96 protein-coding genes and 1 tRNA gene (2 of these 97 cut by a window edge) are annotated in these 115,343 nt (G+C 54.1%); 71 read left to right on the top strand and 26 right to left on the bottom strand.

Going from position 1 to position 115,343, the window contains the following annotated elements:
• The 7 genes from BQ7382_RS01275 to BQ7382_RS01305 all read left to right on the top strand — a co-directional run.
• A protein-coding gene (locus BQ7382_RS01275) for an ATP-binding cassette domain-containing protein (RefSeq protein ID WP_077390272.1) crosses the window boundary here: on the top strand, positions 1-390 show its 3' portion. Its footprint begins 354 nt before the window's first position; 390 of the gene's 744 nt are visible here — the last part of the coding sequence; its start codon lies off the left edge, out of view; its stop codon occupies positions 388-390.
• Positions 391-413: 23 nt separating this feature from the next.
• Complete coding sequence (locus BQ7382_RS01280; protein WP_235847909.1) at positions 414-1,367, top strand: ABC transporter permease; 954 nt, start codon at positions 414-416, stop codon at positions 1,365-1,367.
• A gap of 5 nt (positions 1,368-1,372) precedes the next feature.
• Positions 1,373-2,314 (top strand): carbohydrate kinase family protein, encoded by a 942-nt coding sequence (locus BQ7382_RS01285; RefSeq protein ID WP_077390275.1) that lies wholly within the window; start codon positions 1,373-1,375, stop codon positions 2,312-2,314.
• Between the two features lie 77 nt (positions 2,315-2,391).
• On the top strand, positions 2,392-3,462 hold the full coding sequence (locus tag BQ7382_RS01290; protein ID WP_077390278.1) for a substrate-binding domain-containing protein: 1,071 nt from the start codon (positions 2,392-2,394) through the stop codon (positions 3,460-3,462).
• A 55-nt stretch (positions 3,463-3,517) separates the two neighbouring features.
• The gene (locus BQ7382_RS01295) at positions 3,518-4,558 is read left to right on the top strand and encodes an ADP-ribosylglycohydrolase family protein (protein WP_077390281.1); all 1,041 of its coding nucleotides are present in this window, start codon (positions 3,518-3,520) and stop codon (positions 4,556-4,558) included.
• Entirely contained in the window at positions 4,551-5,603 is a 1,053-nt protein-coding gene (locus BQ7382_RS01300) for an ADP-ribosylglycohydrolase family protein (protein ID WP_077390283.1), read from the top strand. Before BQ7382_RS01295 ends, BQ7382_RS01300 begins: the two co-directional genes overlap by 8 nt.
• Positions 5,604-5,682: 79 nt before the next feature.
• Positions 5,683-6,177 carry an S-ribosylhomocysteine lyase gene (locus BQ7382_RS01305; RefSeq protein WP_331465903.1) on the top strand — a complete coding sequence of 165 codons (495 nt, stop codon included), beginning with the start codon at positions 5,683-5,685 and terminating at the stop codon, positions 6,175-6,177.
• A gap of 287 nt (positions 6,178-6,464) precedes the next feature.
• On the opposite strand, the gene BQ7382_RS01310 is transcribed toward BQ7382_RS01305, so the two are convergent.
• From BQ7382_RS01310 to BQ7382_RS09495, 4 genes are all read right to left on the bottom strand, one after another.
• Positions 6,465-7,439, bottom strand: coding sequence for an IS3 family transposase (locus BQ7382_RS01310; protein ID WP_144082053.1), 975 nt, complete (start codon positions 7,437-7,439; stop codon positions 6,465-6,467).
• Between the two features lie 24 nt (positions 7,440-7,463).
• Entirely contained in the window at positions 7,464-8,534 is a 1,071-nt protein-coding gene (locus BQ7382_RS01320; protein ID WP_077390286.1) for an IS30 family transposase, read from the bottom strand.
• Between the two features lie 91 nt (positions 8,535-8,625).
• A complete protein-coding gene (locus BQ7382_RS09415; protein WP_144082054.1) occupies positions 8,626-8,958 on the bottom strand; it encodes a hypothetical protein in 333 nt (110 codons plus the stop codon).
• 681 nt (positions 8,959-9,639) lie between these two features.
• On the bottom strand, positions 9,640-9,780 hold the full coding sequence (locus BQ7382_RS09495; protein ID WP_159437188.1) for a hypothetical protein: 141 nt from the start codon (positions 9,778-9,780) through the stop codon (positions 9,640-9,642).
• A gap of 51 nt (positions 9,781-9,831) precedes the next feature.
• Here BQ7382_RS09495 and BQ7382_RS01330 point away from each other — a divergent pair, with 51 nt between their 5' ends.
• From BQ7382_RS01330 to BQ7382_RS01375, 11 genes are all read left to right on the top strand, one after another.
• Complete coding sequence (locus BQ7382_RS01330; RefSeq protein WP_077390292.1) at positions 9,832-11,508, top strand: glutamate--tRNA ligase; 1,677 nt, start codon at positions 9,832-9,834, stop codon at positions 11,506-11,508.
• A 76-nt stretch (positions 11,509-11,584) separates the two neighbouring features.
• Positions 11,585-12,511, top strand: coding sequence for a nucleotidyltransferase family protein (locus BQ7382_RS01335; protein ID WP_235847910.1), 927 nt, complete (start codon positions 11,585-11,587; stop codon positions 12,509-12,511).
• A 24-nt stretch (positions 12,512-12,535) separates the two neighbouring features.
• Positions 12,536-12,700, top strand: a complete 165-nt coding sequence (locus BQ7382_RS09500) for a hypothetical protein (protein ID WP_159437189.1) — start codon at positions 12,536-12,538, stop codon at positions 12,698-12,700.
• 101 nt (positions 12,701-12,801) lie between these two features.
• On the top strand, positions 12,802-13,443 hold the full coding sequence (gene tmk / locus BQ7382_RS01340; protein ID WP_205408154.1) for a dTMP kinase: 642 nt from the start codon (positions 12,802-12,804) through the stop codon (positions 13,441-13,443).
• Positions 13,444-13,461: 18 nt separating this feature from the next.
• Entirely contained in the window at positions 13,462-14,268 is an 807-nt protein-coding gene (locus BQ7382_RS01345; protein ID WP_077390299.1) for a hypothetical protein, read from the top strand.
• 17 nt (positions 14,269-14,285) lie between these two features.
• On the top strand, positions 14,286-15,683 hold the full coding sequence (gene ricT / locus BQ7382_RS01350) for a PSP1 domain-containing protein (protein WP_077390302.1): 1,398 nt from the start codon (positions 14,286-14,288) through the stop codon (positions 15,681-15,683).
• The gene (locus tag BQ7382_RS01355) at positions 15,673-16,440 is read left to right on the top strand and encodes a tRNA1(Val) (adenine(37)-N6)-methyltransferase (RefSeq protein WP_159437190.1); all 768 of its coding nucleotides are present in this window, start codon (positions 15,673-15,675) and stop codon (positions 16,438-16,440) included. Before ricT ends, BQ7382_RS01355 begins: the two co-directional genes overlap by 11 nt.
• Before the next feature lie 117 nt (positions 16,441-16,557).
• Positions 16,558-16,953: a hypothetical protein gene (locus BQ7382_RS01360; protein WP_077390309.1), complete on the top strand. Its 396-nt coding sequence runs from the start codon at positions 16,558-16,560 to the stop codon at positions 16,951-16,953.
• Between the two features lie 68 nt (positions 16,954-17,021).
• Positions 17,022-18,296: a UDP-N-acetylglucosamine 1-carboxyvinyltransferase gene (murA, locus tag BQ7382_RS01365; RefSeq protein ID WP_077390313.1), complete on the top strand. Its 1,275-nt coding sequence runs from the start codon at positions 17,022-17,024 to the stop codon at positions 18,294-18,296.
• Between the two features lie 102 nt (positions 18,297-18,398).
• Positions 18,399-20,378, top strand: a complete 1,980-nt coding sequence (locus tag BQ7382_RS01370; RefSeq protein WP_077390315.1) for a fructose-1,6-bisphosphatase — start codon at positions 18,399-18,401, stop codon at positions 20,376-20,378.
• Positions 20,379-20,422: 44 nt separating this feature from the next.
• Positions 20,423-21,217 (top strand): SDR family NAD(P)-dependent oxidoreductase, encoded by a 795-nt coding sequence (locus BQ7382_RS01375; protein ID WP_077390318.1) that lies wholly within the window; start codon positions 20,423-20,425, stop codon positions 21,215-21,217.
• A 177-nt stretch (positions 21,218-21,394) separates the two neighbouring features.
• Here the strand turns inward: BQ7382_RS01375 and BQ7382_RS01380 are convergent, their stop codons facing one another.
• Positions 21,395-22,366: an L-lactate dehydrogenase gene (locus BQ7382_RS01380; protein ID WP_077390321.1), complete on the bottom strand. Its 972-nt coding sequence runs from the start codon at positions 22,364-22,366 to the stop codon at positions 21,395-21,397.
• A 278-nt stretch (positions 22,367-22,644) separates the two neighbouring features.
• Between BQ7382_RS01380 and BQ7382_RS09505 the strand changes: the two genes are divergently transcribed.
• The gene (locus BQ7382_RS09505; RefSeq protein ID WP_159437191.1) at positions 22,645-22,782 is read left to right on the top strand and encodes a hypothetical protein; all 138 of its coding nucleotides are present in this window, start codon (positions 22,645-22,647) and stop codon (positions 22,780-22,782) included.
• A gap of 134 nt (positions 22,783-22,916) precedes the next feature.
• Positions 22,917-22,993, top strand: a tRNA-Arg gene (locus BQ7382_RS01385).
• 252 nt (positions 22,994-23,245) lie between these two features.
• Here the strand turns inward: BQ7382_RS01385 and BQ7382_RS01390 are convergent.
• The 5 genes from BQ7382_RS01390 to BQ7382_RS01410 form a co-directional block, all read right to left on the bottom strand.
• Entirely contained in the window at positions 23,246-24,649 is a 1,404-nt protein-coding gene (locus tag BQ7382_RS01390) for a TrpB-like pyridoxal phosphate-dependent enzyme (protein ID WP_330618625.1), read from the bottom strand.
• A gap of 547 nt (positions 24,650-25,196) precedes the next feature.
• A complete protein-coding gene (locus tag BQ7382_RS01395; protein WP_077390324.1) occupies positions 25,197-26,225 on the bottom strand; it encodes a 3-deoxy-7-phosphoheptulonate synthase in 1,029 nt (342 codons plus the stop codon).
• 37 nt (positions 26,226-26,262) lie between these two features.
• Positions 26,263-27,708: a 3-phosphoshikimate 1-carboxyvinyltransferase gene (locus BQ7382_RS01400; protein WP_077390327.1), complete on the bottom strand. Its 1,446-nt coding sequence runs from the start codon at positions 27,706-27,708 to the stop codon at positions 26,263-26,265.
• Positions 27,709-27,718: 10 nt separating this feature from the next.
• A complete protein-coding gene (locus BQ7382_RS01405; protein ID WP_159437192.1) occupies positions 27,719-28,867 on the bottom strand; it encodes a chorismate mutase in 1,149 nt (382 codons plus the stop codon).
• Positions 28,868-29,364: 497 nt separating this feature from the next.
• Positions 29,365-30,429: a proline racemase family protein gene (locus BQ7382_RS01410; protein ID WP_077390333.1), complete on the bottom strand. Its 1,065-nt coding sequence runs from the start codon at positions 30,427-30,429 to the stop codon at positions 29,365-29,367.
• A 536-nt stretch (positions 30,430-30,965) separates the two neighbouring features.
• Between BQ7382_RS01410 and prdC the strand changes: the two genes are divergently transcribed.
• The 8 genes from prdC (at position 30,966) to BQ7382_RS01450 (ending at position 38,445) form a co-directional block, all read left to right on the top strand.
• A complete protein-coding gene (gene prdC / locus BQ7382_RS01415) occupies positions 30,966-32,312 on the top strand; it encodes a proline reductase-associated electron transfer protein PrdC (RefSeq protein WP_077390336.1) in 1,347 nt (448 codons plus the stop codon).
• A gap of 156 nt (positions 32,313-32,468) precedes the next feature.
• On the top strand, positions 32,469-32,885 hold the full coding sequence (locus tag BQ7382_RS01420; RefSeq protein WP_077390339.1) for a sugar transporter: 417 nt from the start codon (positions 32,469-32,471) through the stop codon (positions 32,883-32,885).
• Between the two features lie 187 nt (positions 32,886-33,072).
• Entirely contained in the window at positions 33,073-34,932 is a 1,860-nt protein-coding gene (gene prdA, locus BQ7382_RS01425) for a D-proline reductase (dithiol) proprotein PrdA (RefSeq protein ID WP_077390342.1), read from the top strand.
• 47 nt (positions 34,933-34,979) lie between these two features.
• The gene (locus BQ7382_RS01430) at positions 34,980-35,264 is read left to right on the top strand and encodes a CBO2463/CBO2479 domain-containing protein (protein WP_077390345.1); all 285 of its coding nucleotides are present in this window, start codon (positions 34,980-34,982) and stop codon (positions 35,262-35,264) included.
• Between the two features lies 1 nt (position 35,265).
• A complete protein-coding gene (gene prdB / locus BQ7382_RS01435; RefSeq protein ID WP_077390348.1) occupies positions 35,266-35,991 on the top strand; it encodes a D-proline reductase (dithiol) protein PrdB in 726 nt (241 codons plus the stop codon).
• 423 nt (positions 35,992-36,414) lie between these two features.
• The gene (gene prdD / locus BQ7382_RS01440; RefSeq protein WP_077390351.1) at positions 36,415-37,176 is read left to right on the top strand and encodes a proline reductase cluster protein PrdD; all 762 of its coding nucleotides are present in this window, start codon (positions 36,415-36,417) and stop codon (positions 37,174-37,176) included.
• A 15-nt stretch (positions 37,177-37,191) separates the two neighbouring features.
• Positions 37,192-37,674, top strand: a complete 483-nt coding sequence (locus BQ7382_RS01445; protein ID WP_077390354.1) for a glycine/sarcosine/betaine reductase component B subunit — start codon at positions 37,192-37,194, stop codon at positions 37,672-37,674.
• A gap of 150 nt (positions 37,675-37,824) precedes the next feature.
• Positions 37,825-38,445, top strand: coding sequence for a flavodoxin domain-containing protein (locus BQ7382_RS01450; RefSeq protein ID WP_077390357.1), 621 nt, complete (start codon positions 37,825-37,827; stop codon positions 38,443-38,445).
• A gap of 151 nt (positions 38,446-38,596) precedes the next feature.
• On the opposite strand, the gene BQ7382_RS01455 is transcribed toward BQ7382_RS01450, so the two are convergent.
• Entirely contained in the window at positions 38,597-39,508 is a 912-nt protein-coding gene (locus tag BQ7382_RS01455; RefSeq protein ID WP_077390360.1) for a permease, read from the bottom strand.
• An 876-nt stretch (positions 39,509-40,384) separates the two neighbouring features.
• Here BQ7382_RS01455 and BQ7382_RS01460 point away from each other — a divergent pair.
• From BQ7382_RS01460 to BQ7382_RS01475, 4 genes are all read left to right on the top strand, one after another.
• The gene (locus BQ7382_RS01460; protein WP_144082055.1) at positions 40,385-42,424 is read left to right on the top strand and encodes an InlB B-repeat-containing protein; all 2,040 of its coding nucleotides are present in this window, start codon (positions 40,385-40,387) and stop codon (positions 42,422-42,424) included.
• 351 nt (positions 42,425-42,775) lie between these two features.
• On the top strand, positions 42,776-46,435 hold the full coding sequence (locus BQ7382_RS01465) for a DNA polymerase III subunit alpha (protein WP_077390365.1): 3,660 nt from the start codon (positions 42,776-42,778) through the stop codon (positions 46,433-46,435).
• 147 nt (positions 46,436-46,582) lie between these two features.
• Positions 46,583-47,545: an ATP-dependent 6-phosphofructokinase gene (locus tag BQ7382_RS01470; RefSeq protein ID WP_077390367.1), complete on the top strand. Its 963-nt coding sequence runs from the start codon at positions 46,583-46,585 to the stop codon at positions 47,543-47,545.
• A 45-nt stretch (positions 47,546-47,590) separates the two neighbouring features.
• Entirely contained in the window at positions 47,591-48,553 is a 963-nt protein-coding gene (locus tag BQ7382_RS01475) for a flavodoxin domain-containing protein (RefSeq protein WP_077390368.1), read from the top strand.
• 1,306 nt (positions 48,554-49,859) lie between these two features.
• On the opposite strand, the gene BQ7382_RS01485 is transcribed toward BQ7382_RS01475, so the two are convergent.
• Complete coding sequence (locus tag BQ7382_RS01485) at positions 49,860-51,281, bottom strand: radical SAM protein (RefSeq protein WP_077390372.1); 1,422 nt, start codon at positions 51,279-51,281, stop codon at positions 49,860-49,862.
• 291 nt (positions 51,282-51,572) lie between these two features.
• Entirely contained in the window at positions 51,573-52,946 is a 1,374-nt protein-coding gene (locus BQ7382_RS01490) for an NCS2 family permease (protein ID WP_077390374.1), read from the bottom strand.
• A 380-nt stretch (positions 52,947-53,326) separates the two neighbouring features.
• Here BQ7382_RS01490 and coaBC point away from each other — a divergent pair, with 380 nt between their 5' ends.
• From coaBC to tsf, 3 genes are all read left to right on the top strand, one after another.
• Positions 53,327-54,562, top strand: a complete 1,236-nt coding sequence (coaBC, locus tag BQ7382_RS01495) for a bifunctional phosphopantothenoylcysteine decarboxylase/phosphopantothenate--cysteine ligase CoaBC (protein ID WP_077390648.1) — start codon at positions 53,327-53,329, stop codon at positions 54,560-54,562.
• 214 nt (positions 54,563-54,776) lie between these two features.
• On the top strand, positions 54,777-55,526 hold the full coding sequence (gene rpsB, locus BQ7382_RS01500) for a 30S ribosomal protein S2 (RefSeq protein WP_077390376.1): 750 nt from the start codon (positions 54,777-54,779) through the stop codon (positions 55,524-55,526).
• 78 nt (positions 55,527-55,604) lie between these two features.
• Positions 55,605-56,516: a translation elongation factor Ts gene (gene tsf, locus BQ7382_RS01505; protein WP_077390378.1), complete on the top strand. Its 912-nt coding sequence runs from the start codon at positions 55,605-55,607 to the stop codon at positions 56,514-56,516.
• On the opposite strand, the gene BQ7382_RS09510 is transcribed toward tsf, so the two are convergent.
• Positions 56,513-56,701: a hypothetical protein gene (locus BQ7382_RS09510; protein WP_077390380.1), complete on the bottom strand. Its 189-nt coding sequence runs from the start codon at positions 56,699-56,701 to the stop codon at positions 56,513-56,515. The two genes, tsf and BQ7382_RS09510, sit on opposite strands and share 4 nt — an antisense overlap.
• A gap of 42 nt (positions 56,702-56,743) precedes the next feature.
• Here BQ7382_RS09510 and BQ7382_RS01515 point away from each other — a divergent pair, with 42 nt between their 5' ends.
• The 11 genes from BQ7382_RS01515 (at position 56,744) to BQ7382_RS01560 (ending at position 64,263) form a co-directional block, all read left to right on the top strand.
• Positions 56,744-57,181 (top strand): hypothetical protein, encoded by a 438-nt coding sequence (locus BQ7382_RS01515; protein ID WP_077390382.1) that lies wholly within the window; start codon positions 56,744-56,746, stop codon positions 57,179-57,181.
• Positions 57,182-57,263: 82 nt separating this feature from the next.
• Positions 57,264-58,172, top strand: a complete 909-nt coding sequence (locus tag BQ7382_RS01520; RefSeq protein WP_235847911.1) for a transglutaminase-like domain-containing protein — start codon at positions 57,264-57,266, stop codon at positions 58,170-58,172.
• 92 nt (positions 58,173-58,264) lie between these two features.
• Positions 58,265-59,254 (top strand): type II secretion system F family protein, encoded by a 990-nt coding sequence (locus BQ7382_RS01525; RefSeq protein ID WP_077390383.1) that lies wholly within the window; start codon positions 58,265-58,267, stop codon positions 59,252-59,254.
• Positions 59,255-59,285: 31 nt separating this feature from the next.
• Positions 59,286-59,648, top strand: a complete 363-nt coding sequence (locus tag BQ7382_RS01530) for a hypothetical protein (RefSeq protein ID WP_077390384.1) — start codon at positions 59,286-59,288, stop codon at positions 59,646-59,648.
• Positions 59,648-60,109 carry a DUF4860 domain-containing protein gene (locus BQ7382_RS01535; RefSeq protein ID WP_077390385.1) on the top strand — a complete coding sequence of 154 codons (462 nt, stop codon included), beginning with the start codon at positions 59,648-59,650 and terminating at the stop codon, positions 60,107-60,109. The genes BQ7382_RS01530 and BQ7382_RS01535 overlap by 1 nt, the downstream gene beginning before the upstream one ends.
• 30 nt (positions 60,110-60,139) lie before the next feature.
• On the top strand, positions 60,140-60,643 hold the full coding sequence (locus BQ7382_RS01540) for a hypothetical protein (protein ID WP_077390386.1): 504 nt from the start codon (positions 60,140-60,142) through the stop codon (positions 60,641-60,643).
• Positions 60,644-60,695: 52 nt separating this feature from the next.
• Positions 60,696-61,166 carry a hypothetical protein gene (locus BQ7382_RS01545; protein WP_077390387.1) on the top strand — a complete coding sequence of 157 codons (471 nt, stop codon included), beginning with the start codon at positions 60,696-60,698 and terminating at the stop codon, positions 61,164-61,166.
• 26 nt (positions 61,167-61,192) lie between these two features.
• On the top strand, positions 61,193-61,363 hold the full coding sequence (locus tag BQ7382_RS09780; RefSeq protein ID WP_331465904.1) for a hypothetical protein: 171 nt from the start codon (positions 61,193-61,195) through the stop codon (positions 61,361-61,363).
• A 21-nt stretch (positions 61,364-61,384) separates the two neighbouring features.
• Positions 61,385-62,260: a type IV pilus twitching motility protein PilT gene (locus BQ7382_RS01550; RefSeq protein ID WP_331465905.1), complete on the top strand. Its 876-nt coding sequence runs from the start codon at positions 61,385-61,387 to the stop codon at positions 62,258-62,260.
• Positions 62,261-62,264: 4 nt separating this feature from the next.
• Positions 62,265-63,950, top strand: coding sequence for an AfsR/SARP family transcriptional regulator (locus BQ7382_RS01555; RefSeq protein ID WP_077390388.1), 1,686 nt, complete (start codon positions 62,265-62,267; stop codon positions 63,948-63,950).
• A gap of 61 nt (positions 63,951-64,011) precedes the next feature.
• Positions 64,012-64,263 (top strand): hypothetical protein, encoded by a 252-nt coding sequence (locus BQ7382_RS01560; RefSeq protein WP_235847912.1) that lies wholly within the window; start codon positions 64,012-64,014, stop codon positions 64,261-64,263.
• A gap of 95 nt (positions 64,264-64,358) precedes the next feature.
• Here the strand turns inward: BQ7382_RS01560 and BQ7382_RS01565 are convergent, their stop codons facing one another.
• Complete coding sequence (locus tag BQ7382_RS01565) at positions 64,359-65,384, bottom strand: hypothetical protein (protein WP_077390390.1); 1,026 nt, start codon at positions 65,382-65,384, stop codon at positions 64,359-64,361.
• On the bottom strand, positions 65,377-66,108 hold the full coding sequence (locus BQ7382_RS01570) for a GGDEF domain-containing protein (RefSeq protein WP_077390391.1): 732 nt from the start codon (positions 66,106-66,108) through the stop codon (positions 65,377-65,379). The genes BQ7382_RS01565 and BQ7382_RS01570 overlap by 8 nt, the downstream gene beginning before the upstream one ends.
• 283 nt (positions 66,109-66,391) lie before the next feature.
• Here BQ7382_RS01570 and lepB point away from each other — a divergent pair, with 283 nt between their 5' ends.
• The 12 genes from lepB to proC all read left to right on the top strand — a co-directional run bounded on the left by lepB (position 66,392) and on the right by proC (position 88,362).
• On the top strand, positions 66,392-66,943 hold the full coding sequence (lepB, locus tag BQ7382_RS01575; protein ID WP_077390392.1) for a signal peptidase I: 552 nt from the start codon (positions 66,392-66,394) through the stop codon (positions 66,941-66,943).
• Positions 66,944-67,056: 113 nt separating this feature from the next.
• Entirely contained in the window at positions 67,057-67,224 is a 168-nt protein-coding gene (locus tag BQ7382_RS09515; protein ID WP_159437193.1) for a hypothetical protein, read from the top strand.
• A gap of 18 nt (positions 67,225-67,242) precedes the next feature.
• Complete coding sequence (locus BQ7382_RS01580) at positions 67,243-67,437, top strand: hypothetical protein (RefSeq protein WP_077390393.1); 195 nt, start codon at positions 67,243-67,245, stop codon at positions 67,435-67,437.
• A gap of 24 nt (positions 67,438-67,461) precedes the next feature.
• Positions 67,462-77,214: an InlB B-repeat-containing protein gene (locus BQ7382_RS01585; RefSeq protein WP_077390394.1), complete on the top strand. Its 9,753-nt coding sequence runs from the start codon at positions 67,462-67,464 to the stop codon at positions 77,212-77,214.
• A 316-nt stretch (positions 77,215-77,530) separates the two neighbouring features.
• The gene (locus BQ7382_RS01590; RefSeq protein ID WP_077390395.1) at positions 77,531-77,929 is read left to right on the top strand and encodes a Fic family protein; all 399 of its coding nucleotides are present in this window, start codon (positions 77,531-77,533) and stop codon (positions 77,927-77,929) included.
• Between the two features lie 507 nt (positions 77,930-78,436).
• Positions 78,437-79,444, top strand: a complete 1,008-nt coding sequence (gene prmA / locus BQ7382_RS01595) for a 50S ribosomal protein L11 methyltransferase (protein ID WP_077390396.1) — start codon at positions 78,437-78,439, stop codon at positions 79,442-79,444.
• A 36-nt stretch (positions 79,445-79,480) separates the two neighbouring features.
• Complete coding sequence (locus BQ7382_RS01600) at positions 79,481-80,884, top strand: metal-dependent hydrolase family protein (RefSeq protein WP_077390397.1); 1,404 nt, start codon at positions 79,481-79,483, stop codon at positions 80,882-80,884.
• 7 nt (positions 80,885-80,891) lie between these two features.
• The gene (metA, locus tag BQ7382_RS01605) at positions 80,892-83,180 is read left to right on the top strand and encodes a homoserine O-acetyltransferase MetA (RefSeq protein WP_077390398.1); all 2,289 of its coding nucleotides are present in this window, start codon (positions 80,892-80,894) and stop codon (positions 83,178-83,180) included.
• A 38-nt stretch (positions 83,181-83,218) separates the two neighbouring features.
• Positions 83,219-83,827: a TetR/AcrR family transcriptional regulator gene (locus tag BQ7382_RS01610; protein WP_205408155.1), complete on the top strand. Its 609-nt coding sequence runs from the start codon at positions 83,219-83,221 to the stop codon at positions 83,825-83,827.
• Between the two features lie 271 nt (positions 83,828-84,098).
• Positions 84,099-85,025: a trans-4-hydroxy-L-proline dehydratase activase gene (locus BQ7382_RS01615; protein ID WP_077390399.1), complete on the top strand. Its 927-nt coding sequence runs from the start codon at positions 84,099-84,101 to the stop codon at positions 85,023-85,025.
• Between the two features lies 1 nt (position 85,026).
• Complete coding sequence (hypD, locus tag BQ7382_RS01620) at positions 85,027-87,405, top strand: trans-4-hydroxy-L-proline dehydratase (RefSeq protein ID WP_077390400.1); 2,379 nt, start codon at positions 85,027-85,029, stop codon at positions 87,403-87,405.
• A gap of 147 nt (positions 87,406-87,552) precedes the next feature.
• Positions 87,553-88,362: a pyrroline-5-carboxylate reductase gene (proC, locus tag BQ7382_RS01625; protein ID WP_077390401.1), complete on the top strand. Its 810-nt coding sequence runs from the start codon at positions 87,553-87,555 to the stop codon at positions 88,360-88,362.
• 151 nt (positions 88,363-88,513) lie between these two features.
• On the opposite strand, the gene BQ7382_RS01630 is transcribed toward proC, so the two are convergent.
• Entirely contained in the window at positions 88,514-91,537 is a 3,024-nt protein-coding gene (locus BQ7382_RS01630) for an EAL domain-containing protein (RefSeq protein WP_077390402.1), read from the bottom strand.
• Between the two features lie 148 nt (positions 91,538-91,685).
• Here BQ7382_RS01630 and BQ7382_RS01635 point away from each other — a divergent pair, with 148 nt between their 5' ends.
• On the top strand, positions 91,686-92,756 hold the full coding sequence (locus BQ7382_RS01635; RefSeq protein ID WP_077389887.1) for an IS30 family transposase: 1,071 nt from the start codon (positions 91,686-91,688) through the stop codon (positions 92,754-92,756).
• Between the two features lie 194 nt (positions 92,757-92,950).
• Here the strand turns inward: BQ7382_RS01635 and BQ7382_RS01640 are convergent, their stop codons facing one another.
• Both BQ7382_RS01640 and BQ7382_RS01645 read right to left on the bottom strand, forming a co-directional pair.
• Positions 92,951-93,982, bottom strand: coding sequence for a DNA/RNA non-specific endonuclease (locus tag BQ7382_RS01640; protein ID WP_144082056.1), 1,032 nt, complete (start codon positions 93,980-93,982; stop codon positions 92,951-92,953).
• A 147-nt stretch (positions 93,983-94,129) separates the two neighbouring features.
• The gene (locus tag BQ7382_RS01645; RefSeq protein ID WP_077390404.1) at positions 94,130-95,308 is read right to left on the bottom strand and encodes an iron-containing alcohol dehydrogenase; all 1,179 of its coding nucleotides are present in this window, start codon (positions 95,306-95,308) and stop codon (positions 94,130-94,132) included.
• A gap of 365 nt (positions 95,309-95,673) precedes the next feature.
• Here BQ7382_RS01645 and nrdD point away from each other — a divergent pair, with 365 nt between their 5' ends.
• From nrdD to BQ7382_RS01675, 6 genes are all read left to right on the top strand, one after another.
• On the top strand, positions 95,674-97,878 hold the full coding sequence (gene nrdD, locus BQ7382_RS01650) for an anaerobic ribonucleoside-triphosphate reductase (protein WP_077390405.1): 2,205 nt from the start codon (positions 95,674-95,676) through the stop codon (positions 97,876-97,878).
• Positions 97,879-97,891: 13 nt separating this feature from the next.
• Complete coding sequence (nrdG, locus tag BQ7382_RS01655) at positions 97,892-98,440, top strand: anaerobic ribonucleoside-triphosphate reductase activating protein (RefSeq protein ID WP_077390406.1); 549 nt, start codon at positions 97,892-97,894, stop codon at positions 98,438-98,440.
• Between the two features lie 3 nt (positions 98,441-98,443).
• On the top strand, positions 98,444-98,647 hold the full coding sequence (locus BQ7382_RS01660; RefSeq protein WP_077390407.1) for a hypothetical protein: 204 nt from the start codon (positions 98,444-98,446) through the stop codon (positions 98,645-98,647).
• A gap of 376 nt (positions 98,648-99,023) precedes the next feature.
• Complete coding sequence (locus BQ7382_RS09520; protein ID WP_159437194.1) at positions 99,024-99,188, top strand: hypothetical protein; 165 nt, start codon at positions 99,024-99,026, stop codon at positions 99,186-99,188.
• Positions 99,189-99,533: 345 nt separating this feature from the next.
• Positions 99,534-101,732, top strand: a complete 2,199-nt coding sequence (locus BQ7382_RS01670) for a prolipoprotein diacylglyceryl transferase (protein ID WP_077390409.1) — start codon at positions 99,534-99,536, stop codon at positions 101,730-101,732.
• 106 nt (positions 101,733-101,838) lie between these two features.
• Complete coding sequence (locus BQ7382_RS01675; RefSeq protein WP_077390410.1) at positions 101,839-103,002, top strand: GGDEF domain-containing protein; 1,164 nt, start codon at positions 101,839-101,841, stop codon at positions 103,000-103,002.
• Positions 103,003-103,057: 55 nt separating this feature from the next.
• Here the strand turns inward: BQ7382_RS01675 and BQ7382_RS01680 are convergent, their stop codons facing one another.
• A complete protein-coding gene (locus tag BQ7382_RS01680; protein WP_077390411.1) occupies positions 103,058-103,642 on the bottom strand; it encodes an HAD family hydrolase in 585 nt (194 codons plus the stop codon).
• A 20-nt stretch (positions 103,643-103,662) separates the two neighbouring features.
• Positions 103,663-104,880 carry a peptidase T gene (gene pepT, locus BQ7382_RS01685; protein ID WP_077390412.1) on the bottom strand — a complete coding sequence of 406 codons (1,218 nt, stop codon included), beginning with the start codon at positions 104,878-104,880 and terminating at the stop codon, positions 103,663-103,665.
• A gap of 365 nt (positions 104,881-105,245) precedes the next feature.
• On the opposite strand from pepT, the gene BQ7382_RS01690 reads away from it, so the two are divergent.
• Both BQ7382_RS01690 and BQ7382_RS01695 read left to right on the top strand, forming a co-directional pair.
• On the top strand, positions 105,246-106,166 hold the full coding sequence (locus BQ7382_RS01690; protein ID WP_077390413.1) for a YitT family protein: 921 nt from the start codon (positions 105,246-105,248) through the stop codon (positions 106,164-106,166).
• A gap of 184 nt (positions 106,167-106,350) precedes the next feature.
• Positions 106,351-108,018: a formate--tetrahydrofolate ligase gene (locus tag BQ7382_RS01695; protein WP_077390414.1), complete on the top strand. Its 1,668-nt coding sequence runs from the start codon at positions 106,351-106,353 to the stop codon at positions 108,016-108,018.
• A 146-nt stretch (positions 108,019-108,164) separates the two neighbouring features.
• Here BQ7382_RS01695 and BQ7382_RS01700 read toward each other — a convergent pair whose 3' ends face one another.
• Together BQ7382_RS01700 and BQ7382_RS01705 are read right to left on the bottom strand one after the other, a co-directional pair.
• Entirely contained in the window at positions 108,165-108,452 is a 288-nt protein-coding gene (locus tag BQ7382_RS01700) for a DUF2325 domain-containing protein (protein ID WP_077390415.1), read from the bottom strand.
• Positions 108,453-108,688: 236 nt separating this feature from the next.
• Positions 108,689-109,849: an AI-2E family transporter gene (locus BQ7382_RS01705; RefSeq protein ID WP_077390416.1), complete on the bottom strand. Its 1,161-nt coding sequence runs from the start codon at positions 109,847-109,849 to the stop codon at positions 108,689-108,691.
• Positions 109,850-110,130: 281 nt separating this feature from the next.
• Between BQ7382_RS01705 and BQ7382_RS01710 the strand changes: the two genes are divergently transcribed.
• A complete protein-coding gene (locus BQ7382_RS01710) occupies positions 110,131-110,778 on the top strand; it encodes a GntR family transcriptional regulator (RefSeq protein WP_077390417.1) in 648 nt (215 codons plus the stop codon).
• A gap of 159 nt (positions 110,779-110,937) precedes the next feature.
• Complete coding sequence (locus tag BQ7382_RS01715; protein ID WP_077390418.1) at positions 110,938-111,180, top strand: hypothetical protein; 243 nt, start codon at positions 110,938-110,940, stop codon at positions 111,178-111,180.
• Positions 111,181-111,267: 87 nt separating this feature from the next.
• On the opposite strand, the gene BQ7382_RS01720 is transcribed toward BQ7382_RS01715, so the two are convergent.
• Genes BQ7382_RS01720 through BQ7382_RS01730 form a run of 3 tightly spaced genes read right to left on the bottom strand, consistent with a single transcriptional unit; the run spans position 111,268 to position 114,193 of the window.
• Complete coding sequence (locus BQ7382_RS01720) at positions 111,268-111,624, bottom strand: cupin domain-containing protein (RefSeq protein WP_077390419.1); 357 nt, start codon at positions 111,622-111,624, stop codon at positions 111,268-111,270.
• 16 nt (positions 111,625-111,640) lie between these two features.
• Entirely contained in the window at positions 111,641-112,867 is a 1,227-nt protein-coding gene (locus BQ7382_RS01725; RefSeq protein WP_077390420.1) for a class II aldolase/adducin family protein, read from the bottom strand.
• A gap of 42 nt (positions 112,868-112,909) precedes the next feature.
• Complete coding sequence (locus BQ7382_RS01730) at positions 112,910-114,193, bottom strand: glycosyltransferase family 4 protein (RefSeq protein WP_159437195.1); 1,284 nt, start codon at positions 114,191-114,193, stop codon at positions 112,910-112,912.
• 278 nt (positions 114,194-114,471) lie between these two features.
• On the opposite strand from BQ7382_RS01730, the gene BQ7382_RS01735 reads away from it, so the two are divergent.
• Complete coding sequence (locus BQ7382_RS01735) at positions 114,472-115,218, top strand: IclR family transcriptional regulator (RefSeq protein WP_159437196.1); 747 nt, start codon at positions 114,472-114,474, stop codon at positions 115,216-115,218.
• A gap of 1 nt (position 115,219) precedes the next feature.
• Positions 115,220-115,343, top strand: partial view of a nucleotide-binding protein gene (locus tag BQ7382_RS01740; RefSeq protein ID WP_077390423.1) — the 5' portion only. Its footprint extends 596 nt past the window's final position; 124 of the gene's 720 nt are visible here — the first part of the coding sequence; its start codon is at positions 115,220-115,222; the stop codon falls past the right edge of the window.

Here is a 115,343-nt window from a genome sequence, read left to right on the forward strand (position 1 = left end):
AGGCAGGCAAGAAAACTGCTGGATGACCTGGACGTAGATATTCCGGATACGGCCGAGATCGCAGGCAACCTCAGTGGAGGACAAAGGCAGGGCATCGCCGTGGCGAGACTGGTCAATCGCGGAGGAAACATTCTGATCTTCGATGAGCCGACAGCCGCCATGGGTGTCGTGGAGGCATCAAGGACCCTGAAACTTATCCGGAGCCTTGCAGATAAGGGGATGGTCGTGATCATAATCTGCCACAACCTGACACAGGTGTTTGATACGGCAGACAGGGTCGCCGTGATGAGACACGGAAAAGTCCTCGTGGAAAAGCCTGCCAGTGAGTCGTCCATGCACGAAGTGGTCGCGCTGCTCACTTCCGCAGATAAGATATTGGGAGATGAATGAGAAATGAAAAGGAGAAAGAACTAATGATGGCAAAACTGAAAAAATCCGGCCAGTCATATACCGTTGTGCTTCTCCTGGTTATGCTGGCGATGATCGTTGTCATGTCGTTTGTATCACCGTATTTTCTGACTCTGGAGAACTTCAAGAACGTACTCAATCAATCGTCTATTTATCTTTTCCTGGTCGTGGGGATGGCTTATGTGATCGCGGCTGGGGAGATCGACCTCTCGGTGGGAGCCATTATCGGATTCGAGGGGATGGTCATGTCCAACCTGTACTACGCCGGGGTGCCGGCAGGGGTGTGCCTGATCACGGGGATAATTTCTTCTGTTATTATCGGTGCGTTTAACGGCTGGCTTGTGGCAAAGTTCAGGATCAATTCCTTTATCGTCACGTTGTGCACTATGACGGTGATGCGCGGTATCGTCCTCCTGGTAATGAATTCCAGGACGAGATATGGATTCGGGCCGGTATTCGCGTTCCTTGGATCTGGCCAGATAGGAATAATAAACATGCCTATCCTCATGGCGATAATCGCCGTGATAATCGCGGATCTTATCATGAGGAAGACCCGCTACGGAGTTTACACGCTTTTCATGGGATCGAACGAAGTGGCTCTTTCCCGGGCGGGAGTGAACACAAGACGGCACAAAATATCGATATTCGCATTTTCCGGTCTGCTTGCAGGACTTGCGGGGATCGTGGTCATGGGAAGACTTAATTCCGCGGAACCTCTGGCGGGAACAGGATATGAGATGGACGCTATCGCTGCGGTCATCCTTGGAGGAACGGTACTTGAAGGCGGAAAAGGAAGCATTTCCGGACCGTTCATCGCCTGCATCATCCTGAACATAATCAAGGACGGACTTACTCTGCTGGGTGTGTCCACGCACTATCAGGAAATAATAACCGGCGTGATCATCATTATCTCAGTACTGGTATCAGGCAGAGACATGAGAAGAAAAAGTGAGGTGTAGAACTGATGAATGTATTGTCTTCGGGCAGCATTGCTATGGATGTGGTGCTCAACAGCAGTGCCCTTCCAGAAGATGATGGCTTTGCTCTTATAGAAAAAGAAAAGATGCAGCCGGGAGGAAGCTCTTCGAATGTAGCGGTATCCGCGGCGGGATTCGGCATGGGTGCATGCCAGGTCGGCAAGGTCGGAGACGATGAGATGGGCAGACGTTTCATACAGTCTCTTAGAGAGGATGGTGTAAGTCCCGAGTATATGATCACCAAAGAGAATGGGATCACTATGCATACATACATCGTAACGGCACCACAGGGCAAGCACACGATCTTTGCCAACCTTGGAGATTGTATGCAGGATTTCACTCACCATGAGCTCCCCGAGGAAATACTGGACGATATAGATATTTATTACACGGACATGTTTTCCCCGGAGGTATCCCTCTATCTTGCCCAGGAGTCGGTGAGAAGAGGAAAGAAGATGATGCTGAACATGCAGGCTGTCATCAGCTTCATGGAGCTGTGCGGAGTCTCTCTTCAGCAGTTTGAAAAAGCCTTGGAATGCTGTTCAGTCCTGGTCGGGGGAAGGGCGGCTTATTCTGACCTTTTCGGTGAAAGAGCGGGAGATGACGTTGAGGCTCAGCTCCGGTATGCCGTTCAGCATTACCAGATAGAAGATGGAGCGATCTGCACACTAGGATCAGAAGGTGCAGTCTGGTATGACGGAAGCGATTTTATCTATTCTGAGGGATACAAAGTAGATCCAGTCGATACCACAGGGGCAGGAGACTGCTTCAACGGCGGGATAATGTACGCATTCTATGAAAAAGGAATGAGCAGAAAGGAATCATTGAAGTTTGCGAACGGGGCTGCGGCAATAAAATGCCTCAAGCCGGGGCCGCGCAGTATCGCTTCCGAAGCTCAGGTCTTTGATTTTGAAAATTCCAGGGACTAGTGCCGGAATTTTTAGAATATTAAATCATTTTACTAAATTACTTAATTGCTTTTCTGAAGGACAATCGGGAGGTAGACATGAAAAGAAAAAGGTTTCTGATCATTTCGCTATGTGCCGTGATGGCGCTCATGATGGTGGTGTTCACCGGCTGCGGATCCAAGGACGACAGCAGCAGTGACAGCAGCAGCGGAAAGCAGACTGAGTTCCAGAAGGCGAAGGCGTCGCTGGACGAGAATCTCAAGGCTGATGAGATCGATAAGGATAAGTGCAAGGGCGACGACTACGGACTTATTCTGAGTTCGCTCGGAAACGAATTCTGGCAGACCGAGAAGGAAGGCGCTGAGGCCGCAGCTAAGGATTACGGCGTAAACCTTGATGTTCAGGCTACAGACAATGACACGGACTTCACCGGACAGCTCGACATCATGGAGACAATGGTTTCCAAGAAGTACAAGGCCATCGGAGTTTCTCCGCTGTCTGAGACGAACCTTGTCAACGGTATCGCCGATGCAAACAAGAAGGGAACAAAGGTCATCCTCAACGGCACCCTTCAGAATGAAGATGCCATGAAGGCCGCAAATGCACACGTCGATGGAATAATGGAAATGGATTTCCACAAGCAGGGCGTAATGGCAGCCAAGTTTGCCGCTAAAAAGTGCAATAACAAGGGCGAAGTTGCCATCATTGCAGGAACCGAGGGCGCTACTCAGTCCGATGGAAGAAGAGATGGAGCAAAGGAAGTCTTCGAGGAAAAGGGAATGGATGTTGTTGCCGTTCAGCAGTGCGACTTCGATCAGCAGAAGGCTTATGATGCTACAAAGCAGATCATGCAGGCTCACCCGAAGATCGTTGCCATCACATGCGGAAATGATGATATGGCAATGGGCGTTGTAAAGGCGCTGCAGGAACTCGGTAAAAATGACAAGGTCGTAGTAGTAGGAAACGACTTCACTTCTGAAGCAAAGGCAGCCATCAAGGATGGGACCCTCGACGCTTCTGTTGCAATGTCCCCTTATCTCGGAGGAAGAGCTGCAATGATCACCATGATCAGGGCATCTCAGGGAAAGAAGATCGGAACTGTAAGCTCTTACGTTCCGATGATCCTCGTAAGCAAGGACAATGTAAAGGACATGGAGGACTGGAAGTAGTCATCCGGTCCGGGGGCGCCTCAGGGCGCTCCCTGTTTTTTTTAAGGAGAATGACATGGATCTTTATAACAGGATACTTGGAAGCCTCATTGGAGCAGCGGCTGGAGACGCTATGGGAGCCGCCACGGAAGGCCGTTCCGCCGAGGAGATCCGCCGGCATTTTAACGGAAAGGTAACTGACCTTATCGCTCCGCCTATGGATACCTTTGGCGCAGGGAACAGGGCCGGAGGTTACACTGACGATTTCAGCTCAGCATACTTTGTGGCAGACGAGATAGTTAAGAACGGCGGGGTGGTAGACGAGGAAGCTCTGAAGAGAGCTCTTGTGAACTGGTCGGAACATGCTGTTTTCTTTGACCGGTTTGCCGGTCCTACAACGAGGCTTGCAATCAAGAAGTTCAAAGGCGAAAAAGTTGAGGAAAGCCCGGGCACCATCAATTCCGCCAGAAAGGCCACAAATGGATCGGCCATGAGGATAGCTCCTGTGGGCCTGATCGATGCCGGCGATGTTGATCAGGCCATTGAGGATGCGATCAAGGTCAGTGAACTCACACATAACAATACGCTGGCCCTTTCAGGTGCGGCAGCCGTGGCGGCCGCTGTGGCGATTGCTGTGACCAAAGATGCAGACCTTTACGATGTGATCGAGGCTGGTGTATATGGTGCAGAAAAGGGTGAGGCCATCGGGCTCTCCAGAAAAAGCTTTGTCGCAGGCCCGTCGGTGGCGAAGAGGATCAGGCTCGCTTCTGACATAGCCTTCGGAGGCGGCAGCAGAGAGGAAAGGCTCGCGGAGATATCGGACATCATCGGGACGGGACTCCACATTTCCGAAGCAGTCCCAGCAGCTTTTGGCATAGTCGCAATATGCAGGGGCAATGCCTACGATGCAGTAGTTGAGTCTGCTAACATCGGATACGACACCGATACCATCGGGACGATGGCCGGCGGTATCGCCGGAGCCCTTTGCGGGGCAGAGGTTTTCCCTCAGCATTTCCTCCCTGTTATGGAAGAGGCGAACGGACTTGGTATCACCGATCTGGCCGGCAGAATATTTGACTTGAAGGTCAGGGAAACTGGAGGTCGAGGCAATGAATGATAAGATACTAGGTGCCCTCATAGGAGCTGCGTCAGGTGATGCGATGGCATCTGCGACAGATGGAAGATCCCATGGCGAGATACTGGAAGCATATGGTGAGGAAGTGCGGGATTTTAAAAAGCCTGCAGAAGGGAGCCAATCCTCCGGGCGTGAGGCCGGCCGGTTCACAGACGCATTTTCGATTCCTCTTTTCCTGGTGAACGAGATCCTCGACGAAGGAGGGCGGATAGATACAGACGTCGCGAGGGCAGCACTAAAAAAATGGGGACAGACGGAATACTTCCCTCGATTCGCCGGCATGACGACTAAGAAAGTGGTCAATGCTTTGAATGCAGCAGAGACTAACGATCTGTGGGCTTTTTCCGGACACCTCGGGAGCAAACTTTTCAAGGGTCACTACTATGCTCTGTCGTCAAATGGCTCTGCCTGCAAAGCGTTTGTGCCAGGACTGTTTAACCCGGGCGATTTTGACGGCGTAGTTCATGATTGTGTGGAGATCACAATGTCTTCTCACGATGACCCGCTCAGCATCTCTGGAGCCTGCGCGGTTTCGGCGGCCGTGGCAGCATGCTTTGAAAAAGATGCCACAGTTTTTTCGGTCGTATCTGCAGCCGTTGATGGCTCAGTCGAGGGTGAAAAAGCCGGCCGCGCAAGGGATGATGTCTGGGACTATCCTGGCCCGTCTACCACAAGGCGCCTCGGACTCGCACAGCAGATCGCCTTGAAGAATGTGGGGAACGACAATGCCGCGTCAGAACTGAGAGACATTATCGGATGCGGCCCTGAGGTAGCGGAAACAGTTCCTCTGTCCATGGGCTTGCTCATTGCCAGAAAAAAACAGCCTCTGGAAGCGATTTATGACGCGGTCAACATAGGGGACGAAACTTGTGCGGCCGCCGTGGTCACGGGCGCGCTTACGGGTGCTCTGTATGGATCGAAGGTTTTCCCGGAAAAATGGAAGGAAATAGTGGAGAGGCAGAACAGCGTGGATCTCACCGGCCTCGCAGAGAGTATCAGCATGTACGCCGCGGGATCTGAGCATTAAAATCTGTCCGCCTGGCAATAAGGTGTTTGTATTTTGCCCGCCCCTGTTATAATTGAACAAACGACAAGGAGGCAATTCAATGGCAGATAATAATATGAAAAAGATCCCCAGTTTCACAGTCAACCACCTTAAGCTCAAGCGCGGAATCTACGTTTCTCGCAAAGATCAGGTTGGCACCGAGATCGTCACAACGTTTGATATCCGCATGAAGGCCCCGAACCGCGAGCCGGTCATCAACACAGCGGAGTGCCACACCATCGAGCACCTGGGTGCAACTTTTCTTCGCAACGACCCTGAGCGCTCGGACCAGGTCATCTACTTCGGGCCGATGGGCTGCCGCACGGGGTTTTACCTGGTGATGAAGGGCGACCTGGAGTCGCGCGACGTGGTCGACCTTGTAAAAAACATGTTTTCGTTCATCGCAGGTTACGAGGGTGAGATACCCGGGGCCGCTGCCCGCGACTGCGGCAACTACCTGGACCAGAATCTCGGAATGGCGAAATACGAATCGAAGAAATATCTGGACGAGGTGCTGGAGCACATGGACGAGAGTCGTCTGGTGTATCCTGAATAAAAAGAGAAGAGAGAGCCGGATCCTGCTGACACAGCGGAGGTCCGGCTCTTCCCATATCAGTTTGGATGATATTGACCTGTGATATTAACCTGGTTGATAGTTACGGATGGCGAAAGGCGGCTGAAATAATGAAGGTAAGCTTCGCAGCAGAGTAAACGGCAATACAGACAAGAAATGACGCAGGCACAGCCATACAGCGGGATACAGAGGGATTTGAGGTAGTTGTTGTGACCCCAAAAAGTTAGACCTGAGAGCGTAGCAGATTTGATTGCTGCTACTCAACTTATTTATGCGGCCTGATGACTGAGTCGGTATTGTACCGGACTCATCCAGCCAAGCTTCTCTTTGATTCGTCGATTATTGTAGTATTCAATATAGTTCTCAATCGCAGTTTTTAAGGATTCGTAACTGTAATAGATCACTCCATAGTATATCTCCTGCTTCAGGAGCCCGAAGAAGTTCTCCATAACAGCATTATCGTGACAATTTCCCTTGCGTGACATGCTCTGGAATATTCGTTCATCCTTCAGTCTCTTTGTATAATCTTTCATCTGGTAAGCCCAGCCTTGATCAGAGTGAAAAGTTCGTCTGAATTTGCAATCTGCAGTGATCTTTACAGCCTCATCAAATGCCTTCATTACATTTTCTGCCGAGGGTTTTCTATCGATTCCAAAGCTTATTATTTCTCCATTAAACAGATCCATGAATGGATCCAGATAGAGCTTTCGTGCTACGATCCTTCCGCCGGGTTTCCTCTCGTAATACTTGAATTCTGAGGTGTCCGTGGTTATCTTCTGGTGCACGATGCTTGTATCGAATCTTCTGTTGATCCTGTTCTTTGCAGTCTTTCCGACCTTTCCCTTGTAGGAGTTGTATTTCCGGTTCTTGCGGCCGAACGAAGTCACCTGCAGACCGTATTTCTGCATGACCCGCTGCACTCTCTTCCTGTTGACTCTGTATCCCTGATTCCTCAGCTCGGCTGTCATTCGCCGGTATCCATAATTCTTATTCTCTTCCTTGATCTCGATGATCTTTTCCACTAACTCCTTATCGGGGTCCGCCTTGCCAAAGCGTTTCTGCCAATACATGTAGGTAGCTTTTGGCATATGTGCATATGAGAGAAGGTCTTTTAGTTTGAATTCTCCTCGGAGGCTGTGGATGACGAACGCCGTTCTCTCATTTCCTTTTCGTCCTCCAAGCGCAGTCTCCTCACGGCTTTTAAAAAAGCATTCTCCAGCCTTAAATGCTCTATAAATTGCAATTCCAACTTGAACACTAGCGTAAAATTAAGCACTTTGAACTTTGACAACTGAATACACTTGATCGAGAAATTCGTCGAAGAGCTCTTCTGGTGTAAAGTATCCAAGACGTTTTCGCGGCAAAGCGTTCATCTCATCGGCAAAACTCAGTATTTGATCTGCAGAATATTTGTCGATGGACACTCCTTTCGGAATGTATCTGCGAAAGAGACGGTTGTGTCGCTCGTTCTGACCTCTTTCCCAGGATGAGTACGGATGAGCAAAGTAGACGCCTACACCCCAATCCTTTAGTTCAGAGGGCCTTTCAAATTCAGGTCCGTTATCTGCGGTGATGGTCTTGAAGATCTCTGAAAAATGTGTGTCACCATATTCTTCTCTAAGGGTCTCCATTGCAGCCATTACCGAGTCAGAGTCTTTGCCGGGAATCTTTATAGCCAGATAGAAATCAGTGACTTTTTCAACCAGAGTGAGAACCACTGATTCCTTGCCAGCTCGTTTGCCCACTACTGTGTCTATTTCCCAATGACCGCACACGATGCGCATGGATGCTTCCTCTGGACGATCATCTATGCTCTTGCCGAGGACCTTCTTGTTCTTGCGAGTATGGGCCTTCTTCGACTTGCGGGAGAGAACTTCAGGCAAGTCGAATGGTGAGAGAGGCAGATTACCGGCCCACAGCTCACGGTATAGCGTCTTTGTGCAGACGATATACTCGCTTGGAAACAGCTTCTTACGTCTGGCGTACCCTACACAGCAATCCAATGACCAGTGCTTTTCTCGCACCTGCTTGACCATCCAATCGATAAAAGGATTTTCTTCTTCTAGTTTGTGCGGCTTGTGACAGCGGGTCCGGTTAGTTTCATAATTTGCCTGCCCCCTTTTAGCTGAATACTCAGGGAACCTCCCACGATTGCCTTTGCGCTTTCCTGTACCGCGGCGCAACTCATTGAGTACAGTGGATGCAGAACAGTTTACAACTTCGGCAGTTTTGCGTAGAGACATCCCCAACTTCTTGCAGGTCTTGATGCTGCATCTGTCTTCGAATCCGAGATGCTGTCCTCTTTCTCTTTCAGGTGTGGTAGAATTGTCACGATCCATGGTGATCTCCTTTGGTGATTTTGTGTGGTGACTTAATTCTACCAAAGATAGGTCCTGTGGATCTTCTTTTATTTAGTTTTAGTGTTCAACTTCATATTACAATTAACCCATCAAAAAATACAGCGGAATAAAGAGAAAGTGCAAATCCCTCTGTATGGCCACGCTTGCTTATTCGTGCGCTCGCAACGCCGATACAGAGGGATTTGAGGTAGTGCCTAAATTCCGCTGTAAAATCGTCAAAAAATACAGCGGAATAAAGAGAAAGTGCAAATCCCTCTGTATGGCCACGCCTTCCCGTTCGTGCGCTTGCAACTCCGATACAGAGGGATTTGAGGTAGAGCTCAAATTCCTCTGTAAAATCGTCAAAAAATACAGCGGAATAAAGAGAAAGTGTAAATCCCTCTGCATGGACGCGCTTGCTCATTCGGTTTCGCTATACCCATTTTCGTCCCATGGTGGAACCAAAAACTGGCGGCCCCGATTTTTTGCAATGAAACTATCCATAGTATATAATATTTTAGCTTTTAGTGTCCCGCGGTGGGCACCGACGGCCAGCGCCTTTTCAGGTTCGCGTCGCACGCTTGCGCTTCGCCAGACGGCCAGAGGCCCTTCCACCGACGGCCAGCGGCTTTTTCGGGATCGCGTCGCACGCTGGCGCTTCACCGACGGCCAGCGGCCTTTTCAGGAACGCCGCAACCGCCGGAGGCGTTTTCTGTGTTGCGTCAGATCGCCGGAGGCCTCTCCAGTTGCCGCAGGTCGCAGACTGCCGGAGGCCCCTCCACCGACAGCCAGCGCCTTTTCAGGTTCGCGTCGCACGCTGGCGCTTCACCGACGGCCAGCGGCCTTTTTAGGAACGCCGCAACCGCCGGAGGCGTTTTCTGTGTTGCGTCAGACCGCCGGAGGCCTCTCCAGTTGCCGCAGGTCGCAGACGGCCAGAGGCCTGTCCGCAGACGGCCAGCGGCCCATGCAAGTAGCCGGAACTGCCGGAGGCCCCTCCACCGACGGCCAGCGCCTTTTCAGGTTCGCGTCGCACGCTGGCGCTTCACCGACGGTCAGCGGCCTTTTTAGGAACGCCGCAACCGCCGGAGGCGTTTTCTGTGTTGCGTCAGACCGCCGGAGGCCTCTCCAGTTGCCGCAGGTCGCAGACCGCCAGAGGCCTGTCCGCAGACGGCCAGCGGCCCCTGCAGGTAGTCGGACGATCGCCGGAGGCGTTATCAGGATTGTGGCAGACCGCAGGCTTTTTCATGGTCGGGACACTGCCCGGAACGACAGAATTTTTAGATCGGAGTACTGAAATATGGATAGCATCGAGCTGAGTCAGCTTATATACCCGGATATCACCAGGACGCCGGAGGACTACGAGGAGATGTACCCTCCGAGGGAACTCCCGGAGGGGGCCATGGTCACAAGGCTGGGACCGAGCCCTACAGGATTCATCCATCTGGGGAACCTCTACGGTGCCTTCGTCGATGAGCGACTGGCCCACCAGAGCGGTGGAGTTTTCTACCTTAGAATAGAGGACACAGACGACAAGCGCTTTGTGGAAAACGCCGTGGAGACCATAATCTCGTCTCTGGGCTTTTTTGGTATCAGGTTCGACGAGGGCGTGACCGAGCACGGGGACATCGGCGCCTATGGTGACTACACCCAGAGCCACAGGGGGGAGATATACAGGACTTTTGCCAAGTGGCTCATCGCTCAGGGCAAGGCTTACCCTTGCTTCCTCACGGAGGACGAGATCACTGAGATCCGCCAGAAGCAGGAGGCGGAGAAGCTGGCCCCTGGCATCTACGCCGGCTGGTCTAAGTACAGGGACTGGGACAAGGATCCTGAGATCGAAAAGGAAGTAATAGAGAGGCTCAAGGCCGGAGACGACTTCGTCATCAGGCTGAAGTCCCAGGGGACCCCGAATGCGGCGGGCGCAGACATAAAGCGAACCACCGTGACGGATGCCATCAGAGGGAAGCTGGAGGTCCCGGAGAATTTCCAGGACATCGTCATCATCAAGACGACGGGCATCCCTACGTATCACTTCGCCCACGTCATAGACGACCACCTCATGAGGACCACCCACGTAGTCAGAGGAGAGGAATGGCTGCCGTCGCTGCCGATCCACGTTGAGCTCTTCGATGACATGGGATGGGAGCCGCCGGTGTACTGCCACACGGCGCAGCTCATGAAGATAGGCGAGGAAGGAAACAAGAGGAAGCTTTCCAAGAGGAAGGACCCGGAGCTGTCCCTCAGCTACTACAGGGATATGGGCTACCACCCGGAGGCCGTCCGCGAGTACCTCCTCACCATCCTGAACTCCAACTTCGAGGAGTGGCGCATCGCGAACCCGGAGGCGGACATCGACGAGTTCCACTTCACTACGGAAAAGATGAGCAACTCCGGCGCGCTTTTCGATCTGGACAAGCTCAACGACGTGAGCAAGGACGTGCTCCTGCGGATCCCTGCCGCCGACCTGGCGCAGTTCCTGAAGGAGTGGTCGGAGGAGTTTGCCCCTGAGTATTCCTACATGTTCGAGAACATGGACTACCTCACGAAGATCCTGGACATCGGGCGCCATGACAAGAAGCCTCGTAAGGACCTCATCTACGCAAGGCAGATCGTGGACTTCATCGGATATTTCTTCGATGAGTCTTTCACCATACAGGACCAGTACCCTGAGGAGGCCGAGGATGACATCGCCGTGATCCTGAGCGATTACCTTTCCACCTACGACCACAACGACGACCAGAGCCAGTGGTTCGAGAAGATCAGGGAGATCGCATCCAGCAACGGTTATGCGGCAAAGCCTAAGGACTACAAGAAAAATCCTGAGGATTACAAGGGCCACGTGGGTCACGTGAGCACCGTGATCAGGATCGCCCTCATGGGAAGAGCCCAGTCCCCAGACGTCTGGACCATCCAGCAGATCATGGGAGAGGACAAGGTGCGTGAGAGGATCAGCAGCGAGCTGGCCCGCCACTAGGCCGTGGATCAGCGCGGATCAGAGTGGATCAGACTGGATCGGACCGGATCAGAACCTGAACGAGAAGGAGATGGATATGGAAAAAGAACCTACGCTCGTCGTTATGGCTGCGGGAATGGGCAGCAGGTACGGCGGGAACAAGCAGATAGATACTATTACCGAGCAGGGAGACATCATCATGGACTTCTCCCTGTACGATGCCTGGAAGGCCGGCTTCAAAAAAGTCGTCTTCATCATCCGCAAGGACTTCGAGGAGGCCTTCAAAGCCCACATCCAGCCGGGTGCCGCCACGAAGCTGGAAGCGACATACGTTTTCCAGGACATAAACGACATTCCTGAAGGCTTCTCCATCCCTGAGGGAAGGACCAAGCCTTGGGGCACAGGCCACGCGGTGCTCTCCGCGAGAGACGTGATCGACGGTCCTTTTGCCGTGATCAACGCCGACGACTACTACGGCACCCACGCATTCAAGATCATCTACGACTATCTCAAGGATCACGCAGATGAGACCCACTATTGCATGGTGGGATACAAGGTGGAGAATACGCTGTCGGAAAACGGCACCGTGAACAGAGGCATCTGCCGAGAGGAGAACGGTCTCCTCACAGACGTGGAAGAGCACTACGAGCTGGGCAGGGCCGCCGACGGGGAAAACAAGGGAAAGATCGTCGGAAGGAACGAGTCCGGCGAGACGGACGTGATCCCGGAAGGAACTCCGGTCTCCATGAACCTGTGGGGCTTCAGCCCTGAGTACATAGAGGTCATGAAGAAGGGCTTCGAGGACTTCCTGCGGAACGAGGTCCCTGGGAACCCACTCAAGAGCGAGTTCCTCCTCCACCACTGCGCAGACCTCCAGATCAAGGCCGGCGAGGCCGGGATCCAGGTCCTGCCGACAGACGACAAATGGTTCGGAGTGACTTACAAGGAGGACAAGCCTGAGGTCATGGCCAGGTTCAAGGACATGAAGGAAAAGGACATCTACCCAGAAGAGCTCTGGAAGTAGCCGGCTGGCCTGAAGGAGGTAAGCATGTTCTTCTTCAAATTCATACTGGCCCTGCTCCTCACCGTGCCGATGGCCTATATCGGCAGGAGGCAGGTGAGGGATTTTACCAGAAAAAACGTGACCCCCTGGAGGCGCGGACGCGATCCCGAGAGGGATGATGCCACCCGCGGAACAGAGGGGAAAAAATAACAGGAAACCCGGAAGGCGGGGCCCCGTCGGGCTGTGCCTTCCTTTGTATATTCAGGCCATGTAGAAAGGCCGCACAGAGCACCATACAGATGGGAGGAGCCATGAGCAGAGGCATTTTCATCACCCTTGAGGGGCCGGACGGCGCGGGAAAGACCACGCAGATAGGCTTCATCAGAGAGTATTTTCAGTCGCTTGGAAAAGAAGTGATCATCACCCGTGAGCCCGGCGGCACTGCCATCAGCGAGAAGCTGCGGGAGATCCTCCTGGACAAGAACAACAGCGAGATGGACGACGTCACGGAGATGCTCATCTATGCCGCAGCCAGGGCACAGCTGGTGGCCGAGGTCATAAAGCCGGCGCTGGCGGCCGGAAAGATCGTGATCAGCGACCGCTTCGTGGACTCCAGCATCGCCTATCAGGGCTACGGAAGAGACCTGGGGGATCAGGTCCGCATCGTGAACCTGAGCGCAACGGCGGGACTGGAGCCGGACCTCACTCTTTTCCTGGACATCGACCCTAAGAAGGGCCGCGAGCGCATCGGAAAAGATGTGATGGACCGCCTCGAGCAGGAAAAGATGGATTTCCACTACAAGGTCTACCAGGGCTACAAGGACATCTGGGAGAACTGCCCGACGAGGGTGATCCGCATCGACGCGGACCGGCCTCTCGAGGAAGTGAAGGAAAGCGTCCTTTCCACCCTGGACACCTTCTTCGGCGGGATCGCCGGACCTGGGAAAAACTGATCTTCGAGACGATAACAGATGAATGAACGCGAATACATAAACAGCCTGGTCAGAGGAGACAGCCTGGCTCAGGCGTACATAATAGAAGGAGAGGACGAGGGAGCCAGGAGAGGGCTTGCCGGATATTTCGTGAAGGCAGCCCTGTGCACAAGCCCGAACGAGGACGGATCCCCCTGCGGGACCTGCAGCTCCTGTGTCAGATGCACATCAGGCACCCACGAGGACGTGGTGGTCATGACCAGAAAAGGCAAGACCCAGTATCTGGTGGAGGACAGCCAGGCCTTCCTGACCCGGATCGCCATGAGGCCATACGGCAGGCGCATGGTGGGCATCATACCAGAGGCGGACCGACTGAGCCCCGTCATCCAGAACAAGCTATTGAAATACATCGAGGAGCCGGCTCCGGACACTGTCCTCATCCTCGAGCTGGGCAACAGAGACGCCCTTCTTCCCACGGTCCAGTCCAGGTGCATCAAGCTGAGGGCGAGGGGAGATATCTCCGGCGCATCCGCCGATGGAGATGGAGAAGAAGGCTTTTTCGAGGCTCGGGATTCTGAGGAAAAAGACTGGTCACCTCTCATCGCAAGCCTTGCGGGGAGCGGAGAGTTCTACCTTTTTCGGAAGGCCATGGAGAGCGCCATAAGCAGCCAGAACGACGCACTCGATTTTCTCGACGCCCTGGAGATGGCCTGGAGAGGCGGCCTGGGAGACCGGGAGCCGGGCGCAACGGGAGCCATAATACTTGTTGAAGAGTGCAGAAAGCAGATAATGGAAGGCATGGCCCACAAGACGGCCCTGAAGCAGCTCTTCCTGAAACTGCACTGATTGAGGAGTTTACATATATGAAAGAAATCGTTGGAGTCGGCTTTGTCCACGGAGGAAAAAGCTATTATTTCGACCCCCAGGGGGAGGAGTATCAGGCCGGGGACATGGTCATAGTTGAGACGGCCCGGGGCATGGAGCTCGGACACATCGTGGCCGAGAACCGGGAGATCGAGGACAGCCAGGTGGTGGCGCCGCTGAAGCCCATCAAGCGCAGGGCCACCGATGCGGACCTGGCTCATTACAAAGAAAACTACGCGAAGCGCGGAGAGGCCATGAAGGTCTGCCAGGAGAGGATCCAGGCGCATCACCTCGACATGAAGCTCATCGACGCGGAGTACACCATAGACGGGAGCAAGGTAATTTTCTACTTCAGCTCCGAGAACAGAGTGGATTTCCGTGAGCTGGTAAAAGACCTGGCGGCCCACTTCCGCATGCGCATCGAGCTCCGCCAGATCGGCGTGAGGGACGAGGCGAAGATGCTGGGGGGCATCGGCATATGCGGCAGGCCTTTCTGCTGCAGCAGCTGGCTCTCTGACTTCCAGCCGGTGTCCATCAAGATGGCGAAGCAGCAGAACCTTTCCCTGAACCCCGCGAAGATATCCGGATCCTGCGGCAGGCTCATGTGCTGCCTGAACTACGAGAACAGCACCTACGCAGAGCTCCGCAAGGGCATGCCTAACGAAGGCCAGAGGATAAAGATAGGAGACGGCATGGTGAAGGTCATCAGCGTCGATCTCCTGAGAGGGAACGTGGTCACCCGGGCGATAACCAAGGACCCGGAGACTGGTGAGGAGACGCTGAGCACCGAGACGAGGACGTACACGAGAGACGAGCTGAAGGGATCCTCTTCCGGAGGTTGCGGCCACTGCAATCGCGGACAGGACATCGAGATGGCCTACGAGGGCGCGGCGGTCAACGGCAACTGGGACGACCCTGCAGTATCTGACGATGTTTTCGTGGGCGACCCCGAGGACACGGAGGACGCTGAGGTGTTCGCAGGCGCCGGAGATGCTCCGCTCGGAGAAGAGGCCCACCAGGAAAAGCAGGAGAAAAAGGCCGGCAGGTCCAGCATAAAGCGCGGCAGCAAGTCCGGCGGCCGGGGAAGGCGCAGGAAGCCGAAGGGTGAGGGCAGGAGCGAAGCCCCAAAAGAACAGGCCGGGAACGGCGGCAACGGTGGAAACGGCGATCCATCTGGAAAGAGCCGGAGCCGCAGGCGTCCGAAGAATGGAAACGGATCTAAAAACGGCCAGAGACCGGGACACCAGAACGGTCAGAAGCCTGAACACAGGAACGGCCAGAAGAACGGCCGCGGCGGTCATGTGGGTCACGAAGGAAGCGGCAACGGACAAAACGGCGGCAGCCGCAACGGAAACGGGCATGGCGGAAACGGCGGCGGAAGCGGCGATGGAAATTAAAGGCGGAGAACGCCTGGACGACACGGGCTTTTCCGGGATAAAGGTCATCCAGGGCGACGGCTTCAGCTACGGCGTGGACAGCGTTCTGCTGGCGGCCTGGGCAGCAGGCCAGCTTGGAGCTCCGGCGGCGCGGAAGCTGAAGGTCGGAAGGGAAATGAGGATCATGGATCTCGGCACCGGGAACGGCGTCATACCGCTGATCCTCAGCCACAAGATCCCGGAGTGCAGCATATGCGGGGTGGAATTCCGTCCTGAGTCCGTGGACCGGGCGGTGAGATCCGCAGAACTGAACGGCCTTCATGAGAGACTCGAGTTCGTGGAGGACGACGTGGGGCTCCTCCTGAAAAACCGGCCGGAAATGGCCGGGACATTCGATTCCGTGGTGACCAATCCCCCTTATTTCAAGGCGGGAGCGGGGATGGCGCCGCCTGAGCAGTGGCGCAGGAGTGCACGGTGGGAGACCACGGCAGACCTTGGAGACTTCATAAGATGCGCCGGCGGCCTCCTCAAGGACAAAGGAAATTTTTACATGGTCCACCGTCCTTTCCGAATGGCTGATATAATATGCGAGATGAGAGAAGCCGGGCTTGAGCCAAAGACCCTTCGCCTGGTGGTCCCTCGCGACAGTGAGGCCCCCAACATACTCCTTATACACGGAGTCAAAAACGGCGGCCCGGAGCTCAAGGTCCTGCCCTCTCTGGCGGTACACAGCGGGAACGGCTACACTGAAGAGCTGCTGGAGATATACAGAACGTAGATCCTTGCACCGTATTTGATCGCATCGTATTTAATTGGATTTTACAAAATGGTATAATCTCTTTGCCCTGGATCGGAGAAAACTGGCCGGGGTATTTTCTGACAAAGGAGAGAAAAAATGACTATTACTGTGGATATCAAACAACTGGTTATTCTGCTGCTCCTCGTAGCCCTCATCGTGCTGGTGATCTACCTCGTGGTACTGGCGGCCAACGCCATCAGGACCCTGAAGAAGACCAACGAAGTGCTGGACGACGTGAAAAGGGTCACCACCGTGGCCGCGGAGAAGACGGAGTCCGTGGGAGGCGCTCTCGACGAGGCAGGAGATGCCATCTCCACAGTGGCAGATGCTCTCAGAGCGGATGGATCGATAATAGACAAGGCGAGCAACATTGGCCTGGGGATCAACAGCCTGGCCAGCGTTGTGAACAGCCTCAGGACAGACAAGGAAAAGGAATTCGCTGAAAGGGCGAGAAGCCGCAGGAAGGCGCACAAGGCAAAGGCCTCCAAGTAGGCAGGCACGACGGCCGGGACACCCCGGCGGACGCGATAATTTTTTTCAAGGAAAAACCGGAGATTCAAATGGCGAAACTTATAGTAGAAAACGGAGGGCCTCTCTACGGAGAGGTCCAGATCAGCGGCGCAAAAAATGCGGTGCTCCCTCTTATGGCGGCGACGCTCCTGACCGAGGAGAAGTGCGTTATTGACGGTGTGCCGGATCTTGCAGACGTTAAGGTCATGAAGGGGATGCTGGAGAATTTCGGCGCCACCGTAGTTGACGACGGGAACGGACTGCTGGAGATCACCGCGTCGCAGATCAGGACGGTCAACGGTGACCGGAAGCTGGTCACTGAGATGAGGGCCAGCACCGTGGCGATGGGACCGCTCCTCGCCAGATGCGGCAAGGTGGTGATGCCTCTCCCTGGAGGCTGTGCCATTGGGAAAAGGCCGATCGACCTTCACCTCAAGGGCTTCAGGGCTCTCGGGGCCACGGTGATCGAGGATGACGAAAACGAGCAGGTCATCGTCACGGCGGGGCCGAAGGGCCTGGTGGGCGATGCTATCTACCTGGATTTTCCAAGCGTAGGAGCCACGGAGAACATCCTCATGGCTTCAACCATGGCCGCCGGGACGACGATCATAGAGAACGCCGCTAAGGAGCCTGAGATAGTAGACCTTGCCAACCAGCTGAACAAGATGGGAGCCAAGATCAAGGGCGCAGGCACCGATACCATAAGGGTCACAGGCGTGGAGAGGATGGGCGGATCCATCCATTCTGTCATCCCGGACAGGATCGAGACCGGCACGTTCATGCTGGCGGCCGCCATCACCAGGGGTGAGATCCTGGTGAAGAACGCCCTGCCCGGGCACGTCCGCCCTATCATCGCAAAGCTGAAGGAATGCGGTGTAGAGGTGGAGACGGTGGACGACGGCATCTACGTGAACGCAAGGGATAAGGAGCTCATCGCCACCAACATCAAGACACTGCCGTATCCGGGATTCCCGACAGACATCCAGTCTCCTTTCATGGCTTTCCTCACCACTGTAAAAGGAAAGAGCGAGGTCAAGGAGACCGTCTTCGAGAACCGTTTTATGCACGTGAACGAGCTCAACCGCATGGGTGCTGACATCACAATTGAAAACAGGATCGCTTATATCCCAGGTGGAAAGACCCTCCACGGGGCTAAGGTGAGAGCCACCGACCTCAGGGCCGGAGCCGCCATGGTCCTGGCAGGCCTTGCCGCCGAGGGGAAGACTGAGGTCAGCGAGATCTACCACATCGAGAGGGGCTACGAGAAGTTCGTGGAAAAGTTCACCGGCCTTGGCGCGCTGCTCACGAGGGTAGAGGAAGACTAGAAAAAGAATTTTTTGCTGCCGGAGCTGCTCCGGCGGCTTCTTTCGTTTATATTCGTTTTTTTGTAAGGTATCACCGCTACACTAAGATCACAGGAGTTTCAAATGGCTGATTACAAGTATATGCAGATGCTGGCTCAGAAGTTTCCGAATCACAGATATGTGAAATCCGAGCTCATCAACCTGAAGGCGATACTGGCTCTGCCGAAGGGCACCGAGTATTTTCTCAGCGACCTCCACGGAGAGTACGACGCCTTCCAGTACATCGTCCGCAGCGCCTCGGGCACCATACGCATGAAGATCGACGAGGCTTTTGGCAACACCCTCAGCGAAAAGGAGAGGGACAGCCTCGCTGCCCTGATCTACGACCCTGAGAACGAGATCCTGCGCCGCAGGAAAAGCGAGCACGACTTCAACGCCTGGTGCGCTTCCGCGATCTACCGCCTCATAGTCATCTGCAGGATGGTATCCAGCAAGTACACCCGTTCGAAGGTGAGCAAGCTGCTCCCGGCCAACTCCGGATACGCCATGCAGGAGCTCCTCTTCGCAGACGACGACGAGAACCGCAGCAGCTACTACGCCGAGATCATCAATTCCATCATAGAATACAGGGCGGCGACTACTTTCATCAAAGAACTGGCTGACACCATCAGCAACCTCGCCGTCGACCAACTCCACATAATCGGAGACATCTTCGACCGTGGTCCGAAGCCTCACAAGATCCTGGATTTCCTCATGTCCAGGAGGAACGTGGATATCCAGTGGGGCAACCATGACATCGTGTGGATGGGTGCGGCCTGCGGAAACAGGGCGTGCATCGCCAACATCATTCGTATGAACGTGAGCTACAACAACTTCGATATGCTGGAGTACGGCTACGGCATAAACCTGCGCCCGCTCGCAACATTTGCCCAGGATATCTACGGCGACGACCCGTGCACCGCTTTTGCACCTCACATCCTGGACAAGAACCGGTTCGATCCGATCCCTGAGGGGCTGGCCGCGAAGATGCATAAGATGATCGCCATCATCCAGTTCAAGATCGAGGGGCAGCTCATAATGGAGCACCCGGAATACGGACTGGACCACAGGCTCCTGCTGGACAAGATCGACAGAGAGCGCGGCGTCGTTAAGGCCTACGGAAAAGAATACGAGATGAAGGACACCAACCTCCCTACCGTGGATCCTGAAGATCCTTATGAACTCACTCCTGAGGAAGAGGAGGTGATGGTGGCACTGGAGGGGTCCATCCTGAACTCCGGAAAGCTGCAGCGCCACATCAGATACCTGTACAGCCACGGTGCACTCTACGAGAAGTGCAACGGGAACCTGATGTTCCACGGCTGCATCCCTATGGACGAAAACGGAGAATTCCTCGACGTCACAATAAACGGCGAGACCCACAGCGGTGCGGAACTCATGGAGTATCTGGACGAGCAGATCCGAGACGCGTACTTCAATCCGCCTCTCGGCCACACGAGCGCGGAGGCCGCAGACCTCATGTGGTACCTCTGGCTCGGACCGGACTCACCTCTTTTCGGGAAGGACAAGATGACCACCTTCGAGCGCGTCTTCACCGACTCAAAGGAAGCAAAAAAAGAACACACCGTCCCGTATTACAAACTGATCAACGATCCTAAGATCTGCGAGAAGATCATCCGCAGCTTCGGCCTGGATCCGGCTTCGGGAAAAGTCCTGAACGGGCACGTTCCGGTGAAGATCAAGGACGGGGAGAGCCCGATAAAAGGCGGCGGCAAGCTGTTCGTAATAGACGGAGGCATTTCCAAGGCCTACCAGAAGACCACGGGTATCGCCGGCTACACCTTCATTTTCAACTCCAGATTCATGGCGCTGTCGGAGCACAAGCCGTATGAGCCGATCAGAAAAGACGGCTCACAGCGCTTCCACGACCCTAAGATGCAGATCGTCCAGAACCTTCCGGAGCGCATGCAGATAGTGGACACAGACATCGGAGCCGAGCTGCTGAGGCAGGTGGACGACCTGGAGCAACTCATGGCTGAATACAAGAAGGGTACCATCAAGGAAGTCTTTAACGATCCTAAGGTCAGGAAGATGTGGGACTAGGAGCCGCGCCCGTTGCGTGAGAGAAGATTTCAAAGGAGTCAAAAATGTCCGTTGCCTGTGTGACCGGCGCGAGCTCGGGGATAGGAAAAGCCTTCGCCAGACAGCTTTTCAGCGAAGGATGGTCGCTCGTCCTCGTCGCCCGAAGCGAGAAAAAACTCGAGGCGCTGGCGGAGGAGCTGACTGGCGGTGTTTCGGCTGCTGCGGATGGGGCGACCGCGCCCACGGCAGATGTTTTTCCCTGCGACCTGAGCAGAGAGGACGAGTGCCTGCGCCTCTGTAAACAACTGGAGACCATTCCGGATCTCCGCCTTCTGATAAATAACGCCGGCATCGGCGCAGTCGGCCGCTTCGACGAATTGGATACTGACCGGCAGCTCCAGATGATCCGCCTGAACGTGGAGGCGGTGGAGATCCTCTGCCGGGAGATCATCCCTCACATGGAGAAAGAGGGCGGCGGCCAGGTGCTGAACGTCGCCTCTTCGGCGGGCCTGCTGAAGGGCGGCCCGTACATGGCCACCTACTACGCCACGAAGGCGTACGTGGTGAGCCTGACATCCTCGATTTTTACAGAATTGAAGGAAAGAAGGAGCACAGTTGCCATCAGCGCCCTCTGCCCGGGTCCAGTTGACACGAATTTTAACGAATCTGCAGGGGTCAGATCATCGCTGCCTGGCATCTCTCCGGAGTACTGCGCGAGGTTCGCCCTGAGGAAACTTAATAGGAAAAAGCTCATCATAGTCCCAGGGCCGCAGCGGTGGGGGATGCCTTTTTACAACATTCTTCCGAGGAGGCTCCAGCTCAGGATCACCGGAGCGGGGCAGAAGAGCAAGATGAGATAGAACACGAAAAAGGACTGACTTTTCCCATTAACTGCGTCAGTCCTTTTTCTAGTGAATTGGAGGTTAGTATGTAAAATCTATATGTCAACTCAGCCTGCTGGAACCTGCCCAGCTGAGCTCAGTTTGCTGTGAGACCGTGCTGCTTTCGCGGTTGCGTCCTGCGAAAGCGCCGCGCTTCTACGCAGGAGAATTCTGCTTTTCCGGGAAGAGTTCGTCGGCCCTTGCCATGTTCTTCCTGATGGCGTCGCAGCTGGCCTGGAACTTCACCTTTTCCTCGTCGGTGAGAGGGAGCTCCACGATCTCCTCGGCGCCGTCCTTGCCGATGACGCAAGGGACTCCTACGAAAATATCGTCCTGGCCGTAGGCGCCGCACAGGTTGCGGCTGGCCGGCATGATGAGCTTGGAGTCGTTGAAGACAGCGGCGGCCATGCGGGCAGCGGTGGTGCCGATGGCGTATTCAGTGCAGTGTTTTCCGGAGAAGGTGACCCAGCCGCCCATCTTGGCGCGCTCCTCGATCTCTTCAGGGTCGAAGTTGAAGCGGGGATCCGTCTTGTCCAGGTCGTAGTAGCGCTTGCCGTTGATGTTGACGCTGGACCAAGGGCAGAACATGGAGTTGCCGTGTTCGCCCAGCATGTATGCAACGAAGCTGTTGTGGTCGAGGCCGGTCTGCTCGGCGATCTGGGATTTCAGGCGGGCGGTGTCAAGGCCGGTGCCGGTCCCGAACACGTGACCGTCCGGGAGCCCCAGTCCCAGGGCGATCTCACGGGTGACTACGTCGCATGGATTGCTGATGTTGATGAGACGGCCTTTGAAGCCCGCTTCTCTCAGGCGGTCTACCCAGGTGTGAACTGCGTTGATGGTGAAGTCCACCTCGCGACTCCTGTCGATGGACCCGAGAAGAAGCTCTATTTTACCTGCGGCGTTTACGATAACGTCGCAGTCGGCGAGATCTTCGTATGTGCCTGTGGAGACTCTGACTCTCTTAGGCAGCATGGACACCGTGTCGAAGATGTCCTGACATTCGCTCTTGGCTTTTGTCTCGTTTATATCTGTGACCACCAGCTCGTCGCAGACGCCGTATGCTGCCATTGCAAACATTACATGGGCCCCTACATGGCCGGTACCTATTACTCCTACTTTTCTTCCCATCGTTCTGTTCCTCTCTTTTCCGCTTATCTTCTCTTATTCATACAGTACAGTCTGAGGATAATAACAAATCCCGTCAACAGTTTCGGATGATCAGTATTCGCAACTGTATGGGCAGCTCCTGATCGACTCCGTGTGCAGATAACGAAATTTGTTAAATTCCACAGAAAATCTTATCTAACTTGTTATTTATTATAAGCATGTTCGGACGGGAGTCAATAGCAAATTGTTAGAAAACAACAATAAAATTGTATTATTTTGTATACTGACACAAGCATATCATGCACGATATGGCCGGACTGTCGATCACCGTTCACGGCCGGCCGCTGATCACCAAGGTCAACGACCTGGTGGCTGTCATCGCGTACTACGGCCTGAGCTCGATCTTCCTGATCGACATGTTCCATCTGGCGGGCTGATCAATGGGCTCAGGTCGGGAAAAGGAGGGCACAAAGTCAGAGACGAAGAAGACAGGCGACGAGAAAAGACAGAGAAAGGGCGCCGCGGCCTTGACATCGCCGTGAAAAGCATATAGAATAGTCAAGCTACTTAAGCGTCCGTAGCTCAATTGGATAGAGTAACGCACTACGAATGCGGAGGTTCAGGGTTCGAGTCCCTGCGGGTGCACCATAGCGAATGAGAAAAGCCGCTGAAATCAACGGAAACGTTGAAATCAGCGGCTTTTTCGTGTGCTTTTAAGTATCTGCAAAGTGTGGCAGAAGGTGTTTTTTCGGGCTCTGTTTCGGCGTGTGTGCCCAACTTTGTGCCCAATTGCCCAACTTTCTTCCACACTGCCATACTTTTGCCACACTGCCATACTTTTGCCACACTTTGGCGTGTGGCCAGGATGTCCCCAGTGAAACGGCAATATCCAGGTGTCAGTTATCTGAGTTCATTCCCCGGGAACTGCGGAATGCTGGCGAATCCCGCTGCCAGATCCTCATCCGTAGGGATGTAGTCTGTCATCGTCCCGTCGTTGAACTGCTGATAAGCGACCAGGTCGAAGTAGCCGGTGCCCGTGAGGCCGAAGAGAATGTTCTTTTCCTCGCCGGACTCCTTGCACTTCAGCGCCTCGTCGATGGCGCCGCGGATGGCGTGGCTGCTTTCAGGGGCAGGGAGGATTCCCTCGGTACGGGCGAAGAACTCGGCCGCCTTGAAAACATTGGTCTGCTCGTAGGACCTCGCCTCCATCAGCCCCTGGTGGTAGAGCTCGGACAGGATGGAGCTCATGCCGTGGAACCTCAGGCCGCCCGCGTGGTTCGGGGACGGGATGAAGTCGTGGCCGAGAGTGTACATTTTTGCCAGTGGGCAGACCATGCCGGTGTCGCAGAAATCATACATGTATTTTCCGCGGGTGAAGCTTGGGCAGGAAGCCGGCTCGACGGCGATGAACCTGTAGTCCTCCTCGCCGCGGAGCTTCTGCCCCATGAAAGGCGCGATCAGCCCGCCCAGATTGGAGCCGCCGCCGGCGCAGCCGATGATGATGTCCGGTTTGATGCCGTACTTGTCCAGGGCGGTCTTGGTTTCCAGGCCGATCACGCTCTGGTGGAGGAGCACCTGGTTCAGCACGCTCCCCAGCACGTAGCGGTATCCCTCGCTGGAAGTGGCGACCTCGACGGCCTCGGAGATGGCGCAACCGAGGCTTCCGGTGGTCCCCGGGTGAGCGGCCAGGATCCTGCGTCCGACCTCTGTGGTCTCAGAAGGAGACGGAGTCACCGAGGCGCCATATGTACGCATGACCTCACGCCTGAAAGGCTTTTGCTCGTAGGACACTTTTACCATGAAAACCTTGCAGTCCAGGTCCATGAAAGAGCACGCCATGGACAGCGCGGTGCCCCACTGTCCGGCTCCGGTCTCGGTGGTCACGCCCTTGAGGCCCTGCTTTTTCGCGTAGTATGCCTGAGGGACCGCGGAATTCAGCTTGTGGCTGCCGCTGGTGTTGTTGCCCTCGAACTTGTAGTAGATGTGGGCTGGCGTGCCCAGAGCCTCCTCCAGGCGGTATGCGCGGACGAGCGGGGAAGGGCGGTAGGTGCGGTAGAGCTCCTGGACCTTCTCCGGTATGTCGAAATACGGCGTCTCGTCGTCCAGCTCCTGATCCACCAGCTCGCTGCAGAACACAGGCAGCAGATCCTCCTTAGTCATAGGCTTATGGGTGCCCGGGTTCAGCAGAGGCGCCGGCTTAACCTTCATGTCGGCCCTGACGTTGTAATACTGCTTCGGCATCTCATCCTCGCTCAGGTAGATCTTGTTAGGGATCATCTCATTTTTTTCATTCATTGCAGTCATTTCTCGTCTCCTTTCCGTTTATGACCATCTCATACCCGGGACCGGAAGACCAAAAAAGCCCCCGTCCCAGAACTGCTGCTGGGACAGGAGCCAATACTCAAAAATAAACCGCCGCTCCTGCGGTGCCACCCGGCTTGACGCAAAATGCGCCCACTTTAGCGTACGTGTTCATACGCCTGGTTTGTTCACGAAGTACCCTCTCCGTCTTCCATACTCAGGCCAGGCCCTTTCCGGTCGCCCTCCGAAGTCCATTCATCCCGCTTCCCCATACCGCCATCACAGCAACGGCGGCTCTCTCGGATGGGAAGGTGCGAAACTACTCACTCTTCGTCAAAGGTTTGTACTATTACGTTGTGGTGATATATTAGCAAAATTCACAAAAGGCGTCAACGCTTTTAGTGTGCTTTTATGGAAAAACACAAATCCCCGGCCGCTTTGTCGCGACCTTGCCGCAAGCCTCAGCAAAACCGCCGCCGCGCCCGGCGATTTGCCAGCGCCCCGGCGCACTTCTGCGAGGCTCCGCTCACTGAGACGAGAGAGGGGAGCGCTACAGCAGCTCTGCCAGATCCAGTATGAGGCGTTCCGTCTTTTCCCAGCCCAGGCATGGATCCGTGATCGACTTGCCGTAGGTGCACTCTCCCGGGCCCTGCTTTCCGTCCTCCAGGTATGACTCGATCATCAGCCCCTTCACGATCCTCGCAACGTCCCGGTTGTGCCGCATGCTGTGGAGCACCTCCTTTGCTATTCGGGGCTGCTCGTAAAACTTTTTTCCCGAATTTGCGTGGTTCGTATCCACGACGATCGCCGGATTCTTCAGCTCGGTCTCGGCGTAGAGCTCGCTCACGGCGACCAGATCCTCGTAGTGATAGTTCGGGCTGCTCTGGCCGTGGCGGTTAACGTACCCCCTGAGGATCGCGTGCGCCATCGGGTTGCCCTTGGAGGAAGCCTCCCAGTTTTCGTAGAGAAAAGTATGAGGGTGCTGTGCGGCCGTTATCGAATTCATCATTACGCTGAGGTCGCCGCTGGTGGGGTTTTTCATGCCCACCGGAATGTCCTGGCCGCTGGCCGTGAGGCGGTGCTGCTGGTTCTCGACAGAGCGGGCGCCCACCGCCACATAGCTCAGAACATCTGAAAGGTAGCGCTGGTTCCCCGGGTAGAGCATCTCGTCTGCGGTGCTCAGACCGGTCTCCTCCAGGACCTGTATGTGGAGTCTCCTGGTGGCGATGAGGCCCTTCAGCATGTTCGGCTCACCGGTGGGATTCGGCTGGTGCAGCATCCCCTTGTAGCCGTCTCCCGTGGTCCGTGGCTTGTTGGTGTACACACGCGGGACGATGAGGATCTTGTCCTTCACCTTTTCCTGGACCTCCACAAGCTTCCTGCAGTAGTCCACCACGGCGTCGGCACGGTCCGCGGAGCAGGGGCCGATGATGAGGAGAAAGCGGCTGCTTTTTCCCGTAAAGATCTCACTGATCTTCTCGTCGTTCTCCGCTTTTCTGCGGCGGTCCTCCCGGGAGAGGGGGTACATTGCCCGTATCTCCTGGACTGTTGGTATTTTTCTCTTCAACTCAAGGTTCATTTTATATCCTCGTTATATCATCGCTGTGTTCTGCATCTTACTGTGTGGCCTGTGCGGCGCCGGAGGCATTCACGATCTCGACGTCCATGCCGAGGCCCCGGAAAACATCCCAGAATCCCGGCCAGCTCTTGGAGACCGCCTGGCATCCGTCGATCCTTCCTCCTGTGATGGAGGCCAGCAGTGCCAGTGACATGACTATCCTGTGGTCGTTGTGACCGTCGAGCACTTCATCCGGAGCAGCCAGGCAGCCCGGTTCAACGATAACGCTGTCCTCAAAAACATCCACCCGTATCCCGAACTTCGCCAGCTCGCTGGCCATAGCCTGAGCCCGGTCGGATTCCTTGATCCTGAGACGCGCGGTGCCCATGAGCACGCAGCCTCCGCACGCAGCTCCGACGGCCATGAGCACCGGCCCGAGATCCGGACAGCCGGAGATGCCGATCGGCTCATCACCGGCCTGCCAGCGGCCGGCCGCCTCCAGCAGCTCGACGCAGACCTTGTCTCCCTGACAGCTGTCAGGATCGAGTCCGGAGACCTGCACCGGCGGCCGGCGGCGGTCGCTGCCGGGGGAACCGCCGGCGCGTTCAGACTCATCGCGGTCAACGCGGCTACCGTCATATTGAGCGGCGCCCGCCGGTCCGTATTTCGCCAGCGTGTTCATGCCGAGCAGAAAAGCTCCGTTTGACCAGTCTCCCTCAGCTTTCCAGTGCCGTGCTCTGTATTTTTGCTGTCCCGGTATTTCGAATGTGATGCCGCCTCCGGAGGCGGTATCGTCGCAGATGTCCAGCTCGATACCGGCTTTTTTCAATATATCCACGGTTATGTCGATGTACGGCCGGCTCTCCACCGGGGGCCGCACGGATATCCGGCTGTCGCCTTCGAGTAATGGAAGGGCGAAGAGCAGCCCGGAGACGAACTGACTGCTCACGTCTCCGGGGATCTCAAAGGCCCCCGGTCGCAGCCGGCCCCTCACAAGTATCTCGCTTGTATCCTTGTGTATGGATATATCGATCCCAAGAGGCAAAAAAGCCTCTTCATATACGGAGATCCCTCTCTCGATCAGCCTCGGGGCGCATATGAACACGCCGCCTCCGGACAGAAGAGCGACAGGGATCATGAACCGCAGCGTGCTCCCGGATTCCCCGCAATACAGCACGGGCAGATCGCCGGAGGCGCTTCCGCCTGCACTTGTCGTACCGGAACCGGTGATGCGACCTGGACCACCGGGATCGCAGCAGCTTCCGATCCCCCGCACGCCCAGGGCGAGCCCGCCGGAATCTTTTTCCTTTTCCTGGGAGATCTCGGCCCCGAGCGCCCTGACCGCCCTGATCGTGGCCTCGATGTCCTTGCTCATTGCGGCGCCTGAGATCGTGCTTTTCCCTGCGGCCAGCGCCGAGCAGATGATCTCTCGGTGCACCACGCTTTTTGACGGCGGCGCCTGTACCGTGCCGCGAGGTGTGCCCGCCTTTATGATAGCCTGCATCGCGTCCACCTTACTTCGTTATGAGATTGGTGCCGGCCCGGAAGGTCCCGGCCATCTTCAGCTGGGCGCACAGTACGTTCAGCTCCCGCATCAGCTCCTGACCCTCCTGGGTGTAGACGTTGCCCTCGGCCTCGATGTAAAAATAGTAGTTCCACAGCAGCCCCTTCATCGGCCTGCTCCGCAGGGTACCCATGTTGAAGCCGTGGGCTCCGATGATGTTCAGTGCCTGCGCAAGGGCACTGGCCTCGTTCTTGCAGGTGAAGACGAGAATGAAGTGGTCGTCCTCGTGATTTTCCTCGGGCATTGGATGGTTCTGGGCACGGCTGAAGGCAGCGAATCTGGTGGTATTGTTGTCGCTGTCGTTGATGTGTGGCTCAATGATGGAAAGCCCGAAAATATCCGCGGTGTCCTGGCTTGCGATGGCCCCAAGGTGGATGTCTCCCGATTCGGCCACCTGCTGGGAGGCTCTGGCGGTGTTGCTCCAGGTCTCGGTCTCCAGTCCATGGCGGGTAATGAATCCGTCACACTGATCCAGCGCCTGCGGGTGGCTCAGAACCCTGGTGATGTCGCTGAGCTGGGCGCCCGGCAGGCCAAGTAGATTGTGGACCACCGGAAGGTCGAGCACCTGGTTGATGAAAAGGCTTCCGCTGAATACCAGATCCATCACGGAACCGACCTCACCCGCATAGCTGTTCTCAAGAGGCAGCACCGCGCTGTCCGCCTCGCCTGCTTCGACTGCAGCGTAAGCGTCCCGAAAACTCTTGTAAGGTATCAGCTCCGCCGACGGGAACATCTTTTTCGCAGCGATGGACCCGAAAGCGCCTGGCACCCCGGCATATGCGATCTTCATGGTAGAGATGATCCTCTCCTGATATTTCCTGGAGATCCCCATGACATTGTTCAGAAAATCTACGTAGTGCGGCTCGATCTCCGGGTCGGAAATGTATTTCCGGTTCCTTGCGATCACGTCCGACTCCCTGGAGCCGTCGAAGATCGAGAGCCCGTGTTCCCGCTTGAATGCCGCTATGGAGTGCACGGTCTCCATCCTCTTCTGGAAAAGCCTTGCCATCTCCTCGTCGACCTCGTTGATGTCCTCCCGCAACTCGTCCAGCTCGTTTGAAACGCTCTCTTCCGGAACGCCATCCCACCTGTTTTTCATGTCTCCTGATACCATTTCAGAACCTTAAGATCCTTCCCCGGGCCTTGCCCGCCACAAATTACCAACTGAATTATACCAAAAAAGCGGATCCCGTTGAGGATCCGCTCGAGATGCTGTTCCAACGGCCGGAGCCGTTTGGGGAATAAGCCTGATCCTCTTCACGTCAAAAGGCAAGGGCAAAAATAGCCCTCGCTCGTAAAGACGAAAAAGGAAAAGGCGAGATCGCTGCAGCGTGCGGCGTTCCTGACGGAACGAGAGATAGAGCGGCACCTGCGGCTTTCCCCGGTCAACTCATTCAGATATTCAGTTCTGTTTCTCTGAACTTGTGACATTTGTGAAATCCCCCAATAAAAACCTTTGGCTAACTTGGCGTTATTATAGAAAAACACAAAACGAATGTCAACACCTGAAATTGCATTTACGAAAAACCATCAAAAAACCGGCCCCGAAGGGACCGGTCATCTGGATCATTTAGTATAAGATCCGCTAACTGTTGACTACTTAGGAACTACGAAGCCCTTGCCCATAGCGTCGTCTGGATCCAGGAACCACTTAGCCTCACCTGTCAGGTAAGCACCGCCTGTGACCTGCGGGATAACTGCGTCGAAATCGCCTACCTTAGCGGTGTCAGCAATGTGTCCGATGAACTTCGTTCCGATGAAGGATTCGTAAACGAAGCTCTCGCCAACGCCCAGCTCTCCCTTGTCATACAGCCAGGACATCTTTGCGGATGTGCCGGTGCCGCATGGAGATCTGTCGAGCTGAGGATCGTCAGGATTTCCGAATACTACCAGGTTCCTCAGAGCGAACTTGGCATCCGGGCATGTCTCCTTAGGATCGATATCTGTTGTGCAGTAGTTCTCTACCAGGTCTACTGTAGTGATGTCCAGCTCAGGGTGCTGGATCTCAACCGTCTTGTTGATCTCATTGAGAGCGAAGCTGGAGAACTTTGTGAGCTCGCCGGCTGTGTCAGGACCAACCTTGAATCCGAAGTTCTTCTCTGTGTCTACCAGAGCGAAGAATGAACCACCGAAGCAGATGTCGTAAACAACATCCTTGCCGTTGTAGTTCAGGTGGAGATCCTTCTTATAAACAAATGCTGGAACGTTTGTCAGCGTAACGCCGGTAACCTTGCCGTCCTTGCACTTTGCAACTGTTCTGATGATGCCGGCAGGAGCTTCCAGAACTACCTCTGTCTCAGGCTCCTTCATCTCCATCAGGCCGCCCTCAAGGATGGCTGTGACAGTTCCGATGGTGCAGTGTCCGCACATGTTCAGATATCCGCCGCCGTCCATGAAGAATACGCCGAAATCTGCTTCAGGATTGCAAGGCTCAGTGATGATAGAACCGAACATGTCATGGTGTCCGCGAGGCTCGTACATCAGCATGGTTCTGATGTAATCGTAGTGCTCCTCCAGGTAGTGCTTCCTCTCGATCATGGTGTTGCCCTTGGTCTCCGGGCAGTCGATAGCAACTCTGCAGTACTCGCCCTCTGTGTGAGCCTCGATTGTTCTGATGTGGTCGGTGTAGTTGGAATAATTGATTTTAGGTTCCAGTGCCATTGCTAGTTACCTCCTTAAAAACAATAGACGATCTCAATACATCGCCTCCGATTGATTAGATTGTATTCCATGGCAATTCCAAAGTCAACAAATCTTTAACAAAGTGCTGGAGCCGTAAACCCCTTGAAAATAAAGGCTTTCAAAAAATACAATACTTCGGATCGCCGGAAAAATCAAGGGAGCCGGGCGAAGGCATGCGAAGAGCGAAAAAAATTTTCTGCATCCCGATGCGAACAATCCGTGCAAAAATCGAGATATTTATCACATTCAAAAATCCATTGAGAATATCTATAACAGGTAGGTTGATTTATAGAAAATTCGATGTTAAAGTATTGACGAAATCAATACTGAGTTCCGTTCCGCGGAAAAGTTTTTTTATGTCTGCATATTGATATCTTCAATGACCAAGTCGTCGTTAATATTGAAAGACGGCGGCCGATATGCTATCATTACCACGGAATTGGATGTCTCTCAGCCCTTGAAAATACTGAGAAACATTGGTTTAGTAATTTATTTCACAAAGGAGAAACTTGGGCATGGAAAATTTGCAGATTTTACTGAGACAGCATGTCGGCAAGCCTTGCGCACCGGTTGTTAAAGTTGGTGACAAGGTAAAGAAGGGCACGCTGATCGCCGAGCCTACAGGCCTTGGTGCAAACATCTTCTCCAGCGCTTACGGCGTTGTTGAGGACATCACCGACGACAGGATCATAATCAAGCCTGACGATGAGCAGCCTGACGAGTACGAGAAGATCCCTGAGGGAACACCTCTGGAGATGGTCAAGGCAGCAGGTGTCGTAGGAATGGGCGGAGCCGGATTCCCTACAGGGATCAAGCTGGACACACACTTCGACGGAGACGGATACATCCTGGTAAACGCTTCCGAGTGCGAGCCTGGACTGAGACACAACATCCAGCAGATGGAAGATGAGCCTGAGAAGGTTCTGAAGGGCGTTAAGTACGCGATGGAGATCTCCGGAGCGAACAAGGCTATCTTCGCTATCAAGAAGAAGAACCGCAAGGCCATCGAGAAGCTGGACGAGCTGATCAAGGACGAGCCGAACATCTCCCGCCACCTCCTGGCAGACATCTATCCAGAAGGAGAGGAGAGAGCTGTAGTAAGATCATGTCTTGGCATCGAGCTGGAGCCAAGCCAGCTGCCATCAGCTGCAAGAGCTGTTGTTATCAACAGTGAGACCTGCTCCAGGATCGCAGAGGCCATCGATGAGAGAAAGCCTTCCTTCCTGAAGAACCTCACAGTAAGAGGAAAGCTGAACGGAGGAAACGAGGCTCACGTATTCATGGACGTTCCGGTAGGAACGAGCGTTGCTGATCTGATCGAGAGAGCAGGCGGAATCGACGGAGAATACGGCGAGATCACCATGGGCGGAGCTTTCACTGGCCACGCTACAACACTGGACGCGCCTATCACCAAGACGACAGGAGCTATCCTGGTATCCATGCCTTTCGTAGATCTTAAGGGAGCAAAGCTGGGCATCCTGGTATGCGCATGCGGCGGAAACCTTGAGAGAATGGAAGATCTGGCCAAGAAGTACAACGGCACGGTTACCCATGTTTGCTACTGCAAGCAGGCTCAGGAGCAGAAGAACGGAACAAGGAAGTGCGAGCGTCCTGGAATCTGCCCTGGACAGGTAAAGAACAACCTGGAGTTCAAGAAGTCCGGATGTGAGTACATCCTGATCGGAAATTGCTCCGACTGTTCGAACACTGTAATGGCTTCCGGCCCTAAGATGGGACTGAAGGTAATGCATATGACAGACCACCTGATGAGAGCCGTTGGACACCCTCTGTACAGAACACTGAGAGTATCCAAAGAGGTAGATCAGGATCTGAACGTTGCAGATAACATAGAGAACAACTAATTTAATACGGGCGGAGACATCTGCTCGATCATATGTAGGTATTAAACTGCAATATGATTCGCTTGATTCCTCCCCTCCCAAGCTTGTTTAAGCGAATAGTATTCAGCTTATATACATTGATAGAAATGTTAAGCAGTAATACAGGAGGAATTGAAAATGTCTATTACAGCAGAAACAGCAAAAGCTCACGCTAACGACCCCGCAGTTCTGTGCTGCAGAGCAGAAGAGGGAACCGTACTGGCTCCATCCAACTTTGAGGACCCTGCTATTTTCCCGGACCTCATCGACTCCGGACTTCTGAACACTGACGGAGCGCTGAAGCTGGGACAGGTCCTGAATGGATCCAAGCTGACCAGGACCGTTGACTCCCTGACACCTATCACACCAGACATCATCGACAAGTACGATGAACTGGAAGATGCAGGCGAGGAAAATGAAGAGGAGGCTCCTGCAGAGGAGACCGCTCCTGCGGTAAGCGTTCCGGAAGGCACTAAAATGACCGTAGCCGGCGGAGTTGTGAAGCTGGCGATCGCTGAAGGAAAAGATATCTACATCGAGTTCCCTGTTTTCTAATCGTAAAACAGAGTGCTCGCTTACCGGAAATGGCGAATGCCGTTTCTGTCCGGGTGACCGGAGGCTCCGAAAGGAGTAAAAAAGTATTTATTCTGCATCTCCGAACCCCCGAAGCATATCGGAGGTGCAGATAAATATAAATTTTGCGAAAGCAAGCATCAATTATTTTTTAAGGAGGAAGATCGATATGTCAATTACAGCTGAAACAGCTAAACAACATGCTAACGATCCGGCTGTCCTGTGCTGCAGAGCAGAAGAGGGAACCGTACTGGCTCCATCCAACTTTGAGGATCCTGCTATTTTCCCAGACCTCATTGACTCTGGACTTCTGAACACAGATGGCGCACTGAAGCTGGGACAGGTTCTCAACGGCTCCAAGCTGACCAAGACCGTTGATTCCCTGACTCCAATCACACCAGACATCATTGACAAGTATGATGAGCTGGAGGGCGAGGAAGAGGCACCTGCTGAGGAAGCAGCTCCTGCTGAGGAGGCTCCTGTTGCAGCACCTGCGGCTACACTGGCTCCAGTTGTTGGCGGAACAATCAAGCTTCACATCGGAGAAGGAAAGAACATCGACATCGAGCTCCCTGCAGGACTTGGCGGCGGCGCAGTAGCAGCACCAGCAGCAGCTCCAGTAGCAGCAGGCGCAGCTGAGGCAGCAGCTCCAGCAGAGCAGGAGGAGAAGGTCGTAAGAACTCTGTCCAGAAGACACCTGAGAATCGACAAGGTCGAGAGAGGTCCTGAGACAAAGATCGAGAACCACGTACTGTACATCGAGGAAGGCATCGAGGAGAAGGCTGTTGAGAGCGAGAAGCTGGTTCAGTCCCTGAAGATCGATGTCATCACACCAGATAACTATCATACATATTCCGAGACCATCATGGACATCCAGCCTATCGCTACTAAGGAAGGCGAAGCTGAGCTGGGCGAGGGCGTTACCAGAGTGCTGGATGGCGTTCTGATGGTGGTATCCGGAACAGATGCTAACGGCGTTCAGATCGGTGAGTTCGGTTCATCCGAGGGATACATCGACGAGAACATGATGTGGGGCAGACCTGGTGCAGCTGACAAGGGCGAGACTCTGATCAAGACAGAGGTCGTAATCGACGCTGGAAAGAACATGGAGAGACCTGGTCCTATCGCAGCTCACAAGGCTACAGATGTCATCACAGATGCTATCCGTAAGGCTCTGAAGAAGGTAGACGAGTCCGAGTTCGAGGCTGACCTTGAGGAGTTCAAGCAGGTAAGAAGACCTGGAAAGAAGAAGGTAGTTGTAATCAAGGAGATCATGGGCCAGGGTGCTATGCACGATAACTTCCTGTTCCCTGTAGAGCCAGTTGGAACACTGGGAGCTAAGCCTAACGTAGATATGGGTAACGTTCCTATCGCTGCTTCCCCACTGGAGGTTCTGGATGGCTGCATCCACGCTCTGACATGCATCGGACCTGCTTCCAAGGAGATGTCCAGACACTACTGGAGAGAGCCACTGGTACTCGAGGCACTGCATGATCCTGAACTGGACCTCTGCGGCGTTATCTTCGTTGGTTCCCCACAGGCTAACTCCGAGAAGTTCTACGTTTCCAGAAGACTGGGACAGATGGTAGAGCTGCTTGACGTTGACGGAGCATTCGTAACAACCGAGGGATTCGGAAACAACCACGTTGATTTCGTAACTCATATCGAGAACATCGGTAAGAGAGGAATTCCAGTAGTTGGATTCTCCTTCTGCGCAGCACAGGGTGCTCTGGTAGTTGGTAACAAGTACTGCAACGCTATGATCGACAACAACAAGTCCATGTCCGGTATCGAGAACGAGGTTCTGGAGTGCAACACACTCTGCCCAGAGGATGCTGTTCGTGGAGTTGCAATGCTCAAGGCTGAGATGGCCGGCGAGGAAGTCAAGGCACCTGAGAGAAAGTACAACGTCAACGTTAAGACCAATAACCTGGAGCTCATCGAGAAGGCAACAGGCAAGAAGATCGAGACCGTTGAGAACGAGCAGTCTCTGCCAATGTCTGAGAAGAGACGTGAGAAGTACGACTAATCGGAAGGTAGTCTGATTAGAGAATATTATCAGGAGAGAACATACTTATGAAATACGGAGATAAGATAATCAGAGTTGAGGGCGTCATCGTGGAGGTACATGACGGAGCCATCGGGATCGACCTCAAGGGTCGGCTTGGATATCTGGAGGTACCGGTGAGGATGGTCATCAGCGATTATCCGTTCGAAGTTGGACAGACGGTAGCCTGGAACATGAGCTTCATCGAACAGGAAGGACCTGAAGTCGATGAGAAGTATGTGAGCAGACTGAATATTTACACCCAGAAACGCAGAGATATAGCTGCAAAGAAGAAAGATAAAGAGGAGGATTAAAATGAGTTTGACAGTTGTTAAAGGACTGCAATCTGAGATCTTCGTTCCTGTTACACCAAAGTCGATCTTCACTCCTTGCACAAAGCCACTGAAAGAGATGACTATCGCACTGGCAACTGCAGCAGGAGTACACCGTAAGGATGACAAGAGGTTCAACCTGGCCGGAGACTTCACTTGGAGAAAGATTCCAGATGACACACCAGAAGACATGCTGATGGTTTCCCACGGTGGTTACGATAACTCCGATGTAAACAAGGACATCAACTGCATGTTCCCTATCACAAGACTTCACGAACTCGCTAAGGAAGGATTCATTGGCGGAACTGCTCCTACCCACGTTGGATTCATGGGCGGCGGCGGAAACATCGAGAAGTTCACTCATGAGACAGGCCCGGCCATCGCTAAGCTGCTGAAGTCAGAAGATGTTGACGGCGTTCTCATGACCGCTGGATGAGGAACTTGCCACCGCTCTGCAACAATCGTGCAGAGAGCAATTGAGGAGATCGGAATCCCTACAGTCATCATCGCAGCACTGCCTCCAGTAGTAAGACAGGCAGGTACTCCACGTGCCGTTGCTCCACTGGTACCAATGGGTGCTAACGCTGGTGAGCCACACAACGTTGAGATGCAGACTGGCATCGTAAAGGGCGCTCTGCAGGCACTCGAGGATATCGAGACACCTGGCAAGATCGTTCCACTGCCATTCGAGTATCACGCAATGATCTAATCTGTTTCCAGAAAAGGTGAACAGCTTGATCGCTTGCTAAACGCAGATCATAATAAGAAACCGCGTTCCGACATAGTCGGGGCGCGGTTTCGATTTTTGTAGAGAATGAGTCCGTCACATTAGAGCGACATGGCTGTTCAGACGGTGATAAGATAACTGAAAAAACGCCAAAACCATTGAATTTTCAACGCTTTTATAGTCGAATACTGTTGAAAAAATAACAGGATGGTTTATAATTTATATTAGTGATGCGTACCGATTCCTGAACAATTACGGCTCTGGCGCTTCGGGACAGACCGGGATTTTATCGGGAATCGGGACACTGATTATAGGCGAGACCGGGGGGACCGGGGTCGGGAGTACATCTTCCGTTGTTCTCCTGGCAAATTTCTTTCACACTTTGTTTATAATGAGAGGTCAACTATGAAAGAGATCGATCTCAGAAGGCTGGTGATAAAGGCCTTCCACATGAATGACGTGAAGATGGGGGATGCCTGCGACGTAAAGATGAACGGAGAGTTTACGGTAGGCAAGGAGATCATACCTTCACTTCTGGAGAAATACGATACCATCCAGGACATAGACATCAACCTGATAGCTCCTGGAGACCACGACAGATTCACGAACACCATAATGGATATCGTGCCTATCTCGACTAAGGTCCTTGGGAAATGCGGTGACGGTATCACCCACACCATTACAGGCGTTTACGTCATGCTCACAGGCGTTGACGTTGACGGAGAGCAGGCCCATGAGTTCGGCTCATCCGAGGGCAACCTTAAGGAGATGCTGAGACTCAACAAGGCAGGTACTCCGGGAGACGATGATTACATAATCTCCTTCGACATCCTTTTCAAGAAGGGTCAGGGTCAGGAGAGAAAGGGCTGTATCCAGGGCCATGCCGCAGCCGATGACTTCATGCAGGTATACAGAAACAAGCTGAAGAAGTTCGATGGCAGCAAGTGCACAGAGCGCCACGAGTACCACGATACCATCAGGCCGGGACAGAAGCGCGTCCTGATCATCCGTCAGGTGGCCGGACAGGGTGCGATGTACGATACATGGCTTTTCCCGGACGAGCCATCCGGCGTTGAAGGCGGCAAGTCCATAATCGACATGGGCAATGTGCCGATCATGCTCACACCAAACGAATACAGAGACGGTGCTATCCGTTCAATGCAGTAGCAAAGGAGGCGTAAAATGGGAATAGGTCCATCTACTAAGGAAACAAGCCTCCATCACTTCAGAGATCCGCTGGTGGAGATCGTGGGGAGTGATGCGGGGATCGATCTCATGGGGGTACTGGTCTTCGGTACTGCAGACGACAACGTGGACAAGATCCGCAACAGCACCATGGCCGCAAAGATCGCGGAGTGCATGAGGGCTGACGGAGTGATCGTCTCCTCCGACGGCTGGGGAAACAGCGACGTCGACTACGTGAACTGCATCCAGGAGCTCGGCGACAGAGGCATCCCGATGAGCGGGCTGAACTTCAGCGGTTCCATGGCACAGTTCGTCACGGAGTCCGAGTATATCGGGAAAAACATCATCGATATCGCGAAGAATCCCGAGGGAGTGGAGTCCAACATTGTCGGAGAGAACAATATGTCCCCTGAGGACGTAAAAAAGGCACTCATTCAGCTCAAGATCAAGATGAGGGAGAAGGAGATGAAGTCGGAATAGAAGAGTGGCAAAAGCTCTTTTTCCGGCGACATCGCCTTTCGGAATAAGGAGGCATCCCCGGGTTTACTGGGGGTGTTTCTTTTTGTAAAATGTCAGAGCAGGCCAGAAGAATGTGATCTGGCCAGAATACTATATGATGAAGGAAACAAAATGAGAAATCCCAACAGACAGGCGGAAAGGCGCAGGGCATTGGATAAGGATCCGGAACGGCCTGATACCCTGATAATCTACAACTCGAAAAACGGTTCCACTATGGAATACGCAAACTGGATGGCCCAGGAGCTGTCCTGCGACGTCATGCCCTTTGTAAAAAACAGACTTGGTCTCATTTCCGTATACCAGAACATCGTCTACGGGGGATGGATGCGCGCCTCGGAGATCGTTGGCCTGAACCTGGTGCTCAACAATTACGAGAACTTCAACATGGCGGGAAAAAATTTCTACGTGTTCGGCGTAGGCCTCGGGGATCCGGAGGACGAGGATTACATCACGAAGATCCGCCAGTTCAACTATATCGAAAAGCTGCCGAGAGACCACTATTTTCACCTCCCAGGCAGGTATCATCGGAAGGACCTCCATATGTCCGAAAAGACCATACTGAAGGCCTTTGGAGACAAGATGTTCGACGGATTGACAGACGATGAGAGCTGCATCATCAGGACCAGAATGGATGAGGGATACGACGGAGTTGACAGGAAAAACATCGAACCGGTAGTCGATGAGATCAGACGACTCAGGGAGACAGTGATCAGGACGGGAATGTCCAGATAGCTTAAGCAGACAGGAGGGTGAAACGTGATCGCTGCATAGAGGGGCTGCGCATACAGACCTGAACCATAATGAAGAAAATGCAAATTAAAAGAGGGAGCGGCATTGCCGTTCCCTCTTATGGTATCTAGAAGATATATCAATTTACTATCAACTAGTGAGTTGTTCCCTTTGGAGTCTTAACTCCATCCTTGAAGAACATGATGGATGTGAAGATTACAACTCCGGTAACGATCCATGTAAGAACTGTCAGCGGGATGCTCTTTACGAAGAAGTAAGCGATGAGTACTCCGATAACTCCGAAAACACCCTGGCAAACTGTAGCGACCATGTCGAATCTGTTCTCTCTTACGAACTGAGGAGTGTTTCCGAAAGCCATCAGGTATGCGCAGGATCCCATCATGATAGGGAATGCAGCTCCTACGTTCATGCCAAGCAGGGAAACCAGAGCCATGCACGGAGCATAGAGTCCGCAGCCCAGATCCATGAGAGCGCCCAGGAAGAAGTTAACAACGATTCCGATAACCAGCTTAGCGCCTCTCAGCTCGAGAGCGTCACCAGTTGTTCCGAAAGGTCCAACGCCCAGGGATCTGCATGCCATGATGAGTCCCAGGAGCAGCAGGCCGATGCCCATTCCGAGACGAACGGTCCTCAGGTCCCACTTGGTAACGAAGGAAGCTCCAACGAAAGCTCCTACAGTAGCAGCTGCCAGCATCGAGATAAGTGTGAGAGGATCCAGGTCTACGAATCCGAAGAACAGGAATGCCTCCATCAGTACTGGGAATGTGTCTCCTACGTTCAGAGTACCAGGGATGTTGATGTCTTCAACGGACTTCTTCAGCTTGAAAGCTGCGGAAGAACCAGCGAAGGATCCGATTCCCAGGGTGTCTCCGAAGTTGGCCAGAACACCAACGCCGGCGTTCCATTTCCAGTGCTTCATCTCTTTCTGCCACTCAGCCTCGCCCTCAGGAGTAGCTCTGTTTTTCTTGATCTGTCTGTATACCAGTACCCCTGCAAATATGAAGCCTACTACGCACAATGCCTTCAAAATTATTTCAGCACTCATAATATAACCTCCAGGTTTAAAAAAAGGAATGATTGCGTGAAAGAGAACACCCCCGAAGTCCCCTTTCAGATAGGTGAATTATACCAACCTGTTCATTTTCTGTCAAACTAATATGATGAATTTATGAACAAAAGCGCATAATATACATTCCAGCTAGAAAATCGTTATGTGCCAGTCGTTGCAAGGCTTTCAAAAAATACAAAAGCATCGTTGTGCCGCAGCACAACGCAGAGGCGACATATTTTTTTCACAAAGAAAGGATTCTTAAGGTTGTCACTCGTCACAAATACATCCCGAAATTGACTGAAAAAGTATAGAAAACTTCGATAGTAGGCGCAATCTATTGACCGCCCATAATGCAATGTGCTAACAATCATATGTCAAAAAAGTTATGACCTGAATAATGAAAACTGTGACAGTGTTTTCAGCGAAAGGAGTGCGATTTTGAAGAACATTCTGAAGCGGGGGACTGTTCTCCTCCTGGCGATGATGATGATTATGACCTGCGGGGCGTTTAATATGACCTACGTGCACGCCGAGTCAGATAAACTGAATGTGAAAGTCGTAGACGGAAACGGAGATCCAATTCCTGGAGTTGAGATAGGTCTTTTTGGATTGAACTATGGCGATGTTTATTATCCATCAGCTGATGCTACGGCAACAACAAATCAAAATGGAATCGTGAGCATTGATGCCTACAAACTCGAAGAGAGTAATGATTACCAGTTAAGACCTGTTGATAAGGATAAGTATCCGTGTGAAAATCCGCTGATAGTATCTTATGATTTATATTTTACTGATGTAGATGGGAATGCTTATGATGGGGCTCAGCTTACTTTAACGGTCGATTCCGGATCTGCACAAGCAAAGTATAAAGTGAACGTAGTGGGAGGATCGGCAGATCAATCAGAAGCAGTTGCGGGTTCGACAGTGAAAATCACTGCCGCTGACAAAGAAGGCTATGCTTTCAGAGACTGGTCTGTGACCAACGGTTCTGTGACTTTAGCAGATGCAAATGCTAAAACTACTACATTTACCATGCCGGATTCAGACGTTACCGTCACAGCTAATTACGAGGCGAAGAAGATCACGGGACTTACGGCCGAGTCTGCAAGAGACGAGTATCTCGAGGGCGAATCCTTCAAACTGAAGGGTAATGCGATCCTTGAATACGAAGACGGAACTATAAAAAAACTGAATTCTTCCGATATAACTATCAGCCCAAGTGGCCCGCTTACGTCTGATGTCACTGAGGTAACGGTGTCATACAACAAAAATCCTGATATAAAGGCCGTGGTGCCAGTCAAAGTAAAGAAGAAGGTGAACTGGCCCGTAATGAACGACCTTCCGGCCAACCAGCCGAAGGACATCTGGGAAACAGCTACAGAGAACATCCCTTGGATAGATGTTTCCTGTGGGGACGATATGGTTCCGGATCTTGACTTCGTGTTCTATGATGTTACGACTCAGGATCCAGATGACAAGATCACCGTCACCACGGATTCTAATGGCTTTATCAAGGATCTGAAACTGAAGCGAGATCACAACTATCTGATCTATTGCGATTCAAATGAATACTTCATGCAGAACAAGTACGTCTGGGTACACGACGGTCAGCTGAGAAATATCAAGGATGTTTATCCGGACCCTCAGGATGAGACGAAGCCGGTTTATAACTATGCACCGATAAACAACCTTACAGTCGTAAAATCGACTCAGTCCACGACCAGCAACTACAGCAGGTATACTACTGCAATTCCGGTTGAATATAACGGAAAGGCCATGTCTGGCATCAAGTTCAGGCTTGTGAGCCCGGTGGAGACTCTTGAAGCCACGACCGATGAGAATGGCATCCTGAAGGCAGATTTGCTTGAAGACGTGAACTACATGGTGAGCGTGGAAAGCGACAAGTACGCTGTGGAGGCATTTCCGCTTGCAGTTAAGGACAAGTCTGAGTACAGAATGGGTAAATATGCCTATGACCATTCCGACTGCCAGGGAGTAGGCCCGAGGTACAATGGAGTGATCACTCCGATCCAGCTTGTTGACAAGGGCACGGAGCGCGAGAACGACAAGACCATTACATCCGTGAGCGGAGACACGACCATCTCCGGAATGAACTTCAAAGACCTTTACTGTGTCGAGAAGAAGATGGACACCAAGGTCAGCGGCCTTTCCGATGGCTCATACGATGTTTATGACATCGAAGCCATGAACCCTCACAGGAGCGAGGTATCCAAGCTGGCTGCCGGAGATTTCACGGTAACGGAGAAGACACGTGCAGGAGTGAAGGTGAAGGCAGTTTATATGCTTGGCAGCGACGGCAAGCTCAAGGCCCTCAGCTTCAAGCAGACGAAGGCGGGAGACCCTGTCACCTTCAAGGCGGACAGCATTGGCGTGAGTAACGTGGTGATCCAGTACTACGATTCTCTCGGAAAGTACACCGATGTTATGGGTGATGGTGCCGTATGGAACAAGGGCGACAAGACAACTTACATCGCGAAGTTCGAGAACACCGATCCGACGAAGAACGATGAGACCATCGACAACTTTATCGGTCTGTCCATCGATGGAAAGGAGCTCGTCAGAGATCAGGACTACGTCGCAAAGGCTGGCAGCGTGATAACAGAGATCAGGCCTGAGTACATGGAGACGCTGGGTGCGGGAACACACACTCTCACCGCATACTTCATGGACGGTGATCCTGTTTCTGTAAACTTCACCGTAAAAGTGGCAGCTGCCGATGGCGCAGGATCCGGGGCAGGTCACAGCATCACGGGTACCACTGTAACAAAGGTATCCGTAGTCAAGACTGGAGACAGCTTCAGCTGGACACCGGTATTCATGTTCATGGCGGCGGTCATCGCGCTGGCGGCTGTGGTAGTCTTCGAGAGGAGGAGAAAACAGCAGAGATAGCAGATAAGACTGTGACTGAATGACGATCTGGATCGAAGAAACTCAGAAGAAATTCAATAGTTAAAGGAATGAACATCCCCGGAGTGAAGTGTAATCACGACTCCGGGGATGTTTTTTCAGATCCCGGGGCAAATGGCATCCGGGATCTTCATCAGCCACCGCTCTGCAGTTTTCACTAATACCTCATTTGCGTACTGTCTTACATGCTAGTAAAATTACAATGAATGTGATAAGCACCGAAGGCCTGCGGCCTCGGCTGCTTATCTACGGGGATCTCCGCCGCGGAGGCAACGCCAGACGCACGCTCGCGGACCCCGGCACGCGATATTTCTTTTTTTCCAGGAGCGATAAATGGCATTTACACACCTTCACGTACATACTGAATACAGTCTGCTGGACGGCATGACCCGGATAAGCGAGGTGGCGGAATACGTCAAGAGCCTGGGGATGGACTCTCTGGCCATAACCGACCACGGGGCGATGTTCGGAGTGGTGGACTTTTACAAGGCGTGCAAGAAGGCGGGGATACACCCGGTGATCGGCTGTGAGGTCTACACCGCGGCAAGGTCCATGTACCAGAAGGACCCGGAGAAGGACAGGGGGAGCGGCCACCTGATCCTGCTGGCCGAGACCCAGGAGGGATACAGCAACCTGGTAAAGATCGACTCCGAGGCGTATATCGACGGGTTTTACTTCAAGCCGAGGGTGGACAAGGACCTGCTGAGAAAATACAGCAAGGGGATCATCTGTCTTTCGGGGTGCCTGGCGGGGAACGTGCAGCATCGCCTGATGAACGGAGATTACGACGGGGCGAAAAAAGAGGCACTGGAGCTGCGGGAGCTCTTCGGGGAGAACAACTTTTTCCTGGAGGTACAGGACCACGGCCTCCGGGAGGACAAGCCGGTGATCCAGGGGCTCATGAAGCTCTCTGGAGAGACGGGCATACCCCTCGTTGCCACCAACGACGCCCACTACATGAAAAAAGAAGACGCCAGGGCCCACGAGGTCCTGCTTGCCATCCAGACGGCGACGACGCTGGACGACGAAAAGCGCCTGCGCTTCGAGACCGACGAGTTTTACATAAAATCAGAGGAAGAGATGCGGGAGCTCTTTTCCTATATACCCGAGGCCTGCGACAACACCCAGAAGATCGCAGACAGGTGCCACATGGAATTCACGTTCGGGCAGTACCATCTGCCTGAGTACATCCCACCGGAGGGCCTCACAAACGAGGAATACCTGGACAAGCTCTGCCTCCAGGGGCTGGAGCAGCGCTACGGCCGGGAGGCCCTGGAGCCGGAGAGCCAGTACCGCCAGCGCCTTGACAAGGAGCTGGGCGTCATAAAGGGCATGGGGTACGTGGAGTACTTCCTCATCGTGTGGGACTTCATCCACTACGCCAAGAGCCACGGCATACCAGTGGGGCCGGGGAGAGGTTCCGCCGCGGGTAGCATCGTGGCGTATTCTCTCGACATCACAGAGATCGACCCGATCAAATACAACCTGATCTTCGAGCGTTTCCTCAACCCGGAGAGGGTGAGCATGCCGGATATCGACGTGGATTTCTGCATCGAGCGGCGGCAGGAGGTCATCGACTACGTAGTCAGGAAATACGGAAAAGACAAGGTGTCCCAGATCATCACCTTCGGGACGTTAAAAGCAAAGGCCGTCGTCCGTGACGTGGCGAGGGCACTCAATGCGACCTACGCCGAGGGTGATGCCATCGCAAAGGCCATACCGGCCGATCTGGGTATGACCATCGCGAAGGCCCTGGAGATGAATCCGGAGCTAAAGGAAAGATACGAGAACGAGGAAAAGGTCCGCGAGATCCTCGACATGTCCATGGCTCTCGAGGGGCTGCCGCGTCACGCTTCGACCCACGCCGCGGGCATAGTGATCTCCAAGCGGCCGCTGGACGAGTACGTGCCTCTCTACAATTCGGACAAGGGGCCTGCGACCCAGTTCAACATGACCACCATCGAAGAACTGGGGCTTTTGAAAATGGACTTCCTGGGTCTGCGAAACCTGACGGTGATCCGCAACGCCCTGGACATGATAAAAGAAGACCACGGGGTGGAGCTTGACTTTTCCTCCATGGAATACGACGACCCGGGCGTTTACAAGCTGATATCCAGCGGCAACACCCAGGGCGTTTTCCAGCTCGAGTCCAACGGCATGACCGAGTTCATGAAGAACCTGAAGCCGAGCTGCTTCGAGGACGTTGTGGCCGGCATCGCCCTCTACAGACCGGGCCCTATGGACTCCATACCTCGCTACATAGACAACAAGAAGCATCCGGAGAACATCTCCTATGTGGATCCGCATCTTGCCCACATCCTGGACGTCACCTACGGATGCATCGTCTACCAGGAGCAGGTCATGCAGATCGTCCGCGACCTGGGAGGTTATTCCTATGGCCGGTCGGACCTCGTGCGGAGGGCCATGTCCAAGAAAAAGATGAAGGTCATGCTCGAGGAAAAGCAGTACTTCATCTACGGTAAGGCGGCAGATGACGGCAGTGAGGCCATCGACGGGTGCATCGCCCGCGGCGTTCCGGAAAAGGCGGCGGAGGCCATATTCGATGACATGACCAGCTTCGCCCAGTACGCCTTCAACAAATCCCACGCCGCGGCCTACGCGGTGGTCAGCTATGAGACAGGCTACCTGAAGCTACACTACCCGGTGGAGTTCATGGCCGCCCTTCTCACATCCATGATGGGAGACGAGAGGCACACGGCCGCATACATAAGGAACTGCACGGAGATGGGGATCAAGGTCCTGCCTCCGTCGGTGATGAAGAGCGGCGAGGACTTCACCGTGGAAAACGGATGCATCCGCTTCGGCCTCAAGGGTGTGAAGCACGTGGGGATCGGCGTGGTGCAGGCCATAATAGAAGGAAGGAAAAACTTCAAGGAGACTCCTGACAACATCTACGAGTTCCTGGAGGAGATGGACGCCTCCATGCTGAACAAGAAGGCCATAGAGTGCCTGATCAAGGCCGGCGCCTTCGATTGCATCGATGAAAACAGGGCGATGCTCCTCACGGTGTGTGACGACGCCCTCCAGACCGCCCAGCGCAGGTCGAAAGCTGCGGGGAGCAGCCAGATCTCTTTTTTCCAGATGGACCAGGAGGTCATGGAAGAGGTCCGCATCCACAAAAACATGCCGGACATCGCTCCCTTCAACCAGCGGGAGAAGCTCTCCCTGGAAAAGGAAGTCCTCGGTGTCTATCTTTCCGGACACCCGCTCGACGACTACCGGGAGCTGATCCGCAAATACGTTTCCACGACCACCGGCGAGGTGCTGGCCAGCGCCGACGAAGGCGGCGAGTACCATCGTTACAAGGACGGCGACCGCGTGGTGATGGCGGGGCAGATCACCAGCTTCAGGACGATGTACACGAAAAAGGCCCAGGAGATGGCCCGCATGGAGTTCGAGGACTACGAGGGGGTTATGAGCGCCATAGTGTTCCCTTCGGTGTTTGAAAAATACAGGTATTTTCTCGGCCAGGACGCCATCGTCGCCCTCTCAGGGCGGCTGAGCTTCCGGGAGGATCAGGATCCGGAGCTGCTTGTGGATAGGGTGTCCGAGATGGAAAAGATCATGGCGCTGCAGGACGACGGTCATCGCGGCGGTGGCGGCTTACGGGGCGGAAGAGGCGGCAGCGGCCCGCGGGGCGGAGAAGATGCCGGAAGGCGTTCGTCCCTGGGTGGGCGTCCATCTTCAAGCGGCGATCCACGCCACGAGCCTCGGAACGGATCCCGCCACGAGCTGAACGACCCGGTGAAGATACGGGTGCCTGAGTTGGCCGCTCAGGAGATGGGAGGACCTGGACAGGCTCTTACCTGGATCCTGGACTGCCTTTCAGGACACGGCGGACAGCGTGACGTGCTTGTCTACCTTCCTGATGGCAGGATGGTCAGGGCTGACAGTGAGCACAGGATCACACTGGATGAAAATCTGAGGAAGGTCCTTATCGGCAGGCTCGGATCCGGGAACATAAAGGGATAGGAGCGACCGCAGATGCGCAGATGCAGGTCAGCGCGACTGTGGAGACAAACAGCTGCAACAGGATGCGATCAAATGCATCAAACGCAACCAGATGCAAATTAATGCGATCTGGTACGAGATGGAGACGAAATAAAGAGAGGTGATAATATGACCAGAATAGGAGTTCTGACCAGCGGCGGCGATGCCCCTGGCATGAATGCGGCCCTTCGCGCCGTTGTCCGCTTCGGCATCGATAAAGACATGGAGGTATGGGGCGTTTCCCGGGGCTACGAGGGTCTGCTGGACGGTGAGCTGGAAAAGATGGATCGCCGGTCGGTCGGTGACATCCTCCAGCGTGGCGGCACCATCCTAAAGACGGCGAGGAGCAAGCGCTTCATGACTGACGAGGGTCTGGAGAGGGCGGCCAGGAACCTGGACACCTTCCGAATAGATGCTCTCGTTGTCATTGGCGGCAACGGGTCCTATCAGGGAGCCCTGGAGCTGAGCCGCAAAGGTGTGAACGTGATCTGCATACCTGGGACTATCGACAACGATCTCGGTTATACGGATTACACCATCGGCTTTGACACCGCGGTCAACACGGTACTTGACGCAATAACCCGCATCAGAGACACCAGCTCCGCTCATGAGAGGACGTCCGTCATCGAGGTCATGGGCAGGCACTGCGGTGACATAGCCATTTACTCGGGACTTGCCGGAGGCGCCGAGGCGGTGCTCATCCCTGAGGTGGAGCCGGACATGAACGACCTCTGCCTGAAGGTGATCGAGGGCATAAACAGGGGCAGAAAGCACAGCATCATCATCAACGCCGAGGGGAGCGAATACAGCTCTTCAGAGGTGGTGGACATACTGTCTCAGCGCACCGGCCGCGAGGTGAAGATGGTTGTCCTGTCGTATCTCCAGAGGGGCGGATCGCCTACATTGCAGGACAGGCTCCTGGCGACCCGGTGCGGCGAAAAGGCCATCGACCTCATCAGCAGCGGCATGTACAACAAGGCTGTAGGGACCGTCGGCGGAGAGGTGCTGGGCTTCGACCTGGAGGAGGCCCTGGCACAGGAAAACATTTTCAACAGGGAACTCTACGACGCCATCGACGTCCTCAGCAGATAGAAGCAGAATAGAAACAGACGATACAGGAGAGGGTGATTTGGTACTATGAAAAGCATAGTGATCTACAATTCAAAGCGTGGCAGCACTGAACAATACGCACGCTGGATAGCGAAGGATATCCGGGCAGAGCAGTGTGTTGCCCTGGACCAGGCCGATCTCCACTCGCTGGACCAGTTCGACGAGGTGGTCTTCGGCGGATGGATCCGGGGAAGCGGCATAGTGGGGCTGGACAAGATCAAGAAAACTGCTCCGGATGTTGCACCTCGTCTGGTGGTGTTCGGGGTGGGCATCGCTCCAGCCAGCCCGGAAAACTACATGCAGGTACTTGAGATCAACCTTGACGACGACAGCGGCCACTGGAAAGACGTGCCAATGCATATCCTCCCCGGCCGCTACGACCCCGAAAAAGTCCAGGGCATGGACAGGTTCCTCATGGCAGTTGCCAAGAGGGTGATGATCTCCGGCCGTGTTTCGAGATCCGACAGAGGTGCCGCTGCCATGAAGGCCGCTCTGGAAAAGGGAATGGACCGCATGAGCCGGTCCGCCGTGGAGCCGGTGGTGCGCACGGTATTGAGGAAGTCGGGCCTTACCAGGGAGGAGGAAGATGAGAAGATAGAAGCTCTGAAGCCCCAGTGGAAGGCAGAGGGACTCACCGGAGATGGCCTCGCCGGATATAGCGGCGGGGAAGATGCTGGGAATTCAGCACGGAATGCCACGGGTGATACTTCTGGGAATGCCGCAGGGAATGTTACAGGCGATTTCACAGGGAATGTAGCAGGAAAAGCCGCGGGCAGTTCCGCGGGGAATACCGCTGGGAATGGCCTGGAGATGTCAGATCATGAGTCCGCTGGACGGGATCCCTCAGCACCTGATGGCGCCGCTGGCGGCTCGACTGGTCCAGACGACGATGCGGGTGGCGCCTTGGCCCAGGCAGGCACAGCTGCTCCGGTGGATCCTGCCGACACGGATGCCATCATGGCGGAGATGCTGAAAAGACACGACGAATAACCGCTTCTGAACGGTAGCATCGAGTCGCTTGGGCGCAGGAGCGCTGTGGCACAGGAGCGCTGCCGTACAGGAACGTTACCGCTGGCGGCGTATTGACTCGTGGCTGCTTCCAGCGGCACGGCATTGTTGTTGGATATCAGACCAAAGTAGCTCAGTGGAAACAAAGCGGGAGCGATCGAATCATAGATCTTTTAAAATGTAAATATACAGTTACTGAAAATTTTTGCAAAGACGATGAGTACAGAGGTCAAAACTCTGTATTAATATTTATTCAAAATTGTGATTCCACTCCACATGCCCGAAAATCGGCGTTTCCCCTGGAAAAATTCTGCTTCAGAAATGAAAATCAGGTGTCTATAGATGAGAAACCGGTTCGGTTTACGGGAGAAGTCATTGCTCAGGGTCTCAGTGGCATAGTATCGTGCCCCATGTGACCACCATATGTGACAAAGGTCTTCGGATAAGTAAAGTTACGCCGCGCGCGTGGCGTAACTTCTCAATTGTACGTCAATTGTATTTTTTTCCAGAGGAAACGTAAAGAATTTTTCCAGTAAAACATGGCTTTTTCGGCGTTTCCCCTGGAAAAAACTTCTTCTCAATAAAAAAAGGATGGGATCCAGTGCGTCAGGCTGTCCCATCCCTCAAATCTCGTCTCAAATTAGCTGACACTTGCCGATAGTACGCGCTTAAAAGTCAACTGTCAGCTGGCCGCGGACGCGCATCCGCGCTGGTGGCTCCTTCGTACATGTCCACGGTATACGCAGAACATGTCGATTCCGTGGAAGCCGGTAAGGGAATTTTCCACGGTATATGCAGAACCTGTCGATTCCGTGGAAGCCGGCAAGGGAAATTTCCACGGTATATGCAGAATCTGTCGATCCCGTGGGCGCCGGCTAACGAACATTCCACGGTATATGTAGAATCTGTCCATCCCGTGGAAGTCGGCGAGGAGAAATTCCGCGATATCCGCAAAACCGTCTATATCATGGAAATCAGAGAAGACTCTCTCCACGATATAAGCGAAATTTTCCATATCATGGAAATCAAAGGAAATGTATCCATGATATACGAAGTAATGCATATATCATGGAAATAGAAGAAATCGGGAGTTGAACAGCTTCGAGATGCCCAGATTCCCGCGACCATTAAAAAAACGGGCAGCTGCCGGATGATCGATCATCGCGGAAGCTGCCCGCTTTCAGGGCCTTTAACTTATTGCAGCCTTGTGGTGTGTCGGCAACCAGGCGTCAGGCCGTCACGTTATTGTATTGCGGCGCCTTTACCCGGCCGCCCTGGTGCTCCGCTATTACTCAGCGTCCTTGTCCAGGTACTTTACGGATGGTGTGTCGTGGCCGGAATCGTGCCAGAGCTTGTCGGCTACCGGCTTCCAGTTCTTGGCGTAGTCCACGGTCTTTGCGCACAGGTGTTCCGGTGACTCAGGGGATACCAGGTCAGTGGAGTGGGCGCCTGTAGCGTTGACCATCTGGGTGATCCTGCCGGAGTTTTCAAGCATCGGGCAAGGTCTCAGGTGGTTGTCGCTGAATGGCTGGTTGTCATGATAAGCCATGAACAGAGGGCTCTTCAGAGCCTCCAGCAGAGACTTCTCTCTGATGTTGCTGTCGGAGTAGTGGATGAACACACATGGCTCGTAGTCACCTGCGGAGTTGATGTGCAGGTAGTTTCTTCCTCCGGCGATGCATCCGTTGATGTACTCACCGTCGTTCTGGAAGTCCAGAGTGAAGATGTTCTTGTGATATCCGGAGGATCTCAGCTCTCTTACTCTGTGGTACATGTATGTCCTCTGCTCAGGATCCAGCATCAGGCTTGGGTCTGCGTCGTTTCCGACAGGCATGTAGTGGAAGTACCATGCCAGCTTGCAGCCGTGGTCTACCAGCATCTGGATGAAGTCGTCAGCTGTTACGTACTTGTAGTTCGCACTTGTGTAGCAGATGGAAACTCCGTAGAGGAGCTTGTACTTGTACAGAAGGTCCATGGCGTCGATGACCTTCTGGTAAACGCCGTCGCCTCTTCTGGCATCAGTGGACTCCTCGGTGCCCTCGATGGACATCGCGAAGGAGATGTTTCCGCAATCGATGACCTGCTTGCAGAAAGCGTCGTCGATCAGTGTGCCGTTGGTGAAGATGTGGAACTCGCAGTCGTCGAACTCCTTTGCCAGCTTTACGATGTCATCCTTGCGAACGAGAGGCTCACCGCCGGTCATGATGTAGAAGTAGCAGCCGAGGTCTCTTCCCTCTCTGACGATCTTCTCCATCTCCTCATATGAGAGGTTGTTCCTGTGGCCGTACTCGGCAGCCCAGCATCCGATGCACTTCAGGTTGCAGGCTGAAGTAGGGTCGAAAAGGATGGCCCAAGGAATGTTGCATCCCTCAGATCTCATGAGCTCGTTCCTCTTCTTGTTGCCCATGTAAGCAGAGTTGTATCCGAAGTTCCTGATGAATCCCTTCACCAGGTTCTCGTCTACGTTCTCGACCATGTCGATGGCATACTCCACCCACTTGGAGTCAGGAGTGGACAGCTCTTTCCTGATCCTGTCGAAGGCGCCCTTGTTGCTGCTCTCCTCGGAAGACTTCGGGTTCATGTACTCTTCCATGACGTTTACGGCATCGAGGATGCCCTTTTCCGGATCCTTCTTCACGCGGGCGTAAACGACGTCGACCGCCTTGTTAAATGCGGCTCTTTTCGCTTTTTCTGTAATTGACAATTGCATAAGATATACCTCCAATGTAGTCCGGCAGGACCGGGCTATTCGTTCATTTTTGGCTGTACAGGTACCTTTGCGAAGGTACGGGGCAGCAATTTCTGACTAACTGTCAGTATTAAAACATCATGGAAGGGAAAAATCAAGTACTAATATAGTAAAGATGTTGCGCTTTTTGTACTTTTTTTTCACAATCACCCGCTCCCTGCAAAAAAGCCGCCGCCTGGCGGGATCACCCGGTCAGGACGACGGCGGACTAAAAGCGAAAATGCTTTTCCGTAAAAGTTCTGTCTACTTATTCTATCTGTAGCCTATACCGTAGATCAGGGTCGCGAACCTCACGGCGAAGAGGGCAGCTGATACCCACATAACTGCAGGGATCTCCTTTGCCTTGCCGGATACCAGCTTCAGGATGACCCATGACAGCATTCCGAACATGATGCCGTTCGCGATGGAATATGTAAAAGGCATCATGATGATGGCCATGAATCCGGATACTGTGTCTGCGATGTCTCCCTCGAACTTCATGTTCTTGATGGAAGAGAGCATGAGCAGGCCTACGTACATGAGAGCCGGAGTTGTGGCGAATCCGGGGATGGCGATGAAGATCGGGGACAGGAAGATCGCTACCAGGAAAAGGATGCCTGTGGTCAGCGCGGTCATTCCGGTGCGTCCGCCGCTGGCAACACCCGCGGTGGATTCAACGTACGAAGTAACTGTGGACGTTCCGAGGCATGCGCCTGCGATGGTTCCGATGGCGTCGGACAGCAGCGCTTCCTTGGCTCTCGGAAGGTTTCCGTTCTCGTCCAGCAGGTCTCCCTTGGAAGCTACTCCGATCAGAGTTCCAACCGTGTCGAAGAGGTCTACGAACAGGAAGGAGAAGCAGATGACGATGAACTCAATGATGTTCTTTCCCGCCCACTCGAAGTTGAAGGCCATGAAATTAGGAGCCTTCGGGATGAAAGAGGAAGCGGAGAACGAAGGGAACAGGGAGGCTGCTCCGGCTTCGAGATCTACTACATACCAGCCCGTCGCCTGTGCGATCATTCCGAGGATCCATGTGATGAGGATGCCCAGGAGTATGTGACCCTTAACGTGGAAGTGGTCGAGGATCGCGATGATCAGGAATCCTACGATGGCGAGAACGAACTGAGGGCTGCCTACATCTCCCATAGTGACAAGTGTGGAAGCATCAGAAACGATGATCCCGGCGCTCTTCAGGGCTACGATGACGATGAAAAGTCCGATGCCGGCGGTGATGCCGTATTTGAGGTTGGCCGGAACGTCGTTGACCAGCTTCTCTCTGAAGTTAGTGAGAGACAGAAGGACGAACACGATACCTTCTACCAGGACCGCCGTCAGCGCGATCTTGTAAGGATCCTGGATGCCTGCCTTTGCCATCGGAACGCAGATGGAGAAGGCGAAGTAGGCGTTCAGTCCCATTCCCGATGCCAGTGCCACCGGATAGTTGGCCAGGAAGGCCATGATCAGAGTGGCGAATGCCGCGGAGATGGCTGTTGCCGTGAATACTGCAGAAGGATCCATTCCGGATGCCGACAGGATGCTCGGGTTTACCGCGAGGATATACACCATCGAGAGAAATGTGGTGATGCCGGCGGTGATCTCCGTGCGGGTGTCGGTATGGTGCTCCTTCAGTTTGAAGAATTTTTCCATAAAAGACTCCTTTACTGTTTGACTGTTCTTTCTTTCCGTGTTTGGAAGCCGCAAAAAATAAAAAAACGACTCCCTCGAGCCATATTATTATAGTTTGTGGTCCTCGGGATCCGCAAGGCCGGCCAGAGTGAAATGAGAAAAACACGCAGAAAATCGATGTGAAAAATTGCTTTTCCGGGAAAAGAACTGAACGATCGGCGAAAGTCTTGCGAGGAATGTTCGGAAAGCGCCGAGGCGCGGCGCGGCCGCAGTCCTTCGGGAGGCCGTCCTCTCTTTTTTCTTGTACCCTCTCCATGCGGCCGTCCATATTTTCTACCTTATATGATATACTTCACTTGTTCCCGCGAGGCGGGAAGACAAATGATATGGAGGAAAAGCTCATGCTTCATGATAAATGTGTGGTCCTCGGGGTCACCGGCGGCATAGCCGCATACAAGTCCGCGTCTCTGGCCAGCGCACTGGTGAAACAAGGGGCGGACGTGCACGTGATAATGACGGCCAACGCCAGGAATTTCATAACGCCTATAACCTTTGAGACGCTCACGGGCAACAAGTGCTACATCGATACCTTCGACAGGAACTTCAAGTTTGATGTGACCCACATCTCGCTGGCAAAAAAAGCCGACGTGATCATGGTGGCTCCCGCCACGGCCGACTTTATCGCCAAGGCCGCAAACGGTATCGCCGACGACATGCTGACCACGGTGATTCTGGCGGCCGCCTGCCCGAAGATCGTGGCTCCGGCCATGAACACGGGAATGTTTTTCAATCCGATCACACAGGACAACATGAAAAAACTCACTCGTTACGGCTTCACGGTGATAGAGCCGGCCAGCGGACGCCTGGCCTGCGGTGACACCGGGGCGGGTAAGATGCCGGAGCCGGATGTTTTATTACAATATATAATGAGGGAGATCGCCAGGGACAAGGACCTCAGGGGCATGAAGGTGCTGGTCACGGCTGGGCCGACCCAGGAGGACATCGATCCGGTGCGGTACATCACCAATCACTCTTCCGGTAAGATGGGACAGGCCATCGCAAGGGCCGCAATGCTGCGGGGAGCGGAGGTGACGCTGATCAGCGGACCGACGAGCCTTCCGCCTGTCGAGTTCGTGGAAAACGTGTCTGTGAAGAGCTCTGCGGATATGCAAAGGGCCGTGATATCGAGGGCAGGGGAATTCGACATGCTGTTCATGAGCGCTGCGGTGGCGGATTTCACGCCGGCGGAAAAGGCGGACCACAAGGTCAAGAAAACTGAACTGCCGGAGGACACCCGGACGGAGTCCGGCGGCTGGCGGCTGGAGCTGAAGCCAACCGGAGACATCCTGAGGGATCTGTCCGAAATGCGGAGAGACGACCAGGTGATCTGCGGCTTCGCCATGGAGACCGAGGACCTGGTGGAAAACGCCAGGGGCAAGCTGGAACGGAAGAGGCTGGACATGATCGCCGCCAACAGCCTGCGCACGGAAGGAGCCGGGTTTGCCGGTGACACCAACGTGATCACCATAGTCACAGAGGACACCACCGAGGAGCTCGGAAAGCTCTCCAAGCTGGAGGCGGGGATGGTACTGCTGGACAGGGCAAAGGAGATCTTCGACAGGAAGGCAAGTATGTGATCGTGTTTTTATCGGTGTTTTATCTTTGTTTTCAAATAAAAGTTCTTGCGCCGTTTCGAGCGCTGTCATATAATATACGGGCGTCTGAGAGGCGTTCCGTATTTTTTTGTGCGGACTTTTAAGTTTTTTTACAAGGCACACCACGATGAAGCCGCGGTGCCCCAGGGGTTTAAGGCGTTGGATCGTGGTGGATGTAACAACCGGAGGTTTAATCATGTCAGTAGTATCAATGAAGCAGCTTCTCGAGGCCGGCGTACACTTCGGCCACCAGACAAGAAGATGGAACCCTAAGATGGCTCCTTATATCTTCACAGAGAGAAACGGCATCTACATCATCGACCTGCAGCAGACCATCAAGATGATCGACGACGCTTATGAGTTCATCCGCAAGACTGCCGCAGACGGACAGCCTATCCTTTTCGTAGGAACAAAGAAGCAGGCTCAGATCGCCATCAAGGAGGAGGCAGAGCGCTGCGACCAGTACTATGTAAACCAGAGATGGCTGGGCGGAATGCTCACGAACTACAAGACCATCAAGCAGAGGATCGACCGTCTCCAGGCCATCAAGGACATGGAAGAGGACGGAACATTCGACAAGCTGGTCAAGAAGGAAGTTCTGAAGCTGAAGGCTGAGGAAGAGAAGCTGGAGAAATATCTCGGCGGCATCAAGAACATGAAGGGAATGCCTGGAGCACTCTTCGTGGTAGATCCTAAGAAGGAGAAGATCGCTGTCAAGGAGGCAAGGATCCTGGGAATTCCAGTGGTTGGTATCGTGGATACGAACTGCGACCCTGACGATGTAGATTACATCATCCCTGCAAACGACGATGCCATCAGAGCGGTAAAGCTGATCACATCCAAGATGGCAGACGCTGTGATCGAGGGAAGACAGGGCGAGAGCTTCTCCGAGGCTCCTGCAGAGAGCGATGAAACAGCAGAGGCTGAAGAGGGATCCGAGGAGTAATTCTCCCGGACCTTTCGTAAACCGAGATCTATACAAAACGCGCCCGGCAGATGCCGGTGATCCACAAGGAGGAATAGTATGGCTGTAACAGCAGCAATGGTAAAGGAGCTTCGTGAGCTCACAGGCTCCGGAATGATGGATTGCAAGAAGGCCCTGGTAGAGACAGACGGAGACATCGACAAGGCTGTAGACTGGCTTCGCGAGAAGGGCATCATGAAGGCCCAGAAGAAGTCCGGAAGGATCGCAGCAGAGGGTCTGGTAAGACTCGCTTTCAGCGATGATCACAAGACAGCTGCCATCGTGGAGATCAACTCCGAGACAGACTTCGTTGCGAAGAACCAGGAGTTCGTAGAGTACGTTCAGGACGTGGCAGCTCTCGCTCTGGAGAAGGGCGACGACTCCATGGAGGAGTTCATGGCTGAGCCTTTCGAGGGATCCACACTCTCCGAGGTACACACAGCAAAGGTGGCAAAGATCGGAGAGAACCTGAACATCAGAAGATTTGCGAAGGTAAGTGAGCCAGGCGTCCTGTACACAGGATACGTTCACGGCGGCGGCCGCATCGGCGTTATCGTGGGCATCAAGACCGAGGCTTCCCCTGAGGAGATCGAGATGGTAGGAAAGGACGTTGCCATGCAGGTAGCTTCCATGAGCCCTAAGTTCGTGGATGAGGCAGGCGTTGATCCTGAGTACCTGGAGAGCGAGAAGAAGATCCTCACCGAGCAGGTCCTGAACGAGGGCAAGAAGCCTGAGATGGTGGACAAGATCGTTGCAGGAAAGATCAAGAAAGAGCTCAAGGAAGTATGCCTCGTTGACCAGCCGTTCGTAAAGAACAGCGACCTGTCCGTAAAGCAGTACGTTGACAGCGTTGCAAAGGAGATGGGCAAGCCTATGCAGGTGGTATCCATGATTCGCTACGAGGTAGGCGAGGGCATCGAGAAAAAGGAAGATGACTTCGCAGCAGAGGTTGCGGCTGCAGTGCAGGGCTAAGCCCCGCGCTCGTCGCCACGCTGACGAATAATGATGAAAGCAGGGAGTTCCCGGGACATGAGCAGATCCCCGGGGAGCCCTGCTTTTTTCATACGGAATATCCTGGCGAAGCAGACTTTCGTGACGCTGAAATGTCCGTTCGTGCCTCTGTCGCACATCAGGTTTACCATGTCCCCGAAAATCATGTATAATACCTTAGAATTTTGTGTTTTCAACGGGAGAGATCTATGAAGAAATTCAAGCTGAACAAGTGTATTGGAAGGCTCTGCCGCTGGATCGAAGTGGCGCTGTCCGTCTTTATAATTATCCTGATAATAATATCCTGCGGCTACCTGGTCATCGAGGTGATACATGATCCGATGATCGTGAAGAGCGCCAGCAGGTTCGGACTTTTCCTGGAGGACGTTCTGTATTTCGTCATGGGCATAGAGATGGTCAAGTTGCTCACCACCCACAAGATGAAGGATGTCCTCGACCTTATAATATTTGCACTGTCCAGGCACATGCTGGTCACGGAGACGTCTGTCACAGAGAACCTGATACAGATCATCGGCATCTGCCTCGTGTTCCTCATCCGCTCCAAGATGATCAAGGACGAAGGAAAATACGGCAGAGTCGAGGAATGGGATGACGACGACCCGGAACTGGAGGGGTGGGACTGCTAGCAGATCACTGTGTTTTGTGTTTAAATAAGCCGGCAGAGGGCCGTGACATGACCCGGCCGCCGGAAAAGATGAGGTTTTAGCAATGGGCAGAAGATCCATGCTCGCCATCCTTCTGGCGCTGATCCTCATCCTCGCGTCCGGCTGTTCCGTGGGCCCGGGAGGAGGCTCAGGAGGAGGCAGGAAGACAATAGAAAAGGCCGAGATGCCCCAGGCTTCAGGCACTCAGGTATATACCGGAGGAGATGCGTCCATAGACGCCTCAAACGCATCCCAGGGGTACGTGATGATAAAGTACACCGGGAGCGCCGATAAGGTGCAGGTGCAGGTCACGGGGCCGGATGGCACGAGGACGCCGTATCCCTTTGAAAAGGAAAAATACCACGCCGTGCCTCTGTCGGGAGGAAGCGGGAGCTACACCATAATCGTCTATTCTCACGTATCCGGCGACAGCTATGCGGTGGCTCTTTCCAGGACCATCTCCGTGCAGCTCGCCGATGAATTCGGACCGTTTCTCTATCCGAATCAGTACGTGGAATACACCAACGACTCCGAGTCCACCACCTACGCAAGGAAGCTGTCGGACAAGTCGGATGACGACATAGACTTCGTGACTGATGTTTTCGACTACGTCACCGGTCACGTGAAATACGATACGAAGAAATCGGAAAACATCCCGGTGAACTACCTGCCGGACCCCGACCGGACAATGGACACGGGAAAGGGCATATGCCTGGATTACGCGTCCCTGATGACTGCCATGCTGCGGTCCCAGGGCATCCCGACCAAGCTCGAGGTCGGATACGCAGGGGATGTGTACCACGCGTGGATAAGCGTGTATCTCAAAGAACAGGGCTGGGTGGACGATATCATAGAGTTCGACGGAAAGAGCTGGACGCTGATGGACCCGACGCTGGCCTCCGCAAACGACAAGAAGTCGGCTGGAAAATACATGAAGGACAGCAGCCACTATACCGTGATGTACAACTACTGATACTGCAGCCAAAGGAGTTAACATGGCAGAGGAGAGAAAAAAAGAACATCAGGAAGCTTTCCACAGATGAGCTGGCGGCCTTTTCCGGCCAGATGTCTCTGATCATAAGCTCCGGGCTGTCGGTGCTGGACGGGCTGGAGATCATGAAGGGAGATGCCGGAAACAGCGATGAGAAAGAGATCCTTGACATCATGCTGGACGACTTCAGAAAGACCGGAAGCCTGAGCAGCGCCATGAAGGCCTCCGGGGTGTTCCCGAATTACATGACCGGAATGGTCAGCACGGGAGAGGTCACAGGAAACCTGGACAAGGTGATGATGCGCATGGAGCGCCATTACCAGAGAGAGGGAGACATCCGCAGCAGCATCTACCAGGCGGTCATATATCCTGTGATACTGTCCGTGATGGTGACGGCCGTGATACTCATACTGGTCATCCAGGTCATGCCGATATTCAACAGGGTATTCAAGGAACTCGGGACGACCATGACAGGAGTGCCCCTGGTCCTCTACAGGATCGGGGCATCACTCAGCGGCTCGGGGTTCGTGATAATAGTGATAGTCCTGATACTGGCTGTCGTCATGCTGGCCATGGGAAGGACGGACGGAGGTGCTGACAGGCTCAGGGCCCTCGGGAACAGGCTCCCGGGGATCAGGAGCACAAGGCACGCCGAGGCTGCCGCAAGGTTTGCAGCTCACATGGGGCTGGTGCTCTCCAGCGGTCTCACCGTGGACGAGGGGCTGGACATGGCGGAGGAGCTGAACGAGGACCCTCACTTCCGCCAGGAGCTCAGCGACTGCCGCAAGATGATGACTGACGGAGAGAGCTTTTCCGGGGCACTGAGGAAAAGCGGGATCTTTTCCGGGATCTACGCGCAGCTCGTGGAGACGGGGAGCCGCACGGGAAACATGGACGAGGCCATGGAAAAGGTGGCCGACCTGTACCAGGACGAGCTGAACACAAGGATCGACAGGAGGATGGCGCGGCTCGAGCCGGCGCTGGTGATCATAGTGTCGGTGATCGTCGGAGGCATACTGATGTCCGTGATGGTGCCGCTAATGAGCATAATGTCGGCGCTGTGATACAGGAAAAAAGTTTTTTCGGGAGAGACAGATGAAGCGTTTCACCAGGACAAAATCAGAAGAGAGGAGAACGAGGACGGCGGTCATCGTGACGGTCCTGTTCTTTTTCGCTGTCCTGGGACTGTTTCTCTACGGCATGGGGCAGGTGGACAGCGGCGCCGTCCGTAACCAGGAGCAGGTCCTGGAAGAGGCGGTGAACAGGGATGTCACGCTGTGCTACGCCCGGGAGGGACGCTACCCCGAAAGCGTGAAGTACTTGGAGGACCACTACGGCCTGACATACGACAAGGATACTTTTTCCGTTAAATACCAGCTCAGGGGCTCGAACATAAGGCCCTATGTGACTGTGATCCGCAAAGGAGCTTCCGGAGACATGAAAGGCCTGGGTGCGTGATGAAAAACAGGATCTTCAGAATAAATATCGTCCTGCCCATCATGCTGTTCTGCCTGTTTGCACTTCTGGCCCTGTGGGTGGCATCGGGGTCGGTGGGAGTCTACAGGTCGCAGCAGGCAAAGCTGCAGGACAATTACTCGTCGAGGATCATATCCGCCTATGTGGGGGAGAAGGTGAGACAGGCTGATCCGGGTTCCGTGTCCATCGGGAACGTCGGGGACAGCCAGGCGCTGGTGATCGCCAAGGACGGCAGCAGGTGGTCCACATATATATACAGATATGATGGAAAGCTGATGGAGCAGTACACGGAGACGGGGAACGCGGTGGATCCCCGGGGCGGGACAGAGATCGCCGAAGCCGGGGAGTTCAGGCTGGAGATGGTGAACGACAGACTGCTGAAGATCACGTACTCGGCCGGGAGCGGCGGCGCGGAGACCGCATTTATGAATTTGTACAGTTAGGCAGGAAGAGGAACAGGAAGACGACCGGACATGGACGACCGCCAGGTGAGAAACAGCAGAAAATTCAACAGGAGGAGCTGGGGGCCAATGCTTATGGAGCTCCTGGTTTCTGTGCTGATTTTCGCCCTGGTGAGCTCCGTGGCGGTGGCTTTTTTTGCCAAGGCAAGCGAGGAGAGCTGGGAGTCCAGGAGGATATCCTGGAGTGCGGACCAGGTGGACAACATGGGAGAGCTTTTCAGGAGCTCCGGGAGCGTTGAAGAATTCCGGGAGGTCCTGTCCTCGCAGTATCAGGAGCTCTCCGTGATGGGGGGCGGCGACGGGTTCGGGAACGCCGCGGACGCACCCTTGAGGGCAGTGATATACTACGACAAGAATTTCAAAGCCCTGGGCCGGGCGGACAGCGGCGGTGCCAGGACGGTGATGAAGGTGACCGCCACCGAGAGTGACGGCATGATGACCGCCCGCGTCCGGATAGAGGACAGGGAGACGGGAAAAAAGATATCGTCCGTCAGATACATGCACTACACAGGATAGCGCGAAAAGTACGGCGGCGAAAGAGAGACGAGAGCGAGGAGAGGTACAGGCCATGGATCCGGGAAAGAAATATAATATTGATACGAATTCCAGACCTGCCGGACAGATCTATTCCATAGGGATCCCGCTGCTCCTGGTGACCTTCATCGCGGTCTGCCTCATCGTTCTGAGCGCCGGTGCCTATGTCACGGCCCGGCAGGACTACAGGGAGGCGAGAGATCAGGGCACCCGCGCCGTGTCCTATCAGGTGGCTGTGAACAGGGCCGAGGAGGCATGTCAGGCCATCGATACAGGTGGCACGCTGCCGGAGAGGACCACTTTTGATCAGGAAAAAGGCGTCATCACGGTGAGGATGAAGTCCGGCAGGAAGCTCGAGGCCGGTGTGAGCCAGAACGGAGGAAAGCACAGGATCGCCTGGATGCGGGAGGTTCCGGCGCCCGGTGGCGGCTCCGGAGACAGATCCGGAAGCAGCTCTGGAAGTGCTGAAGGACAGACTGTGTCCGGCTTCCGGATATCGAAGTGATCCGGCGCGTTGGAAAGGGATAGAAAATGACACAAAGCGTTACAGACATTCTTACCCGGGCAGTACAGGACGGCGCCTCTGATGTCTTCATCGTGGCCGGCATGACCGTCGGATGCAGGATAAGCGGAGAAGTGAAGATGCTGGAAGGGGAGAGGCTCATGCCGGACGACACACGCCGCCTCGTCACGGAGATCTAAGAGCTGGCGGGAGACCGCTCCATGCAGGACTACACCCAGCGGGGAGACGATGACTTTTCCTTTGCCATCCCCGGACTGTCACGTTTCAGGGTCAGTGCCTATAAACAGAGAGGCTCCTATGCCGCGGTGATCAGAGTAATATCCTTCGATCTCCCGGACCCTGCGGAGCTGAACATCCCGGACGAGATCATAGACCTGGGAGACGCCAGGGACGGAATGGTACTGGTGACCGGGCCGGCGGGAAGCGGGAAATCCACCACGCTTGCGTGTATAATAGACCATATAAACAACACCAGAAGTGCCAATATTATCACCCTGGAGGATCCGATAGAATATCTCCACAGCCACAAGAAGGCGATAGTGAGCCAGCGGGAGATGGCCGTGGATTCGGTGAATTATGTAACGGCGCTCAGGGCGACTCTTCGCCAGAGTCCCGACGTGATACTGCTGGGAGAGATGAGGGATTTCGAGACCATCTCGGTGGCCATGACCGCCGCGGAGACAGGGCATTTCCTGCTTTCCACACTCCACACCGTGGGGGCGGCCAACACCATCAACAGGATAATAGACGTTTTCCCGGCGAACCAGCAGCGCCAGGTGGCGGTGCAGATGTCCATGGTTCTTAACGCGGTGGTATCACAGCAGCTGGTGCCAACACTCGATGGGGGCGTGATCCCCGTCTTTGAACTCATGAAGGTGACACCGGCTATCAAGAACATGATAAGAGAGAACAAGATCGCTCAGATCGACGCCGCCATACAGGGCGGCCGTGAGAGCGGGAATCTGACTAATGACGGAGGTTTGTATAAACTGGCCAGCGAGGGTATCATATCCTCAGACGTGGCCGTTCAGTACGCCAGCGATCCCCAGATAATGAAGCATCGACTTGGGAGGTAGTTGAATGGAAGAATTCAAGGCTCGTTTCTTTTCCAAGCTGGAACTGTCGGATGGAGAGGTAACTCTGACGCAGGAGGAAATGCACTCGGACAGGCTGGTCAGGCTGTTCTTTTACCTGATCGCCAACAGAGACAAGGTATGCAGTATCGCCGACATCTCGGATGCCATCTGGGGCATGGAGTCAGACGTGAACATATCGGGAGCTGTGAAGAATCTTGCCTGGCGTCTGAGAAAATTTCTGAAGAACAAGTGGCCTGACGTGGATTTCATATTCACATACAAAGGAAGCTACAAGATCAATCCCGACATCCACATCGTCACCGATTACGACGAGCTGACAGACCTGACAGAGGAGGGGCGCCGTGCCTCGGATCTGAGGGACAAGGTTAGGCTCCTGGAGCAGGCGTTCCAGACTTACAAGGGAAGATTCATGGCCGACTACGATACGGACCACTGGGTGATGAACCTGGCGGCCTACTATCAGAACTACTTCATTTCCGTGGCGAAGGAGCTGGCCGGTCTGTATGAAAGACTGGGAGAATACGAGAATGTGGAGAGGATCGTCAACAGAGCTACCCTGGAAGAGCCTCTGGACGAGGAGTTGTGGGCCATTCTCATCAGATCGCTGGGAGCAGCCGGAAAATTCAGAAAGGCTGAGCAGACGTTCCACTCAACATCCGAGAAGCTCTACGACGCCCTGGGAATAGGCCCGTCGGAGGAGCTGGTGGCGGCCTACGAGAATTCCCTTGACCAGGTCCACGACTATGAGGCGGGGATCGAGACCATCTTGGATCAGCTCAGGGAGTCTGATACTCCGGCAGGTGCCTTTTACTGCGAGTTCGGAGTCTTCAAGAAGATCTACGAGCTCTCCGCCAGAAGGCTCCGCCGCTTCGGGTACCCTATCCACATCGCCCTGGTCGACCTTCACCTGAAGGATGAGAGCAAGGGCGGCCGGGACAATGGGGCTGCGATCGAGAAGGGCATGGACATGCTGCGAGAGAGCATCCTGAGTTCTCTCAGGTCCGGAGATGTGGTGACCAGGTACAGCAGGACTCAGTACGTGATCATGCTCCCGGCGTGCAAGTACGAGACCGGGGAAAAGGTGATGAAGAGAATCTTCGACGATTTCGAGGGCAAGAGGGGAAGCGGCAGGTACAGACACCCTTTTACCTTAAGGGAGATGCCGGGGACGCAGGGGGAAAACATTCCGGTACAGAACCCAATGAGTTCTGACTCCCTTAGAATTTGCGTAGACCACCGCAGCGGCACAGGTGATTTCGGAGGACATGTGACCGGCGCTGCGGTAAAAGACCCTGTTTCGTTCGAGGGTACGGCGGAGTTCTTTTCCGCTGTGAACAGAATTTTAGACGACATGGGCAGGCCTCAGACCAACACCGTTCAGAGGCGATTCCAGGAGAGCTCCAAAGGCTCCGGAACAGATGACGGTCCTGGAAAAGAAAGCTCTTCCAGTCCGGAGGTCAGCGACGTCAGCTGGCAGTACGCTCCGCTCCTGTATCACACCGCAGAGGAGATCATGGACGACAGGGGAGAGCTGGCCACATTCAACATCAGATTCTTTGGCAGAAACAACAGCACCTGGCAGGGGACGATATTCGATGATAAGGGGGATGAGGCGTCGTTCGTCAGCGAGCTGGACATGATGCACAAGGTAAACAGAATGATCATGTGAAGATTTTTCAGATATATGACTCCGCTGAGACATTGCTGTAGTACTATGTAGTAGCGGAAGAATGACATCAGATGAAATGAATTGCGTTGGGACATATACATTCAGGGGGATCGTGACTATGGATTCGTTTGTGATAAATGTGTTGGATAACAGGAACCACACCTGGCAGGGGACTATCACCTGGGTAGAGAGCGACAAGAAGCAGAACTTCCGTAGCGCGCTCGAACTCATAGAGCTCATGGATTCAGTGATCGGCAGAGAGCATCCTGCTTTTGAGACGGATTGCGAGACCGATGGGGAAGTGACAGAATAGGAATATCGGATCATTAGAAGGGCCGTCTCGCGGCGACGCATTTGCGATGCAGATGTGTCGCCGCGAAACGGCCCTTTTAAAATGTTACTGAAGAGCTATTTATCCAGCTTGAGGCTGAGCACGTTTCCGCTGTTGTCCGGAACGTCGACGTATAACGTAGAGTCCGGATAATTGAATGTGACGGATCCGTTCTTTTCGTCATATGACAGGTAGCTGACCTCGTTTCCATCCTCGTCACGGGCGGTGATCCTGCTGAAGTTCACTCCGGAGCCCTTGTCAGAGAGATATACGATTAGCTTTCCGTCCTCGGCTGTGGTATCGGTCATCTGCGGAACGGATGTGTCGCTCACGTCTGCAGCGATGGACTCCTTCACGGAGCCCCTTCCAAGAGACTTTACGGTCACTGTCAACACGCCGTTCTCCCTCGGGAGAAGTGTGTAGGTGTCCTTGTCTTCCTGCATGACGGGCACCGGATCCCCGTTTATAGTGGCGACCACGGACTCTACAGGTAGCACGGAACTCACGTTGAGGGTATAGGCCGGCATGTTGGTGAAAGGACTGACCTTATCGGCCCTTGACAACGTGGCTTTCGGGTCCAGCAGGAGCAGGGGGATCAGCAGCAGGACCAGTGCTGCCGCGGCCACGAGCCATCTGACTGCGTAAGTCTTGCGCCCCCGGTAGATGTCGAATTCCTTGATGAACTCCAGTGGAATGGTGTTCTCTGGAAGCCTCAGCCTGTCCAGCAGATCCGAGAGCATGATGTCCGACTCCTTTTCCCGCATCCTCGGTCGCGGCGAAGGATCTTTTCTTTTTACCACTCTGTTTGACTTGACGCTGGATATTATCTCCCGCTCCAGCCTGCTCAGCGTCTCCGCGGCTTCCTCCGCGGTCTCCACATTCCCAAGAGAGCGGTAGAACAGTATGTAGAGCGCAGAGACGCAGTCCTGCACCACATAGGTGTTCTCCAGCTCGCTGTAGAAATCCCTGTACACCTGATCAGCCGTGAGCGAGTAAAAGGAGGCGAATGCGTTGCTGTCCTTCGCCTTTATCCCCTGGATGAGGCTGCGGGTGTATGATGCGTTCCGCCTGGAACTGAGCTTGCGGAATCTGTTGCTATTCATGGTCCTCGTCGTCCTTACTGCCTGAGAGCGGCGCCGGATGGTTCTTTACGATGTTGTGTATCTCTTCGGTCTCGCGGATGCGCCTGTTGGACAGGGCAATGAGATCCACGATGTCTCTTTCTTTCTCTCCGTCGTTGAATGCCGCACCGATCGTGTATCTGATGTGAGGGCTGGAAGCCTGGCTGTTGTACTGGTCTATCTTATCCGAGATGCGCTGGAGAAAGATCGCCACGTCGTCCCGCGACAGATCCTCGGACATGGCGATGAACCGGTTGCCGCCGTTACGACCCACGAAAAAGCTGTCGAGAGACGCCAGGTTCAGAGTTATGGAAAACCTTTTGAGGGCCTCGTTACCGCCTGCCCTGCCGTATTTTCTGTTTATCTCCTTGATGTTCGTTATCTCAAAGGCTATGCAGGTGAAGGTGGCCGGCAGGGATCTGCCCTCGTACTTGTCCAGCAGGGCGTCGATGCTGTATCTGTTCGCTATCTTTGAGACAGGATCCGAACCCAGGGCTTCCAGCATTTTCTCGTAGGCCTTCTGCTGGTCGGCAAAGAGGGTGAAGTCCACGAAGATGAAGAAAAAGGACACGGCGAGCGTCAGCCACAGCAGCAGAATGGCGCTGCGGTTCCCGCCTCCCATTATGACTACGATTATGATGGACAGAACTGATATCAGCAGGAAGACGAATAGCTGAAGTGTCTTGATCCTGTCGGTCTTCTTCATTAAATACCTCCCTGTGGCAGGGTGCTTATCTGCTCTTGTATGAATGTAAAATGGCGATTTTCGAAAAAAATATCACACGAACGATAAATTTGTTTCGTGATCGACACAATATGAGACGGTCGTGAGACGGGCGTCGGGTATACTCGATGCCAAGAAGGATGATACCAGATACGCTTTGCCTCTGCGGCAACTGCCGTACGTGAATTATATCACCCAATCGTGTATGATTCATATAGGTCGGTGGATAAACTGACGTGCTTCATGACGACGGGAGGTAGATTTCATGGCAGAGAGATTGCAGGACTTTCAGGCGACGGTAAAGGAACAGGAGCCGGGCGGGCAGGTCAGAAAGGCGCTGTCCAGGAGCAGGACACTTGGGCTGGCCGGAGGCGTGATCGCGGTGGTGGTGATCCTGGCCGCTGTGCTTTTTCTCTTTATGGGGATCTCGAGAGTGGACGGGAACTCCATGTATCCTACATACAAAGACGGTGACACGGTGTGGTTCGTAAAGAGCGGGAACAGCTACAGCTGCGGTACCGTAGTTTCAATAAAGATGCCTGGCGGAGACCACTACATCAAGCGGATCGTCGCCGTCCCCGGGGACACCGTGGACATCCGCGACGGAAAGCTGATAGTGAACGGCAAGGCGGTGGATGAGTCCTATGCAAATGGAGAGACCATGAAAGCACCTGACGGGCTGATGGTATACCCATACAAGCTCCCGAAGTCCAAGTATTTCGTTCTGGGAGACAACAGAGAGAACTCTGCGGACTCAAGGACCTTCGGCCCCGTGTCCTCAGCCCAGATCCAGGGCAGGATCGTCGGACAACAGTAATGATAGATTTTTTATAAACAACAACGTACTTCTCCCGCAGCTCAGCAAGAAAGGAACGGAAAGCCATGGTAGAAGCATATTACGAATTTTGCCACCAAACCCTGGGGGTACACATGTACACCATTCCTCTGATAATTGCAGCCGCACTGGCTGTCCTGTTCGGACTCCTTCACTGGAGGAAACAGAACAAGAGGGAGAAGGAGTTCCAGGACGAATTGGAAAAGAAATACAACTCGAATGCGGGCGGTGCCTCAGCGAGCGACCCGTCCCGGACTGCGTAGAGAAGAAGGAGGTGCAGAATGAGTTTCTTGATTGCACACACCCAGGTGAAGTTTGATATCTGGGCCCTGCTGACGCTGGTGGTACTCATCTGCGCAGTAGTGGTGTACATAGTTCGCAAGAGGAAGATGAGCAGTGTGAAGAATGACCTGAAGGATCAGATAGAACAGATAGAAGGTCAGGATGGCGGAAGTGATACTGCTCAGGAAGTTTAGTAAGATCGAGAAGGAGTTAGCACAATGAAGAAGAAAAACGCAAAAAAATGGATGGCGCTTTTTCTGGCGCTGGCCATGGTGGTCACCAGCGGAGTGCTGACCACGGCGCCTGGCCTTCTTGCATCTGAAGAAAACACCTATGAGACCGCGCAGGATCAGTCTCAGGACACCGCGGGGACCACGGGTCAGACTGCAGATGCCCAGGAGCAGACCAGCCAGGAGGCTCAGCTGCCTGAAAATCAGACGGCGCAGAGCAGCGACACATCGTCGCAGGCCTCTGGTCAGTCGGACGGTCAGGCCTCTGACCAGGCAGCTTCCTCTGAAGCAGCGAAGACGGAAGAGCCTTCCATGCCGGCTCAGTCCTTCAGCGGCACAGCCTCCAACGGTGTGACCGTGAAGGTGAGCGCACCTGAGGGTGCACTTCCGTCCGGAAGCACGATGGTGGTAACGGCGGTTTCCGCGAAGACCGCGAAGAGCATCGCCGAGAAGACCGCCTCCGCACAGGTGAAGGACGCCGTGGGCGTAGACATCACATTCAAGGACGCCAATGGAAACGAGATAGAGCCTAAGAAGGCCGTGAGCGTTTCCATGTCACTGGCGAGCAAGCTGGACGGAGACAGCTTCACCGTTTCCCACAAGTCCGACAGCGGAAAGGTGAACGAGGTATCCGCCAGCGCCAGCGCAGGAGGAGCCAGCTTCAGCGAGAGCTCTTTCTCCATCTACGTCATCTCGGGAGAGGGCGAGGAGAACATCCCGGTCGCCACCTACAACTTCCACGATGCTGACGGAAACGTTATCGACACTCAGAACGTCAAGACGGGCGACACCCTGAACAAGCCTTCTTCACCGGAGAAGGACGGATACAAGCTGGTGGGATGGTCCACCACGAAGGGAGCTTCCACCGCCGACTTTGACGGATTCGGAAAAGTCACCGTGGACAAGGAAGAAACGGTGAACGTATACCCTGTTTTCCAGGAAGCTCACTACGTATTCTTCATGGATGGTATAGACGACAGCTCCAGGGTATCCACCACCAAGGAAGGAGTGGAGGGAGACAGGATCAGCACCGCTGACGTGAAGCTGCCTCTGGAGTCCACCAAGAGCGTGACCGGATGGTACACAGACAAGGCCCTCACAAACCCTGTGGGAGACTCTGTGACACTGGGAACAAAGAACATCAAGCTCTACCCTAAGATCGAAGAGGGACATTACCTCCAGTTCGCATCTGGTGAGGGCGCATCGTATATAGCACCGCAGTTCGTGGCGGCAAATCAGGGCACGAAGAAGCCTTCGGATCCTAAGAGGCCTGGATACACCTTCGTTGGCTGGTCTACGGAAAAGGACGCAACTAACGCGAATTTCGACTTCGGCGGCACCATCAGCGAGGACACAACGCTGTACGCGGTTTGGAAAGCGAAGGACGACACCAGCTACACGGTGGTTTACTGGAAGCAGTCCGTTGAAGACAGCAAGGACGCAAAGGACAGCCAGAAGACTTACGAGTACGCCGGTTCTGCCAGTAGGACTGGGACGACCGGAGCAACGGTTTCTCCGAATTACAGTGACAGGAACAAGGATTACACAGGATTCAAGTACAACAGCAGCAAGTCCGAGTCTGTCACCGTATCGGGAGACGGCACAACGATCCTGAACGTGTACTACGACAGAGAGACGCTGACCATCAATTTCTATACAATTCAGAGAGATTGGTGGGGCAGCAGCTGGCAGAAATACAAGACCTTCACAGGCCTTTATGGTCAGACCCTGGCGCAGAACGGTTACACATGGCCGTCTCAGTACAACTGGCATAACCGTTCATGGAACCAGCAGCTTACGTTCCTTGACGCATTCATATTTGATACCCTCGATGAATATGGTACGTCAACGGATATCAGTGTGTACGGAAGAAATCCGAGTGGAACCAGCACAATAAGTCACTACAAGCAGAATCTGGACGGATCATACAGCTATGGTGATCCTGCAAACAGCACTACAACAACTGGCGGTACGTTTTATTTTTCCAACAAGTACAACGGCTTTACGATAAACAGCTACAGTACAAATGGAAAAAATTGGAACGATGCATCCGCTGGTTCCGGTGTAAAGTACGACAGAAACCTGTACGTCCGCTACAGCAGGAACAGCTACACGCTGACCTACTACAACTACAACAAGACGGCCAAGGATGTCAAAGTCCTTTACGAGGCACCTCTCTCCGGATATGCGGATTACGTTCCGGAGAGGCCTGCGGACCTGCCTGACGGATACACGTTCCAGGGCTGGTACAAGGACAAGGAGTGCACCGTACCGTTCGACTTCAACACCACCATGCCGGTGAACGATGTGATGGTATACGCCAAGTGGGCAGCTCCTGAGGTAAACGGTAAAGCATATCTGGCTGTTCACGGAGGAGACTCAGTAGATCTTCAGCTGGAATACGGAGACAAGATAGACGCAAGCCAGCTGCCATCAGTATACGACAGTCAGGGACACCTGGTGCAGACCGGAAGCAGCGAGAAGATCGTGATCCCGGACGGATACGACTGGAAGGGCTGGGCTACTAAGTCCGGAGACAGCTACACGCTGTTCAACTTCAACACCGAGATCTACAGTGACATTGAGCTCTATCCGTTCTACGTAAGCAATGGCAAGTACAAGGTAGAATACAGCGCTGGAGCAGGCACTGGTTCAGTGGAAGACCCTAAACTCTATGCTGAGGGATCTCATGCAGACGTGCAGTACGGATCCGCCATCAAGGCGCCTAAGGGAAAAGTCTTCCTTTACTGGCAGTCAGAGAGCGGCGATGCTTACTACCCTGACGACAAGATCGCTGTAAACGGCACCAACGCCGGGGATGACAAGATCATCACCCTGACCGCCGTTTACGGGAACAAGGCAGACACCGCAAGCCTCACCTACAACTCCAACTATCCTGAAGGCTCCATCGACACGGATGGCAATCAGAAGGTGACCCAGAAGTACAACGGCGGGACAGACCTGACCAACAACACGAAGCTCAAGACTCTGACACTGGAGGAGACCGGCTTCACCGCACCTCTGGGATACGAGTTCACCGGATGGAACACCGAGCCAGGTGGCTCCGGAAAGTCCATAGCAGCAGATGCCGATCCGGCGACGGAGATCCTGGTGGACAACAGCGGAGACAACATCCTCTACGCACAGTGGACGGAAAAGCCTAAGACCGAGATCACCGTAAAGCCTGCCGACGAGAGCAAGACCTACGACGGTACGGCTCTCAAGGCGGACAGCTACGAGATCACCGGAGGGGCCCTCGGAGAAGGAGACAGGATCGTCGCAACATACGGCGGCAGCCAGACCAATGCCGGATCCTCCGACAGCAGCTTTGCATCCTTCAAGATCATGCACGGCAACGTGGACGTTACAGACCTCCTGTACAAGGTGACCAAGGAGACGGGAACCCTCAGGGTAGACCCTAAGGAAGTCACCGTGACGGCGGAGGACAAGTCCAAGGCTTACGGAGAAAAGGATCCTGAGCTCACCGCTAAGGTGGCCGGCGTCCTGAACGACGACAAGATCCAGTACTCCCTCAGCCGTGAGGCCGGTGAAGATGTGGGCACATACGCCATCACACCATCCGGCAGCGAGGAGCAGGGTAACTACACCGTAAAGTTCGCTGATGGAAAACTCACGATCAGCAAGTCCGACAAGCTGACTGTGACCGCCACAGGATATGAAGGCGTATACGACGGAGAGTCCCATGCCGCCAGCGCAGTTGCAAACGTGACTGAGGGCACCACCATCTTTTTCAAGGTGGGCCAGGACGGCGAGTGGACGACTGACGCGCCTTCGATCAAAGACGTAGGAACGAAGACTGTTTATGTAAAGGCTGAGAACAGCAACTACAAGACTGCGGAAGCAGAAGCAGTGACACTCAAGGTTACGAAGAGGCTGGTAACGCTGACCAGCGAGACCGCTTCCAAGGAATACGACGGGACTCCTCTCACCAGGCCTGACGTCACCGTAGGTGGACAGGGCTTTGTGGCAGGAGAAGTATCCGACATAAAGGCCACCGGAAGCCAGACAGAGGCCGGAACCTCCGACAACACCATCTCCTACACCAAGGAAGATGGCTTCAAGGAAGGCAACTACGATATTTCTGAGACTATCGGAACGCTCACAGTCACAAAGAACGCATCCAAGGAGATCGTTCTGACGGCAGCTTCTGGCAGCAAGACCTACGACGGCACGCCGCTGAAGGCTGGAGATGCAACGATTACGGGACTGCCTGATGGCTTCACTGGAGAGGCCGTATCCGGTGGAGAGACCCGCACGAATGCAGGCGTGACTGTTACAAAAGTAAAGTCCTACAAAATCTACAATGCAGACGGCAAGGACGTCACAGACCAGTTCACCAACGTGAAGTACGTAGACGGCAAGCTGACTGTAAATAAGAGATCTGTAACGCTGACCAGTGAGTCCGCGACTAAGGTGTTCGACGGAACGGCGCTCACAAGGCCTGATGTTACTGGACAGGAAGGTTTCGTTTCCGGAGAGGTGACAGGCGTGAAGGCCACCGGATCCATCACAAAGGCCGGATCCGTGATCAACACCATCACATACACCGCCGGAAAGGACTTCAAAGAGAGCAACTACAACATCAAGAAGGACGAGGGTAAACTCACCGTTACCAAGGTGCCAGTTTCTCAGGCCAATGTCGCCGTAACAGCGAACAGCAACAGCTGGGTATACGACGGCAAGAGCCACAGCGATGATGGATACACAGTATCCGGCCTGGACAAGATGCCTGAGGGATTCTCGGTAAAGGCGACTGTCGAAGGTTCTGTAAAGAACGTCAACGACAGCGGCAAAGAGAACAAGATCACTAAGGCCGCCATCATGTACAAGGGCGAGGATGTGACGGACCAGTTCGAGAGCGGAGTCGCGATCAAGAACGGAGTCCTGAATATTACGGCTAAGCCTGTAGTAATCCACAGCGCCAGCGATTCCAAGGTGTACGACGGAAAGCCTCTCACCAACGCCAATGTCACCTTCGATGAAGGAAAGACATTCGTTGAAGGAGAGGTCAAGGCAGAGGCAGTTGGAACAATCACAAAGGTGGGAAGCACCAAGAACACTATCAAGTTGACCGTAGCTGATGGTTACACGCTGGACAACTATTCGATCACAGAGGATCCTGGCACACTCACAGTCACACCGAACAGCGAAGCTGTAACGATAACTGCGAGATCTGCCAGCAAGCCATATGATGGTACAGCACTCACGGCCGGATACGACTGGACGGCACCTGCTGGTTACACGGTAGAAGCGAAGACCAGCGGCTCCATCACAGACGTGGGCAAGGTTGCAAACAAGATCGACTCCTACGTTGTAAGAGACGCCGATGGCAACGACGTTACCGACCAGTTCAGCAACATCAAGACTGCGGACGGAAATCTCGAAGTGACGAAGAGACAGGTGACACTCACATCCGGCAGCGCCACTAAGGAATACGATGGTACAGCCTTGACGAACGGCGAAGTCTCCGGAGGAGACCAGTTCGTTGCAGGAGAGGTGTCAAGCGTAAGGGCGACCGGCTCGATCACTAAGGTGGGCAAGACCGAGAACACCATCGAGTACGATATCAACGACGGATTCAAGGCAGGAAACTACAACATCACCAAGAACCCTGGAACTCTGAAGATCACTGCTAACACCACCGCAGAGATCAAGGTGACTGCTCCGTCAGACACTAAGATGTACGACGGCAAGACCCTCAAGGCAGGCAAGGCTGTTGTAACGGGACTGCCTGACGGCTTCACCGGAACTGCAGACAGCACCGGATCCATCAAGAATGCAGGAACAGTGACGACTTCCGTGGACAAGAGCACTCTGGTGATCAGAGACGCAGACGGAAATGACGTTACCGATCAGTTCTCCAACATCACATACAGAGACGGAAAGCTGACAGTAACAAAGAGGGCTGTTACACTGAAGAGTGAGTCCGCTGTGAAGGTGTTCGACGGAACGGCGCTCACAAGGCCTGACGTAACAGTGGGCGGACAGGGCTTCGTAGGTGGCGAAGTGAAGGACATCAAGGCCACCGGATCCATCACCAAGGCGGGATCTGTGACCAACACTATCACCTACACCGAAAACAGCACGTTTGACAAGGATAACTACGATATTACCAAGAATGAGGGAACACTCACGATCAAGAAGGTACCTTCAGAGAAGGCTAATGTAGTTGTAACAGCCAACAGCAACACCTGGGTATACGATGGCAAGAGCCACAGCGACGATGGTTACACAACTTCCGGCCTGGACAAGATGCCTTCCGGATTCTCAGTAAAGGCAACTGTCGTTGGTTCAGTCAAGAACGTGAAGGGCAGCGGCACTGAGAACAAAGTCACTAAGGCAGCCATCATGTATAACGGCGAGGACGTGACAGACCAGTTCGAGAGCGGAGTGACCGCCGAGAGCGGAACGCTGAGCATAACGGCAAAGCCGGTGGTGATCCAGAGCGCAAGCGACTCCAAGGTGTACGACGGAAAGCCTCTCACCAATTCCAAGGTGACCTTCCAGGATGGAAAGACCTTCGTTGAGGGTGAGGTCAAGGCAGAGGCAGTTGGAACAATCACAAAGGTGGGAAGCACTGCAAACACCATCAAGCTGACGGTAACAGATGGCTACACTCTGAAAAACTATGACATTCAGATGTCAGAAGGCACCCTCACAGTAACCAGGAACAGCGAAGCTGTTACGGTAACTGCGAGATCTGCCAGCAAGCCGTACGACGGAACGGCACTGACGGCAGAATACGACTGGACTGCACCTGCAGGATACACTGTAGAGGCGAAGACCAGCGGCTCCATCACAGACGTTGGTAAGTCTGTAAACAAGATCGAATCCTATGTTGTTAGAGACGCCAACGGCAACGATGTCACCGACCAGTTCAGCAACATCAAGACCTCGGACGGTACTCTCGAGGTGACGAAGAGACAGGTGATCCTCAGCAGCGGATCTGACTCGAGAGAGTACGACGGAACGGCTCTCACGAAGCCTGGTGTTACGATAGGCGGACAGGGATTTGTAAACGGAGAGGTCTCCAACATCAGGGCGACCGGATCCATCACCAAGGTGGGCAAGGCTGAGAACACCATCGAGTACGATACAAACGATGGATTCAAGGCAGGAAACTACCAGATAACAGAAAATCCTGGAACTCTGGAGATCACTGCTAACACGACTGCCGCCATAAAGGTGACAGCCGCATCGGATACCAAGGTATACGACGGCAAGGCCCTCAAGGCGGGTGCAGCGACCGTTACTGGACTGCCTGACGGATTCACCGGAACGGCGGACAGCAAGGGCTCCATCAGGGATGCAGGAACCGTCGCAACTACCGTGGACGAGAGCACCCTGGTGATCAGGGATGCAGCCGGCAATGACGTCACCGATCAGTTCTCCAACATCACTTACAAGAATGGCGAGCTGAAGGTAACGAAGAGAAACGTAACGCTTAAGAGTGAATCCGCAACGAGAGCGTACAACGGAAGCGCACTCACGAGACCTGACGTGGAAGTTGGCGGACAGGGCTTCGTAGATGGTGAGGTGAAGGACATCAAGGCTACCGGATCCATTACAAAGGTCGGAACGGTAAAGAACCTGATCACATTCGCCGCCGGAGATAACTTCAACAAGGAAAACTACAACATCAAGAAAGATGAGGGTGATCTCACTATAACTCAGGTCCCTGTATCCACGGCTGACGTGGCTGTGACGGCAAACAGCCATACCTGGGTATACGACGGCAAGAGCCACAGCGACGACGGTTACACCGTATCCGGCCTGGACAAGATGCCGGCGGGATTCTCTGTAAAGGCGACTGTAGTTGGTTCAGTCAAGAACGTGGGGGACAGCGGCACAGAAAACAAGATCACTAAGGCCGCCATCATGTACAAGGGCGAGGATGTGACAGACCAGTTCGAGAGCGGAGTTGCGATCAAGAACGGAGTTCTGAACATCACGAAGAAGCCGGTGGTGATCCAGAGCGCAAGCGACTCCAAGGTGTACGACGGTAAGCCTCTCACCAACTCCAAGGTTTACTTCCAGGATGGAAAGGCCTTCGTCGAGGGTGAGGTCAAGGCAGAGGGTACCGGCTCGATCACAAAGGCCGGAAGCATTGATAACCCTATCAAGTACACCGTCAATGACGGATACACTCTGGACAACTACGACATCGAGGAGAGCTTCGGTACACTCACAGTCACGAAGAACAGCGAAGCTGTAACAGTAACTGCAAGGTCTGCAGACAAGCCATACGACGGCACCGCGCTGACGGCCGGATACGACTGGACGGCACCTGCAGGATACACTGTAGAGGCGAATACCATCGGCTCCATCACAGACGTTGGTAAGACCGCGAACAAGATCGACTCCTATGTGGTCAGAGATGCAGACGGCAACGACGTTACCGACCAGTTCGATAACATCAAGACCGCGGACGGAACTCTCGAAGTTACGAAGAGACAGGTAGTCCTCACATCTGGCAGTGCCACTAAGGAGTACGACGGAAAGGCCTTGACCAATAGCGAAGTCACTGGAGGAGACCAGTTCGTCGCAGGAGAGGTGTCCAACATCAGAGCTACCGGCTCCATCACCGGAGTTGGCAAGGTGAAGAACACCATCAAGTACGATACGAACGATGGATTCAAGGCTGGAAACTACCAGATAACAGAAAACCCTGGAACGCTGGAGATCACGGCGAACACTTCGGCAAAGATCAAGGTGACCGCAGCCTCCGGCTCCAAGAAGTACGACGGAACGCCTCTGACGGCCGGTGCAGCCACAGTAACCGGACTGCCGGCAGGATTCACGGGGGCAGCGGACAGCACGGGATCCATCAAGGATGTCGGATCGCTCAAGACCGCAGTGGACAAGAGCTCGCTGGTGATAAGCGACGGTGACGGAAAAGATGTGACGGCATACTTCGCCAGCATCGAATATGCAGCAGGAGAGCTGAGGATCGATCCTAGATCGGTGACCCTCACATCCGGAAGCGCCAGCAAGCCGTTCGACAGAACGCCGCTCACCAACAGCGACATGACCGTCGGCGGAGACGGATTTGCGGCAGGCGAGGGTGCATCGTACACCTTCACCGGAAGCCAGACAGAGCAGGGCGAGAGTGACAACACCTTCGATTACACCCTGAACGATGGGACTAAGAGCAACAACTACAGCATCGAGGTGAACTACGGAAAGCTGACGGTAACAGCTCCGATACTGTACACCGCTACTATCCACTACACAGATGCCAACGGAAACACCCTGGCACCTGACTACATCGGACAGTATATGGTTGGAGACAGCTTCAGCATCACATCCCCGGCAGTGTCCGGTTACACTCCTAGAGAGGCATATGTGACCATGGCAAGCATGCCGGAGAGAAACGTAGAGGTGACCGTAGTTTACGACAGGAACCCGGATGTAACACCTGTTACTCCTGTGGTGCCGCCGGTAACTCCTCCGGTAAGACCTGGATTCAATCCTGGAACAGGAATAACCACTGGAGGTGCGGCGATCGTAGCAGGACCGAGCGGAGACACGCTCACTGACCTGGGTGACGTTAAGACACCAAAGGCCAACAGGATGCTTCACGAGAAGTGCAACATCCTGCCATTCCTGTTCATGCTCCTGACCATGATCGTGGTGATCGCGTACACGCATTCCATGAAGAAGGATCAGGAGGAGATCTTCGAACTCACAGAGGATCTGGAGGAAAAGAAGAGACTCTGATCTGAGGTATCAGAGATAGCGGACAAAGGACAGATATCAGGGAGATTTTAAGGAAAAGGGTGCCTGAGGGCGCCCTTTTCCAGTGGCCGCGAATGTGGGATAATAAGGCCGGAACATTGAGCTCAGAAGTGCAGTGAATCAGGAAAATAGCAGGAGGTTTGCGATGGGCAAGGTGAGGTCCATATCTATGAACGAGCAGGCGCTGGCTTATATGAAGCGTCTGGGACTGAGAGACGTGGTGCTGGACGTGATAAAGTTCACCAGCTGATGCGCCCCTCCGAAACTGGAGATATCAGTAGGTTTTGCTGATAAGGGAATGTCGGAAGATGAGGCTCTGGAACTGTACCGGAGCAAAGGATATGAGTGCGTAAGGGGCCCGGTGGGGATGGTTTTCTGGCCATCGAAGGGCGTGATCACCGACGGGGATATCAAGGTGGATTACGAGGAAAAACCGTGGCTCAGCACCTTTGTGGTGAAGGGTATCCGTCCGAAGGTCAGGAAGAACCAGGCAAGGGATTACACGAACGAGATGAAGGCCATACTTCAGCTGGCAACCAGGAACGGGCGCATCACCAGCCGTGAAGCGGGGAAGATGTGCCGCCTGACTCCTGAGCAGACCTCGAAGCTGATGAGGAGGATCGTCCTTGGAGGCTTCCTGGAAAAACACGGGAACGGCCGCGGCACCTGGTATTCGCCTACGGGGAAGAGACCGTAGTTACATAGGGCAACAGGCCATCAGAGCGGGGCGCTGCGCGCGGTAGCCCCGCTTTTTGAATAAAAAAGGGCTTGCGCTGTGGTACAAACGAGGGTATACTCAAGTCGTGAAGTGACAACGCATAGACGCAAGAGAGTTGTCACCGAAACACCCCTGTAATGCAAGCGTAATTCAATAAGATTACGGCGGCACATTATCCATGCCTTTGATGGCCGTCATAATATCCCGCGTGCTATGCACAGCAGAACGTCCGGAGTCGTCAGGCCCCGGACGTTCTGTTTTTTGTACAAAAAACCTAGACCACAGTTTAAAATATGGTATTGAACACATAATGCAACTGGCTATAATAATATGTAATCGCAAAACAGGCCGCGCGGTCGACAGCAGGTACATCTGTAAAGCCCTTGTAAAATGTGGTTTTTTTAACAATAGATCGAAGCCCGGTCGACTGGCGGTCTATACAAACTTCAAGGATGTTTCCGGCACCATGCCGAGGTCTGATAAAGCATGAGATTCATAGAAATAAACATAGATACAAGTCAGGAAAAGCTGGATGAGCTGACCGACAGCCTCGTCCAGGCGGGATGGGGAGTTATGGACATAAGAGATCCCGCCATGTCCAGAGCCATGTCAGAGGATCTCAGGAACGCTGAGTACTGGGATTCCCCCGACCTGGAGAGACAGCTGGCCCAGACGCCCGGGGCAGCCCTGTATTTTGAGGACACACCTTCGGGAGAAGAAGAGGCGGAAGCCCTTCAGGATCTCCTGGAAAAGTGGAACAGCGACAGTCCGGACTCCGGCGACTGTCCGGCAGGCAGTGGGCTTGCAGGATGTCTGCAGGTCTCCAGGACCGTCGTGGACGATGAGGATTGGAAAAACAAATGGAAGGTGGGCCTGAAGCCAGTGGCGGTGAGCGGACACATCACCGTATCCCCGACCTGGATCGACTATGAGCCGGGAGACGGCGAGCAGGTGATGTGGATCGAGCCTGGCATGGCCTTTGGAACAGGCACCCACGAGACCACCAGCCTCTGTGCGGAGCTCCTGGATCACTACATCTCGGCGTCCGAAGATCCTGAGAAAATAAAGGTCATGGATGTTGGATGCGGTACGGGTATCCTGTCGATCATGGCAAGGTTTCTTGGCGCCGGAGATGTGCTGGGAATAGACATAGACCCGGAAGCAGTGCGGACGGCCAGAGAGAACGTGGCGAAAAACCTTGATCCAGAAGGATCCGGCAGCGCCCCTGGTATCGAGATCCGAGAGGGCGACCTCACCAGAGGCGTGAGTTATCAGGCTGATATCATAGTGGCCAATCTTCTGGCGCCTCTGATCGAGGCGCTGACTCCCGACGCAGCAGCGCATCTGAACTGTGGCGGCGTCTACATAGTTTCCGGCGTGCTGGTCTCCCAGGAAAAAGAGGTGATGGAGGCTCTGGAGAAGAGCGGTTTCACCGTGGAAAGGATCAGAGAGAAGGATCAGTGGTGTGCCATGGCTGCCAGGCTGAACAATTAAAGGAAAATAAAAAGGTCATATGTGAGGGGTGTTGAAATGAAGACAGGATATGTAAACGGGATACTTCTGGACGGAACGGAGAATATGGTCCCTCAGAAGGACAAGATGGTGATCACAGAGGGGTCGAAGATCATCAGTGTAGAATACAAAGACAAGGCCATCGCCGACGGAACATACAGAGAATGTCAGATCGTGGATCTTAACGGGGCGTATATCATGCCGGGGCTGATCAACATGCACACTCATCTGGCATCCTCGGGGAAACCTCTTAAAGCGAGGAGCAAGAAGGACATAAAGAAGATAACTTCTCTGATGTCCTCAAACCCGCTCACCAGAAGATACGCAATGGGGCAGTTCCAGAAAAATGCCGAGACCGAGCTGGTCAGCGGCGTCACCACCGTGAGGTCCATGGGAGGGCTTTCGGATCTGGAGACGACCCTGAGAAATGACATTGCAACTGGAAAGGTCGAGGGGCCGAGGATCCTCACCTGCAACATGGCCATATCTGTGCCGGGAGGCCACATGGCGGGTTCGCTGGCATATGAGGCCACAAGTCCTGAAGAGGCGGCGTCTTTTGTGAGAAAGCTGGTGTCTCAGGGAGTGGATCTGATCAAGCTCATGGTCACAGGCGGAGTCCTGGACGCAGACGAAGAGGGCGAGCCTGGAGCTCTGAAAATGTCCCCGGACATCATCAAGGCGGCCTGCGATGAGGCACACCGTCTTGGATATAAGGTGTCGGCCCATTGTGAGAGTCCGGCAGGTGTCAAGGAGGCGCTCCGAAACGGTGTCGACTACATCGAACACGGAGCGAAGCCGGACCAGGAGATGATGGACCTTTTCAAGGAAAAAGGAGCCGCTCTCATCTGCACCATCTCGCCGACGATACCGTATGTTTTCGGAGACCCGAAGATAACCGGTTTCACAGAAATGGAGCAGAACAACTGCAGGACCGTGCTTGACGGCATCATCAGCTGCGCCAGGGCATGCCTGGAAGAGGGCATTCCGGTCGGGCTGGGCACCGACTCCGGAACGAGCTTCACGACCCACTACGACATGTGGAGAGAGCTGGCGTACTTCAGCTACTACTGCGGGGTGTCCAGGAATTTTGCGCTCCATACCGCGACCCAGGTCAACGCCGGGATCGCCGGACTCGGCCAGGTCACCGGCACCATAGAGCCGGGCAAGGCCGCTGACATGATAATGACCGAGGGAAATCCACTGAACGACCTGGAGGCCCTGAGGGGAATGTACATGGTGGTGGTCAGAGGAAAGCTGATCAGGGAGCCGCTGCTGGACAAGGTCGATCAGATAGACAAGCTGGTGGACAGGGCCAGCGTGGACGTGCGGAAAAACACGGAGGATCACGAGGAGCTGGAGAAGATCCTCGAGAATGAGGACATTGACGAGAACGCCAGGAGAGAGATTTTAGACAGGAGATAGAGACAAAATGCCAATCAAAGTACCTAACAATCTGCCGGCCATAGACATATTGACGAGAGAAAACGTTTTCGTGATGACGGACACACGGGCCATGACCCAGGACATCCGTCCGCTGAAAATACTGCTCCTGAATCTCATGCCGACCAAGATCGCCACAGAGACACAGCTCACCAGACTGCTGGGAAACACCCCGCTCCAGATCGAGCTGGAGCTCCTCCAGACCGCCACCCACAAGGCCAGCCACACCTCCGAGGAGCACATGATCTCCTTTTACAAGACCTTCGACCAGGTGAGAGAAAACAACTACGACGGGATGATAATCACTGGTGCACCGGTGGAGCTCATGGATTTTGAAGAGGTCGACTACTGGGACGAGCTGTGCGAGATCATGGAGTGGACCAAGTCCCACGTCCACAGCACATTCCACATCTGCTGGGGCGCCCAGGCGGGGCTTTACTACCACTACGGCATCCACAAGCACCTGCTGCCGAAGAAGCTCTCCGGCGTCTACAAGCACCACCTGGACTACAAGAAGGGGATGCTTTTCCGGGGCTTCGACGACGAGTTCTACGTGCCCCACTCCAGGAACACCACCGTATACAGAGAAGACATCGAGGCTATCCCGGAGCTTAAGATCCTCTGCAGCTCCGACGAGGCCGGTGTATTCTGCGTGAAGAGCGAGGACGACAGGCAGATTTTCGTCACCGGCCACTCCGAGTACGACGGCGACACCCTCAAGAACGAATACGAGAGAGACGTCAAGGCCGGCCTGGATCCCGACGTTCCGGAACACTACTTCCCGGACGACGATCCGACGAAGGAGCCTGTGGTGAACTGGCGTTCCTGTGCCAACCTGATCTACTCCAACTGGCTGAACTACTTCGTCTACCAGTCCACCCCGTACGACATACACGCTATCCAGAACGAGGAGCTGGCACCGGTGCTACAGAGGAAAAGCAGCCTCACCGCCGCGAAGTTCGGCGGCACGTCGCTGGCGGACGCTGAGCAGTTCCGCAAAGTGCGTGACATCATAAAGTCGGATCCCGCACGCAAGTACGTGGTGGTCTCCGCCCCGGGCAAGCGCTGCGATGACGATGAAAAGATAACGGACCTCCTGATCCGCGCTGCAAAGGCTCCGGCAGGAGAGGAAGGCAGAGAAGAGAGAGACAGGCTCCTGGCCCAGGTGGAGAAGCGTATCCACGACATAGCGGATATCGTGGCTCCGGAGATGGACGTGGAAAAGATCTTCGTGGAGATCAGGGAAAAGGCGGATTCCCTGGAGGGTTGCGCTCTCAGGGACTATCTGGCCAGCAGGGGTGAGTATCTGTCGGCAAGGATGCTTGCGGAGTACACAGGGTGGACCTTCATGGACCCAGCCGGGATGATCCGCTTCGACGACGAGGGCAGGCTGGACAGGACCGCCACGAGGGCGCTGCTGTCCTCGAAGCTGCGGAACGTGGAAAACGTGGTGATCCCCGGGTTCTACGGAGCAAAGGAAGACGGGACGATAGTCACCTTTTCCAGGGGAGGCTCCGACATCACGGGAGCGCTGGTCGCCTCCGCGGTCAAGGCGGATGTTTACGAAAACTGGACGGACGTTCCGGGGATGCTCATGGCCGACCCTCGCATCGTGAAGGATCCTCTCACGGTCCCTGTGATCAACTACAAGGAGCTGCGGGAGCTGGCTTTGAGGGGAGCGAACGTGCTCCACGAGGATGCGGTCGCCCCTGTGCGGAGGACCGGTATCCCGATAAACATCAGAAGCACTGAGCAGCCGGAGCTCAACGGTACGCTCATAGTGCAGAACGCGGACTTTTACGATTCCGTGCTGGATATTTCAGGCATTTCCGGCAGCAAGGGATACGCTTCCATCGCCATCGACAAGGAAGGCATCGGAAGGTCCTCCGGTGCTCACCAGGCGCTGATGGATCTGCTGGGATCCAGGGGCATCCAGGTGGCCGGAGAGCAGATCACCACGGATTCCATATCCATCGAGGTGGAGGCGAGGCCTCTGCGCGATGAGATAGAGGAGATCTCCAGGGAGATCCAGCATGTGGTGGACGCGGACGACGTGACCATTTCCTCCGGGCTGGCGACCATTGCGGTGGTGGGCCGGAACATGGCGGACAAGTCCAGCGTGGCGGTGAAGGTGTTTGAAGCCCTCGCCAACGAGCACATAAGTACCAGATTCGTTGACCACAGCGCCGACAGCATCAGCATCCAGCTGGGCGTCAGCGAAAGCGATTACAAGAAGGCCATCAGGACGATATACAGGCAGTTCAGCCTCATCCGCTGATGAGTGCGGTGGTGGATCGCACGAGAGGGAATAATGAAATGGTTAAGAGAAACGAGATAGAAAAGGGGCGCAAGGAAAACAGCGCGGTGAAAGAGCGGATCATCAACGTTGCGTGGGATCTGTTTTCGGAGAAGGGCTTCGAGGCCACGACCCTGAACGACATCCTGGAAGCTGCGGGCATTGCGAAAGGGACTTTTTACTACTACTTCAGGGGGAAGGACAGCCTGCTCACGACCCTTTCCGTGGTGCTGGACAATTACTATGCAGAGCTTGACAAGGAGCTCAGGGACGAGGACAACGCCTACGACAAACTGATGTACCTGAACTACAAGGTCCACACGATGATAGGAGAGAAGATCGATCCGAATCTGATGGCGAACCTGTACTCCGCCCAGCTTCTCCACGAGGATAAGGGATACCTTCTGGACAGGAACAGGTATTATTTCAGGCTCATCACGAAGATAATCGACGAGGGCCAGAAGAGGGGGGAGATCATCCGGAACAAGTCCGTGGACGAGATAGTCCGGATATACAGCCTCTGCGAGAGGGCGCTCATCACCGACTGGTGCATGAACAACGGGGACTACGATCTGGGCGCATTCAGCAAGGAATACATGCCGATGTTCTTCGCTCAGTTCAAGGCATAGCGACGGCGTGCGGAGCCGGATAACGACATTGATGAGACCTTCACCGCAGCGTTTTGCGGGAAATATTCGATGATACGATAGAGTTTGACTGTGAGGCCAGACCCTGCTGAGAAAGCGGGATCTGGTTCTTTTTGTGTTTTACTATTGACAATTTTATAACATTTAATATAATGAACTTAAGTTTAGACCACGGTCTAACTGAGCCGCCGGACATCCATGAGCAGGACGGGTGCCGGGGCCGGAAGATCCCGCAGATTCAAAGGAGACTGGAATGCATTACATCACCAACATCCAGAAGTTCTCCATACACGATGGAGACGGAATAAGGACCACCGTTTTCTTCAAGGGCTGCAAGCTCCGCTGCCAGTGGTGCCACAATCCGGAGACCCAGAATTTCAAGCCGGAGATCCAGTACGACAGTGACAAGTGCACGGGCTGCGGCCGATGTGTCAATGCCTGCCCGAATGGAGCCCTTTCATTCTCACAGGCGGCTCCGGGGGAAGCTCCCACTGTGGTGACGGACCAGTCAAAGTGTCAGCTCTGCGGCCGGTGCGTAGACGTCTGTCCACAGTGCGCAAGGGACATCATCGGAAAAGAATATTCGGTGCCATCCCTTGTAAAAGAGATAATGAAGGATCGTATGTTCTACGAGGATTCAGGAGGGGGAGTGACTCTTTCCGGGGGAGAGGTCATGGCGATGGACAGGGACTATCTTGTCAGACTCTGCCAGGCTCTTCACCGCCAGGGTATCGACATAACGATAGACACCTGCGGAGAGGCCCCGTGGGAGACTTACGAGGCCATCATCCCGTATGTACACACCTGGCTCTACGACATCAAGACGCTCGATGATGGACTGCACCGGAAATACATAGGAGCTGGCAACCAGCTCATTCTGGACAATCTTAAGAAGCTCGCCGCAGCCGGTGAGAGGATCTACATCCGGATCCCGGTGGTGAAGGAAGTGAATGGAACAGAGGAGAGTATGAGAGACGTCATACGGTTCCTGGGAGAAAATCACATCGCCCCTCCTCAGATAAACCTGCTGCCCTACCACGACACGGGCAAATCAAAATACCCGCGTCTCGGGCGCGAATACGAAGCCGAAAATCTGCACGCTCCGGACAATGAGGAGATGCAGTCATTTGTAAAAATGTTCAACGAAGCCGGATACGGCAATGTTAAAATCGGAGGTTAACATGGCAGAGGAAAGAGGAATGAACCAGAGGATCAAGAACCTGCGCAAGATCAGCACCGAGACTCAGCCGAGCGTGGATCTTGAGAGAGCGAAGATCGAGACGGACTTTTACAAGGAAAACGAAGGAAAGTATTCCGTCCCTGTGATGAGGGCGATGTTCTTCAAGAAGTACATGGAGGAAAAGACCCTGTACCTTGGGGACGACGAGCTGATCGTTGGAGAGAAGGGATCGAGGCCACAGGCGTGTCCGACATTTCCTGAGATCTGCACCCACACAGTAGAGGACATGGAGATCATGAACGCCAGAGATCTGGTTTCCTTCTCCGTAACCCTTGAAGACATCGAGCTGGAGAGAGAAGAAATCATACCTTTCTGGAAGGGCAAGTCCACCAGAGAACATCTGCTGGAGAGGATGACACCGGAGTGGAAAGAGTGCTACGCCGAGGGTATCTGGACCGAGTTCATGGAGCAGAGAGGACCTGGCCACACATGCGGTGGCAAGAACGTCTTCATCAAGGGCTTTGAGGATTACAAGAAGGAGATCCAGGAGGCTCTCGACGCTCTTGATTTCCTCAACGATCCTGAGGCATACGAAAAGGCAGAAGAGCTGAAGGCCATGGCCATCGACTGCGACGCCATCTGCATACTGGGCGAGAGATACAGGAAGCTGGCCCTCGAGAAGGCTGCGGAGGAAAAGAATCCGCAGAGGAAAAAAGAACTCGAGCAGATCGCGGAGAACTGCGCAGTAGTTCCTGCACACAAGCCACAGACCTACTGGCAGGCGCTGCAGCACTACTGGTTCGTACACCTGGGCGTGACGACAGAGCTGAACCCTTGGGACGCTTTTTCACCGGGAAGACTGGACCAGCACCTCTACCCTTACTATGAGGCCGACACTGAGGCGGGACTGCTGGATGACTATCACGCACTGGAGCTCCTGGAGTGCCTGTGGGTGAAGTTCTACAACCAGCCTGCACCTGTCAAGGTAGGCGTCACCCTGAAGGAGAGCGGAACGTACACAGACTTTGCCAATATCAACACTGGTGGTATCAAGGAGGACGGCTCTGACGGAGTCAACGCCGTGAGCTACCTGATCCTGGACTGCATGGACGAGCTGAAGCTGGTACAGCCGAACTCGAACGTCCAGATCTCAAAGAAGACTCCGACGAGATTCCTCAAGAGGGCGCTGGAGATCTCCAGAAAGGGATGGGGCCAGCCTGCATTCTACAACACAGACGAGATCGTACAGGAGCTCCTGAACGCAGGAAAGAGCCTGCTGGACGCAAGGCAGGGCGGTTCCTCCGGATGTGTTGAGACCGGTTCCTGGGGCAACGAGGCGTACATCCTGACGGGATACATGAACATCCCTAAGATCCTCCAGATGACTCTTTACGATGGATTCGATACGTATTCAGGAAAGCAGCTGGGACTGCACCTCGGAAACGCCGAGGACTTCAAGTCATATGATGAGCTGTTCGACGCCTTCAGCAAGCAGCTTAACTACTTCGTAGACCTGAAGGTGAGAGGAAACAACGTAATTGAAAACATCTTTGCAAAGGAGATGCCTGCTCCGTTCCTGAGCATCGTCACCAACGACTGCATAAGCAAGGGCAAGGACTACAACGCCGGCGGAGCGAGATACAACACGAGGTACATCCAGGGCGTGGGCATCGGAACTGTCACCGACATGATGACGGCCATCAAGTACAACGTTTTCGAGAAAAAGAAGTTCACGATGGCCGAGCTGAAGAAGGCGATGGAAGACAATTTCCAGGGCCACGAGGACATCTTCAGCATGGTACACGACAAGACGCCTAAATACGGAAACGACGACGACTACGCCGATGACGTGATGCAGAGCATCTTCACCCTTTACAGAGACACCATCACTGATCGTCCGACCGTTTGCGGAGGAAAATACAGGGTAGACATGCTGCCTACTACCTGCCACGTTTACTTCGGAGACGTGCTTCTGGCCACACCTAACGGGCGCCTGGCACACGTTCCGGTATCCGAGGGCATCTCTCCGGAAAAGTCCGCCGATGTGAACGGACCTACGGCGGTCATCAAGTCCTGTGCAAAGATGGATCACATCTCCACAGGAGGGACTCTGCTGAACCAGAAGTTCACCCCATCCGTCGTAAAGGGCGAGAAGGGACTGGACAACATGGCATCACTGGTTCGTTCCTACTTCGCCATGGACGGACACCACATCCAGTTCAACGTCATCGACAAGCAGACCCTGCTGGAGGCTCAGAAGCACCCTGAGGACTACAAGGACCTGATCGTCCGCGTGGCCGGATACTCAGACTACTTCAGGAACCTTGACAAGGCCCTGCAGGACGAGATCATCAACAGGACAGAACAGTCCTTTGATTGATACCCTTTTCTACAAAACCAGAGGGAGCCGGATTGAAACCGGCTCCTTTTGGTGGTATAATGATACCGAAGTTTAGACCACGGTCTAATACATAGCGTATCGGATATCTTAATTCATTTCAGATGATCGAAAACAAGGAGAGTAGCAATGAAGCTAGGATTTATCGGCTGCGGTGTAATGGCGAACGCCATGATGGGCGGTATCATCAAGAACGGACTTTACAAGCCTGAGGACATCTGGGGAGCAGATCCTTTTCAGGGCAGCAGGGATAAGACGAAGGCTGCCAACGGCATCAACGTCACAGACAGCAACGTCGAGGTAGTTGAGAACTGTGAGACAGTTTTTCTGACAGTGAAGCCTCAGTATTACGAGAGCGTCATCGCCAGCATCAGGGACGCCATCAGAGAGGATCAGCTGATCATCAGCATCGGAGCCGGAAGAACACTGGATTACATTGCTGAGCAGTTCGGAGACAAGAAGGTCAAGGTGGTCAGGGTCATGCCTAACACACCTGCACAGGTCGGAGCCGGAATGGCTGCTGCATGCCCTAACCAGTACGTAACAGAGGATGAGATGGCAAGGGCTCTGGAGATCCTGAGGGCATTCGGAAAAGCAGAACAGGTACCTGAGAACCTCTTCGACGTCGTTACGGGCGTCAGCGGATCCGGTCCTGCATATGTGTTCATGTTCATCGAGGCCATGGCAGATGCCGGCGTTGTGGGCGGAATGCAGAGAGCGATGGCCTACGAGTTTGCCGCTCAGACGGTGTATGGAGCAGCCAAGATGGTCATGGAGACAGGGAAGCACCCTGGCGAGCTGAAGGACATGGTAAGCTCACCTGCGGGGACCACCATTGCAGCGGTGAGAGAGCTGGAGCTCAACGGTTTCAGAAGCGCTGTGATCGAGGGCGTGAACGCAGCCACGGACAAGTCCATCGAGATGCAGAGCGCAAAATAACCGCGCATGACAGACGCAAACAAGTTCATACCACATAATTACCTGCGGAAAAGGCGCCGGAGGCGGAGCATTCCTAGCTTCGTCCCGGCGCCTTTTCCTGTTTTCATCCGTGTGATGTTCTGTTATTTCTGCCAGATCACTGCTGCATTGCTCAGTCACTGCAGGCGGTCTGGTCTTTGCCTCTGTTTTTTGCAATGTACATGGCATTGTCGGCCTTGTTGATCATCTTCTGCAGGTCTTCGGTGGCGGTGGTGTACCCGATCGAAGCGGAAATGCTTATTTCTGTTCCGTCCTCCAGTGTGACCCGGGTGCTCCGTATTTCGTCCAGGAGGGCCGACACCACGGATGGTATGTCTTCGCCTCCGTCATTTACGTCATTTCCGTCGTTTCCGCCGTTTACGAGTCCCACGAATTCATCTCCTCCATATCGATAGAATGAGATAGACCACTTGAGCCCGAAGTTCAGGAGTGCTGTTCCCAGGGCCTGCAGACACTTGTCACCTGCAGCATGACCGTATCTGTCGTTGGTGACCTTGAAATTGTCGAGGTCCAGCAGGATGGCCGCGGTCACGGGAGGAGCGCTCCCGTTTTCTATATCGGTCATGACGTCGTACAGGCTGAGGCGGCTGTAGAGACCCGTGAGAAAATCATATCGCCTGTCGTGATCTGCCTTTGAATACATCGACATAGCCATCTCCACCTGACGCTGGAGCTGTTCTTTCTCCTGGCGGATGTGAAGACGATCTATCTCCAGCTCCTCGATGTGCTTTTTCTCCTGTGATATATCCACACCGTACAAGATGCTCTCCAGGTGGCCGTTCGAAGGGTTTTCGATCAGCCTTGTGGTTATCCTGGACCAGCGGATGGACAGGTCGTCGTAATAGGATAATGTCTCCAGTATTATCTGGCGTTTGCCCTCGGACCACGTATCGAGCTGTGCCTGGCGGCAGAAGGTCTGGAAAAAGCTTTCCTGTCCGTCGGCAGATGGCACGAAGGACGCGATCTGATGGATGAGTGCGTCCACGTTCTCCAGATCCTGCATCTTCCTTGCGTTCTCCGCATGTCCACCGGAGCTCAGCCACCTGTCTGCGGTTAGGTCCATGTGGAAGACTCCCTGGCCTTCAGGGATGGTCTCCAGGATATCTCTGATCTGGCTGGCGTAGCGCCGCTGGTCGTTCATGAGGCCGGTAACATCCCTGCCGTATTCCATGAAGACCTTTTTACCGTTCCATTCCGCATAGCGGGCCTTGAGCCGGAAGACGTGCTCTCCGTCGTCTGTCTCTATCTCCTTTTCCTTCGCATCCCCCATCTTCCTCATAGGACAGTGGCCGCACGGCGCGCACAGCCCGAGCATGTACTGATAGCATTTCTCGCCCTGATAAGGCTTATCCGGATGTCCGGAGATATCAAGGGTCATCTGGTTGGCGTAGACCATGGTGTAGTCTTCGGGATGACATACCTGGATGAACTGGCCTGAGTGATCTATCAGATCGATGAGATTGCCGATATCCACGTTCTTTTCGATATGTTCTGACGGAATGCATTCCTCCCTGGAAATGCTATTCTGGTGAGACGACAGAAAACGGATGAAGTTTTCTTCGCTCATCGGCATGGAATAGTAATACCCCTGCACGAAGTCGCAGTGGTTTTTCTTTAAAAAGTCGCTCTGCTCCCTTGTCTCAACGCCTTCAGCAACTGTGGCGAGGCCTGTCCTGTGACACATGGTGATCATGGATGAGATCACGGAGCGTGTGGTCGGCTGTGTCTCTATCTTCTGAATAAATGACTTGTCGATCTTGACTACGTCCAGTGGATAGTTGCCGATCATCCCAAGTGCAGAATAGCCCGTTCCGAAATCGTCCAGCAGTATCCTCGATCCGTTCTTTCTGAATTGAGAAAGATAGTAGGAACAGTTCTCCCTCAGGACAGCGAGAGAAGTTTCAGTCACCTCATAGTTCACCGAACCCTGCGGGAGTCCGCTTTCTCTTCCATACAGAAAAATGTCATGCATCAGCGCATCGTTGTAGAAATCCTGTCTTGACAGGTTCATGGAGACCGGTATCAGATCCAGCCCCTGTTCAATTCTGGAATTCTGGAACCTGTAGACCTCTTTCAGCACATATTGATCCAGCTGTGTTACGAAGCCGTGCTTTTCAAGAGCCGGGATGAAGTCGCCCGGAGACACGATGCCCAGGGACGGGTGATCCCAGCGGATGAGCGCTTCGGCCGAGCAGATCTGCCCGGTATCACAGCGGAATACCGGCTGGTAGTATACCTGCATTTCACCGTTTTTCAGGCTGGACTGGAAAGAAGAGAGTATCTCAGCGCGGTTAACGTATTCGCTTCGCATTGCTGAATCAAATACCCCGATGCTGCTGTGCTCGCTTCTGTCTGCCGCCTCTTTTGCCAGGATGGCCCAGTCCACCATCCTGGAGACGGAATATTTTTCGGATCCCGCGTTGTATATTCCGCAGCGCAGGTGGACGTGAATATGCTGTGTCCCGTTCTCCCAGGTGAGGTCGAGGAGATCTGCCAGATCATTGCCTGCGAGAGAGCTCTTACGCACGAGGAAGATGAACCAGTCTGATTCTATGCGCGCCGAGACCACCGGATTCATCCAGCTGTCCTTCAGAGTCCTGAAAACGTTCTGCAGCACCAGATCTCCGTTCTGGATGCCGAATACGTCGTTGATGGCTTTGAAGTTGCGGATGTCGAACATGACCACGGCGTATTGCTGCTGATCTTCCCTCTGGAAAACGTGCTGTGTCTCCCGTATGAAACCCTTCCTTGAGTACTCTCCCGTGAGGGCGTCGAAGTATTCGTGCTCCAGGAGCCTGTCCAGCTCATCCTGGGACTCGGGCAGCTTGGATGATATGGTGGCCCGTTCGCCCACGGTGCTCATCACCAGGGCGTGACCTACACTGCCGTCTTCCAGCACCATCTCCACCGCGTCCACCGTTTCATGGATCCCTCTGATTGGGTCCAGATACGTACGAGGCCCATTTACGTGGTTGGCAACGGGGCATGGCGGGCATGGCTCGTCCAGGCCCATGAGACACTTATAGCATTTCTTTCCTTTTTTCAGCTGCGGATACAGCTCCAGTACCGTCTGATTGCAGCTTACTACGTTGTAATCGCTATCGATCACATATACTCCAGATGACTTCTCGTTCATATGACAGATCCATTCTGATCAAACTCTGTTGATATCTGACGGTTAATTGTAATATGAAGTTGAACACTAAAACTAAATAAAAGAAGATCCACAGGACCTATCTTTGGTAGAATTAAGTCACCACACAAAATCACCAAAGGAGATCACCATGGATCGTGACAATTCTACCACACCTGAAAGAGAAAGAGGACAGCATCTCGGATTCGAAGACAGATGCAGCATCAAGACCTGCAAGAAGTTGGGGATGTCTCTACGCAAAACTGCCGAAGTTGTAAACTGTTCTGCATCCACTGTACTCAATGAGTTGCGCCGCGGTACAGGAAAGCGCAAAGGCAATCGTGGGAGGTTCCCTGAGTATTCAGCTAAAAGGGGGCAGGCAAATTATGAAACTAACCGGACCCGCTGTCACAAGCCGCACAAACTAGAAGAAGAAAATCCTTTTATCGATTGGATGGTCAAGCAGGTGCGAGAAAAGCACTGGTCATTGGATTGCTGTGTAGGGTACGCCAGACGTAAGAAGCTGTTTCCAAGCGAGTATATCGTCTGCACAAAGACGCTATACCGTGAGCTGTGGGCCGGTAATCTGCCTCTCTCACCATTCGACTTGCCTGAAGTTCTCTCCCGCAAGTCGAAGAAGGCCCATACTCGCAAGAACAAGAAGGTCCTCGGCAAGAGCATAGATGATCGTCCAGAGGAAGCATCCATGCGCATCGTGTGCGGTCATTGGGAAATAGACACAGTAGTGGGCAAACGAGCTGGCAAGGAATCAGTGGTTCTCACTCTGGTTGAAAAAGTCACTGATTTCTATCTGGCTATAAAGATTCCCGGCAAAGACTCTGACTCGGTAATGGCTGCAATGGAGACCCTTAGAGAAGAATATGGTGACACACATTTTTCAGAGATCTTCAAGACCATCACCGCAGATAACGGACCTGAATTTGAAAGGCTCTCTGAACTAAAGTATTGGGGTGTAGGCGTCTACTTTGCTCATCCGTACTCATCCTGGGAAAGAGGTCAGAACGAGCGACACAACCGTCTCTTTCGCAGATACATTCCGAAAGGAGTGTCCATCGACAAATATTCTGCAGATCAAATACTGAGTTTTGCCGATGAGATGAACGCTTTGCCGCGAAAACGTCTTGGATACTTTACACCAGAAGAGCTCTTCGACGAATTTCTCGATCAAGTGTATTCAGTTGTCAAAGTTCAAAGTGCTTAATTTTACGCTAGTGTTCAAGTTGGAATTGCAATTTATAGTTGATATCTGACGCCAGTTATTGTTAATATAATTTCAGTAGTATATCATTCAAAGGTAATAAAAACGCTCTGATACGTCTCATACACCGTGTTTGGCGGCCGGTTCTGTGTTTCTTAAAAAAAGCGAGCGGGCCCGCCGGGGGCGGCGGACGGCGCCTAAGGACGGCATATCCCGCAGGGCTTGTATCCCTCCGCTTCCAGCTGGGACGGTGACTCGCGGGATATCTTTTTGTTGTGCTCCGCCATCTTCTTCACACCGCTGCAGTCCGGTCTGTGGAATACGCCGGAGCTGGTGTTGATGATGTAATATTCTTCAGTATCTGATGTCCCTCTGCTGTCAGCGCCCGCTGAAGCGGTGTCCGAACTCCCGGATCCCGCACTGCCTGAGGATCCGGAGCCGGAAGAGCCCGACTCTCCGGACGTCTTTTCCCAGGCCCCCTGAAGATCACCGGTCTTCGTGAACTCCCGTGCATATGCCTCGTTGGTCAGTGTCATGTCTCCGGTGCTGTAGTTTATGGAAAATCCCGGCTGCACGTTGTAGATGTAGACGTTGAACTCCAGCTGCCCCTGGTCCTCAATGGAGCAGCACTCCATGTGGATGCCCCGGCACACCAGGTCGCTGCCGCGGAAATCCGGGGTGACGCGGTAGAGGATGTGGGAGCCTTCGTTGTTTTCAAGGTATTCCAGTGCTTTCGTCTCGTAGGGGATCATTTCCGTATTGCAGGTCCGGGTGGCCGTGACGAGGTCTCGCGGTGCGAAGGTGGAGCTGCCGTCGATGCCGGTGAGGGAATAGGCGATGAGGTGTGCTCTGTTATAGAAGCTGCCTCCAGGCACCAGCCCCTGAAAGTCGGTGCTGTGCCAGCCCGTCGGGTGTATGCTGCTGATGGAGCCGCGGTCCTTTTCCGGCAGCTCTGATGCCTCGAGGATGACCTCTGCGCCGGTGGCCCTGCCCAGGCTGTCCAGCTCGTTGTACTGGACGTAGGACCGGGTCTTCGACCTTTCCTCTGAAGTGAAGTCGGTCTTCCCGTCGTTTATGGTCACCACCATGGGCTGTCCGTCCTGGTAGTCCGGGATCTCGTCCATAGAGGTGGCGGAGCTGGTGGCTCCAGTGGCTCCGGTGGCGTTGTCCACGGTCTTTTCTGTTACCGAGCCGCAGCCGCCGCCTGCCGCTGCCACAAAAGCTGCCATACAAAGTATGGCAGCCCTTCTGAAGAATTTCCTTATTCTTGCGTTGCTTTCCAAAATAAACTCTTTCTGTTCTTTCCTTTTATTCCTGTGCTTCCTTGCACTTTGCAGTTCCGCTTGATCGGGATCGTGCTGTTTATGCCGCGTCCCCTACTTCGCCATGTGGTAGATCCTGACGAAGTCCTCCTCGTAGAGGACCTTGGCCGCTCCGATCTTGCCGCCCACGGCCTTGCTGCAGTTTGCCGCGAGAGTCCTTATGTCCTCGTCGGACGGGTTAAGTCCAAGCTCGCTCATGGAGACAGGCATGCCCAGCTCCCTGAAAAAGTCTTCCATCTTTTCTATTCCCTTCAGGGCTATATCGTGATCGTTGCCCTGGTCGGGAACATCCATAACGTCGGTGGCGAACTTCCTGAATCTCCACAGGCAGTCGTCCATCACGTATCTCGCCCAGCTGCCCCAGAGAGCCGCCAGACCTGCTCCGTGGGCCACGTCGTACATGCCGCTGAGTTCGTGCTCCAGCCTGTGGGTGGCGAAATCGAAGCCCCCGTTGCCGCAGCCCGTGAGTCCGTTGTGGGAGAGGCTGCCCGCCCACATCACCTCTGCCCTGGAATCGTAATTCTCCGGGTCATCGAGCAGGATGCGGGCGTGCTTCATGACGGTCTTTATCAGGCCTTTGGCGATCTCGTCTGTGAGGTCCATATTACCCTTTGAGGTGAAGTATCTCTCCAGGGTGTGCATGATGATGTCGGTGCAGCCGCACTTCGTCTGATAAGGTGGAAGTGTCGTGGTGAGCTGAGGATCGAGAATGGAAAAAACAGGGCGTCCCAGGTCGTTGCTGTAGCCTCTCTTGATGCCTCCTTCATCTTTGGTGATCACTGAGGAGTTGCTCATTTCGCTGCCGGTGGCCGCCAGGGTCAGGATGTCGCAAACGGGGAGGATCTCTTTGGCCTGGGCTTTACGGTCGTAAAAATCCCACACGTCCCCGTCATATGGCACTCCGTAGCCGATGGCCTTTGAGGAGTCCAGTACGCTGCCGCCGCCGACTGCGAGGATGTGGTCCACCTTTTCCCGGCGGGCAAGTTCGATCCCCTCGTACACCAGAGAGAGGCGCGGGTTCGGTACTACTCCTCCAAGCTCCACATAGGAGATCCCGGATGCGTCCAGGCTGGCCTTCACCCTGTCCAGCAGACCGGAGCGCACCACGCTGCCGCCGCCGTAGTGGATCAGGACTTTTTTTGCACCACGGCTCTTCAGCTCGTCGCCGACCAGGTCCTCCTTGTCTCTTCCGAAGATGACTTTCGTAGGAGTGTAGTAAACAAAATCATTCATTTTTCCCGTTCTCCTTTCTATGAACGCCACCACTATATGTTGTGGTGGGGCATATTCAAGCAGTCCACGGTTTTTTGCCGAATGCAAGGGGCAAAGAGCACATACCGTGGTCTAAATAAAAACATTTCACTTAAGCAATGTCATGTTACCATAGATGGCGTTGACGGTGTAGTCCGGGTATGTCCTGAAATGTTTTTCCTGTGGCCGGCCGATTGACACATACACATCATGTAGCATATAATCACCATGCTGACACACGACATATTGTGTCCCAATATCACAAATCACACAATATAGATATATATGCAAATTGCTTGCAGACGAAGAATCAAACGAAACAGAAAGCGAGATCGGAGGAGTCTTTCATGAAGGTAATTAAAAGAAACGGAGCCGAGGTCGAGTTCGACATCGACAAGATCGTGACCGCCATTACGAAGGCCAACAATGCTGTTCCAGAGGCAATACGGATGACAAAGGTCCAGATCCAGAGGATATCCGACAGCGTTGCCGTGTCCTGCGATACCCTGGGAAGGGCACCTTCCGTTGAAGAGATACAGGATATGGTAGAGCGCCAGATCATGCAGCACGGCGCCTACGAGGTGGCTAAGGCATACATCACGTACCGCTACACCAGGACCCTGGTGCGCCAGTCCAACACAACGGATGACAAGATCCTGACTCTCATAGACAGAAACAACGAGGAGGTAAAGCAGGAGAACTCCAACAAGAACCCTGTGATCAACTCCACACAGAGGGATTACATGGCGGGAGAGGTGAGCAAGGACCTGTCCAGCAGGATCCTTCTGCCACAAGATATAGTGGAGGCCCACAGCGAGGCCATCATCCACTTCCACGACATGGACTACTATGCACAGAGGGAGCACAACTGCGATCTGATCAACCTGGAGGACATGCTCCAGAACGGGACCGTCATCAGCGAGACCAAGATCGAGAAGCCGCACAGCTTCTACACCGCATGCAACATCACCACCCAGATCATCGCTCAGGTGGCCAGCAACCAGTACGGCGGTCAGTCGTTCTCCCTTGCTCACCTGGCACCATTCATCGACATCAGCAGGCAGAAGCTGAGGAGACAGGTGATCGAGGACAGGATAGCCTGCGGAGAGCCTCTTGACGACGAGATCATCGACAAGATCACGGAGCATCACCTCAAGAACGAGATCAGCTCCGGCATACAGACCATCCAGTATCAGCTCATCACACTCATGACATGCAACGGCCAGGCACCGTTCGTGACCATGTTCATGTACCTGGACGAGGCACCTGAGGGGAGGACCAGAGACGATCTGGCTCTCGCCATCGAGGAGGTGCTGAAGCAGAGGATACAGGGCGTGAAGAACGAGAAGGGCGTGTGGATCACACCTGCCTTCCCTAAGCTGATCTACGCGCTGGACGAGGATAACATCCACGAGGATTCCAAGTATTACTATCTCACGAAGCTGGCTGCTGAGTGCACGGCCAAGAGGATGGTGCCTGACTACATCTCCGTGAAGACCATGAAGCAGCTGAAGGGCGGGGACGTGTACACCTGCATGGGCTGCAGATCGTTCCTGACGCCCGACAGATTCACGGATGCCGGTGTCGGCAACATCGCCAACGCAGGAAACTACAAGGAAGGACAGCACAGGTACTACGGAAGGTTCAACCAGGGCGTCGTGACCATCAACCTGGTGGACGTGGCCTGCTCTTCCAACGGCAACATGGAAAAGTTCTGGAAGCTCCTGGACGAGAGGCTCGAGCTGTGCCACAAGGCCCTCAGGCTGAGACACGAGAGACTGCTCGGAACGCCGTCTGATGTCGCGCCTATCCTGTGGCAGCACGGGGCGATCGCAAGGCTGAAGAAGGGCGAACCGATCGACAAGCTCCTCTACGGCGGGTATTCCACGCTCTCTCTGGGATACGCCGGAGTCTGCGAGATGTGCTGGAGAATGACCGGCAAGTCCAACACCACCGAGGAGGGAAGAGAGTTTTCTCTTAAGGTCATGCAGCGCCTGAACGACAAGTGCGCAGAGTGGAAGGCCGCGGAGAACATCGACTATTCCGTATACGGAACTCCTATGGAGTCCACTACGTACAAGTTCGCCAAGGCCCTGAGGAAACGCTTCGGAGTGATCCCTCACGTGACCGACAAGAACTACATCACCAACAGCTATCACGTGCACGTGGAGGAGAATATCGATGCGTTCTCCAAGCTGAAGTTCGAGTCCGACTTCCAGAAGCTGAGCCCGGGCGGAGCCATCAGCTATGTTGAGGTGCCGAACATGCAGAACAACATCCCTGCCGTGCTGGATGTGATGAAGTACATCTACGACAACATCATGTACGCCGAGCTCAATACCAAGAGCGATTACTGCCAGGCCTGCGGCTATGACGGAGAGATCAAGATCGTGGAGGACAAGGACGGCAAGCTGATCTGGGAATGCCCTAACTGCGGCAACAGGGATCAGAACCGCATGTCCGTTGCCAGAAGGACCTGCGGGTACATAGGTACTCAGTTCTGGAACCAGGGCAGGACCCAGGAGATCAAGGACAGGGTGCTCCACCTGTAGAACGGGGAAGAGAATGTATTACGGAGAGATAAAGAACTGCGATATTGCCAATGGAACAGGAGTGCGCATAACGCTTTTCGTTTCCGGATGCACCAACCGATGCGAAGGCTGCTTCCAGCCACAGACCTGGGACTTTAAGTACGGACAGCCATTTACAGAGGAAACTGAGGAGAAGATACTGAAAATGATGGAACCGGAATACATCGACGGCCTCACTCTCCTGGGGGGAGAGCCGTTCGAGCCGGAAAACCAGGAGGCCCTCCTTCCTTTTCTAAAGAGGATCCGCGAGAAATTCCCCGACAGGACACACAAGTCCGTCTGGGCGTTCACCGGCTTCACCCTGGACATGCTCCTCACAGAGGGCAGCCACCCGAGGTGCCGGTATACCGACGAGATGCTTTCCCTGATAGACGTGCTGGTCGACGGTCCGTTCGTACAGGCGCAAAAAGATATATCGCTTCAGTTCAGAGGCTCCAGAAACCAGCGCATCATCGACTTGAACCGCACGAGGGCAGAGGGTAAAATCACCTTGTGGAACGATGGTATCGTAAACGGGAGGTAAGATATGGGCTTTGGAAAAGATAGAAAAGACCGCAACATCCTGCTTGGGATAGCGGGTGCCGGCCTTGCTCTTGGGATCGCTCTGCTGGTAGCTGCCGGCAAGATAGGCGGCGGATCAGAGGACGACGATGACCAGGACGGAGAGCTGAGGGAACTGCTGAGGACATCCGACGGTGAAGATGATCCGGATGAGGATCTGGACGATTGATCGGACGACGCTCCGGAAGGCGTGCCTGGGAGGCGGAAAACGGTATTGATGGAAGGCTGTCACACGAAAAGTGTGGCGGCTTTTTTCATGGACCAGGGGAGATCGTCATTCCTCGGACGAGGGAATCGGCAGATGTGGGCTGCCTGCTTTTACAAAAAAATAATTGCGCACAATTGTACAGCGAAACGTACAAGGGTAGAAAATAAAAATTGTGATATCATTACAAAAATAATCAAGAAATAATTGTTGATGTTTATATATCAGAACAAGTAATATGCCGGATAAGCAAATCTGTCTTCCGTTAATCTTTTAACTGATGTAGACTCTAGTCGATGAAAAGAACACAACATTCCCGATCAAGGGGGAGGAAGTAGAGATGGCTAAGAAGATTATCTGCGTTGCTGTATTTGTTGCTACAATAGGTGCGTTTCTGGTAGATGTAGCCAGCGGAAGAAACTTTTTCCCGGCTGAACTGATCGGAGGCGCTGCTATAGTCGCGGTCCTGGGGATGGCTTCCAGATTCCAGGGCGAGACTAAGTAGCCGATTTAAACATAGCCCAACCCATATAACCTATACCACGGAATCCCTGAGACTTGGTCTTGGGGCTTTCTTTTTTTTGATCCTGCTGTTTCGAGGGCGCGTCGCCTGTCTGGTGGCACGGTCGACTCGTTTTGGTCTCATACGCCTGTTGTTGCAGAAAATATACACAGTTTTTGTGACCCGATGTGGAACGCTTACGATGTAGCCCGCGCAGGACTTCCAGCCCGGAAGTCCCCGCGTTTGAAGTTTTTACATAGTTAAATTTCAACAAATCCGGTTCCCCGATATGGTATAATCAATGACGAATTACGTTGGAACAGCAGGGACTTGCTGCATGGAACAGGTATGGATCAGGAACAGATACGCATTATACGTGCCGTCCGTCGGTTTCAGAACCGGGACACAGATGCCTACAATGAAATATACATGCATACGGTGAGGCGTCTTTCTGTCTATGCCCGGGCCCTGGCAGGATCTCTGACGGGTGGCTCTTCCGGCGCCGCGGAACCCGGCGAAAAGGGCAGCCGGGTCAGGCGTCAGGAAGAGGAGGCGGCTCAGAAGAGAGCCCAGAAGGACGCGGAGGATCTCCTGGCCGACACCATCAGGGAAATCACGGACGACCTGGGCAACCTGCGGTCACCAGATGCATACGACACGTGGAGCCTTGGAGTGCTGAGGCGCCACGCCCGCCAGCGCCAGCTCCAGTTCATCAGAGCCCAGGGCCAGAGCACCAGCCCTGCCGGGGAGAAGGGCGTCACCACCGACACCATAAGCGCCACTTTTGCCATGGGCCTCGACGAGGCGATCAACGGCGCTTTCCTGGAAAACAGGTCCACCAACGTGAACGCCATATCAAGCCTTCCTCGCCGTGAGACCGTGTTCGACGATCCGGGCTGGGCCTATGACGGCAACATCGGTGCCGGGATCTGGAGCATCAACCAGGCTGTCCTCGGGGCATTGGAAAAAATGGAGATTCCTTCGGTGATCGCCACCGTGGCGGCCTACGGAGAGGGACTTTCTGTGGAACAGATCGCAGCGGCCCTCGACCAGACCATCGGTGACACCAAACGAATGATGGTGGCTGACCGTCGCCAGATATCCGGGGCGCTTGAGGGCTTCGGGAAGATGGGTCTTGAGGGCGCCGGGACGCCGGCGCAGTTCACAGGCGCGGCGATAAGATCGCTTTCACAGGATGGAAAAACTCTCTTGCCTGAGGGCGGAGAGCAGCGCATATACAAGCAGGTGGTGAGGGCCGCGGGGCTCAGGGGGCTCGTGAATCCGTACACCGGGAAAAAAGGGCTTTTCGGCCGCCGGAAAAAAGAGACGGAGACGTATCCTGAGGCGAACCCGCTTTTCGCAGGTGACATCGCTGCGGAAAAGCCTCCGACAGCACCTCAGGTCGTTGCGGATGCCAGCGACGAGGGGAGCTCAGAACCGGAGATAGCAGTGGAGCGCGAGACACAGGAAGAGCATCCGGCGGTACAGGATGCCGGATCCGTAACTGAGGCCGAACAGACATCTGAGCCATCGGTTACATCCGCAGCTGACAAGACAGATGCGGATTCTGGAGACAAGACAGAGACGCCTGCTGCACATGTGGAAAATACTTCAGCCCAGGCGGAGGCCGGTCCAGCGACGGAAGACATGATATCGACACCTGCGGACGAGATATCAACGCAGGAGATAACGGGATCCACGCCGGAGTCAGGCTTAACTTCGACTGCTATCAGGGGAGAGGTGCCGACGGGCGAGATAGGACATGACGGACAGAGCAAAGAGGAGATCGCAGAAGAGACCTCCGTGAAGAATTCCGGAAGGGGATCCGGAATGACCACAGGGAAGAAGCTCGCAGTGCTCATCGTCTTCCTGCTCATAGCCGCTATCGCCGCCGCGGCGTACTACTATTTTTACCGGTACATACCGGCAGAAGACCGGGCACAGCAGAGGGCCGTGCAGCAGACCGCCGGCGCCGTCATGCAGGATGCGGTGACGAAGGTGGGATCCCAGCTCGACGCGGGAGAGGACTTCCTCGGCAAGACCGCAGACGCGCAGATCGTGCTGGCCTGGAAGAACGCTTTGAAGGGCGGCATCAAGGACCAGGACGCCCAGTACTATCTGGCCGACATCAACGGGGACGGTGTGCCGGAGATGCTGAGCACAAGCGAGTCCAGCGCCGTTCTCTACACGGTTTACAAGGCAAAGCTCTACTCTCTGAAGCAGTCGCCTGGGATCATCGGCTACATCCAGGGAGCGAATACCGTTTGCTTCTCCTACCAGGACGGAGATAAGGCGGGAGATAACATCTACAAGATAGTCAACGGGCAGTTCCAGAGGACGGCCTACGGACAGTACGAGCTTCGGTTCTGGTCCAGCTTCCTCGAGGATACCGGTTGGTACAGCTGGAACGGCCAGGAAGTGGACGCCACAGAATACGCCAAGAGCAAGAAGGCGGCCTTCAACGAAAACAGCGCCGTATATCTCTACGGCGGCAAGTCCACCTCATACGACTACAACTCCATCGGGAGCGCCATCGACAAGTATTGATGGCATAGAAAAGGGTAATTGGCGATCACAAACACAATAGATGGGAGAACCGGAGGATCGGGGTGCCGAGGCCGTTTTTTTTCCCGTCGTCTAAGCGAGAAGAAGAATGCTCAATTACAGTTCATATAAAATGATCTGCCTGCTCGGGGTCATGGGGGCTCTGTCCATTCTGTGGAGGGTCAACTGGAACATGGGTTCTGAGCGGCAGGTGAAACTTTTCAGAAGGGTGCTGATCCTCTATATAGTATACACGGGCTCAAATTTCCTGTGGGCCATGGGGGAGAGCAGGACCATTCCGTTTTGCATACCGGCGAACTACGTTCTGAACTGCCTGATCTTTATTTCGATCAGCGTAATGATGTACTGCTGGTTCGCCTACTGCGTGACTACCATACACCGGAATGATGACTACAGCATGAGGCTCAGGATCGCGTCCATGATACCGATGTTCATATCCATATTCATGAGCATCGCCAGCATGTGGACACATCATATGTTCTATATTACGAGTTACAACTATTACCTGGAAGGCAGACTGTATGGCGTAAAGATGTTGCTGGACTATTTCTACGTAGTCGTGGCAACGATATATGCTTTGTGGTCTGCGTACAGGGCGGAAAATCACAGACAGCGTATGATCTGCCTGAACATGGCCTGGTTCATATTCGTTCCGATAGGGACCGTGTTCCTGAACTACCTGGTCCCGGAGGAACCGGCGCTGGAATGCGTGGCATTTTTCTCCATCCTCTGGATATTCCTGAACATGCAGGACATGAGGGTGTACAACGACGCCCTGACGGGTATGAACAACAGGCGGAGGCTGGACGAATACATCGGAGACAGGATAGAGACCATACCGAAGCTCGGCCCTTTTTACGTCTTTCTAGTGGACATCAATGATTTCAAGCAGATCAACGATACAAGGGGGCACGCTTCCGGAGACCGGGCGCTTGTGATGGTCTCGCAGGCCATGAAAAAGTCCTCCGGACAGTGGGGCGGTTTCGCTGCCAGGTTTGGCGGCGACGAGTTCGTGCTGATCTGCGATGCCCGGAAGGGTGATCCGCAGGCCATCATAAGTTCCACCAGGAAAGATCTCGACGAGATCCTCAGGGGAGATCCCGAGGTCGCCGAATGGGGCATGACCATCAGCGTGGGTTACACAGAGGTGACATCACCTGACGAAGACGGAAGGCATATACTGACCCGCGCCGACCGTATGCTCTACGAGGAAAAGAACGCTTTCCACGGCGGGAGAATGCGGCAGGAATAAGAAGAAAAACGGGGGTGTCGCGTTATTGCGGCATCCCCGTAGCAGCGACAGATACTTACCGGTATCTGTCGTATTTTTTTGTCATGCAGCCGGCCTCTTCCGCGGCCTTCAGCGCGTAATCCGAATCGTCGTGCACCATGGTCTCTTCCGGCTTTGCACCCATGTGCCTGCACACCCTACGGAATATGTCCGGGGAGTCCTTTCTCATCCCCAGGCCCTCCGAGGTGAAGATCTCGTCTATGTGGTCGAGCACACCCAGACGACCCATGGCCGCGGCCACCTGGTGAGCAGTGCTGTTGGACAGAATCACCATGAAGCACTTGTCCTTCTCAGCTTCCTCTATTGCCTCCATGGCGTCGGGAAAAAGCTTCAGCTCCTCCTCGTACTGGTGATCCAGGTAGGACATCATCCCCCGGGAGACATCTTCCGGGGATCCGAGGTCCCACCTCTCCGCCAGGTACTGGCACACCTCTGGAAAGGTCATGGGATCCAGTATCCCCGCCAGCCCCTCCGGAGAGGCGAATCCGCGTGATCTCAGGTAGTCGGAGGAGATGTTGTCCCACATCCTCATGGAATCCAGGAGGGTTCCGTCCATATCGAATATGTGGAGCCTGACAGGCTTCTTGCTGATCTCAGTCATATGTCCCCTTCTGCTCTTGCTTATTTTGCGAATTCCTTTATGAGCGCCACGAGTATCTCAACGGACTTGTCCATTCCCTCTACGGTGATGTGCTCGAAAGGACCGTGGTACGCATGCCCGCCGGTCCCCAGGTTCGGGCAGGGCAGTCCCATGAAGCTCAGCTGGGCTCCGTCTGTGCCGCCTCTTACGGGTATGATGGCCGGCTCCATGCCTGCGTCTCTGATGGCGGCCTTCGCCTTTTCGGTGATCTCAGGATACTTCTCGATGACCTCCGACATGTTCTTGTACTGTTCTTTTATGGTCAGCTTTACACGTCCCTCGCCGTACTTCTCGTTGAGGAACTTAGCCGCGTGCTCCATCACGCGGTGGCGGTCCTGGAAGACGCGGGAGTCGTGGTCTCTCAGAATGTAGGTGAGCTTTGCCTCGCTCACGGATCCGGTGGAGTGGATCAGGTGGTAAAATCCCTCGTGGTCCTCCGTGCGCTCCGGCCTCTCGGCGGCAGGGAGGAGCGAGTCGAATTCCATGGCCACCAGGGCCGCGTTTATCATGATGTCTTTTGCTGAACCAGGGTGGACGCTCTCGCCCTTGAACTCAACTGTAGCCATTGCGGCGTTGAAGGTCTCGTACTGGAGCTCACCCTCCTGATCGCCGTCCAGGGTGTAGGCGTATTTTGCTCCGAATCTCTCCACATCGAAGGCGTAGGTGCCGGCGCCGATCTCCTCGTCAGGAGTGAAGGCTATGGAAAGAGGCCCGTGAGGGATGTTATTCTCGGAAAGTTCCTGTATCGCCGTCATGATCTCCGCGATGCCGGCCTTGTCGTCTGCGCCCAGTACGGTGGTGCCGTCCGATGTGATGAGGGTCCTTCCTTTGAGAGAAGGGAGATGTGGAAAAACAGAAGGTTCGAGGCTCCTGCCTGAGTTTCCGAGGGCCAGCGATCCTCCGTCGTAGTTCTCGTGGATCACAGGCTTTATATCGTGATCGCAAAAGTCTGAAACGGTGTCCATGTGGGCGATGAATCCGATCGGGGTCTTATTTTCGAGTCCTGGAGTGGCAGGGATATGACCATAGACATAGCAGTGCTCGTCTATTGCGGCATCGCTGACTCCCAGTTCGTGGAGCTCCTCCACCAGCATGTTGCCCAGGTCGAACTGGCACTGGCTGGACGGATGCGTATAGCTGTTCTCATCGCTCGGGGTGCGGACCACCACGTACTTAAGCAATCTTTCGTAAGCTTTCATTTCGTTCCTCCTGTAAAAGCAGTGCATCACATGATCTGCTGAAAATTCAATGCAGACTGATTTTAACATAATTGAGGGCGGTTGGGCAGACTGTCCTTGAAAGGCGGACACTTTACCGGAATAAACGGGAAAAGTGTCCGCCACAGGTAGAAATGTTTCTGAAAAAATACAATCGAGGGGTGGACGGGAAAGTTTAAAATGTTAGAATATTTTTGCGTCTTGCGGACGCATACACAGATTTTACCGCGGAGGGGTGCATCTCCGCGTACTAATTGACGCACCGGATCCTGGCAGGTTCGGCGCGTTTTTTTTCGCAGATATCAGGCATCGCTATATATAAGGTAACAGAAAGTAGTAGGTGAAAGATGAAGTTCAACTTTAGAAAATTCCTGATCCAGGCGGCCCAGATAACTGTGGGCAACGCCCTCAGTGCCTTCGCCATCGCGTGCTTCGTGCTTCCGTACGACATGGTCGCATCAGGGATCTCCGGCTTCGGAAGAATGTCTCACTATTATTTCGGGTTCAGCGTGTCCGGGACGGTATTGGTGATCAACATCGCTCTGTTCATACTGGGCTGGGTTTGCCTCGGGAATCGTTTCGCGCTGTCGATACTGGTCGGCTCCCTGACATTCCCTCTTTTCCTGGACCTGTTCCAGAACATCGCAGCACTTCAGCACCTGGTGGACGACCCGCTGTTGGCGGCCATCTGCGCAGGTATCGTCGACGGCCTCGGCCTCGGCATTATAATCAGGTGCGGCGGCTCCACGGGCGGCATCGACGTGCCGCCGATCATCCTCAACAGGAAGTTTGGGGTCAAGGTCGCTCCGCTCATGTACATGTTCGACATGCTGATATTCCTGATACAGCTCCCTATCACCAAGACAAACGGTATCATCCTGGGACTCCTGTATGCAATCATCTACAGCATCGTGATGAACAGGGTGATCGTGATGGATCAGGGAGGCATGCAGATGTTCATCTTCAGCAAGAACATCGACGAGATCAACGAGAGGCTGCTGGAGATCGGCTTCGGAACCACAATGTTCCACGCTACAGGCGGCTACCTCAGAGAGCCGCAGGACGTCTGCTACTGCGTAGTCAGCAGCCGCAACCTGAACAGGGTGAAGAGGGAGGCCCTCGCCATAGACAAAAAAGCCTTCATCAGCATCAGCAGCGCCAGCGAGGTCAACGGAAACGGCTTCACCATGCTGCTGAGGGACGAGGACTATAATCCGGATCCGACACACAGAAGGGACGGCGGGGAGATCGCAGAGACCAAGCTGTAGAAAACGCCGCCGGGCAGCCGCTGATCTGCTGCCGCAGACACCTGACGGAAAAATAACTCTTTTTCCCCGCGATTTTGACTCCGAAACGCCGTGCAATTGTTCGGCATCTGATGCATAATATGACACAGGCCGGCAAAAAAAGGCTGCCGGTCCTAGCTCAAGGATGAATACAAGGAGTTGTCACATGAAAACAGATGTTCAAATCGCTCAGGAAGCAGTTATGAAACCGATCCAGGAGATCGCTGACGGTCTCGGCATCCATCCGGAGGCAGTGGAGCCTTACGGACGATACAAGGCCAAGATCGATCTGCGCAAACAGCCGGATCTGGGAGACAAGACCGGCAAGCTGGTTCTCGTGACAGCCATCAACCCTACTCCGGCAGGAGAGGGCAAGACCACCACTAACGTCGGCCTTTCCATGGCGCTGAACAAGATGGGAAAAAAGGCCATCTGCACTCTGAGAGAGCCTTCTCTCGGACCTTGCTTCGGCATCAAGGGCGGCGCCGCGGGCGGCGGTTACGCTCAGGTGGTCCCAATGGATGATATAAACCTCCACTTCACCGGAGACTTCCACGCCATCACATCGGCCCACAACCTTCTGGCCGCACTGCTGGACAACCACATCCACCAGGGCAATCAGCTGGGCATCGTGACCAAGAGAATCGTTTGGAAGAGAGTCATGGACATGAACGACAGGTCTCTCAGGAACATCGTCATCGGCCTTGGAAAAAAGGGCGACGGAGTCACCAGGGAGAGCGGCTTCGACATCACGGTGGCCTCGGAGATAATGGCCATCCTCTGTCTTGCCGACGGCATAGACGACCTGAAAGACAGGCTGTCCAGAATGGTGGTCGCATACAATGAAAAGGGCGAGCCTGTCACCGCCGGAGATCTGCAGGCAACAGGCGCTATGGCGCTCCTCCTGAAGGACGCCATCAAGCCGAATCTGGTGCAGACGTTGGAGAATACCCCGGCGTTCATTCACGGCGGACCTTTCGCCAACATCGCTCACGGCTGCAACTCCGTGATGGCTACCAAGACTGCCCTGAAGCTTGGTGATTATGTAATTACAGAAGCCGGATTCGGCGCTGACCTGGGAGCCGAGAAGTTCTTCGATATCAAGTGCAGATATGCGGGTCTGAACCCTGACGCGGTCGTCATCGTTGCCACCGTAAGGGCCCTCAAGATGAACGGCGGGGTTCCTAAGACGAACCTGGCGGAGGAGAACCTCGAGGCTCTGAAGGCAGGAAGCGCCAACCTGGAGAGGCACATCGAGAACGTTGCAAAATTTGGTGTTCCTGCAGTTGTTGCCATCAACAGGTTCCCTACGGACACTGACGCCGAGCTCCAGCTCCTTGAGGAGATCTGCAGATCCAAGGGCGTTGACTTCGTCCTGTCCGAGGTGTTCTCGAAGGGCGGCGAAGGCGGCCTGGAGCTGGCGGAGAAGGTAGTGGACATCTGCGAGAACAAGAAGTCAAACTTCTCGCCGCTCTACGATCTCGACCTGTCTATCAGAGAAAAGCTGGAGGTCATCGCAAAGGAGATCTACAGGGCCGACGGCGTGGAGTTCGAGCCTGCCGCAGAGAAGCAGCTCCAGACCCTCACGGACCTCGGCTACGACAAGCTTCCGATCTGTGTGGCCAAGACTCAATACTCCTTTACAGACGACCCGAAGGTGCTTGGTGCCCCGACCGGGTTCAAGATCCACGTGAGGGAGCTGAAGGTCAGCGCAGGCGCAGGGTTCATCGTTGCCCTCACAGGAAGCATCATGACCATGCCTGGTCTGCCTAAGGTACCAGCCGCCAACGGAATGGATATCTCCGCAGACGGCACCATCGTGGGACTGTCGTAGATCGTATATAACAATATATCAAACGAAAGAGACTGCCGCCGGCGGTCTCTTTTTTTACCTGACCAAAAAAAGGAGCGCCCGTGACGGCACCCCTCAATGGAAGAAAACAAATAATAGTGGGTCAAGCGAAACCTTATTCCGGAAGACTATGCGAATGCCGCATGCTCCTCCAGAATGTTCTTAAGAGCGTTCATGGAGCTGGTGTGGGACCGGGCGATGATGCAGTCACTGCCCTTGGTCTTGTCCAGCGCGCTCTTTACCATCTTGTGGGACATGGTGCTGGTGAAAAGCACCATGAGATCCGGGCTTCCTATCCGCGACCTCATTCCCTCGTTGAAGTCCACAAATACCTTGGCCTTGCAGTTGTACTTCCTGCAGAGCTGTTTGTATTTGCAGACCATGCATTCATTGCCTCCGATAATTACAACACTCATATAACACCTGCCTTAAATAACATAAAGAATATTATTTTTATTAAACACATCTAACTTGACAATGAGGAGTATAACAGGACGGCAGGTTAAATGCAACTAACTAAATAAAAATTCATAAAAAGAACGGCTCGAAGCACCCGAGCGCCAAAGTTCCGTGCGCCAGAGCGTCGAGCCGCCAAGATGCCGTTGTACCGAAGTGTCTAAGAGCTGAAGCGTTGAAGATACGCTATGATGCCTCACGCCCCCGCACCAGGGTCTCCGCCTCCGGAGGCGGCCGCTGTCTCTCCGTCTCTGCGTGCCTGCCTTTTTTTCAGAGCCGGGATAATTGCCTCGTCGATGACGATGCTGAGGATCGCCGCCACAGGGATGGCGAGGAGCATTCCCCACATGCCGAAGATCCTTCCGCCGAGGATGACCGCGATCAGGACCCAGATGCCCGGGATGCCAAGAGTATCTCCGTAGAGCTTAGGCTTCAGCACGTATCCGTCAAGGCCTTGGATCAGTCCGGTGATGAGGAGGAAGATGATCGCATGCAGCGGGTTGTCGATCATCAGGATGAAGACTCCGCAAACCGCGCCGATGATGGGCCCGAATGTAGGAACGAGGTTCGTAACTCCAACCACGACTGATACCAGCGGGATATACTCCATCCGGAAAATGAGCATGAGGACTGCGTTGGCAACACCCACGATGATGCCGTCGATCACCTCACAGGAGATGTACTTGATGAAGATCACGTCGCAGCGCTTCAGGAACGCAGCGGTCTGATCGTAGGAGGATTCCGGTACGATCATGTGGAGGAGGTGCGTGCCTCTCCTGAGGACGCTCTTTTTGTACAGCAGGAAATAGATGGCGAGGATGAAATCTATCGCCAGGTTGCCGATGGCTTTTCCCGTCGCCGCGGATTTCTGTGCGATGAAGTTCTGCACTGACTTGTTGAGCTTCACCATGATCTTGTCGGTGATGCTGAAGGTGCTGGTGAGATCCACGTGGTGCCCTACCAGGGAATCCACAGAGTTCTGCAGGGACTCGTGATACGCCGTGGTGTTGCTGCTGAAGTGGATGATGCTGGTGGTGAACTGAGGGATGACGGCAGCGGCCAGGAGCAGGAGAGAGAACACTATGATGAGCACCACTATGGTGATGGCTTTCCCCCGGTAATGCCTGCTGCCGCGGGCGGCCATTTTCTTTTCCAGCTTCCGTACGGGAGGGTCGATGATGTAGGCCAGTATCAGTCCGATGAGGATAGGGGTCAGGACGGACACGATGGCGGCGATCACGTCACCCAGTACATACATGTGTTTCAAGAGAAGGTAAAACAAGATGGCGGTGCAGTAGGGGGCCGACTCCCTGAGGATGCCCCGGCCGCTCTTGAGGTTAGGTTTCTTTATTTTCATTCGTTCGTCTCCATTGGATATCTGCCCGAAAGGGGGCGGCAAATAAATGCATTTCGTAAAATTTTACAACTCTTCACAGTGTTTGGCAAAGATGCGCTCTGTATAAAATTTTGCATAAAATTTTGCATAAAGTATTCCATGGTTCATGCATCATGCGTTGATTATTGATCGATTCGTTTGTATAATAAATCGAATAGTTTCGAATTTTATGCGGGACAGAGTTATGAGAGGGGCAGACAGGAAACAGCAGCGATCTGCCTGTATAGATTCAGGAGAGTGAAATGATAGTAAAACCGGATACACTGAGGGATCAGGCATACAAGCTGATCAGAAATCAGATCGTTACGAGAGAGCTTCCGCTGGGGTCACACCTGAGCGTTGCGGATCTGTCAAGAGATCTGGGCATCAGCAACAGCCCGATAAGAGAGGCGATCTCGAGACTTGAGAACGAGGGGCTGGTGATCAATCATCCGAACTCCGGGTTTCACGTCCTGACCTTCGACGACAAGCTGGTGGATCAGCTGAACGACACGCTTATAGTAACGATGAGCGGGTGCTATCAGATGTGCTGCGAAGACGGACAGGAACAGGATCTGGCAGAACTCCTGCAGCAGAGACTGGATCAGCAGGCCAGCCAGTATGACGGAGAGCTGACATTCGAGTACGTCCAGACCACCATCAACTTCGACAAGGGCTTTGTGGACGCCTGCCATAACGACATGCTGAGCAATCTGATGGAATCCAGATTCTACCTCCTGGCGCTGTGTGCATTCTACCTGTATCAGGACGAGAAGGAGTCGTATCTCAGCAATTTCAGAGAGCATCAGGGGATCCTGGAAAAAGTGAAGACCGGGGATAGAGAAGAGGTGTTCAAGGCCATCCAGTTCCACCTCACCAAGAAGAACCACTACAATGGGAAGACCAGGTAGTGCGGGCGGTCCGGAAGCGTCACGAGAATAAGCCGATCGAATCGCAAAATTGGCGTTCAAAAATACTTTTTATATGATAGAATATACATCCAGCGGACGGGCGGAAGAGAGTCTGTGCGCCGGGTGTTTTTTGTTTTCAGGAAAGGAATATCGCCGGAAATGACTGAAGAGATAACTGCGTTTTATCAGACTTACATTTTGCCATATCTTAATTATGCAGTAGCTGTTTATGTGGCGGTACTGATCGTGATGTTTGCTATGATGGAGAGGTGCGTAATGAAGGGGCTCGGAGTGGAGAAGCCGATGAAAAGGCTGTTCACGGTCTGGGGCGTTGGCATCGCGGTCCTGCTGGTCCTGTACTTCCTCACGGAGTTCGGCGCCAGTCGCCTGTTCTTCTATTAATAAAGGATCCGTCGCGGTACGCACTGCAGCAGTCGGGTCGAAAAAAAGCCTGCCGGTCATGCGGCAGGCGGATGGTGTTGCAATATGTTACTTGTAAAGGATGAGAGCAATGAATTCCACGGGCTCATCCTTTTTGTTTGTGATCGAATGACCTTCTCCGGCGTCGGTGAAGGTGACGTCCCCGGCCTTCACGGTTGTGATGGTGCCGTTATCGTTGTATTCTGCCTCACCCTTGAGGATGATGTAGATCTCTGTATCTCCCTCGTGGATGTGCCATCCCACGCCGCAGTTCTTGTTCAAGGTGTTGTGGGCCAGAAGCCTTCCCTTGTCGTTAAGCTCGCCGTCACTTTCGGCCAGGCTCCGGGCGATCATGTGCCCAGGTCCATTCTGTACTGCCTGTCTGTCATTGACCTTTACGTCTTCACTTCTTCTTATCCAGCTCATGTTTTCCTCCTTACAGTTATTGCAGTTCTTCTTCTTCGTCCTTTTCCGCCATCAGCCTGGTGGATGAGCTCAGGCCCAGCAGATTGCAAGCCTTTGCCTCGATCGCATCCGCCACGTTCAGAACGATATCCAGCTCCGGCCCGCAGAAAATGGCCCCGTGATTTGCTATGATGCACGCAGAATTCTCGACCAGAGCCTTGTTCACCTCGCGGCTCAGCTCAGGTGTTCCGGGCATCTCCGGTTCTGTGACGTTCATGTCTCCGATGATCTCGTGGATCAGAGGGTTGTCGATCCTGAAGCCCGCGCGTGCCGCGGCAAAAACACTGCATCCGTTGGAGTGGGTGTGTATTATGGCGTTGCACCCGGGGTGGCTCTTGTATATGTCGGCATGGAGCAGGACCTCGCTGGAAGGCCGCCGTCCCTGAGCGATGTACTCCAGAGTCCCGATGTTCACCTTCACGATGTCTTCGGTCTTGATGTCGAAATAGTCCATGCCGGATGGAGTTATCAGCATCTCATTCCTGTTCAGGCGAACGGAGATATTGCCCCAGCTCCCCTGTACGAGATCCTTGTGGCATATCTCCTTGCCGCAGTCGATGATGGCGTTCCGGATCTTGAACTCCTGGCTGCCGATGTTGACGAATGGAACGTGGTCCTGGGTGTTCACCTTGGTGTACTTGTTCAGGTAGAACTGCCTCATTTCCTTGGCCTTGGCCGGACTGAGGTATTTGAGGCCGCCCACCTTGGGAGCGAGGATCTCCGCCTCGGCGCTCTTCTCCAGGATGAGCGCCGCCGCCACAGCCTCGTCCAGGTCGCGGCCTATGCCGAGTATGCCTCTTTTCCGGAGAAAACATCCGTTTCTGTCCTTGAGTGCCCTCAGGACGTCCGGACTGTCCTCTGTAGGAGATATGCGAACGTCCGGGCCGATGATCTGGGCCAGGTCGTCAAGCGCGGGACGCATCAGCTGGGCTTCACTGGAAAAGAGGACCGACGCCTCGGTGCAGGCGAGCACCACTGCGTTTACGTCGCTCCTGGAGCGGAAGAGGAGACCGATCTCCCCTGTGTTTATATCGTAAAGATGTACATCGCTCTCCCTGATGCCGGAAAGCGGCAGGGTGTTCCTGGTCATGAGGTACGAGCCTTTGCCGACCCGGAGTGCCATGCGCCCATAGGCCTTGAAATATCTATCTCTGAAGGCTTTTGATCTGGTCAGAAGAAGTCTTTTTCCTTCGTCTTTGTTCATTGTGATTCACCTCAAATTAAATTTCTCTCTATTTATAGCACTTCAACCCTCCGGTTGGGTGTGGATTTCCTGAAATGAGAGTATTCTGTCCGCCACGCCCTGCCAGGAGGCGTTTTTGGTTTCAGGAAGCCTCCTGAGACCGGTCTGCCGCTGTCTCTCGACCTGTGAGATCCCTTTTTTCAGAGCGCGCACGAGCCCCACCCTGAAATCCTCCAGGGACTCGGGATCCGGCACTCCCGGCGATACCATTGGCGGGAGGGGTGCAAATATGACGTTGTTGTCAGGTATGGTCCGGCCGAGCCAGTCCCGAAGCCCGGGGAGATCTGTGCTCACGGGGATCAGGCCGCATGCCATGGCTTCCATGAGCACCAGGGGGATCCCTTCGTAATACGACGGAAGGACGAAGATCTCGTTTCGCCTGAAGGCTGAGGCCAGCTGGTCCTGGGACAGGAGGCCGAGGTATTTTATGGAAAAAGGCTTTTCGGCGAGCACCCCGGGCTTCAGGTCCTCCCAGTCCACGGAGGCCAGTCGCTGTGATACGAGGCTGTCCTTGCATCCGCCGGCGAGCTCCAGCGAGACAGTGGGCATGACGGGATCCTCTGCGATCTCCCGGAGACCGTCGATGAAGGGCAGAAGACCTTTTTCCCGGCTGAGCTTCCCCGCATATATGATGCGTACGGGGCCCGGTACCGTGGACGGGGCGCTTTCTCCGCCGCAGTTGAATATCCTTGGATTGTACCCGCTGCCGATGATGGTGACCTTGTCCGGCGCCGCGCCGTAATAGCTCTTCAGCACTTCCTTCTGCTCTGACTGGAGAACGAATATCCGGTCAAGTTCGCATATCTCCTGGCGGATCCAGTCGCGCCTGAATGAGCAGTTCCTGATCTGCCTGAGGTCGGAGCCGTGGCATACCCCCCACACCTGGCGGTCGGGAAAGGCCTGGCGTACCATGGCCGTCAGCAGATAGAGGTGGTGGCACAGGATGACCTGTGGGTCGAGTTCCATCACCGCTTCGCGTATGGCCGGAATAAAGGCCGCCTCCAGCTGTTCTGCCATCTGGTCGGTGAGCTGATCGTACCTGGTGGAAGGGTAGGGCATGACGTCGGACATTCCCAGCACGGGAAAAGGGATGTCCCCCGGTCGGCAGCACGCGCCGGGCTCTGTATAGTAAACCGGGTGGAACGTAACATCAGGCGGAAAGTTCACGTCATCGCTGTGGTATATCCCCGCCACGACGCTCTGCCGGCAGCCGGAGCTGCGAAAGGCTTTTACGAGTTCTGTGAGATATACACCGCTTCCGGTGGAGTGAGGTTTCTGCGTGGTCACGCTTAGAATTCGAAATCTCGTTTTTTCTTCCATACAATTTTTGAAGGGCTTTTGCTGATCTGCAGAGATGTTGTAGAAAATATCTAAAACTGGTAGATACAACACCGGTTATTGTGTTGTCACTACAAAGCACAGGCCATTTCCTGGATATCGTGCACGATATCCAACTTTCCGCATTTCGAAAAATTTTTCGTATTCCGGAAAACATTTTGACTTATGGCCCCGGCAAGACTATATTATACATGAGTGAAATAGAGGTTAAAAGAGGACACACTGCTATGGCTGAAAAGAACAATTCCCTTGAGAAGGCATTGACCGTTCTTGACCTGTTTCAGCTGCACAGGCGCATAACTCTGACCTTTGCCGCTCAGGAGACAGGGTTCTCACCGGCGGCGGTGAGCCGGATCATGAACTCCCTGGAGAACACGGGATACGTGTACAGGGACAGGACAGACGGGGGCTTCTACCTGGCCGACAAGGTATATCTGCTGGGGCGGAGCACCAATCTAAAAAGGCAGCTCATCAACGTCATCGATGAGCCCATCAGCAAGCTGTGCCGGAGGACCGGCTTCAGCGTCACAGTATCGATAAGAGAGAAAACTCACAGCGTCACGGCTCTCAGGAAGGACCCGAAAAGAGGCCTTTTCCTCACCGCGAACGTTTCCGACTCCATCAGCCTGAACTGCTCTGCGGGAGGGAAGATCCTTACCGCTTTTGCCACCGAGCCGGACAAGCTGATAGACGAGATAAATTATGTGGCCTTCACCAGGAAGACCATCACAGATAAAGAAGAATTCAGACAGCATATAGCCGTGGTGAGGGCCGAAAAGGTAGCCTTCGACATGGAGGAGATCACCGAGGGCCTGGTGTGCACGGCGGTGCCGGTGCTGAGCAGAGATGGGACGGCCATCTGCAGCATCAGCGTCAGCGGATTCAAGGACAGGATGATAAGAGAGCTGTACGGCACCATCGCCAAGATGAGAGACACGGCTAAGGAGTGCGGGCAGCTGATAACAGGAGATTGATATGAGCAGCGTAAGCGATTTTTTCTATCAGCCGGAGAAGACCTTCGGCGACATATTAAAGGAAAAGAAGAACTTCCTCTTCATCGGTGAAGCGGGAAGCGGCAAGACGGAGATCGTGCTGAACG

It is taken from the genome of Mobilibacterium timonense (assembly GCF_900155555.1).
In the GTDB taxonomy this organism is placed as follows: domain Bacteria; phylum Bacillota; class Clostridia; order Peptostreptococcales; family Anaerovoracaceae; genus Allobaileyella; species Allobaileyella timonense.

What these genes read in the sequence shown, in the direction of transcription:
- BQ7382_RS01285 (WP_077390275.1), top strand. Translation starts at nt 1,373, where the DNA reads ATGAATGTATTGTCTTCGGGCAGCATTGCTATGGATGTGGTGCTCAAC.
- BQ7382_RS01300 (WP_077390283.1), top strand. Translation starts at nt 4,551, where the DNA reads ATGAATGATAAGATACTAGGTGCCCTCATAGGAGCTGCGTCAGGTGAT.
- prdC (WP_077390336.1), top strand. Translation starts at nt 30,966, where the DNA reads ATGGAAAATTTGCAGATTTTACTGAGACAGCATGTCGGCAAGCCTTGC.
- BQ7382_RS01610 (WP_205408155.1), top strand. Translation starts at nt 83,219, where the DNA reads ATGGTTAAGAGAAACGAGATAGAAAAGGGGCGCAAGGAAAACAGCGCG.
- BQ7382_RS01490 (WP_077390374.1), bottom strand. Translation starts at nt 52,946, where the DNA reads ATGGAAAAATTCTTCAAACTGAAGGAGCACCATACCGACACCCGCACG.
- BQ7382_RS01410 (WP_077390333.1), bottom strand. Translation starts at nt 30,429, where the DNA reads ATGGCACTGGAACCTAAAATCAATTATTCCAACTACACCGACCACATC.
- BQ7382_RS01585 (WP_077390394.1), top strand. Translation starts at nt 67,462, where the DNA reads ATGAAGAAGAAAAACGCAAAAAAATGGATGGCGCTTTTTCTGGCGCTG.
- BQ7382_RS01670 (WP_077390409.1), top strand. Translation starts at nt 99,534, where the DNA reads ATGGATCAGGAACAGATACGCATTATACGTGCCGTCCGTCGGTTTCAG.
- BQ7382_RS01640 (WP_144082056.1), bottom strand. Translation starts at nt 93,982, where the DNA reads ATGGCAGCTTTTGTGGCAGCGGCAGGCGGCGGCTGCGGCTCGGTAACA.
- BQ7382_RS09500 (WP_159437189.1), top strand. Translation starts at nt 12,536, where the DNA reads ATGTTCTTCTTCAAATTCATACTGGCCCTGCTCCTCACCGTGCCGATG.
- BQ7382_RS01375 (WP_077390318.1), top strand. Translation starts at nt 20,423, where the DNA reads ATGTCCGTTGCCTGTGTGACCGGCGCGAGCTCGGGGATAGGAAAAGCC.
- BQ7382_RS01320 (WP_077390286.1), bottom strand. Translation starts at nt 8,534, where the DNA reads ATGGATCGTGACAATTCTACCACACCTGAAAGAGAAAGAGGACAGCAT.
- prdA (WP_077390342.1), top strand. Translation starts at nt 33,073, where the DNA reads ATGTCAATTACAGCTGAAACAGCTAAACAACATGCTAACGATCCGGCT.
- BQ7382_RS01400 (WP_077390327.1), bottom strand. Translation starts at nt 27,708, where the DNA reads ATGCAGGCTATCATAAAGGCGGGCACACCTCGCGGCACGGTACAGGCG.
- BQ7382_RS01570 (WP_077390391.1), bottom strand. Translation starts at nt 66,108, where the DNA reads ATGAAGAAGACCGACAGGATCAAGACACTTCAGCTATTCGTCTTCCTG.
- BQ7382_RS01420 (WP_077390339.1), top strand. Translation starts at nt 32,469, where the DNA reads ATGTCTATTACAGCAGAAACAGCAAAAGCTCACGCTAACGACCCCGCA.
- hypD (WP_077390400.1), top strand. Translation starts at nt 85,027, where the DNA reads ATGGCAGAGGAAAGAGGAATGAACCAGAGGATCAAGAACCTGCGCAAG.
- BQ7382_RS01360 (WP_077390309.1), top strand. Translation starts at nt 16,558, where the DNA reads ATGACTATTACTGTGGATATCAAACAACTGGTTATTCTGCTGCTCCTC.
- BQ7382_RS01335 (WP_235847910.1), top strand. Translation starts at nt 11,585, where the DNA reads ATGGAAAAAGAACCTACGCTCGTCGTTATGGCTGCGGGAATGGGCAGC.
- BQ7382_RS01515 (WP_077390382.1), top strand. Translation starts at nt 56,744, where the DNA reads ATGAAGAAATTCAAGCTGAACAAGTGTATTGGAAGGCTCTGCCGCTGG.
- BQ7382_RS01475 (WP_077390368.1), top strand. Translation starts at nt 47,591, where the DNA reads ATGAAAAGCATAGTGATCTACAATTCAAAGCGTGGCAGCACTGAACAA.
- BQ7382_RS01675 (WP_077390410.1), top strand. Translation starts at nt 101,839, where the DNA reads ATGCTCAATTACAGTTCATATAAAATGATCTGCCTGCTCGGGGTCATG.
- BQ7382_RS01455 (WP_077390360.1), bottom strand. Translation starts at nt 39,508, where the DNA reads ATGAGTGCTGAAATAATTTTGAAGGCATTGTGCGTAGTAGGCTTCATA.
- BQ7382_RS01520 (WP_235847911.1), top strand. Translation starts at nt 57,264, where the DNA reads ATGGGCAGAAGATCCATGCTCGCCATCCTTCTGGCGCTGATCCTCATC.
- BQ7382_RS01630 (WP_077390402.1), bottom strand. Translation starts at nt 91,537, where the DNA reads ATGAACGAGAAGTCATCTGGAGTATATGTGATCGATAGCGATTACAAC.
- BQ7382_RS01390 (WP_330618625.1), bottom strand. Translation starts at nt 24,649, where the DNA reads ATGACTGCAATGAATGAAAAAAATGAGATGATCCCTAACAAGATCTAC.
- BQ7382_RS01395 (WP_077390324.1), bottom strand. Translation starts at nt 26,225, where the DNA reads ATGAACCTTGAGTTGAAGAGAAAAATACCAACAGTCCAGGAGATACGG.
- BQ7382_RS09520 (WP_159437194.1), top strand. Translation starts at nt 99,024, where the DNA reads ATGGCTAAGAAGATTATCTGCGTTGCTGTATTTGTTGCTACAATAGGT.
- BQ7382_RS01465 (WP_077390365.1), top strand. Translation starts at nt 42,776, where the DNA reads ATGGCATTTACACACCTTCACGTACATACTGAATACAGTCTGCTGGAC.
- BQ7382_RS01690 (WP_077390413.1), top strand. Translation starts at nt 105,246, where the DNA reads ATGAAGTTCAACTTTAGAAAATTCCTGATCCAGGCGGCCCAGATAACT.
- BQ7382_RS01580 (WP_077390393.1), top strand. Translation starts at nt 67,243, where the DNA reads ATGAGTTTCTTGATTGCACACACCCAGGTGAAGTTTGATATCTGGGCC.
- BQ7382_RS01600 (WP_077390397.1), top strand. Translation starts at nt 79,481, where the DNA reads ATGAAGACAGGATATGTAAACGGGATACTTCTGGACGGAACGGAGAAT.
- BQ7382_RS01530 (WP_077390384.1), top strand. Translation starts at nt 59,286, where the DNA reads ATGAAGCGTTTCACCAGGACAAAATCAGAAGAGAGGAGAACGAGGACG.
- BQ7382_RS01645 (WP_077390404.1), bottom strand. Translation starts at nt 95,308, where the DNA reads ATGAATGATTTTGTTTACTACACTCCTACGAAAGTCATCTTCGGAAGA.
- rpsB (WP_077390376.1), top strand. Translation starts at nt 54,777, where the DNA reads ATGTCAGTAGTATCAATGAAGCAGCTTCTCGAGGCCGGCGTACACTTC.
- BQ7382_RS01280 (WP_235847909.1), top strand. Translation starts at nt 414, where the DNA reads ATGATGGCAAAACTGAAAAAATCCGGCCAGTCATATACCGTTGTGCTT.
- coaBC (WP_077390648.1), top strand. Translation starts at nt 53,327, where the DNA reads ATGCTTCATGATAAATGTGTGGTCCTCGGGGTCACCGGCGGCATAGCC.
- BQ7382_RS09780 (WP_331465904.1), top strand. Translation starts at nt 61,193, where the DNA reads ATGACACAAAGCGTTACAGACATTCTTACCCGGGCAGTACAGGACGGC.
- BQ7382_RS01450 (WP_077390357.1), top strand. Translation starts at nt 37,825, where the DNA reads ATGAGAAATCCCAACAGACAGGCGGAAAGGCGCAGGGCATTGGATAAG.
- BQ7382_RS01345 (WP_077390299.1), top strand. Translation starts at nt 13,462, where the DNA reads ATGAATGAACGCGAATACATAAACAGCCTGGTCAGAGGAGACAGCCTG.
- BQ7382_RS01535 (WP_077390385.1), top strand. Translation starts at nt 59,648, where the DNA reads ATGAAAAACAGGATCTTCAGAATAAATATCGTCCTGCCCATCATGCTG.
- BQ7382_RS09495 (WP_159437188.1), bottom strand. Translation starts at nt 9,780, where the DNA reads ATGAAAAAGCCTGCGGTCTGCCACAATCCTGATAACGCCTCCGGCGAT.
- BQ7382_RS01695 (WP_077390414.1), top strand. Translation starts at nt 106,351, where the DNA reads ATGAAAACAGATGTTCAAATCGCTCAGGAAGCAGTTATGAAACCGATC.
- BQ7382_RS01545 (WP_077390387.1), top strand. Translation starts at nt 60,696, where the DNA reads ATGGATCCGGGAAAGAAATATAATATTGATACGAATTCCAGACCTGCC.
- prdD (WP_077390351.1), top strand. Translation starts at nt 36,415, where the DNA reads ATGAAAGAGATCGATCTCAGAAGGCTGGTGATAAAGGCCTTCCACATG.
- BQ7382_RS01725 (WP_077390420.1), bottom strand. Translation starts at nt 112,867, where the DNA reads ATGAACAAAGACGAAGGAAAAAGACTTCTTCTGACCAGATCAAAAGCC.
- tmk (WP_205408154.1), top strand. Translation starts at nt 12,802, where the DNA reads ATGAGCAGAGGCATTTTCATCACCCTTGAGGGGCCGGACGGCGCGGGA.
- BQ7382_RS01405 (WP_159437192.1), bottom strand. Translation starts at nt 28,867, where the DNA reads ATGAAAAACAGGTGGGATGGCGTTCCGGAAGAGAGCGTTTCAAACGAG.
- pepT (WP_077390412.1), bottom strand. Translation starts at nt 104,880, where the DNA reads ATGAAAGCTTACGAAAGATTGCTTAAGTACGTGGTGGTCCGCACCCCG.
- BQ7382_RS01700 (WP_077390415.1), bottom strand. Translation starts at nt 108,452, where the DNA reads ATGAGTGTTGTAATTATCGGAGGCAATGAATGCATGGTCTGCAAATAC.
- nrdD (WP_077390405.1), top strand. Translation starts at nt 95,674, where the DNA reads ATGAAGGTAATTAAAAGAAACGGAGCCGAGGTCGAGTTCGACATCGAC.
- proC (WP_077390401.1), top strand. Translation starts at nt 87,553, where the DNA reads ATGAAGCTAGGATTTATCGGCTGCGGTGTAATGGCGAACGCCATGATG.
- BQ7382_RS01560 (WP_235847912.1), top strand. Translation starts at nt 64,012, where the DNA reads ATGACATCAGATGAAATGAATTGCGTTGGGACATATACATTCAGGGGG.
- BQ7382_RS01470 (WP_077390367.1), top strand. Translation starts at nt 46,583, where the DNA reads ATGACCAGAATAGGAGTTCTGACCAGCGGCGGCGATGCCCCTGGCATG.
- BQ7382_RS01305 (WP_331465903.1), top strand. Translation starts at nt 5,683, where the DNA reads ATGGCAGATAATAATATGAAAAAGATCCCCAGTTTCACAGTCAACCAC.
- BQ7382_RS01590 (WP_077390395.1), top strand. Translation starts at nt 77,531, where the DNA reads ATGTCGGAAGATGAGGCTCTGGAACTGTACCGGAGCAAAGGATATGAG.
- metA (WP_077390398.1), top strand. Translation starts at nt 80,892, where the DNA reads ATGCCAATCAAAGTACCTAACAATCTGCCGGCCATAGACATATTGACG.
- nrdG (WP_077390406.1), top strand. Translation starts at nt 97,892, where the DNA reads ATGTATTACGGAGAGATAAAGAACTGCGATATTGCCAATGGAACAGGA.
- BQ7382_RS01430 (WP_077390345.1), top strand. Translation starts at nt 34,980, where the DNA reads ATGAAATACGGAGATAAGATAATCAGAGTTGAGGGCGTCATCGTGGAG.
- ricT (WP_077390302.1), top strand. Translation starts at nt 14,286, where the DNA reads ATGAAAGAAATCGTTGGAGTCGGCTTTGTCCACGGAGGAAAAAGCTAT.
- BQ7382_RS01355 (WP_159437190.1), top strand. Translation starts at nt 15,673, where the DNA reads ATGGAAATTAAAGGCGGAGAACGCCTGGACGACACGGGCTTTTCCGGG.
- BQ7382_RS01550 (WP_331465905.1), top strand. Translation starts at nt 61,385, where the DNA reads ATGCAGGACTACACCCAGCGGGGAGACGATGACTTTTCCTTTGCCATC.
- BQ7382_RS01525 (WP_077390383.1), top strand. Translation starts at nt 58,265, where the DNA reads ATGTCTCTGATCATAAGCTCCGGGCTGTCGGTGCTGGACGGGCTGGAG.
- BQ7382_RS01565 (WP_077390390.1), bottom strand. Translation starts at nt 65,384, where the DNA reads ATGAATAGCAACAGATTCCGCAAGCTCAGTTCCAGGCGGAACGCATCA.
- BQ7382_RS09415 (WP_144082054.1), bottom strand. Translation starts at nt 8,958, where the DNA reads ATGAGCAAGCGCGTCCATGCAGAGGGATTTACACTTTCTCTTTATTCC.
- BQ7382_RS01680 (WP_077390411.1), bottom strand. Translation starts at nt 103,642, where the DNA reads ATGACTGAGATCAGCAAGAAGCCTGTCAGGCTCCACATATTCGATATG.
- BQ7382_RS01735 (WP_159437196.1), top strand. Translation starts at nt 114,472, where the DNA reads ATGGCTGAAAAGAACAATTCCCTTGAGAAGGCATTGACCGTTCTTGAC.
- BQ7382_RS01710 (WP_077390417.1), top strand. Translation starts at nt 110,131, where the DNA reads ATGATAGTAAAACCGGATACACTGAGGGATCAGGCATACAAGCTGATC.
- BQ7382_RS01295 (WP_077390281.1), top strand. Translation starts at nt 3,518, where the DNA reads ATGGATCTTTATAACAGGATACTTGGAAGCCTCATTGGAGCAGCGGCT.
- BQ7382_RS01715 (WP_077390418.1), top strand. Translation starts at nt 110,938, where the DNA reads ATGACTGAAGAGATAACTGCGTTTTATCAGACTTACATTTTGCCATAT.
- BQ7382_RS09515 (WP_159437193.1), top strand. Translation starts at nt 67,057, where the DNA reads ATGTACACCATTCCTCTGATAATTGCAGCCGCACTGGCTGTCCTGTTC.
- BQ7382_RS01635 (WP_077389887.1), top strand. Translation starts at nt 91,686, where the DNA reads ATGGATCGTGACAATTCTACCACACCTGAAAGAGAAAGAGGACAGCAT.
- tsf (WP_077390378.1), top strand. Translation starts at nt 55,605, where the DNA reads ATGGCTGTAACAGCAGCAATGGTAAAGGAGCTTCGTGAGCTCACAGGC.
- BQ7382_RS01290 (WP_077390278.1), top strand. Translation starts at nt 2,392, where the DNA reads ATGAAAAGAAAAAGGTTTCTGATCATTTCGCTATGTGCCGTGATGGCG.
- BQ7382_RS01485 (WP_077390372.1), bottom strand. Translation starts at nt 51,281, where the DNA reads ATGCAATTGTCAATTACAGAAAAAGCGAAAAGAGCCGCATTTAACAAG.
- prmA (WP_077390396.1), top strand. Translation starts at nt 78,437, where the DNA reads ATGAGATTCATAGAAATAAACATAGATACAAGTCAGGAAAAGCTGGAT.
- BQ7382_RS01720 (WP_077390419.1), bottom strand. Translation starts at nt 111,624, where the DNA reads ATGAGCTGGATAAGAAGAAGTGAAGACGTAAAGGTCAATGACAGACAG.
- BQ7382_RS01615 (WP_077390399.1), top strand. Translation starts at nt 84,099, where the DNA reads ATGCATTACATCACCAACATCCAGAAGTTCTCCATACACGATGGAGAC.
- BQ7382_RS01445 (WP_077390354.1), top strand. Translation starts at nt 37,192, where the DNA reads ATGGGAATAGGTCCATCTACTAAGGAAACAAGCCTCCATCACTTCAGA.
- murA (WP_077390313.1), top strand. Translation starts at nt 17,022, where the DNA reads ATGGCGAAACTTATAGTAGAAAACGGAGGGCCTCTCTACGGAGAGGTC.
- BQ7382_RS01660 (WP_077390407.1), top strand. Translation starts at nt 98,444, where the DNA reads ATGGGCTTTGGAAAAGATAGAAAAGACCGCAACATCCTGCTTGGGATA.
- BQ7382_RS01330 (WP_077390292.1), top strand. Translation starts at nt 9,832, where the DNA reads ATGGATAGCATCGAGCTGAGTCAGCTTATATACCCGGATATCACCAGG.
- BQ7382_RS01540 (WP_077390386.1), top strand. Translation starts at nt 60,140, where the DNA reads ATGGACGACCGCCAGGTGAGAAACAGCAGAAAATTCAACAGGAGGAGC.
- BQ7382_RS01705 (WP_077390416.1), bottom strand. Translation starts at nt 109,849, where the DNA reads ATGAAAATAAAGAAACCTAACCTCAAGAGCGGCCGGGGCATCCTCAGG.
- BQ7382_RS01380 (WP_077390321.1), bottom strand. Translation starts at nt 22,366, where the DNA reads ATGGGAAGAAAAGTAGGAGTAATAGGTACCGGCCATGTAGGGGCCCAT.
- BQ7382_RS09505 (WP_159437191.1), top strand. Translation starts at nt 22,645, where the DNA reads ATGCACGATATGGCCGGACTGTCGATCACCGTTCACGGCCGGCCGCTG.
- BQ7382_RS09510 (WP_077390380.1), bottom strand. Translation starts at nt 56,701, where the DNA reads ATGATTTTCGGGGACATGGTAAACCTGATGTGCGACAGAGGCACGAAC.
- lepB (WP_077390392.1), top strand. Translation starts at nt 66,392, where the DNA reads ATGGCAGAGAGATTGCAGGACTTTCAGGCGACGGTAAAGGAACAGGAG.
- BQ7382_RS01370 (WP_077390315.1), top strand. Translation starts at nt 18,399, where the DNA reads ATGGCTGATTACAAGTATATGCAGATGCTGGCTCAGAAGTTTCCGAAT.
- BQ7382_RS01555 (WP_077390388.1), top strand. Translation starts at nt 62,265, where the DNA reads ATGGAAGAATTCAAGGCTCGTTTCTTTTCCAAGCTGGAACTGTCGGAT.